99 protein-coding genes and 3 tRNA genes (1 of these 102 running past the window's edge) are annotated in these 115,343 nt (G+C 47.3%); 43 read left to right on the top strand and 59 right to left on the bottom strand.

Translation table 11 applies throughout. The features are described from left to right. The 4 genes in view from DES40_RS00510 to DES40_RS00495 are tightly spaced (each overlapping or abutting the next) and all read left to right on the top strand, a layout consistent with a single transcriptional unit that may run on beyond the window. On the top strand, nucleotides 1-1,416 hold the 3' portion of the coding sequence (locus tag DES40_RS00510; protein ID WP_121098628.1) for a heme lyase CcmF/NrfE family subunit. It extends 510 nt beyond the left edge of the window; only the last 1,416 of its 1,926 coding nucleotides appear in the window; its start codon lies off the left edge, out of view; its stop codon occupies nucleotides 1,414-1,416. Next, nucleotides 1,416-1,940 (top strand): DsbE family thiol:disulfide interchange protein, encoded by a 525-nt coding sequence (locus tag DES40_RS00505; RefSeq protein ID WP_170144817.1) that lies wholly within the window; start codon nucleotides 1,416-1,418, stop codon nucleotides 1,938-1,940. The genes DES40_RS00510 and DES40_RS00505 overlap by 1 nt, the downstream gene beginning before the upstream one ends. Then, nucleotides 1,940-2,353: a cytochrome c-type biogenesis protein gene (locus DES40_RS00500; protein ID WP_121098626.1), complete on the top strand. Its 414-nt coding sequence runs from the start codon at nucleotides 1,940-1,942 to the stop codon at nucleotides 2,351-2,353. Before DES40_RS00505 ends, DES40_RS00500 begins: the two co-directional genes overlap by 1 nt. Next, nucleotides 2,350-2,826 carry a hypothetical protein gene (locus tag DES40_RS00495; protein WP_121098625.1) on the top strand — a complete coding sequence of 159 codons (477 nt, stop codon included), beginning with the start codon at nucleotides 2,350-2,352 and terminating at the stop codon, nucleotides 2,824-2,826. Before DES40_RS00500 ends, DES40_RS00495 begins: the two co-directional genes overlap by 4 nt. Before the next feature lie 12 nt (nucleotides 2,827-2,838). Here DES40_RS00495 and DES40_RS00490 read toward each other — a convergent pair whose 3' ends face one another. The 4 genes from DES40_RS00490 to hemC all read right to left on the bottom strand — a co-directional run bounded on the left by DES40_RS00490 (nucleotide 2,839) and on the right by hemC (nucleotide 6,997). Then, the gene (locus tag DES40_RS00490) at nucleotides 2,839-4,380 is read right to left on the bottom strand and encodes a heme biosynthesis protein HemY (RefSeq protein WP_121098624.1); all 1,542 of its coding nucleotides are present in this window, start codon (nucleotides 4,378-4,380) and stop codon (nucleotides 2,839-2,841) included. Between the two features lie 66 nt (nucleotides 4,381-4,446). Continuing rightward, complete coding sequence (locus DES40_RS00485) at nucleotides 4,447-5,349, bottom strand: hypothetical protein (protein WP_121098623.1); 903 nt, start codon at nucleotides 5,347-5,349, stop codon at nucleotides 4,447-4,449. Nucleotides 5,350-5,352: 3 nt separating this feature from the next. Beyond that, nucleotides 5,353-6,075: a uroporphyrinogen-III synthase gene (locus DES40_RS00480; RefSeq protein WP_121098622.1), complete on the bottom strand. Its 723-nt coding sequence runs from the start codon at nucleotides 6,073-6,075 to the stop codon at nucleotides 5,353-5,355. Beyond that, nucleotides 6,068-6,997 (bottom strand): hydroxymethylbilane synthase, encoded by a 930-nt coding sequence (hemC, locus tag DES40_RS00475; protein WP_121098621.1) that lies wholly within the window; start codon nucleotides 6,995-6,997, stop codon nucleotides 6,068-6,070. The genes DES40_RS00480 and hemC overlap by 8 nt, the downstream gene beginning before the upstream one ends. 38 nt (nucleotides 6,998-7,035) lie before the next feature. Here hemC and tsaD point away from each other — a divergent pair, with 38 nt between their 5' ends. The 3 genes from tsaD to DES40_RS00460 are packed head-to-tail and all read left to right on the top strand — an operon-like array spanning nucleotide 7,036 to nucleotide 9,454. Then, nucleotides 7,036-8,154 carry a tRNA (adenosine(37)-N6)-threonylcarbamoyltransferase complex transferase subunit TsaD gene (tsaD, locus tag DES40_RS00470; protein WP_121100292.1) on the top strand — a complete coding sequence of 373 codons (1,119 nt, stop codon included), beginning with the start codon at nucleotides 7,036-7,038 and terminating at the stop codon, nucleotides 8,152-8,154. Next, nucleotides 8,151-9,158: an NAD(P)H-dependent glycerol-3-phosphate dehydrogenase gene (locus tag DES40_RS00465; RefSeq protein ID WP_121098620.1), complete on the top strand. Its 1,008-nt coding sequence runs from the start codon at nucleotides 8,151-8,153 to the stop codon at nucleotides 9,156-9,158. The genes tsaD and DES40_RS00465 overlap by 4 nt, the downstream gene beginning before the upstream one ends. Further along, nucleotides 9,155-9,454 (top strand): YciI family protein, encoded by a 300-nt coding sequence (locus tag DES40_RS00460; RefSeq protein WP_121098619.1) that lies wholly within the window; start codon nucleotides 9,155-9,157, stop codon nucleotides 9,452-9,454. Before DES40_RS00465 ends, DES40_RS00460 begins: the two co-directional genes overlap by 4 nt. Here DES40_RS00460 and DES40_RS00455 read toward each other — a convergent pair. From DES40_RS00455 to DES40_RS00445, 3 genes are all read right to left on the bottom strand, one after another. Next, nucleotides 9,451-10,461, bottom strand: a complete 1,011-nt coding sequence (locus DES40_RS00455; RefSeq protein ID WP_121098618.1) for a sensor histidine kinase — start codon at nucleotides 10,459-10,461, stop codon at nucleotides 9,451-9,453. The two genes, DES40_RS00460 and DES40_RS00455, sit on opposite strands and share 4 nt — an antisense overlap. Before the next feature lie 149 nt (nucleotides 10,462-10,610). Then, nucleotides 10,611-11,084, bottom strand: coding sequence for a DNA polymerase III subunit chi (locus DES40_RS00450; RefSeq protein ID WP_121098617.1), 474 nt, complete (start codon nucleotides 11,082-11,084; stop codon nucleotides 10,611-10,613). Between the two features lie 11 nt (nucleotides 11,085-11,095). Next, nucleotides 11,096-12,571 (bottom strand): leucyl aminopeptidase, encoded by a 1,476-nt coding sequence (locus DES40_RS00445; RefSeq protein ID WP_121098616.1) that lies wholly within the window; start codon nucleotides 12,569-12,571, stop codon nucleotides 11,096-11,098. 170 nt (nucleotides 12,572-12,741) lie between these two features. Between DES40_RS00445 and DES40_RS00440 the strand changes: the two genes are divergently transcribed. From DES40_RS00440 to DES40_RS00415, 6 genes are all read left to right on the top strand, one after another. After that, nucleotides 12,742-13,968 carry an LptF/LptG family permease gene (locus DES40_RS00440; protein ID WP_121098615.1) on the top strand — a complete coding sequence of 409 codons (1,227 nt, stop codon included), beginning with the start codon at nucleotides 12,742-12,744 and terminating at the stop codon, nucleotides 13,966-13,968. Then, complete coding sequence (locus tag DES40_RS00435; protein ID WP_121098614.1) at nucleotides 13,968-15,092, top strand: LptF/LptG family permease; 1,125 nt, start codon at nucleotides 13,968-13,970, stop codon at nucleotides 15,090-15,092. The genes DES40_RS00440 and DES40_RS00435 overlap by 1 nt, the downstream gene beginning before the upstream one ends. A 163-nt stretch (nucleotides 15,093-15,255) precedes the next feature. After that, nucleotides 15,256-16,506 carry a peptidylprolyl isomerase gene (locus tag DES40_RS00430; protein ID WP_121098613.1) on the top strand — a complete coding sequence of 417 codons (1,251 nt, stop codon included), beginning with the start codon at nucleotides 15,256-15,258 and terminating at the stop codon, nucleotides 16,504-16,506. A 6-nt stretch (nucleotides 16,507-16,512) separates the two neighbouring features. Then, a complete protein-coding gene (gene pdxA, locus DES40_RS00425; protein ID WP_121098612.1) occupies nucleotides 16,513-17,538 on the top strand; it encodes a 4-hydroxythreonine-4-phosphate dehydrogenase PdxA in 1,026 nt (341 codons plus the stop codon). Continuing rightward, on the top strand, nucleotides 17,539-18,387 hold the full coding sequence (gene rsmA / locus DES40_RS00420; RefSeq protein WP_121098611.1) for a 16S rRNA (adenine(1518)-N(6)/adenine(1519)-N(6))-dimethyltransferase RsmA: 849 nt from the start codon (nucleotides 17,539-17,541) through the stop codon (nucleotides 18,385-18,387). A 90-nt stretch (nucleotides 18,388-18,477) separates the two neighbouring features. After that, nucleotides 18,478-19,971 (top strand): response regulator, encoded by a 1,494-nt coding sequence (locus DES40_RS00415; RefSeq protein WP_121098610.1) that lies wholly within the window; start codon nucleotides 18,478-18,480, stop codon nucleotides 19,969-19,971. A gap of 26 nt (nucleotides 19,972-19,997) precedes the next feature. On the opposite strand, the gene gmk is transcribed toward DES40_RS00415, so the two are convergent. From gmk to fabD, 6 genes are all read right to left on the bottom strand, one after another. Further along, on the bottom strand, nucleotides 19,998-20,648 hold the full coding sequence (gene gmk / locus DES40_RS00410; RefSeq protein WP_121098609.1) for a guanylate kinase: 651 nt from the start codon (nucleotides 20,646-20,648) through the stop codon (nucleotides 19,998-20,000). Nucleotides 20,649-20,662: 14 nt separating this feature from the next. Beyond that, nucleotides 20,663-21,703: an endolytic transglycosylase MltG gene (gene mltG, locus DES40_RS00405; RefSeq protein WP_121098608.1), complete on the bottom strand. Its 1,041-nt coding sequence runs from the start codon at nucleotides 21,701-21,703 to the stop codon at nucleotides 20,663-20,665. A 9-nt stretch (nucleotides 21,704-21,712) separates the two neighbouring features. Then, nucleotides 21,713-23,023 carry a beta-ketoacyl-ACP synthase II gene (fabF, locus tag DES40_RS00400; protein ID WP_121098607.1) on the bottom strand — a complete coding sequence of 437 codons (1,311 nt, stop codon included), beginning with the start codon at nucleotides 23,021-23,023 and terminating at the stop codon, nucleotides 21,713-21,715. Between the two features lie 12 nt (nucleotides 23,024-23,035). Then, on the bottom strand, nucleotides 23,036-23,272 hold the full coding sequence (locus tag DES40_RS00395; protein ID WP_121098606.1) for an acyl carrier protein: 237 nt from the start codon (nucleotides 23,270-23,272) through the stop codon (nucleotides 23,036-23,038). Nucleotides 23,273-23,460: 188 nt separating this feature from the next. Further along, nucleotides 23,461-24,201 (bottom strand): 3-oxoacyl-[acyl-carrier-protein] reductase, encoded by a 741-nt coding sequence (gene fabG, locus DES40_RS00390; RefSeq protein ID WP_121098605.1) that lies wholly within the window; start codon nucleotides 24,199-24,201, stop codon nucleotides 23,461-23,463. Nucleotides 24,202-24,204: 3 nt separating this feature from the next. Further along, the gene (gene fabD, locus DES40_RS00385; RefSeq protein WP_121098604.1) at nucleotides 24,205-25,149 is read right to left on the bottom strand and encodes an ACP S-malonyltransferase; all 945 of its coding nucleotides are present in this window, start codon (nucleotides 25,147-25,149) and stop codon (nucleotides 24,205-24,207) included. A gap of 176 nt (nucleotides 25,150-25,325) precedes the next feature. On the opposite strand from fabD, the gene DES40_RS00380 reads away from it, so the two are divergent. Together DES40_RS00380 and DES40_RS00375 are read left to right on the top strand one after the other, a co-directional pair. Then, nucleotides 25,326-26,651 carry a cation:proton antiporter gene (locus tag DES40_RS00380; protein WP_121100290.1) on the top strand — a complete coding sequence of 442 codons (1,326 nt, stop codon included), beginning with the start codon at nucleotides 25,326-25,328 and terminating at the stop codon, nucleotides 26,649-26,651. A gap of 63 nt (nucleotides 26,652-26,714) precedes the next feature. Next, nucleotides 26,715-27,122, top strand: coding sequence for a RidA family protein (locus DES40_RS00375; RefSeq protein WP_121098603.1), 408 nt, complete (start codon nucleotides 26,715-26,717; stop codon nucleotides 27,120-27,122). 17 nt (nucleotides 27,123-27,139) lie between these two features. Here the strand turns inward: DES40_RS00375 and DES40_RS00370 are convergent, their stop codons facing one another. Further along, the gene (locus DES40_RS00370; protein WP_121098602.1) at nucleotides 27,140-28,333 is read right to left on the bottom strand and encodes an acyltransferase family protein; all 1,194 of its coding nucleotides are present in this window, start codon (nucleotides 28,331-28,333) and stop codon (nucleotides 27,140-27,142) included. 151 nt (nucleotides 28,334-28,484) lie between these two features. Here DES40_RS00370 and DES40_RS00365 point away from each other — a divergent pair, with 151 nt between their 5' ends. Further along, nucleotides 28,485-29,789, top strand: a complete 1,305-nt coding sequence (locus tag DES40_RS00365; RefSeq protein WP_121098601.1) for an O-antigen ligase family protein — start codon at nucleotides 28,485-28,487, stop codon at nucleotides 29,787-29,789. Here DES40_RS00365 and pyk read toward each other — a convergent pair. Continuing rightward, on the bottom strand, nucleotides 29,786-31,198 hold the full coding sequence (pyk, locus tag DES40_RS00360) for a pyruvate kinase (protein WP_121098600.1): 1,413 nt from the start codon (nucleotides 31,196-31,198) through the stop codon (nucleotides 29,786-29,788). The genes DES40_RS00365 and pyk overlap by 4 nt on opposite strands. A gap of 153 nt (nucleotides 31,199-31,351) precedes the next feature. After that, nucleotides 31,352-32,164 carry a LysM peptidoglycan-binding domain-containing protein gene (locus DES40_RS00355; RefSeq protein ID WP_147405805.1) on the bottom strand — a complete coding sequence of 271 codons (813 nt, stop codon included), beginning with the start codon at nucleotides 32,162-32,164 and terminating at the stop codon, nucleotides 31,352-31,354. Between the two features lie 196 nt (nucleotides 32,165-32,360). Here DES40_RS00355 and DES40_RS00350 point away from each other — a divergent pair, with 196 nt between their 5' ends. The 3 genes from DES40_RS00350 to DES40_RS00340 are packed head-to-tail and all read left to right on the top strand — an operon-like array spanning nucleotide 32,361 to nucleotide 34,949. Continuing rightward, a complete protein-coding gene (locus DES40_RS00350) occupies nucleotides 32,361-33,098 on the top strand; it encodes a dienelactone hydrolase family protein (protein WP_121098598.1) in 738 nt (245 codons plus the stop codon). 20 nt (nucleotides 33,099-33,118) lie between these two features. After that, complete coding sequence (rnd, locus tag DES40_RS00345) at nucleotides 33,119-34,273, top strand: ribonuclease D (RefSeq protein ID WP_121100288.1); 1,155 nt, start codon at nucleotides 33,119-33,121, stop codon at nucleotides 34,271-34,273. Further along, nucleotides 34,239-34,949 carry a pseudouridine synthase gene (locus DES40_RS00340; RefSeq protein WP_407656759.1) on the top strand — a complete coding sequence of 237 codons (711 nt, stop codon included), beginning with the start codon at nucleotides 34,239-34,241 and terminating at the stop codon, nucleotides 34,947-34,949. Before rnd ends, DES40_RS00340 begins: the two co-directional genes overlap by 35 nt. A gap of 10 nt (nucleotides 34,950-34,959) precedes the next feature. Here DES40_RS00340 and DES40_RS00335 read toward each other — a convergent pair whose 3' ends face one another. Beyond that, nucleotides 34,960-35,439 carry an Lrp/AsnC family transcriptional regulator gene (locus tag DES40_RS00335; protein ID WP_121100286.1) on the bottom strand — a complete coding sequence of 160 codons (480 nt, stop codon included), beginning with the start codon at nucleotides 35,437-35,439 and terminating at the stop codon, nucleotides 34,960-34,962. Between the two features lie 119 nt (nucleotides 35,440-35,558). Between DES40_RS00335 and DES40_RS00330 the strand changes: the two genes are divergently transcribed. Next, nucleotides 35,559-36,617, top strand: coding sequence for a PLP-dependent cysteine synthase family protein (locus tag DES40_RS00330; protein ID WP_233345309.1), 1,059 nt, complete (start codon nucleotides 35,559-35,561; stop codon nucleotides 36,615-36,617). 2 nt (nucleotides 36,618-36,619) lie between these two features. Here DES40_RS00330 and pstB read toward each other — a convergent pair whose 3' ends face one another. From pstB to DES40_RS00305, 5 genes are all read right to left on the bottom strand, one after another. Continuing rightward, nucleotides 36,620-37,387: a phosphate ABC transporter ATP-binding protein PstB gene (pstB, locus tag DES40_RS00325; protein ID WP_121098596.1), complete on the bottom strand. Its 768-nt coding sequence runs from the start codon at nucleotides 37,385-37,387 to the stop codon at nucleotides 36,620-36,622. Nucleotides 37,388-37,398: 11 nt separating this feature from the next. Continuing rightward, on the bottom strand, nucleotides 37,399-38,742 hold the full coding sequence (locus DES40_RS00320; protein WP_233345308.1) for a PstA family ABC transporter permease: 1,344 nt from the start codon (nucleotides 38,740-38,742) through the stop codon (nucleotides 37,399-37,401). Continuing rightward, nucleotides 38,742-40,007, bottom strand: coding sequence for a phosphate ABC transporter permease subunit PstC (gene pstC, locus DES40_RS00315; RefSeq protein ID WP_233345306.1), 1,266 nt, complete (start codon nucleotides 40,005-40,007; stop codon nucleotides 38,742-38,744). Before pstC ends, DES40_RS00320 begins: the two co-directional genes overlap by 1 nt. A gap of 60 nt (nucleotides 40,008-40,067) precedes the next feature. Next, nucleotides 40,068-41,126 carry a substrate-binding domain-containing protein gene (locus DES40_RS00310; RefSeq protein ID WP_121098594.1) on the bottom strand — a complete coding sequence of 353 codons (1,059 nt, stop codon included), beginning with the start codon at nucleotides 41,124-41,126 and terminating at the stop codon, nucleotides 40,068-40,070. 75 nt (nucleotides 41,127-41,201) lie between these two features. After that, nucleotides 41,202-41,981, bottom strand: coding sequence for a DUF6065 family protein (locus tag DES40_RS00305; RefSeq protein WP_121098593.1), 780 nt, complete (start codon nucleotides 41,979-41,981; stop codon nucleotides 41,202-41,204). A gap of 243 nt (nucleotides 41,982-42,224) precedes the next feature. Here DES40_RS00305 and DES40_RS00300 point away from each other — a divergent pair, with 243 nt between their 5' ends. Continuing rightward, nucleotides 42,225-43,256, top strand: a complete 1,032-nt coding sequence (locus tag DES40_RS00300; RefSeq protein ID WP_121098592.1) for a hypothetical protein — start codon at nucleotides 42,225-42,227, stop codon at nucleotides 43,254-43,256. Nucleotides 43,257-43,290: 34 nt separating this feature from the next. Here the strand turns inward: DES40_RS00300 and DES40_RS00295 are convergent, their stop codons facing one another. The 5 genes from DES40_RS00295 to DES40_RS00275 all read right to left on the bottom strand — a co-directional run bounded on the left by DES40_RS00295 (nucleotide 43,291) and on the right by DES40_RS00275 (nucleotide 49,793). Continuing rightward, the gene (locus DES40_RS00295; RefSeq protein ID WP_121098591.1) at nucleotides 43,291-44,232 is read right to left on the bottom strand and encodes a D-Ala-D-Ala carboxypeptidase family metallohydrolase; all 942 of its coding nucleotides are present in this window, start codon (nucleotides 44,230-44,232) and stop codon (nucleotides 43,291-43,293) included. 39 nt (nucleotides 44,233-44,271) lie between these two features. Then, complete coding sequence (locus DES40_RS00290) at nucleotides 44,272-45,816, bottom strand: L,D-transpeptidase family protein (protein ID WP_147405803.1); 1,545 nt, start codon at nucleotides 45,814-45,816, stop codon at nucleotides 44,272-44,274. Nucleotides 45,817-45,979: 163 nt separating this feature from the next. Then, a tRNA-Leu gene (locus DES40_RS00285) sits at nucleotides 45,980-46,064 on the bottom strand. Between the two features lie 51 nt (nucleotides 46,065-46,115). Beyond that, nucleotides 46,116-47,495, bottom strand: a complete 1,380-nt coding sequence (locus DES40_RS00280) for an MATE family efflux transporter (protein ID WP_147405801.1) — start codon at nucleotides 47,493-47,495, stop codon at nucleotides 46,116-46,118. A 3-nt stretch (nucleotides 47,496-47,498) separates the two neighbouring features. Next, entirely contained in the window at nucleotides 47,499-49,793 is a 2,295-nt protein-coding gene (locus tag DES40_RS00275) for an NADP-dependent malic enzyme (RefSeq protein WP_121100280.1), read from the bottom strand. A gap of 399 nt (nucleotides 49,794-50,192) precedes the next feature. Here DES40_RS00275 and DES40_RS00270 point away from each other — a divergent pair, with 399 nt between their 5' ends. Both DES40_RS00270 and glnA read left to right on the top strand, forming a co-directional pair. After that, on the top strand, nucleotides 50,193-50,531 hold the full coding sequence (locus DES40_RS00270; protein WP_121098588.1) for a P-II family nitrogen regulator: 339 nt from the start codon (nucleotides 50,193-50,195) through the stop codon (nucleotides 50,529-50,531). Between the two features lie 48 nt (nucleotides 50,532-50,579). Next, nucleotides 50,580-51,989, top strand: a complete 1,410-nt coding sequence (gene glnA, locus DES40_RS00265) for a type I glutamate--ammonia ligase (RefSeq protein WP_121100278.1) — start codon at nucleotides 50,580-50,582, stop codon at nucleotides 51,987-51,989. 106 nt (nucleotides 51,990-52,095) lie between these two features. Here glnA and DES40_RS00260 read toward each other — a convergent pair whose 3' ends face one another. Next, the gene (locus DES40_RS00260) at nucleotides 52,096-52,413 is read right to left on the bottom strand and encodes a DMT family transporter (RefSeq protein ID WP_121098587.1); all 318 of its coding nucleotides are present in this window, start codon (nucleotides 52,411-52,413) and stop codon (nucleotides 52,096-52,098) included. A 294-nt stretch (nucleotides 52,414-52,707) separates the two neighbouring features. Here DES40_RS00260 and ygfZ point away from each other — a divergent pair, with 294 nt between their 5' ends. From ygfZ to DES40_RS00240, 4 genes are read left to right on the top strand one after another with little or no spacing between them, the layout of a single operon-like run. After that, complete coding sequence (gene ygfZ / locus DES40_RS00255) at nucleotides 52,708-53,487, top strand: CAF17-like 4Fe-4S cluster assembly/insertion protein YgfZ (RefSeq protein ID WP_170144816.1); 780 nt, start codon at nucleotides 52,708-52,710, stop codon at nucleotides 53,485-53,487. After that, nucleotides 53,471-53,944, top strand: coding sequence for a GNAT family N-acetyltransferase (locus DES40_RS00250; RefSeq protein ID WP_121098585.1), 474 nt, complete (start codon nucleotides 53,471-53,473; stop codon nucleotides 53,942-53,944). Before ygfZ ends, DES40_RS00250 begins: the two co-directional genes overlap by 17 nt. An 11-nt stretch (nucleotides 53,945-53,955) precedes the next feature. After that, nucleotides 53,956-54,330: a hypothetical protein gene (locus DES40_RS00245; protein WP_121098584.1), complete on the top strand. Its 375-nt coding sequence runs from the start codon at nucleotides 53,956-53,958 to the stop codon at nucleotides 54,328-54,330. Continuing rightward, a complete protein-coding gene (locus tag DES40_RS00240) occupies nucleotides 54,315-54,959 on the top strand; it encodes a DNA-3-methyladenine glycosylase I (RefSeq protein WP_121098583.1) in 645 nt (214 codons plus the stop codon). The genes DES40_RS00245 and DES40_RS00240 overlap by 16 nt, the downstream gene beginning before the upstream one ends. Here the strand turns inward: DES40_RS00240 and DES40_RS00235 are convergent. After that, nucleotides 54,956-56,170 (bottom strand): endo-1,4-beta-xylanase, encoded by a 1,215-nt coding sequence (locus DES40_RS00235; protein WP_233345302.1) that lies wholly within the window; start codon nucleotides 56,168-56,170, stop codon nucleotides 54,956-54,958. The two genes, DES40_RS00240 and DES40_RS00235, sit on opposite strands and share 4 nt — an antisense overlap. A gap of 214 nt (nucleotides 56,171-56,384) precedes the next feature. Here DES40_RS00235 and DES40_RS00230 point away from each other — a divergent pair, with 214 nt between their 5' ends. The 3 genes from DES40_RS00230 to DES40_RS00220 all read left to right on the top strand — a co-directional run bounded on the left by DES40_RS00230 (nucleotide 56,385) and on the right by DES40_RS00220 (nucleotide 60,429). Further along, nucleotides 56,385-57,530, top strand: a complete 1,146-nt coding sequence (locus tag DES40_RS00230; protein WP_121098581.1) for a beta-ketoacyl-ACP synthase III — start codon at nucleotides 56,385-56,387, stop codon at nucleotides 57,528-57,530. 211 nt (nucleotides 57,531-57,741) lie between these two features. Next, nucleotides 57,742-58,902 carry a quinolinate synthase NadA gene (nadA, locus tag DES40_RS00225; protein ID WP_121098580.1) on the top strand — a complete coding sequence of 387 codons (1,161 nt, stop codon included), beginning with the start codon at nucleotides 57,742-57,744 and terminating at the stop codon, nucleotides 58,900-58,902. A 3-nt stretch (nucleotides 58,903-58,905) separates the two neighbouring features. After that, nucleotides 58,906-60,429, top strand: a complete 1,524-nt coding sequence (locus tag DES40_RS00220) for an L-aspartate oxidase (protein ID WP_121098579.1) — start codon at nucleotides 58,906-58,908, stop codon at nucleotides 60,427-60,429. A gap of 4 nt (nucleotides 60,430-60,433) precedes the next feature. Here the strand turns inward: DES40_RS00220 and DES40_RS00215 are convergent, their stop codons facing one another. From DES40_RS00215 to DES40_RS00165, 11 genes are all read right to left on the bottom strand, one after another. Beyond that, entirely contained in the window at nucleotides 60,434-61,132 is a 699-nt protein-coding gene (locus tag DES40_RS00215; RefSeq protein WP_121098578.1) for a head GIN domain-containing protein, read from the bottom strand. Nucleotides 61,133-61,383: 251 nt separating this feature from the next. Next, the gene (ileS, locus tag DES40_RS00210; RefSeq protein ID WP_121098577.1) at nucleotides 61,384-64,284 is read right to left on the bottom strand and encodes an isoleucine--tRNA ligase; all 2,901 of its coding nucleotides are present in this window, start codon (nucleotides 64,282-64,284) and stop codon (nucleotides 61,384-61,386) included. Nucleotides 64,285-64,446: 162 nt separating this feature from the next. Next, complete coding sequence (locus tag DES40_RS00205) at nucleotides 64,447-65,010, bottom strand: hypothetical protein (RefSeq protein ID WP_121098576.1); 564 nt, start codon at nucleotides 65,008-65,010, stop codon at nucleotides 64,447-64,449. 53 nt (nucleotides 65,011-65,063) lie between these two features. Continuing rightward, a complete protein-coding gene (locus DES40_RS13310; RefSeq protein ID WP_121098575.1) occupies nucleotides 65,064-65,432 on the bottom strand; it encodes a hypothetical protein in 369 nt (122 codons plus the stop codon). A gap of 60 nt (nucleotides 65,433-65,492) precedes the next feature. Next, nucleotides 65,493-66,065 carry a GTP cyclohydrolase I gene (gene folE / locus DES40_RS00195; protein WP_121098574.1) on the bottom strand — a complete coding sequence of 191 codons (573 nt, stop codon included), beginning with the start codon at nucleotides 66,063-66,065 and terminating at the stop codon, nucleotides 65,493-65,495. 33 nt (nucleotides 66,066-66,098) lie between these two features. Next, complete coding sequence (locus tag DES40_RS00190) at nucleotides 66,099-66,596, bottom strand: DUF1499 domain-containing protein (protein WP_121098573.1); 498 nt, start codon at nucleotides 66,594-66,596, stop codon at nucleotides 66,099-66,101. Beyond that, a complete protein-coding gene (locus DES40_RS00185; protein WP_121098572.1) occupies nucleotides 66,562-67,614 on the bottom strand; it encodes a YheT family hydrolase in 1,053 nt (350 codons plus the stop codon). Before DES40_RS00185 ends, DES40_RS00190 begins: the two co-directional genes overlap by 35 nt. 136 nt (nucleotides 67,615-67,750) lie before the next feature. Beyond that, nucleotides 67,751-68,383: a hypothetical protein gene (locus tag DES40_RS00180; RefSeq protein ID WP_121098571.1), complete on the bottom strand. Its 633-nt coding sequence runs from the start codon at nucleotides 68,381-68,383 to the stop codon at nucleotides 67,751-67,753. Between the two features lie 396 nt (nucleotides 68,384-68,779). Further along, nucleotides 68,780-70,801 (bottom strand): acetyl-CoA carboxylase biotin carboxylase subunit, encoded by a 2,022-nt coding sequence (locus tag DES40_RS00175; protein WP_121098570.1) that lies wholly within the window; start codon nucleotides 70,799-70,801, stop codon nucleotides 68,780-68,782. Further along, nucleotides 70,798-71,790 (bottom strand): hypothetical protein, encoded by a 993-nt coding sequence (locus DES40_RS00170; protein WP_147405799.1) that lies wholly within the window; start codon nucleotides 71,788-71,790, stop codon nucleotides 70,798-70,800. Before DES40_RS00170 ends, DES40_RS00175 begins: the two co-directional genes overlap by 4 nt. Beyond that, a complete protein-coding gene (locus tag DES40_RS00165) occupies nucleotides 71,760-73,292 on the bottom strand; it encodes an acyl-CoA carboxylase subunit beta (protein WP_121098568.1) in 1,533 nt (510 codons plus the stop codon). Before DES40_RS00165 ends, DES40_RS00170 begins: the two co-directional genes overlap by 31 nt. A gap of 374 nt (nucleotides 73,293-73,666) precedes the next feature. Here DES40_RS00165 and DES40_RS00160 point away from each other — a divergent pair, with 374 nt between their 5' ends. Together DES40_RS00160 and DES40_RS00155 are read left to right on the top strand one after the other, a co-directional pair. Continuing rightward, nucleotides 73,667-74,761 (top strand): efflux RND transporter periplasmic adaptor subunit, encoded by a 1,095-nt coding sequence (locus DES40_RS00160; RefSeq protein WP_121098567.1) that lies wholly within the window; start codon nucleotides 73,667-73,669, stop codon nucleotides 74,759-74,761. Between the two features lie 10 nt (nucleotides 74,762-74,771). After that, nucleotides 74,772-78,086 carry an efflux RND transporter permease subunit gene (locus tag DES40_RS00155; protein ID WP_121098566.1) on the top strand — a complete coding sequence of 1,105 codons (3,315 nt, stop codon included), beginning with the start codon at nucleotides 74,772-74,774 and terminating at the stop codon, nucleotides 78,084-78,086. A 3-nt stretch (nucleotides 78,087-78,089) separates the two neighbouring features. Here the strand turns inward: DES40_RS00155 and DES40_RS00150 are convergent, their stop codons facing one another. Next, nucleotides 78,090-79,076 (bottom strand): hypothetical protein, encoded by a 987-nt coding sequence (locus DES40_RS00150; RefSeq protein WP_121098565.1) that lies wholly within the window; start codon nucleotides 79,074-79,076, stop codon nucleotides 78,090-78,092. A 66-nt stretch (nucleotides 79,077-79,142) separates the two neighbouring features. On the opposite strand from DES40_RS00150, the gene DES40_RS00145 reads away from it, so the two are divergent. After that, nucleotides 79,143-79,820, top strand: coding sequence for an LOG family protein (locus DES40_RS00145; RefSeq protein ID WP_121098564.1), 678 nt, complete (start codon nucleotides 79,143-79,145; stop codon nucleotides 79,818-79,820). Here DES40_RS00145 and DES40_RS00140 read toward each other — a convergent pair. Continuing rightward, the gene (locus tag DES40_RS00140; RefSeq protein ID WP_121098563.1) at nucleotides 79,817-80,278 is read right to left on the bottom strand and encodes a GAF domain-containing protein; all 462 of its coding nucleotides are present in this window, start codon (nucleotides 80,276-80,278) and stop codon (nucleotides 79,817-79,819) included. The two genes, DES40_RS00145 and DES40_RS00140, sit on opposite strands and share 4 nt — an antisense overlap. A 247-nt stretch (nucleotides 80,279-80,525) precedes the next feature. Here DES40_RS00140 and gap point away from each other — a divergent pair, with 247 nt between their 5' ends. From gap to DES40_RS00120, 4 genes are read left to right on the top strand one after another with little or no spacing between them, the layout of a single operon-like run. After that, nucleotides 80,526-81,536, top strand: a complete 1,011-nt coding sequence (gap, locus tag DES40_RS00135; protein ID WP_121098562.1) for a type I glyceraldehyde-3-phosphate dehydrogenase — start codon at nucleotides 80,526-80,528, stop codon at nucleotides 81,534-81,536. Nucleotides 81,537-81,551: 15 nt separating this feature from the next. Next, on the top strand, nucleotides 81,552-84,386 hold the full coding sequence (locus DES40_RS00130; protein ID WP_121098561.1) for a phosphoenolpyruvate carboxylase: 2,835 nt from the start codon (nucleotides 81,552-81,554) through the stop codon (nucleotides 84,384-84,386). A 55-nt stretch (nucleotides 84,387-84,441) separates the two neighbouring features. Beyond that, a complete protein-coding gene (uvrB, locus tag DES40_RS00125; protein WP_121098560.1) occupies nucleotides 84,442-86,565 on the top strand; it encodes an excinuclease ABC subunit UvrB in 2,124 nt (707 codons plus the stop codon). A gap of 3 nt (nucleotides 86,566-86,568) precedes the next feature. Continuing rightward, entirely contained in the window at nucleotides 86,569-87,246 is a 678-nt protein-coding gene (locus tag DES40_RS00120) for an AbiU2 domain-containing protein (protein WP_147405798.1), read from the top strand. On the opposite strand, the gene DES40_RS00115 is transcribed toward DES40_RS00120, so the two are convergent. Then, a complete protein-coding gene (locus tag DES40_RS00115) occupies nucleotides 87,243-87,989 on the bottom strand; it encodes a sterol desaturase family protein (protein ID WP_121098558.1) in 747 nt (248 codons plus the stop codon). The genes DES40_RS00120 and DES40_RS00115 overlap by 4 nt on opposite strands. A gap of 85 nt (nucleotides 87,990-88,074) precedes the next feature. Here DES40_RS00115 and glpK point away from each other — a divergent pair, with 85 nt between their 5' ends. Continuing rightward, nucleotides 88,075-89,550 (top strand): glycerol kinase GlpK, encoded by a 1,476-nt coding sequence (glpK, locus tag DES40_RS00110; RefSeq protein WP_121098557.1) that lies wholly within the window; start codon nucleotides 88,075-88,077, stop codon nucleotides 89,548-89,550. 68 nt (nucleotides 89,551-89,618) lie between these two features. Further along, a tRNA-Ile gene (locus DES40_RS00105) sits at nucleotides 89,619-89,695 on the top strand. Between the two features lie 16 nt (nucleotides 89,696-89,711). Here the strand turns inward: DES40_RS00105 and DES40_RS00100 are convergent. Further along, nucleotides 89,712-90,932, bottom strand: a complete 1,221-nt coding sequence (locus DES40_RS00100) for an NAD(P)/FAD-dependent oxidoreductase (RefSeq protein ID WP_121100276.1) — start codon at nucleotides 90,930-90,932, stop codon at nucleotides 89,712-89,714. A gap of 152 nt (nucleotides 90,933-91,084) precedes the next feature. Between DES40_RS00100 and DES40_RS00095 the strand changes: the two genes are divergently transcribed. Beyond that, a complete protein-coding gene (locus DES40_RS00095) occupies nucleotides 91,085-91,798 on the top strand; it encodes an SIMPL domain-containing protein (RefSeq protein WP_121098556.1) in 714 nt (237 codons plus the stop codon). Between the two features lie 88 nt (nucleotides 91,799-91,886). On the opposite strand, the gene panD is transcribed toward DES40_RS00095, so the two are convergent. After that, nucleotides 91,887-92,249, bottom strand: a complete 363-nt coding sequence (gene panD / locus DES40_RS00090) for an aspartate 1-decarboxylase (RefSeq protein WP_121098555.1) — start codon at nucleotides 92,247-92,249, stop codon at nucleotides 91,887-91,889. 144 nt (nucleotides 92,250-92,393) lie between these two features. Here panD and DES40_RS00085 point away from each other — a divergent pair, with 144 nt between their 5' ends. The 3 genes from DES40_RS00085 (at nucleotide 92,394) to DES40_RS00075 (ending at nucleotide 96,891) form a co-directional block, all read left to right on the top strand. Next, entirely contained in the window at nucleotides 92,394-92,888 is a 495-nt protein-coding gene (locus tag DES40_RS00085) for an asparaginase domain-containing protein (protein WP_121098554.1), read from the top strand. Between the two features lie 112 nt (nucleotides 92,889-93,000). After that, on the top strand, nucleotides 93,001-95,841 hold the full coding sequence (locus tag DES40_RS00080; RefSeq protein WP_121098553.1) for a M16 family metallopeptidase: 2,841 nt from the start codon (nucleotides 93,001-93,003) through the stop codon (nucleotides 95,839-95,841). Nucleotides 95,842-95,955: 114 nt separating this feature from the next. Continuing rightward, on the top strand, nucleotides 95,956-96,891 hold the full coding sequence (locus DES40_RS00075) for a calcium/sodium antiporter (RefSeq protein WP_121098552.1): 936 nt from the start codon (nucleotides 95,956-95,958) through the stop codon (nucleotides 96,889-96,891). A gap of 10 nt (nucleotides 96,892-96,901) precedes the next feature. Here the strand turns inward: DES40_RS00075 and DES40_RS00070 are convergent, their stop codons facing one another. The 14 genes from DES40_RS00070 to DES40_RS00005 all read right to left on the bottom strand — a co-directional run. Beyond that, nucleotides 96,902-98,095 carry a dipeptidase gene (locus DES40_RS00070; RefSeq protein ID WP_121098551.1) on the bottom strand — a complete coding sequence of 398 codons (1,194 nt, stop codon included), beginning with the start codon at nucleotides 98,093-98,095 and terminating at the stop codon, nucleotides 96,902-96,904. A 39-nt stretch (nucleotides 98,096-98,134) separates the two neighbouring features. Further along, nucleotides 98,135-98,932, bottom strand: a complete 798-nt coding sequence (locus DES40_RS00065) for a hypothetical protein (RefSeq protein ID WP_147405796.1) — start codon at nucleotides 98,930-98,932, stop codon at nucleotides 98,135-98,137. Nucleotides 98,933-98,958: 26 nt separating this feature from the next. Then, the gene (gene rpoD / locus DES40_RS00060; protein ID WP_199288129.1) at nucleotides 98,959-101,007 is read right to left on the bottom strand and encodes an RNA polymerase sigma factor RpoD; all 2,049 of its coding nucleotides are present in this window, start codon (nucleotides 101,005-101,007) and stop codon (nucleotides 98,959-98,961) included. A gap of 114 nt (nucleotides 101,008-101,121) precedes the next feature. Then, nucleotides 101,122-102,933: a DNA primase gene (gene dnaG, locus DES40_RS00055; RefSeq protein ID WP_121098549.1), complete on the bottom strand. Its 1,812-nt coding sequence runs from the start codon at nucleotides 102,931-102,933 to the stop codon at nucleotides 101,122-101,124. Nucleotides 102,934-103,142: 209 nt separating this feature from the next. Beyond that, entirely contained in the window at nucleotides 103,143-107,318 is a 4,176-nt protein-coding gene (rpoC, locus tag DES40_RS00050) for a DNA-directed RNA polymerase subunit beta' (protein ID WP_121098548.1), read from the bottom strand. 132 nt (nucleotides 107,319-107,450) lie between these two features. Continuing rightward, nucleotides 107,451-111,536, bottom strand: coding sequence for a DNA-directed RNA polymerase subunit beta (gene rpoB, locus DES40_RS00045; RefSeq protein WP_121098547.1), 4,086 nt, complete (start codon nucleotides 111,534-111,536; stop codon nucleotides 107,451-107,453). A gap of 196 nt (nucleotides 111,537-111,732) precedes the next feature. Next, complete coding sequence (gene rplL / locus DES40_RS00040; protein ID WP_121098546.1) at nucleotides 111,733-112,101, bottom strand: 50S ribosomal protein L7/L12; 369 nt, start codon at nucleotides 112,099-112,101, stop codon at nucleotides 111,733-111,735. 55 nt (nucleotides 112,102-112,156) lie between these two features. Then, nucleotides 112,157-112,672: a 50S ribosomal protein L10 gene (gene rplJ / locus DES40_RS00035; RefSeq protein ID WP_121098545.1), complete on the bottom strand. Its 516-nt coding sequence runs from the start codon at nucleotides 112,670-112,672 to the stop codon at nucleotides 112,157-112,159. Between the two features lie 280 nt (nucleotides 112,673-112,952). Continuing rightward, nucleotides 112,953-113,648, bottom strand: coding sequence for a 50S ribosomal protein L1 (rplA, locus tag DES40_RS00030; RefSeq protein ID WP_121098544.1), 696 nt, complete (start codon nucleotides 113,646-113,648; stop codon nucleotides 112,953-112,955). 4 nt (nucleotides 113,649-113,652) lie between these two features. Then, nucleotides 113,653-114,081: a 50S ribosomal protein L11 gene (gene rplK / locus DES40_RS00025; RefSeq protein WP_121098543.1), complete on the bottom strand. Its 429-nt coding sequence runs from the start codon at nucleotides 114,079-114,081 to the stop codon at nucleotides 113,653-113,655. A 161-nt stretch (nucleotides 114,082-114,242) separates the two neighbouring features. Then, entirely contained in the window at nucleotides 114,243-114,776 is a 534-nt protein-coding gene (gene nusG / locus DES40_RS00020) for a transcription termination/antitermination protein NusG (protein WP_121098542.1), read from the bottom strand. A 3-nt stretch (nucleotides 114,777-114,779) separates the two neighbouring features. Beyond that, the gene (gene secE / locus DES40_RS00015; protein WP_121098541.1) at nucleotides 114,780-115,034 is read right to left on the bottom strand and encodes a preprotein translocase subunit SecE; all 255 of its coding nucleotides are present in this window, start codon (nucleotides 115,032-115,034) and stop codon (nucleotides 114,780-114,782) included. Between the two features lie 80 nt (nucleotides 115,035-115,114). Then, nucleotides 115,115-115,190, bottom strand: a tRNA-Trp gene (locus DES40_RS00010). 61 nt (nucleotides 115,191-115,251) lie between these two features. Next, nucleotides 115,252-115,343, bottom strand: a 92-nt coding sequence (locus DES40_RS00005; RefSeq protein WP_147405795.1) for an EF-Tu C-terminal domain-related protein, incomplete at its 5' end; no start/stop codon positions are given.

The raw sequence follows: 115,343 nt of genomic DNA, 5'->3' as shown, positions 1-115,343 counted from the left end.
ATACATCCACCACTACTTTACATGGGGTATGTAGGGTATTCATTGGCCTTCTCAATGGCTGTTGCAGCGCTCATCTCTGGAAAGATTGATAGAGATTGGGCACGCGCCCTTAAACCTTGGTCTCTTCTGTCATGGAGCTTCTTAACGCTTGGAATCGCCATGGGTTCGCTTTGGGCCTATTATGAATTGGGCTGGGGCGGCTGGTGGATGTGGGACCCCGTTGAAAATGTCTCTTTCATGCCTTGGCTCATCGGGACGGCGCTTTTGCATTCAATCCTTGTGATGGAACGAAAACAAAACCTAGCCCATTGGACGGTCTTGCTCGCCATCACGGCTTTTTCCCTAAGCCTTGTTGGAACCTTCGTTGTCCGGTCTGGCGTATTAGTCAGTGTCCACGCCTTTGCAGTAGATCCTGAACGCGGTGTCTACATTCTAGCGCTACTTTTATTGTCTACAGGCGGGGCTTTAGGCCTTTATGCCCTGCGGTCAAAGACACTTGTAAGACGGGCAGAGTTTGACCGCCTCTCACGCGAAGGTGGCCTTGTGCTGAACAATCTTCTATTGGCCACCGCAACGGCAACAGTATTTCTTGGCACATTTTATCCTCTGATTATGGATGCTTTCACTGGCGATAAAATCAGTGTTGGGGCCCCATATTTTGACCTGACATTTGCCCCCATTATGTCTGTTCTTATCGTGTTTATGGGCGCCGCGCCTTTGTTAAAATGGCAAGGGGATAGTCTAAAGACCCTCAAACGTTTTGCCATTATCAGCCTGATAGGCGCCGTCATTATTATCACATTCGCCGCTATGTTTGGGAATTCTGTTCTCGGCGGCTTAGGCTTAACCCTCGCGGCTTATTTGGCCTATGGCGCCATAAAAGCGTTTTTAAAACGTCGCCCTATTGGGCAACTCGCTCGTCCCGCAAAATATAATTTATATGCGTTTTTCACAGCTCACCTTGGCATGGCGGTTTTAACAGCAGGTGCCGTCATCATGAGCGTTTGGGCTGATGACACCATAGGGCGCATTAAACCCAATGAAACATTAAACGTCGCTGGCTATAGCTTCACACTTAACTCAATCAAAACAGGACAAAATCAAAATTACGGGTTCCGACGCGGTGAAGTTTCCGTAAAGAAGCGTGGAAAACTCGTTGATACCCTCCAAACAGAGCAAAGATTTTACCCCGTGCGTGACATGATAACGACAGAAGCTGGATTTCATTTTGCGCCTTTCTCGACCGTTTTTGCTGCCCTTGGCGAGGGCAACCCTGAAGACGGTTATATTGTGAGAGCCAATTACCACCCAGCGGTGACATGGATTTGGTTGGGCGCGCTCTTGATGGCTCTCGCAGGCTTCTTATCCTTACTGGGATTGCGCACCCCTTCTCACAAAGAAGTGGCTTCATCATAATGCGCGGCCTTATCCCTCTGATTGTTTTTGGCGTCATTGCTATAGCGCTCGCGATTGGCTTAACTAATGACCCACGGCGAATGGAAGATATGCTGATTGATCAGCCATTCCCTGAATTTTCCCTACCTACCCTATATGAACCTGAAACTCAGCACTCTAAAAGCGATATTCAAAATCAAGTCAGCTTGATTAACGTGTTTGGCTCTTGGTGTGTGACGTGCATAGTAGAGCATCCCGTTTTAATGAATATTGCAGAGACTGAAACGGTTCGGCTAATCGGGCATAATTGGCGCGACGAACGAGACAAAGCCATTACTTGGCTAGCGCGCCAAGGGAATCCCTATGATTCTATAATTTTCGACCCTGACAGCACTCTAGCCATTTCTCTAGGTGTTACTGCGGCCCCTGAGACTTTCATAACGGACAAACAAGGCCGCATTCGCTATAAACATTCGGGAGATATAACAGAGAAGGATTGGGAAACTGTTTTGAAACCGCTCATCGAATCCTTACAGGCAGAATAATGCGGTCATTCTTTTCATGCCTCTTCGTCGCCTTTTTCCTCTTAGGCCCCTCTGCTTTTTCCCAAGTAAACGGGGCAGAACTTGATGCCCGTGCCAGAGAGATTGGCCAGTCGCTTCGGTGTGTGGTTTGCCAAAATCAATCCATAGATGAATCGGATGCACCTTTGGCCCAAGACATGCGAAAACTCGTCAAAAAGCGTTTGATAGCTGGCGACAGTAACGCGGATGTCATCGCCTTTATGCGCGAGACTTATGGGGATTATGTTCTCTTAAAACCGCCCGTACAAAGAAACACCTACCCCCTGTGGGGGCTTCCCTTTTTAATTCTGATTGTTGGACTCACCTGGTTTTTTATATCCGGTTCAAAAAAACGGAGTCAGACTACTGATAAAGAAGAAACCTCGATTAAATGATTTGGATTCTCCCCATAATTATCGCCCTTGCCGTTGCCCTGTTCTTGGTAACGCCATTTCTTAAAGGCGGTAAAAACTCCCTCACGGTATCATTATTTATGCTAGGTTTTATAGGAGCATCACTCAGCCTGTATGCTCTCCTCGGAACGCCTGTTCAACCACAGACCCGTCCCTCAACGCCCGTCACTCAATCTCCGGCAGAAGTCACGCAATCCGATATTCTTGCCATGGTTGATGGGTTAGCCGCTAGGCTCTCAGAGGCTCCTGACAATGAAGAAGGCTGGATACGCCTTATCCGCTCCCGTATCGTGCTAGGCGACGTACAAGCTCTCATAAGAGACCATAAAGCCATGACCGCCCAGTACAAAAATGCCCCTGATACAATAGATAAGATCAATGAGGCCAGTGGCTTTAATGAATTTACCCGATCAATTGATTTAACGCCTAATGCGCCAATCAATGACGCCCCTTAATGTCACTTAATTTCATTTGGGTTTATCCAACAGGCTATCCAAACGTGCGGATAGATCATCTTTACTGACTATTTCATCTGATAAAACGACCTCTTCCTCAACGTCTATTTCTGTCCTGTCCGTGTTTTGAATATCTTCAAAATCGCGAATGACATCCTCTTCGGTTTCATCCTGAGAACTATGCTCTTCTAATAAACCCGCACGGCGGCGTGAGGCCCCTGTTTCATAACGCGGATGAATGAGTTCACCTGTATCGCCAAAGCTAAAAGCAAGACGGCGCCAATCCGCATCGCTATAATCAAAAGCCTCTCCTTCAGGGTCAAGGTCTGACCAATCAGGTTCCAAAGGCGCCGTGGCGGAGCGTTCATACCAAAGGCGCGCATCCGACATATTGCCAAGCTTTTCCTCAATTTGCCCTGCTAATTGACATAACCGAGCAGAGGGCGCGGCCTCTTCTGAATCTAATGTTAAATAAGGCGCTAATACCGAAAGTGCAGCCACATAGTCTTCGTCCCTCAGTTTCTCTTCTGCCTGCAACATATGAGACTCTTTATGATTAGGGTTTGTCCGAACAAGAGCATCGATACGTTTACCGCGTGTGCGTTTCGATTCCCCTTCTATCAGATCATAAAGCGCTAGTGATAAGGCAGGATGAGGTTTTTTTGCCCAAGCCTTCTCTATTAAGTTAATCGCCTTTTTGGACTCACCAGCTATTTTCAACAATTTTGCGGATAAAGCCACAGCAGGTGAAAACTCAGGCGTCGTAGTCGAGGCTTTAACAGCCAATTCAGTTGCGAGCTTGCTTTGACCTGATTCAACAATACGGTCAGCCTCCGCGGCTAATAATACTGCTCGGCGACGGCGGGCGACATCTTTGCTAATATGCTTTCGTTTCTCACCTTGGTCCAAAACCTCCAAGGCTTGTCCCCAATTATAATCAGCCAATTGCGCTTGGAACAATATATCAAAAGCCCAGCGTGCATTTTTATTGGAGTCATAAGCTTCTTGCGCGTGCTCTATCGCGCCGTGAATATCGCCGCAGGCCATTAATGTTCGCGCCAAACCATGCTGTCCTGTAGAGCGAGTTTTCTCTGACGTTAACATGGCTGTGTAATGCGACGCCGCTTCTGTATTATCGCCGCAGGCTTCAGCCGATTGCGCGCTCACAATTCGACCTAGGTCTTCTGACCCGATAAGTGTCCGCGCCCGTTCCGCCTTCTTTCTGGCTTTACTGGCATCACCATCTGCGCCCGCCAAAAGCGCCTCTTCCATTGCATCCAAGGCTTGATTCCGACGGCGCAAACCAACACCAGATCGAATACGAGACGGGAGGCGCCAAAGCCAAGAAATTAAAGACCAAATCAAAATCAAAGAAACAACGCCCACAGTGCCCAAGACAATCACCGCTTGCCAAGTCAAAACAATCGGATTCATCATTAAAACCCCACTCTGTGCAGAAGAGGTCAAAGTCAGTGTGGCATCATCTCCCACATAAAGCATCAACCCTGCGAGAGCGGCGAGGCAAATCAAAAAAGCCATTACATATTTTGTCATTGTATCTGTCTCATTTCAAAAAGCGGCACATCAAGGTTATTAGTGCATATCGCTTCAAAGTTTAGATTACTCATTTCTGGCACGGGCCACTGCCTCGCGCCAGTTTTGCCCAACAGAGCGGATATTTTCTGGTAGTGCGTCAAAAGCCCGTAAAGCAGCCCTAAGATCATCACGCGCCAAAGCCGTCTCTATGGTCTCAATTAATGCCACGGGGTCATTTGGCCCTCTAACCTGTATATGCTTGCTCAACGCTTTAGATAAAAAACCTTTTTCTTCATTTTGTTTAAAAACGGCATCAAGCAAAGCCTGTTTCGGGAAGGATGTATCCGTCACGATATATACGGGTTCCGCTGTCACTGGAGCCGGGTTTTCGGATAAAGTGATTAAGCTATTTGCCAAAGTTTCAACTTGGCCCTGTAGCGTCTCTTTTTCGCTTTCCAAAGCACCTAGACGAGCTTTGAGCTCCGAAACATCTGGCCAAGAAAAACCATCCTTCTGAGCTTGCTGAAGGGCCACTAAAGTCGCCTCGTCAATTTCAGGCAAGCGAGGTTGCGGACTGTTTTCTAACGCTTCAACTCGTATCAAGAGAGAGGTGATTTGGCTTTCATCTGGCAGAGATACAGCGTTTTGGTTAGCTTGCAATTGTAAGGTTTCAGCCCTTAACGTACCCAGTTCAGACTGTATTCCCTCTATCTGGTTATTTAACCTATCTTCGGCGTCGGCAATGGTGCGGTTTATTTTCGTATCAGTCGCCGATATATCTGGTTTAGGGGTAAAATATTGCGCGCCATACGCCCCGCCAAGCGCCCCTAAAATAGTCGCGAGAGCAAAAAGCAATGTAACAGGAATAATTCCCAAACCTTTTTTGGAAGGCGGCTCTTCTATACTATCCGAGTCGTGCTCCGTATGGGGTTCAACTTCTACCTCGACTTCAATCCCGTCATCGTCATTTAAATCACGTTCATCCATAATCTAGCTTAGGCCTTTTCTAATCTGCAAATCAAGCCGAAGCGCCTCTTCCATCGCATCTTGATTTGGGGCTTTGGCTACTAACCGCCGCTCAGTGCCTATACGCCCAAGTGCAGTGTCTGTTGTCTCACTAATGGACAGTATCGTCGTTCCTGCTATTGGGCTTGACCCAAGATGCGCGGAAATCACTCTGGCCGCCATAGGGGAATAGACCGTAATATAATCAAACCCACCTGCCTTTAACGGCAAATTTGAGTGCGGTTTAGAAATATAATAATCCTTCCAATCAGCCTTGTACCCAAGCTGACGCAGTGACTCGATAATAGAACGCCCCGCATGAGGGCCTGTGCAATGCATAATATATGTCGAGTCAGGGACTGTTTTCTTTATCCATGCAATGACATCTTTGGCATCGCCCTGCGCTGAGCTGACTTTGTAGAAACCTTTTTCTCTTGCAAGCGAGGCCGTTGCATCACCAACACAAACAACTTCAAATTCACGCGCATCATGTTTGCCCGAAAAAGCTGACACGCCGTGACGTGAAGTGAAAATAAGAACAGTGCCCGATGGCGGCAGCTCTCTTTCATCTGGCAATGTTTCTATTTTCAATGCTGGGGCGATCACAGGCTCCACCCCTATAAGCCTAAATTGGCTGGCCGTAGTTTCAGCGCGCGGCAAACTCTGACTAACCCATATAGTGGGCGGCATATTTTGAAACTTATTCATCCCAGTCTATATGAGGGCCTGCCGCTTGTTTCACAGCTTCGCCCAAACGATAGCCGAAATCATAAGCCTCTATTGTTGAGGATAAAGGCATTTGATCGGCGTTTGAAAATCTCGCGGAACCATCTTTTGCAATGACCTCGCCTTTAAAGACCATTGTCTCTCCGTCCCAAACAGCCAATGCGGCGATAGGCGTGCGGCAAGAGCCATCCAAAGCCCGAAGGAACGCCCGCTCGGCAGTAATCGCCAATTCAGTGGCCTTACAGTTTAGAGGCTTAATCAGCGCTGTTGCCGAGGTATCCGCTTTACGGGTCTCAATACCAATCGCGCCTTGCGCTGGTGCGGGCAACATACGATCCGTGTCTATAATTTCTGTGATCTCATGCTCTTGTTCGAGGCGCTTGAGCCCAGCGCAAGCAAGGAAAGTTGCATCACAAACGCCATCACTCAATTTTTGTAGACGCGTTCCAACATTCCCGCGCAGAAGGTCAAATTTGATATCAGGCCGCATAGCAGAGAGCTGCGCTCGCCGGCGGATAGAGGCAGTTCCGACTAAAGCCCCTTTGGGGAGATCTGCAAGACGTTCGTATTTTTTAGAAATGAAAGCATCTCTGGGATCTTCACGTTCCAAAATCGCTGTAATTTCTAAACTGTCCTGTCCAACGGTGGGAACATCCTTCATAGAATGGACCGCTAGGTCAATTTCACCCGTAACCAATGCTTCTTCGAGTTCTTTCGTGAAAAGCCCTTTACCACCAAATGCGCTCAAATGGCCTTTCAGGCGATCTCCTGAGGTCTTGAGAATTTTCACTGGGAATTGGTCGGGTGTCATACCCGTTTTCTCAACCAATAGGCGTTGCACCAAATAGGCCTGATATAACGCCAGTGGAGAACCACGCGTTCCGATTGTTAAGCTCTGTTGCATCCCTGTCCAACTAACCTTATCTCCTAAGCGTGACCACTATTTTTTCTAAAACTGCGACAACGCTTACACCTCCTTTTCTCGTTTTGGGGATTGAATCAAGCTGCGATGAGACCGCGGCCTCTGTTCTTCGATATACCAAGGAGGATGATATAGAGATTTTATCGTCGATTATCGCTAGCCAAGACGAAGAACATGCGCCATTTGGCGGCGTAGTCCCTGAAATCGCCGCTCGCGCGCATATGCAAAAGATTGACTATATTATCGAAGCCGCAATCAATGACGCCAATATTGAATATACAGATTTGGCAGGCATTGCCGCCACATCTGGACCCGGTTTAATTGGCGGCGTCATTTCTGGCTTACTTGCCGCCAAAGGGTTAGCACTATCGCTCGGCCGCCCTTTATTAGCGGTGAATCATCTTGAGGGACATGCTTTGTCGCCTCGTCTCGCGGCGCCTTGCGCCTTTCCATATCTACTGCTGTTAGTCTCTGGCGGGCACACTCAACTGTTATCCGTTAACGGATTAGGCGATTACACCCGATTAGGCAGCACAGTAGACGATGCAGCAGGTGAAGCCTTTGATAAATCGGCCAAGGTCATGGGACTTGGTTTTCCGGGGGGGCCGAATGTAGAAAAATGGGCCGCAAAAGGGGATCCAAATTCCATCCCCCTCCCGCGACCTTTCAAAGGTAAAGACCACGCGGACTTCTCATTTGCGGGGTTAAAAACTGCTGTCGCCCGAGCTTGGGAAGCCTCAGACAAATCTGATATCGCCAAAGCCAATATATGCGCTAGTTTTCAAAACGCTGTTGGTGATGTGATGCGTGAACGTACCTTGCGCGCCATAGCGATGTTCAAGTCCCTCCACGGAGAATTAGCCAAACGTTTTGTCGTTGCAGGCGGCGTCGCAGCAAATAAAGCTCTCAGGGCCCGCTTGACTGAACTTTGCGACACAGAAGGTTTATCGCTTCTCGCGCCGCCGCTCAAATTCTGTACTGATAATGCTGCTATGATAGCTTTAGCAGGCGCTGCTAAATTAGCCGCTGGCGACATAGATGATTTAGATGTAGCCGCCCGCCCGCGTTGGCCTTTGGACCAAAGAGCCGCTAGTGCCAACCCCGCCAGTGGATATGGCAAGAAAGGCCCAAAGTCATGACACAATCTTATCAATCATTTGGGGTTATAGGCGCAGGGGCATGGGGTACAGCTTTAGCGCAAAACCTTGCCGTGGCCGGCCGAGATGTGACGCTTTGGGCCTTTGAAAAGGACACAGTCGACTCCATCAACAAAGCGCATGAGAATACAGCCTTTTTGCCTGGTATTGCTTTGTCGCCGTCAATTACAGCCACACAGGACTTAACGGCGCTTGTGCAATGTGATGCGCTCTTATCTGTAGCACCAGCACAGCATACACGCTCTATTTTATCTACGCTTTCGAATGAGAAAGCTCTTACGGGCAAACCTGTTATTTTATGCTCAAAAGGCATTGAAATAAGTACGCGGGAATTCATGTCTGACGTGCTAAGTGAAACCTTGCCCCAAGTCGTACCCGTCGTATTATCTGGGCCGAGCTTTGCCATAGATGTAGCCAAAGGCTTGCCGACCGCTGTTACTCTGGCTTGCAAAGATGAAGTCATGGGCGCGGCTCTTGTGCAGGCTGTCGCAGCGCCGACATTTCGGCCTTATCTTGCAACAGATGTGCTAGGCGCGGAAATTGGCGGCGCCGTGAAAAATGTTCTCGCTATCGCCTGCGGTATGGTTTTGGGAATGGGTTTAGGCCGCTCAGCTCATGCTGCTATCATTGCTCGAGGCTTTGCAGAAATGCGCCGTCTAGGCAAAAAATTGGGCTGCGATCCTGAAACCCTAACCGGGCTATGCGGCTTGGGTGATTTAGTGCTTACGTGCTCAAGTGAACAATCTCGCAATATGTCTTGCGGCTTTGCGCTGGGTAAAGGCGAAAGCCTAGAGAAAATCCTAGCCGCCAGAACAAGCGTAACAGAGGGCGTCGCCAGCGCCCCTGCTTTGAAAAAAATGGCTGAATCTTTAGATGTCGATATGCCCATAAGTATAGCCGTTGCCGATATTTTGGCCGGAGATTTGAACATTCAATCTGCGCTTGTTGAGCTGTTAGCACGTGAACACAAAACGGAAGTTTTATGACCTATTTTCTTATACATACCGCAGATAAAGCGGACAGCCTGGCTATCCGTCAAAGCAATCGAGAGGCGCATTTAACTTGGTTAAAGTCTCATCCCGAGGTGACATTGCACATAGCTGGGCCATGGTTAGATGATGAAGGTATCATGCGCGGCAGTCTTTTAATTGTTGAAGCAGAATCAAAAGATATCGTCACGCATTGGTTGGAGACCGACCCCTATCGCCAAGCCGGCCTTACGGATAAAACTACGCTCCAACCTTATAACTGGGCCGTTGGCGCGCCCAAAAAATCTTCTTAGGGCAAAATCTCTTTCGTAGGGACTTTCAGAACCCACACCACACCCGTTGGTTCATAGGTCAATTTCACTGTACCTTGTAGGGACTGCGCCGCCATTTGATTAATGACCTTTTCTCCAAACCCGGTTTCTTTTGGCGGTTTCACTTTTGGGCCACCCGACTCGGCCCATTTCATTTCAAGGGTTTCCCCCCTTCTTCGCCAACTCACTTCGACCTTGCCCTTCACATTTGAAAGCGCCCCATATTTAACAGCATTTGTCGCAAGTTCATGCAACGCCATACCTATGGCCTGTGCCGCATTTGCATGGATTTTTATGGAAGGACCTTTTATCAAGATACGTCCACCTGAATTTTCGATAAATGGTTGTAAATGAGCCTGTACGAGTTTCTCTAAAACCACGTCAGTCCAGAGATTTTCGACTATCAGGTCTTGATTGGCTGAAAGAGAGGTTAAGCGATCAGAGAAGCGCGTTACGAAAGTCGACAAATCACCTTTCCGAGCCGTCATTCTGGCAATACTCTGCACCACGGTTAAAAGGTTTTTTGCCCGATGATTAATCTCGCCAAGAAGAAGTTTTACTTTCTCCTCGCTAGATTTCAGTTTGGTGATATTTTGCACGGCGACGACACCTGATATCGGCACCTCTTTTTTATCAATAATGCCAAATGTCACGAGTTTCCGAGCATGAACCCATAAAACTGTTCCATCTTCATGTTGCACTCGGTGTGTAACATCAAAGAAATTTTCGCTCTCACGGCTTAATAGTGCCTCTGTAATCGCTTTGATTCTCGCTTGATCTTCGACGTGGATTTTTTCGTGTAACTTCGCGCGTCGAATTGGCGTGTCAGGCTGTAGGTCAAACAACTCAGCAGCCCGGGCATCCAAAGTGATGGTGTCAGCGAGGTAATCTACAGATCCGAAGCCAAGTCCGGCGATAAGGATGCCTAGTTCTAACTGCTCACGACTAGCCTTTGATAGCGAGCGTTTTTCTGCGGGATCTAATTCCATATAAAATCTCGCATCCAACCTAGAGTAAAAATAAATTTATAAGTGCAAAACAAGTTAAAAATATAAACCAAAACATTATATAGGTTTCATTAAGCCTGTAGAATATGGCCGAATAAAGACCATAAAACAATGGCGTTTAAACCATAATGCTAGGCCCGTTTTTCCCATCGGCCACGCTCATTTTGCTGATAATAAGCAAGGCTGGCATTGATGGCTTTTAAGGCTTTCCATCGGCCTCGCTCTCGCGAGACATCTTGTTCTGAACGGCCATTTATCATGACCATAACGCGCGACACGCCTTCAGAGATTTCAACCTCTGCTCCATCTAAAAGGAACACAATATCAAATCCAGTTGCCACCTTGATATCTGAACTTAATAAAACAGGTTGCCAATCCGCCATAGGCTCGTCATCTCGCCCATGAGGAATAAAACTATCATCCCGAAATGTCCAAAGATGATCGTCAAATTGTTTTTGTTTATCCGGAGGTAATTTAACCAAAACTCGCCACCCTCTAGAGAGTGACTTTTCTAAGAGATCAGGCAGCACCCCCTCAAGGGTACTGCCTTCTAGGTGGTAAAACCAATAATCTGGGCCAGAAGTTTCTGAAGCGACATCTGACATAGGTTCAGACCTTAGCCTTCATAATTATCAGCTATCCAGCGGTTCAATAAACGCGCGCCAAACCCAGTACCAAAGGTCGTTTCTCTGGGGTCTTTGCGTGAATTTTTCATGCCTGTGCCTGCAATATCCAAATGAGCCCAAGGCGTATCTTTACCAACAAATCGTTGTAAAAATTGTGCAGCTGTAATGGAGCCAGCTTCGCGGCCTCCAATATTTTTCATATCAGCAAAGGGACTATCCAAAAGTTTATCATAGGCTTTTGACAAAGGTAGACGCCATGTTTTTTCAGTTGTGGTTTCAGAGGCAGCCAAAATCTGATTAGCTAACGTATCATCATTAGAAAACAGGCCAGCATGTTCATGTCCGAGCGACACGATAATAGCGCCTGTTAAGGTCGCCAAATCAATCATCGCAGCGGGCTTTATTTTGCTGACAGTATAATGAAGTACATCGCATAAAACCAAACGGCCTTCAGCATCTGTGTTTTGAACTTCAATAGTTTGGCCTGACATCGAAGTTACGATGTCGCCTGGGTTTTGAGCTTTCCCATCAGGCATATTTTCGACGAGTCCCACAAGACCCACGACATTGGCTTTTGCATTGCGTTTAGCTAGGCCTAGCATAGCGCCAACGACAGCGGCTGATCCGCCCATATCGCCTTTCATATCCCACATGCCTGCGCCAGGTTTCAATGAAATCCCGCCTGCATCAAACGTGACACCTTTGCCAATTAACGCCGTTGGCTTCTCGCCTTTTTTACCACCATTCCATTTCATAATGACGAACTGGGATTCGCGCTCAGAGCCAACACCGACACCCAAAAAGGCATTCATGCCAAGCGTTTTCATCCGTTTTTCGCCAATAATTTCAACTTTCAGACCAAATTCTTCGAGCGTCTTAATTTTGGCAGCATAATTTTTAGGGAACAAATCATTGGGCGGCATATTCACCAAGTCGCGAGCGTAAAGTGTGCCGTCACAAACGGGGCCATGATAGTTTTCATAAGATTTTTTCGCGGCAGCCGCATTCGCACATGCGACTTTTAGTGTCTTAATTTGAGGAGTTTTGGTCCGCGTGACATCTGTTTTGTAATTGTCAAAGCGATATGCCGCGAGCCGTGCCCCAACAACGGCACGCGCCGCATCCTCAGCCGAAGCGTCATCATTTAAGTGTAATGTTACCGTCGTTTCCCCCAAAGTAGAGAGACGCTTAATCGCTTTTGCAACGGCCATTTCATAATCAATCACTTCTTTTGCGCCCGTTCCAACAACCATCAAACGCACGGCTTTTGTTCCGCTCATGACAAATGTTTCGAAAATCGAGCCCGAATCTCCTTTGAAGTTCGCCGCTTTTACCGCGGCATCAAAGCTTTCTACCCCTGTCTCTCTATAGGCGTTCGCGGCGCTGTTCAGCGCCAACTTTTGGCCCGAGAACACAATAGCTGTTCCAGACTTAATGGGATTATTGGCTGTAAATGTAACTTTCACTAAGAACTCCTATAGACAGCAATCCGTATGGATAGCCGGTTTGCATAATTTAATTTTTATTCGCCCACACCTGCTAGTAAACGGGACCACTTCAGATTAGAAGACCCAATGCCGTTTATATCGCATATTCCGAACCTAGAGTCGATTGACGCAATGATGGCCGTTGCATAATGGGCTTAATCCAACGTTACTTTCAAGGTCAAACCCTTTGGCCCTTGGCGACAAGCTTAGCCGCCCTCACAGGGTTGGCTATTTTAACGCAAAGCCTTCAAACACTGGACTTAATCGTAGAGAATCGTCAGTCAGGTTTGGCGTTTATAAAAATCATTGGCTTAGCCTTGCCGCAATTAATTGCTATTATTTTGCCTCTCTCGGCCTTTATCGCCACACTCTATGCTTTTAATCGCCTGAATGTCGACTCAGAGCTTATCATTGCGAAAGCCGCGGGGTTTTCGCCTTGGCAAATTGCAAAACCTATTGTTTTTTTAGGTTTCCTTGTTTCTCTACTCCACCTCACAATAAACTTATTCATTCAGCCTTATGCCTTTCGGCAGATGCGTGCAGAAATCCTAGAGATAAGAACGGATATCGTTTCACAAATGGTTCAACAAGGAGAGTTCGTTTCACCCTTTAGTGGGTTAACAGCCTACACCCGAGAGATCGGTGCCGATAACAGTCTCCAAGACGTCATGATATATGACGCAAGGGACCCCCTTAACACGATCACATTGACCGCAAAAGAAGGCGACATTCAAAGACAAAATGACGTTGTTCTCTTAACACTTCGCCATGGTTCGGTTCAGAAACATCTCGAAGATGGAAGCCTCGATGTCGTTCAATTTAGTGATTACCTTCTAGACCTTAGCGATCTCATTAAACTGGATGACTCCTACCGCCTGAAACCCTCTGATCGTTATCTCCACGAACTCTTCTTTCCTTCAGAAAGTCAAAATTTAAACCTAGCATTTCGCAAGGAACTCCGGGCGGAAGGGCATTCTCGCCTCGCATCACCGCTCTATAATCTTGCCTTAATATTGTTGGCGCTGATGTTTTTAGCCCGAGGGGAACATCAACGCCTCGGTTACACAAGAAAAATAGCTATCTGTGCAGTGATAGGGTTTATAATACGGCTCTCAGGTTTTGGCATTACATCAGCGGCGGCAGAGAATGCCTCCTTGAATGCCTTCCAATATTTTATCCCGTTAGCGGTCATAATCTTTTCTTTTGTTTATTTGCTGAAATCCACACGACTGAAAAAATGGGGCACGAAAAAGCGCGCGCGCCAATATATGTCTAGTGTTGAAGCCCTTGAGGCGAACGCCATAGCCCCTAAAAGGTTTGAATCAACTACGATTGAAAAACCTTCTTTGACAAAACAAAAGACGAGGTCATCATAATGACCCGCCACACCAGAAGACCAAGCCTTTTGAACATCAACCACGCGACACTTCTACGATACATTTCAGGACGAGTATTTCGCGCTATATTTATCGCGTTTTTAGTGGTCACCTCTATTATCATACTCGTTGATTTCGTAGAAAATAGCCGAAGCCTGGACGCCGAATTTGGTTCAAGGCAACTTGCGATTTTAACGCTGTTAAAAGCGCCCTCATTAATTGAAGAAACTATACCATTTATTGTTTTATTCGGCGTGATTGGCGCGCTTTATGGGTTAAATAAATCAAACGAAATCATGGTCATGCGCGCCGCAGGTCTATCGGCTTGGCGGTTTTTGAGTCCTGTAATATTAATTTCTGCCTTAATAGGTTTAGGGTGGGCCTTAGTTTTCAACCCTCTCGCCTCAGACCTGATGACGCGGCACGATGTGATGCAAGATGAGCTAGGGGGGGGCATGAAAATGCAATCCAATGATATTTGGCTACGTGAAGGCGATATGAATCAACAAACGGTTATTCGGGCCAATGCTGTTGATTTCTCGAACCGCACGTTACTCGAGGCCACATTTTACCAAATGGATGTCGAAGCGGATGGCCGGACAGTCTTCGCAAGACGCTTTGACGCGAAAACCGCCACTCTCTCCCCTCAAGGCTATTGGCTACTGACAAATGCCACGGAAAACATACCAGGTGAAATTAAAAAAGACACCTCTACTCTCTCTCTGCCGACACAAATCACAACACGTCAATTCCAAGATATCGGCCAAAAAACCAAAGCCCCACCATTTTGGGACTTACCCGCCACTATTCAGACCAATGAAATGGCGGGCTTCTCTGCCTTAGGGCTTAAAATGCAGTATAATAAGTTACTTGCATTACCCGTTTTATTAATGGCGATGAGCATTATTGCCGCCGGTGTCTCTCTACGCCTGTCACGGCAAGGCGGAACATTTCAATTGCTCGTGGCAGGAACCGCCATCGGCTTTCTCTTATATTTCATTGATTCCATTGTTGCGACTTTTGGGGAGGCAGGCCTTATTCCTGTTATTTTGGCCGCTTGGGCGATGCCAATCTTCGCCCTTTTGGTTGGAATTAGCTATTTATCCAAAATTGAAGACGGATAGAGCTGAGATGTGACTGAAATTTAACATGCGGCCCCGTAATTACAGAGTATTTATTTTACAGAGAGTACAGCACGCGAATTGCCTTTAAATCGTAAAGGCTTATAAACGCGGGAAATTATAACTGCTCATTTGATAGGCAGTGAAGACAGGCTATACAGTTTATATGACCAAGACTTTCACACAGATTATAAAAATTGCAGGGCTTAGCGCCGCCATGATGATGGGAGCGAGCACAGCTACTCTTGCCCAATCGGCGCCTCACGGCATCGCAGCGGTTGTAAATGACGACATCATCACAACACATGACCTGCGCCAGCGTATCTTATTTATGCTCGCCACGACGGGCGCAGCGCGGGATGAGCAAACCCTAAACCGTCTTCAACAACAAGCGCTTCGGAACCTTGTGGACGAGCATTTACAAATGCAGGAATCTCAAAAATACGAACAACAAATTTCAGATGCAGAAGTCAATCAATCCGTTGGTTTATTATTAGGACGGAATGGTCTTGACCCTAACGAAGTTGTGGGACGCTTGGCCCAAGCTGGTGTCTCTATTGAAACATTGCGGGATCAAATCCGCTCTGAAATTGCCTGGCAACGTATCGTCAATGGTCTTTACGGTTCACGTATTCGTATTTCAGATGCGCAAATTGATGAAACATTGACGCGACTGACAGCAAATGCTGACAAGCCCAGTTTCCGCGTTGCAGAAATTTATATTGAAGCAACGCCAGAAATTGGCGGTATGGAAGGAGCGGAACAAGGCGCTCAAGCTATGATTACCCAAATCGAGGAGGGCGCGCCGTTCCCGCTCTTGGCCCAACAATTTTCATCTGCGCCGAGCGCGGCAAAAGGTGGTGATGTGGGATGGGTCCGTGACGGCGAATTGCGTCCTGAGCTCGATAAAGTCATCAAAGAAATGGTTGAAGGCAACGTCTCTAAACCCATTCAAGTCCCAGGCGGTTATTATGTTATCGCTTTGATTGAGAAAAAAGTCTCAGAAGCCGATACACTTTATAAGCTCAAGCAAGTGAGCATTACCGATAGAAGTTTCGAAGATGCCAAAAATGAACTCGTCAAACTTCGGGATACTTTGACATCATGCGATACATTGCCCGAAGATATTAAAGCCCTTGATGGCGTCGACCAGGCTGACATGGGCGAGCTTAAAGCCAGTGAATTAAACGAGCAATTGATTGATATATTGGCCAATACGGATGTCGGCACAATTTCAGCGCCGATTGAACGCCCTGACGGTGCCGCCTCTATCATGGTCTGTTCTCGCGAAGCCACGGGTTCAGATATCCCAACACGTGATGATATAGAGAACCGTTTAATGGACCAGCAATTGGCTCAAGCCTCTCGACGTGCGCTTCGGGATATACGCCGCAAAGCCACTGTCGTCGTTCGCTAAACCAAGATGACCGCGCCTTTGTTATTAAGCATGGGCGACCCTGCCGGCATTGGGCCTGAAATTACTTTAAAAGCATGGGCGGCATTAAAAGATAAATCAGAGTTTGCCTTCGCAATTGTGGCACCGCCTCGCGTTATAGCTCAGGCTAATCAAGACTTTGACTATCCTTTAAAAGAAATCAAAACTTGTGCGGACATCGCCTCTGTTTTTGAAAATGCACTCCCTATTCTCCCCATAGATGGACGAGTCCCTACTCCAGGAACACCAGACCCGTATCATGCGCTTTCCGTAACAGAAAGTATTGAACGCTGTGTATCTCGCTGCCTGTCGGGCGAAGCGGCTGCACTTGTCACCAACCCAATTGCCAAAGATGTTTTATATAAAGCTGGGTTTAAGTTTCCGGGGCACACTGAATATTTAGGGCAACTTACCCTATTGGAACCCCCGCCTTATGAGCGCGGCCCAGTCATGATGTTATCTGGTGGTGGATTACGTGTAGGTTTGGCGACAGTTCACCTCTCTTTAAAAGACGCAGCCGAACAATTATCTGCCGAAGCCATTATTCGTAATGCCCGAGTGATGAACGGCGCATTACAATGTGACTTCGGCATAAGGGCGCCGCGTATCTCCCTTACAGGGTTAAACCCTCATGCAGGAGAAAACGGGGCTCTAGGCCACGAAGAAAATGACATTATTAATCCGTCTGCTCGGCTCTTACGGTCATCTGGAATTCAAGTTACGGATGCCCAACCCGCAGACACATTATTCCATGCCGAAGCACGAGAAAACTATGACGCTGTGTTGGCTATGTATCATGATCAAGGCTTGATTCCCGTAAAGACATTAGATTTCCATGGTGGCGTCAATATCACACTTGGCCTTCCTATCGTCCGAACTTCTCCCGATCATGGAACGGCTTTCGGAATTGCAGGACAAAACAAAGCACGTCCTAACAGCCTTATCGCCGCTATCAAGTCGGCGCGACACATTGCTAATAATCGAGCGAACTACTTACAGAATGGGCTAAATTAAATGGAAAACAACGCCATCCATTCCCTGCCCTCACTTACCGAAGTCGTCCGAGAGTATAACCTTGGTGCCAATAAAAAATTAGGCCAGCATTTTTTATTGGATATGAATTTAACGGATAAAATTGCGCGCCTCGCAACGCCTCTAGAGGGTGCGCATATTGCAGAAGTTGGTCCAGGCCCTGGCGGTTTGACACGGGCTCTCCTGAGCAACTTAGCTGAGAGCGTCACAGTCATTGAAATGGATGAACGTTTCTTACCTGCACTGGCTGATATTGGCCGTGTCAGCAATGATAGGCTCTCTATTGTAAAAGGAGATGCGCTAAGATTTAATATTGCAGAAAACCTGCCTGCTCCACGTAAAATAATTGCCAATCTTCCCTATAATGTCGGCACAAGAATGCTCTTAAATTGGGTGACAGCAACCCCTTTGTTTTGGGATCAAATGGTATTGATGTTTCAAAAAGAAGTGGCTGAACGGGTGTGTGCCGCTCCGGGCGAAAGCGCCTATGGCCGCCTAGCCGTTTTATGCCAAAGCGTAGCCGCCTGCCATATTGCTTTTGATATTCCGGCGCGGGCTTTCACGCCGCCGCCCAAAGTGGATAGTGCGGTCATCGTCATGCGCCCACTTGCCAAGGAACAACAATATCCAGACCTAAAGCTTTTGGGTCAGGTAACGCAAGCCGCTTTCGGGCAGAGACGAAAGATGCTTCGGGCTTCGCTAAAAGGGTTTGCAAAGCAACATAACATTGATGTCCTTGATTGGATTGAGGCCTCCAATATCGACCCCCGAGCAAGACCAGAAACCCTGCCCGTTTCAGCCTTTCAAAGCCTCGCCTCTACCTTGAAGTGAACTTAAATTTCACGACTTTGAACGTATGTTCATTTAATCTTTATTATCTTAATACTGTTACAAAATCTTTCGAATTTGGAAGATTGGAATATGTTAAACCTGCTTATCCCCCTATTAGCAGCCCTTGTCGGTTTCGCAATCGGTGGTGCTGTGGTGGGATATTGGCAACATAGCCAATCAAAACAACGTATCTCTGAAGCCTTACAAGAACAAGCAAAACTTGTGGCTACGGCAGGCTTCATACTTCGCACTCCGCTCAATCATCTCTTGGGGTTTGTATCCTCATTAACGGCGCGTAGTCACAACTATTCTGATGATGACAAAGCCCTGATTGGTAAATTACTAGGCGCTGGTGGTGAGCTTAAAAAAGCGCTCATTGATGTATTAGATGTCTTTGAACTTGAAACGAAAAAACTAGAGCTCGTCCGCAGAGAGACGCCATTATATCAAACTTTAAACACCGCGATAAAATTAGGACAAAAAACAGCTGAGAGAAAACGGCTAGCTCTTAAATTACAGATGGATCCCCAAGCACAAGCGATTTTCAAATTCGACGATACGCGTCTTCGGCAATGTATAGACAATCTGATTGCACAGGCTTTAGATCAAACTGTGCGAGGCGGCGTAACGGTTACGGCGACTATTCTTGAGCCTTCGAAAAAGACAGGGAACCAGACCCTTCTGAACCTTGCTATCAAAGATACAAGTCCAGGTATGGACCAGTATTTGACAGAATATTATTTCAACCCCGGTTATGAGGCCAGCCCTAAATATCTTGCAAAAGATAATGCAGCGCGGGTCAACCTCGCTCTAACGCGTGGGTTAGCGAGACTCATGGGGGGCGATGTTGTCGTAAAAAGCGCGATTGGAAGCGGCGTAACTTTCACCCTCACCAGCCCCATTGAATGGGTAAGAGATTTGGAAATAGATGAAATCCACCCCGTGAAAGAAGACACACTTCCCAATGACACGAAAGCCCTTGTCGAGAAAAAAGTCGCGGAAGTTATCGGTGGTCAATCTTCTGCATATAAACAGACAGACGCACAAAATAAGGCAACTCCTGTGGCTTCTAAACCAAGAACCGGACGGAGCCTTTTGGATGAAGCCTTGCGTCTCGATATGCTTGACTTATCCGTTGCTGAACGAGGTATTACGCGCGATGTCGACATCAATTCAAATGTCCCCTCTATGCCTGAGAAAATCGATCTCGCACGAGCAGAAATCCTCGCCATTGACGACAATCATATCAACCTTGAGGTTCTCCGAGTCTATCTCCAGCATTTAGGCGCCACTAAGATTACAGAAGCTGAGAGCGGGCCTGATGCCTTGGATATTATTTCAAATAAGAGCTTTGATGTCATTTTTATGGATGTTCACATGCCCGCCATGTCTGGCGCTGAAGCCACAAAGAAAATTCGCCAGCTTCATCCTAACTATAAATCTGTACCTATTATTGCCTGTACAGCAGCAGCAGACAGCGCCACGCGCCGTGATTGCCGGGAAAGCGGGATGGATAATTTCCTTCCTAAACCCGTCAATATTGATGAATTAAAAACAACCCTTCAAACGCATTTCGTCGTTTAAATATGGGGGTCTGATACAGTAAGCGACTACGCTCCACTGATAAGAGATTTCACAAATCCAGACAACCATAATTGACGACGGCGGCGCATACGTTCAGCGGCGACAATCATGCGCAGTTCTGCTAGGGCGGTCTCTACATCTTCGTTCACGATGACATAATCATATTCCGCCCAGTGGCTGATTTCTGCTTCGGATTTACTCATACGTTTGGCGATTACGCTATCCGAATCTTGGGCACGCGTTTTAAGACGACTTTCTAATTCCCGCATATTAGGCGGTAAGATAAATATTTTCACAAGGTCATCAGCCGCAGCTTCGGCGAGTTGTTGCGCGCCTTGCCAATCAATATCAAATACGACGTCTTTCCCCTCGCCCAAGGCCGTCTCTACTGGGCCGCGCGGCGTCCCATAAAAATTATCAAACACTTTGGCATGTTCTAAAAATTCGTCTTCATTAATCATGTCTGAAAACTGGTTTTTGGTAAGAAAATAATAGTCCACGCCATCGCGCTCACCCGGACGAGGGGCACGAGTTGTCCCTGATACAGACATGGTCATATCTGGATGTTCTGCCAATAATTTGCGCGTTAGGGTCGTTTTTCCGGCACCAGAAGGGGAAGAAAGAACAATCATAAGCCCTCTACGGCTCTGTTTAATCGTTCTAAGTGTCTCTGACATGGTTATACCCCGATTTATCTTTCACCTCGTGCCCGTTGGACACGACGCCATTTAGCGACATTTCGTTCATGACCCGCCAATGTCTGCGCAAAGGCATGCCCCCCTGTGCCATCCGCAACAAAATACAAATTCTTTGTTTGGGCTGGGTTTAGAACGGCTGCTAGAGCCTCTTTGCCAGGGTTGCAAATAGGTGTTTTGGGAAGGCCCGGAATTTGATAAGTATTCCAATCCGTCGCGCGGTTTATTTCGCTTCGATAAATTCGGCGTCCCAATGGCAGGCCTTTCGTAATACCATAAATTATTGTCGGGTCAGATTGTAACCGCATACCGCGATGAAGGCGGTTAACAAAAACGCCCGCGACCTCATCACGTTCACTGCCAACGCCGGTTTCCTTCTCTACAACAGATGCCAAAATAATGGCTTGCTCTTTAGTCGTAATCGGGAGGCCTTCAGCCCGATTTTTCCATAAACGGTCAATCTCTACCCGCTGTGCTCGTTTCATTTTCGCGATTAATTCGGACTGTTTCATGCCCCGTGGGAAAAGATAAGTCTCTGGTAGCAGAGAGCCTTCAACAGGCACGGGGGGATTGTCATCAATCAATTCTGGAAGATCGTCCAATATAGCCATGACCTGCAAACTGGCCAAACCTTCGGCAATGGTGACGGGATATAATATCGCCTGCCCCTCAGCGAGGTCTGTGTAGACTTCAGCCATAGACGCCCCAGGGGTAAGCAAGAACTCACCTGCTTTAAACTTCGCTTCATTGCCCCGCATTTTCGTGACTAATTTAAATAGAAAGGCGTTCGAAATCAGTTCTTGTTTTTCCAATCGCGACGCAATTAAGGATAAGCCACTCCCCTTTGGTACTTCAAAGACAACAGCTTCACGCGGAGATTCTAGTTTTAATTTCGCTTCATATTTATAATTGATGAAAGCATAAGCAGCGATTGCGCAGCCGATGAAAACCGTAAGAGTGCCCATAAGTCCAATGAACCAGAGGAGACGCTTGTCACGCTTAGCGAGTTTTTTCTTAGGTTTAGAATCGCGGGCCATTTGCCCAGCCTAATCAGATTCTGGCGCTTGCGCGAATATTATGGCGGCATTTGTACCACCAAATCCAAATGAATTTGACATCACAGCCCTTGTTTTGATCGGCTTGGCTTTGTGCGGCACCAGATCAAGCGCTGTTTCGACGGATTGATTATCCAAGTTCAAAGTTGGCGGGGCCATTTGATCGCGAAGAGCCAAAATAGAGAAAATAGCTTCTATCGCTCCCGCGGCCCCTAACAAATGTCCCGTCGCCGATTTAGTAGACGACATACAGACATTTTTAGCATGCTCGCCAAGGAGTTTCTCAACCGCTTTAACTTCGAGTTCATCCCCCATTGGCGTAGATGTACCATGCGCATTAACATAGCCGATATCTTCGACGCTTAGGCCAGAATTGGCCAAAGCCGCCTTCATTGCCCGATGACCACCTTCACCTTCAGGGGCGGGGCTTGTAATGTGATACGCATCACCCGACAGGCCATAGCCGACTAATTCAGCATAAATTTTTGCGCCGCGCGCTTTTGCGTGCTCATATTCTTCAAGAACAACAGCGCCAGCCCCTTCTCCCATTAAAAACCCGTCGCGATCTTTATCATAAGGGCGAGACGCTTTTTCAGGTGTCTCATTAAAGCCTGTTGTCATGGCGCGGCACGCAACAAATGAGGCAATACCCAAACGGTTAATAGAGCTTTCCCCGCCCCCTGCCACCATCACATCGGCATCACCAAAGGCAATGAGGCGACCCGCATCACCAATAGCATGCGCGCCTGTCGCGCAAGCCGTTACAATTGAGTGATTGGGGCCTTTTAGGCCATGTCTGATTGAGATTTGCCCTGATGCCAGATTGATAAGCATGGCAGGGATAACAAATGGGGATAAACGCCGAGGTCCCTTTTCATAAAGGGTAATCGAGGCATCATAAGTGGTTTGCAATCCACCAATGCCTGAACCAAACATCACGCCTGTGCGGTCCTGTGCATCAACGCCCTCTTCGAGCGGATTCCAGCCCGAATCCTTTAGGGCTTCATCTGAGGCAGCAATTGAATATAGAATAAAATCATCGATGCGTTTGGCGTCTCGCGCACTCATCACATCATCTGGGTTGAAAACCCCTTCTTGGTCAGGGGCCCCACCAGCACGCCCATCGGCGCGGGGAATAACGGCAGCGATTTTGCAGGCAATATCGCTGACGTCAAAATGTTCAATTTTAGAGGCTCCAGATTTGCCATTCAAAATGGCTTTCCATGCAGTTTCAACACCGCAACCGACGGGGGTAACGAGACCTAAGCCTGTAACAACAACGCGTCGGGGTTTCTGGAGCATTAAGAAAGGTCCTTAGCCGACTTTCTCAGAGATGAATTTAACCGCGTCACCAACAGTTTGGATATGTTCGGCTGCATCATCAGGGATTTCAATATCGAATTCTTCTTCAAAGGCCATAACAAGCTCAACATTGTCGAGGCTGTCTGCACCGAGATCATCAATAAAGTGTGCGTTATCCGTGACTTTTGATTCTTCAACATCAAGATGCTCAACAACCATCTTTGTTACACGGGCTAATACGTCTGACATAGACTTTCCTTTTAGTATAGCCCAGCTTTCGCTCGGCGGTTATGGCCTGCAAATAAGAGGCAATCCTTAAATTACAAGCAGCGTTAAAATAATTGGGTCAGCCCCATTATAAGTGCTGCGGGGGGTTAGCACACCCCAAATCGTGTGACTAGAGGCTTATTACCGTGAATATTTGGGTAAAAATACCTCTATATCATCGCCATTCCGCCATTAACGTGTAAGGTTTGCCCTGTTACGTAATTCGCTTCTTGGGATGCTAAATACACAGCGGCAGCCGCAATATCATCACCTGCCCCAAGCTCTCCAGCCGGAATTCGTGCCAAAGTCGCGCTGCGTTGCTCTTCATTAAGCTCGTCTGTCATAGGTGAACGAATGAAACCTGGTGCGATAGTGTTGACCGTAATTCCACGGCTCGCCACTTCTTGTGCCAATGATTTTGAAAACCCAATCATGCCAGCTTTCGAGGCCGCATAATTCGTCTGTCCCGGATTTCCCGTCACGCCAACCACTGATGTTATACCAATAATACGCCCCCAACGTGCCTTCATCATCGGGCGTAAACAGGCCTTTGATAGACGAAAATAGGCCTCAAGATTGACTTTTTGCACCAAATCCCAATCATCTTGCTTCATTCGTATCAATAATCCATCGCGCGTAATCCCCGCATTGGCGACGAGAATTTCAACAGACCCGCCCAAAGCCTCAGCGGCTTGAGAGGGCAAATTATCTACAGCCTCTCCATCAGAGAGGTTACATGGCGTAACATAGGCGCGTTCACCTAGCTCTGCCGCTAAACCCTCAAGCTTTTCAGCCCGTGTCCCAGATAGGGCCACATGCGCGCCCTGCGCATGAAGCATTTTTGCAATCGCCCCGCCAAGACCGCCCGTTGCGCCCGTAACAAGAGCGCGCTTTCCGCTAAGATCAAACATGATTTATCCTTTGATAGATTTCGCGAAGGTTTCCAATGCCTCTGGCGTATTTAATGCCGCACCTTCTACGCCTTTTACGATACGGCGCAACATGACCGTTAAAACTTTTCCGCATCCCGGTTCAGCAAAGGTTTCGACGCCATTGGCGGCCATCCACTCGATTGATTCTCTCCAGCGGACACGGCCTGTAACCTGCGCGACTAAATCTTCGCGGAGTTGATCAGGGTCTGTCACTGGGCGCGCCGTAACATTATTCACAATCGGCACAGATGGCGGCAATATTGTCTGGTGCGCTAACGCTTCGCGCATTGCCGCAGCGGCTGGCATCATCATATCACAATGAAAGGGGGCAGAGACATTTAGCATCATCGCTTTTTTAATGCTTAAATCAGCACATGCCTCAACGGCGGCTTCTACCGCGTCTTTTTCGCCAGACAGCACAATTTGGCCTGTCGCATTATCATTGGCGATTTGGCAAATACCATGTTTGGAGCCTGCTTCTGCTGCGGCTTCGGCCTGTTCTACGCTCGCGCCTAAAAGAGCAGCCATAGCGCCAGCCCCAACAGGAACTGCGGCTTGCATAGCATCACCGCGAATTCGCAGCAGCCGCGCTGTATCCGCTAAAGTCAATGAACCAGCCGCACAAAGCGCTGAGTATTCACCAAGAGAATGGCCTGCAAGGAAAGCTTGGTCTTTGGGTTGAAACCCAAATTCTTGCGCTAAAACAGCCATGGCCGCCATAGAACAAGCCATAAGGGCGGGCTGAGTATTAGTTGTCAGGGTTAAGTCTTCGATTGGCCCTTCGAACATAATCTGTGAAAGCTTTTGATCGAGCGCATCATCAACTTCTTCGAAAACTTGCCGCGCGACAGGAAACGCTTCCGCCAATGCCTTACCCATGCCGACAGACTGGCTGCCTTGCCCCGGAAAAATAAATGCAAAACTCATAAAACTACCGCTTTTAAAATTAATGCCGCACCCTAGAAAAGCCTATGAGAAGGTCAAGCCTGATTTCGAGAATAAAGCCCTCTCTAGCCAATGACAGAATTCGACCCTAAAATTTGAAACCGCTTGCTTGGCGGTCAACAGGCGTTAACCTGCCCGTAATTCAAGGAATTTTATATATGCTCAGTCTATTTGAAATCGCGGCGCTATTATTGGTTTTATCCGCCATATTATCATGGGTGAACCGGGCCTATATCAAGCTACCGCATACAATAGGCCTCTTGGTCATGGCGCTCTTATCCTCTTTTGCACTCTTAGCATCTGAAGCGCTGTTCCCTGCCCTGTCTATGACAGACACGTTACAATCGGCGCTTGGGCAAATTGATTTCAATGAGACCTTAATGAAAGGTATGTTGGGATTTTTGCTTTTTGCAGGCGCCTTGCACGTTGATTTTGCCAAATTGCGTAGCGCTAAATGGGCCATTGGCTCCATGGCGACATTCGGGGTGATATTGTCAACATTTATCGTCGGCACCGGGTTTTACGCCCTTGCACAAGCCTTTGGCGTTCAGCTCCCCTATGTGTGGGCATTAGTTTTTGGCTCCTTGATTAGCCCGACTGATCCCGTCGCTGTGCTCTCCATTTTAAAAACCGTCAAAATGCCCAAAAGCTTGGAAACAAAAATTGCAGGTGAAAGCTTGTTCAATGACGGCGTTGGGGTTGTCGTTTTTACAATATTATTAGCTATAGCCGTGGGTTCAACAGGGAGCGCAGACGCCGCCCATGCCGTGGCTGATGCAGCCCATGGTTCTGGACATGGCGGAACAACGGTCTTTGGCATCATTGAGCTTTTCGTTGTTGATGCCATTGGCGGGGCGCTTTTGGGTCTTTTAGCTGGCTGGATAGGCTATAAGATGATGGCGCGGATTGACGAACATGCCATCGAAGTCCTTATCAGCCTGGCTCTTGTGGCAGGTACATACGCCCTTGCACAACGCATAAATATTCTAGGTCATCACTTGTCTGGCCCCATCGCTGTGGTCGTAGCGGGATTGATGATAGGAAATAAAGGCGCCGCTTTTGCTATGTCCGACCATACACGCACAGCTTTATTCGGCTTTTGGGAAATGGTTGATGAAATATTGAATTCAGTTTTATTCTTGTTAATTGGTCTCGAAATTCTGGTTCTTGGGCTTGCACCTGATTTTGCTTTCATCACATTGCTTGCCATCCCGCTGGTATTACTTGCGCGGCTCTGCGCTGTTTATGTCCCCATGAAAGTAATTGGTGCCTTTAAAGAATTCACCAAAGGCGCCGTTCCTGTTTTAACATGGGGCGGTGTTCGCGGCGGTATATCAGTGGCCCTTGCCCTCGCCTTGCCAGATAATGAATATAAACCGCTTATTCTCACAGCGACCTATGGCGTGGTAATATTCTCTATCATCGTTCAGGGCCTCACCGTTAAAAACGTCGTCCAACGCAGTGTTGACCCCACGCTCTTGTAATCCTTAGCAGCGGCACAATATCGAAGGAAAGAAACACGGCAAAATTGGAGTGCAAAGCATATCATGTCGGAATCAATATCGCGATTAAATCCTTCCACTTTGCCCAATTCCAGTGAAATGGGATATTCCCAAATCAGCATCGTAGAGCCAGGGCGCATGGCGTATATTTCTGGGCAAGTCGCATGGCAAGCTGATGGCGCTCCCGTCCCAGAAGACATAGGCGAGCAAGCAAAAATCGTTGTTAAGAATGCAAGATCCGCCCTGAAAGCCTTAGGTGCCAAAGCACAAGATATTGTCTTGGCGCGTATCTATATAGTAGATTTAAATGACGCTGCGATGGAAAGCGCCTTCCCTGTCTTGTTAGAGCTCTTTGAAGGACATCAACCGTCTATCACCGGCATTGGCGTTGCCGCATTGGCAGGGCCAGAGCTGAAAGTAGAAGTCGAATTAACCGTAAGAGTACCCGATTAACGCGCGCCACAGTCAATCTATGACGTAACAATCATATTTGGATTGTCTGGTTTCTTTGTTTCTGACATCATAACGTCTGACGGTTCGTCAGCTGATGACAAATTTGCAGGCCGCTTAACAATATGCGCGCCAAACTTCTTGCGCAGGGCCAAAAAGGGCTTCTCGACGACAAAGAATGAGAAGATAGAAATAGCAAAGCTTCCGCCTATTGCGACAAGCAGCTGAGCGGGCCCCGGCTCCATTAACCGGTGGCTTAGATCTAAAACCGGGAAATGCCACAAATATAGTGGATAAGATAACCGCCCAATCCAGACTAAAGGCCAAATCTCCAACAGGTTAAGGCTCCATTTTACAGGTCGGAAAAAGAATAAATTAAGGACAAGCACGAATAAGCCAATACCTTGCAGGCTATAACGCCAAATAAATCGGAAGCTTTCATCGCGAATAGCAAAGCAGAGCAAGAGCATTGACGTCGCCACAATGATGGGTAACCAGCCTGTAAGCTTTTTGACCAAGCCCAATCGGGCATCTTTATCCAAAAGAACTGAGAGCAAGCATCCCCATACAATTGAATCAAGACGTGTATCCGTCATCATGTAATTATAATCGACCACGGGAAGGGTTTCAAAATGCGTAAATGTATATAAACGCCAAAGAGGAATTAACGCCAAAACACCCAGTAAAGCCCAGACAAGGCGTTTTTTGAATGCGCCAAATGCCACTAAAAAAAGTGGAAAAATTAAATAAAAATGCTCTTCCACCGCTAATGACCATAAATGTGTCCACGGCATGAATGGTAACTCTCCGCCAGCACGTATCATGACTTGATAGATATTTGTGAAATATCCAAGCGCCGCCGTGAATTCCAGAGGCTTAGGCCCGCCCTGCCCTAAAACGAGGTAAAGCCCCGTGCTGCCCACAACCATAAAAATCAGTGCAGGGAATAGTCTTACCACTCGGCGTATATAAAAATCTTTGAGGTGAATTCGGCCCTTTTTCTTGGCTTCCGCCAATAATAGCCGCGTAATCAAAAACCCAGAAATAAAGAAAAACACCGTCACCCCGAAACCACCAGGAATAAGACGCGAAATTTCAAAATGTGCAATAATGACAATTAAAACTGCAATGGCGCGGATGCCATCCAATCCTGCAATATAACCATATTCAGCAGCAGGCGATAATTGCGGCACAGATTTGAATCGATTTAACATAATCGCCCCATAGCTGAAATTGTTTAAGATTGTTTTCTCCTCGGGCCTTGGCTGGACCTCTCCGTGTATTTATGGTGAATTATCCGTTAAGACCTGCATAGACGCGGTGAATGTAAACATTCATTAACTATGATTGGCTACGCCCAAGCTCATGGTCAACGTCCCTTATACAGAGCATCAGATTGCCTCGCGTAATCACGCCCTTTTTCAAGTGGCAAATGCTATTGTTATTCTGACCTTTATTGGCCTTGTCGTTTTTGCATCTGGTGCCGTCGTTGGTTTGCTATTTACCAATATTGACAACCCTGAAATTGAAAACCCTCTTACTCGATTTATTTGGTACCCTGTCTATTTACTGGCCCTATTATTAAGCCTTCCTAAGCTCGTCCATGTTTTGCGTATGGCCGCGTTTTCCCCCATCATTATTTTATGCGTGCTTTATGCAGGTATCTCTATGCTATGGTCAGAGATGCCGCCTTTGACCTTACGCCGCGCTATCGCTTTAATGCTGACCACCTATATCGGTTTAACACTCGCGGCGTGGTTCTCTTGGGCCAGAATGGTGCAAATCATTGCCGCAGCCTTTTTGGTCATAGCTATCATATCTTTTGTCTTGGTCGTTGTTGATCCAGGACGCGCCATAATGCAGGAAATTCACCCTGGCGCTTGGCGAGGGCCGTTCGTTGAAAAAAATCAGCTCGGCGGTATGATGACCAAAGGCCTTATCGCGGCAATGTGTGCCTATGCCCTTCGTCCGCATCGGTGGTGGATATGGATTCCTCTTGGCCTATTGTGCTTTGCGCTCGTTTTACTTTCGACCTCTAAAACTTCATTGATGATCTCCCTCTTATCTATCGGGCTCTTTATCTTTTTAAAGTTTTATCGAACAAATCCTGTTTTGCGCATTCCGCTTTTATTTGGACTTGTTTCAGGCACAGCGATTTTCGTGGCCTTACTGACTCTATTCCCAGAAGCGATGTTTGCTGTAATTGGCAAAGACCCTTCACTCACAGGGCGTACTGATATTTGGACTTTGCTGAGCGAAGCCATCGAACGTAAATTCTGGCTTGGCTATGGATATGGTGTCTATTGGCAAGAACCACTCGGCCCTTCTTACTTGGTACGGCAAGTCCTCCAATGGGGCGTCCCAACGGCGCATAATGGATGGATAGAAATTTGGCTTTCTTGCGGCGTCGGTATCGTCGTCCTTTTTGCATTACATTGTTTCGCCACGCTGATTATGTCGCTTTTCTCTTTGAAGAATGGCGGCAGAGAAACCTATTGGGTTATCCTTCTCTTCGTATCCTATATGGGCTTTTCTGTCTCCGAGAGCGCTATACTCCAGCAAAATAGTCTTTCATGGATTATGTTCGTTGCAACCTGTGCTAAATTATTCTCTATGGAGCGCGATTACCGCCCTCTTAGAGATTGGGAACGCAGCCAAACAGCACCCTAATCTACGGTTTCGATTTTCAGCAAATTTGTCGTCCCCGGACGGCCAAAGGGCACACCAGCACTGATCATAATACGATCTCCCTTGGCTAAGCCTGCATGGTTTTTGGCCACGGTTTGAACGCTGCCTAACATATCATCAAAGTTCACAGGGTCTTCCATAACAATCGGTAAAACCCCCCAACTCAACGCCAAGCGATTGGCTGTATTCACACGTGGGGTCAGCCCGACAACGCGGCAAGGTGGTCGTTCTCGGCTGATACGCTGAACTGTTGACCCAGTCAGCGTATAGCCAAGGACAGCTTTACATCCCAAAGTTTTGGCTGTTGACCGCACAGATTGGCCAATAGCGTCTTCGGCCGTAGGTTCATGGGGCAATTCAATTTGATCAAAATACCGCCAGAACTCTGGATCGTTTTCGGCCGCTGTAATAATTCTGTCCATAATAGCGACAGCCGTAGCTGGATGACGACCTACCGCCGTTTCAGCCGAAAGCATCACGGCGTCTGCGCCTAAATATATAGCCGTAGCCACATCAGAGGCCTCAGCCCGTGTTGGTGTGGGCGAGTCAATCATGCTTTCCAACATATGGGTTGCGACGATAACGGGTTTACCCAAAGCGCGGCCCTTACGAATAATCTGACGCTGCACGACAGGGACAAGCTCCAAGGGTAACTCAACACCCAAATCACCGCGGGCAACCATAGCGGCATCCGCATGGGCGAGAATATCATCAAGTTCTTCAACCGCAGAAGGTTTTTCAATCTTAACAATAATACCTGCTTTATCGCCAATTATCTTGCGTGCATCGATGACGTCTTGCGCGGTCTGGACAAATGAAAGCGCAATATAGTCCACATCCTGAGTCAATGCGAAAGCCATATCGACGCGGTCTTTATCGGTCATGGCGCTCATTGGCAAAACAGCATTAATTACATTAATACCTTTCCGGTCAGACAACGTACCGGGTACGTCAACGCGCGCCTTTAAAACACCGTCAGTTTTTTCTAAAATTGTGACCTGCATTTTGCCATCATCAAATTTCAGAATATGCCCTTCGTTTAACGCTTCTATCAGCTCTGGATGCGGCATTCTTATGAGGCCCGGTTTTCCTAACGCTTCCGAAAGTTCAATCGAGACAGTCTCTCCATATTTGAGCTCAATAGACCCACTTTCAAATGGCCCACACCGTAATTTAGGGCCTTGCATATCCGCAACAATTGTAATGGGATTCCCGCATTGCTCTTGTACGCGGCGTATATTTTTCACGGATTCCGCATGGTCTTCATGGCTTCCATGAGAGAAATTTAAACGAAACGCATCCACGCCAACCTCGTGTAATAAACGCAAGGTTTGAGGAGCACGGCTGGCGGGACCAAGCGTGGCCAGAATTTTCGCAAATCGATTTCGCATATATATCCTAAATTTCGTGTTCGTTTTCGAACATACGACATTCAGGAAAGAATGCACCCCTATTTATATCAAAATTTTGTAAAACTCTAAAAGCCAAAAAAAACCGACCACAATGGGTCGGTAAATTTTTATCAGCTATGTCTGATTAAGCCCTTAGCATTGCGAGGCAGGCAGCGTTAGTGTTTGCCCGATTTGAATACCATAATTCGACCCCAAACCATTAGAGAGTTTAAGGTCTTCGACACCAACACATAATTGGCGAGAGAGACTGTAAACTGTGTCGCCCTGTTTCACGATATAAGACCCCGTTGAAAATACTTGAGTGGACGGCATAGGCATTGGCGCCGCAATGGCCGGCACAGACTGAAAACGGTCGATATCGTGATATTCACTGGCGCCGGATATAGACGTGTTCGCGGCGACGACACTTTGCGTCGGCGCAGTATATGGCGTCATATCTTGGGTTGTTGTCTCAGGGATATAAACACCATAACCTGGCGTACCTTCAACGCTTTGACCTGCATAAGCTGTATCTGTTGGCGCTGCGGCTCCAGATGTGACTGTCTGAGACGGGGCTGTTTGATACGGTGATGTCTGTGACGAGGCCTGCACTTGATAGCTTGGCAATGTCGCAGAAGGAGTTGTCTGATACGTCTGAGCCCCCTGAGAATAGGTATGGGATTGCGAAGTATATATCGTTTGCGATGACGTCGCCGCGGATGAAGGTGCGGAGTTTGTGAAATCTCTTTGGCGATCATACTCTGCACCCGCGGTCACGGGCGTGGCATCGTGATAATAAGACGCATTTTGCACAGCGTTTTGCCCCGAATTGGCGACCATGCGCACATCTTCTTGGCCTTCATATTTGGATGAATATTTATAGTTTGGGTTTTCCTGCGCTGTCGAACAGGCGGCCAAGCCCGCTATAAGTCCCATTCCGATTAAGCTATGTTTCATTTGCATCACTTCATACTCCCAATTTAGGCGGCCTAATTCAGGCCCACAGGGTAAGGTTTGGTAAGGAGTGTTGCAAAATATGGATAATGTTAGGTTAATAGCCAAACATAGGCTGTGATAAGCCAAACTTCTGATTGAATTACATCAAGATTTATCACAAAACGCATGAGAATTTATCAATCCAGCTTAGAATCGTGGAGCACAAATGACGATCACTACCCGTCCTATTGAGTATAAAGATGGAAAAACAGACTGTGTAGGCTATTTGGCGTGGGACGAAACGTATGCCGACCCCAAGCCCTGTGTGTTGATTAATCATGCTTGGGGAGGCCTTGACGGTTTTGCGCAAGATAAAGCCATACAAATGGCCGCTCTTGGTTATGTTGGCTTTTGCCTCGACAATTATGGCAATGGCGCGCTTCCTGAAACTGTTGAAGAAAAAAGCGCTCTGATGGGGCCTTTAAAAGACGACAGAGCCGCTTTGCTCAAACGCTTAAAGGCTGGATACAAAGCTGCCGCCGCCTTGGACGAAGTAGATGAAAAAGCGATGGCGGCTATGGGGTTCTGCTTTGGCGGTCTTTGCACACTTGATATGGCGCGCGCAGGATTGGACTTAAAGGCGGCCATTTCTTTTCATGGCTTACTTGATGCCCCTGACCTTCCAAAAAAGAAAATCAAAGCAAAAGTTCTCGTTGCACACGGTTGGGACGACCCAATGGCAACACCTGACGCCGTCGTTACGCTCGGCGAAGAGCTTACCGCAGCCAAATGCGACTGGCAGCTTCATGGCTATGGCCAAACAACTCATGCCTTCATGGTGCCTGAAGCCAATAATAAAGACATGGGCCTGATGTACAATGCTGATAGCGCCAGACGGGCCACCCTCGCCGCGCAAGACCTTCTTGGTGAAGTCTTCGGCGATCACGGAATTGACGCGGCCTAGCCGCAATCCACGTTTTGGATATTATCAGCACCACAGAGGCCCTCGCGGAATTTTGCGAACATGCAGCCACACAGAATTTTGTCTGTGTGGATACAGAGTTCATGCGCGAGACAACATTTTACTCAGAGCTTTGCCTGATTCAACTCGCCACCCCCGAACGGGAAGCCGTCGTGGATCCGTTAGCTGATAATATCGACCTAGCCCCCTTTTGCGCCTTGCTCGTCAATGACACAGTTATCAAGGTTCTTCATGCCGCGCGTCAGGATATGGAAATATTCTATCAGCTTTGCGACTGTGTACCGGGCCCAATTTTTGACACGCAAATTGCCGCTATGGCCCTCGGGTTTGGTGATTCAGCAGGATATGGCGCGCTCGTAAAAGGGCGTTTAGGTATCACGCTTGATAAAGGCGCGCGCTTTACCGATTGGTCACGCCGCCCGCTCTCTGAAAAACAGCTGTCTTACGCCCTCGCAGATGTCACCCATTTACGTGATTTATACCCAGGCTTAGTCCAAGAGTTAACAGATAAAGGCCGGTTAAAATGGGTAGAAGAAGAAATGCTCCCACAAATGGAAGAGAGCCTTTACACTTTTGACCCCGAAGAAGCCTGGCAAAGGCTGAAAGTTCGTAATCCCAAACGCCAATATTTAGCCGCGTTAAAAGCCGCCGCTGCGTGGCGTGAACGGGAAGCCATTGCAAAAAATGTCCCTCGCAGACGCATCCTAAAAGATGACGCCATGTATGATCTAGCCCAGCAAAGGCCGCGCGACTTGAAGGCTCTAGAGCGTCTTCGCGGCATCCCAAGAGGGTTTGAAAAATCGCGATCTGCCACGGGTCTTGTCGACGCCATTGCAGCCGCCGTTGATAATGCCGCGGATTACGCGCCGCCAGCCCCCAAAGTGCAGCATATGCCGCCTAATCTTGGCCCTCGCGTTGAAATGCTACGCACTTTATTGCGTCTTCGTACCGAAGTCGTAGGCGTTGCAACGCGTATGGTTGCCAATGCCTCTGATATTAACCGCTTGGCCGCTTTTGGAGAAGATGCAGGCGTTCCAGCCCTTAAAGGGTGGCGCAGAGACATGTTTGGTGAAGATGCACTCGCGTTACTGCGCGGAGAATTAGCCCTACGCCTAGATGGCGATGACGTCGTGGCCGAAACTGTCACGCCTCAATAAAATGTATTCTCTGCCGGTCTATGACAGGCCCTTTTCTTATACGCCGCCTCAGACTCCCCTCATTATTATAGCCGAAAATGAGAGTTATATTCTAGTCGACAAACCCGCGGGTTTGTTAAGCGTGCCTGGGAAAACAGAACCTGACTGCATGGAGTCTCGGGTCAAGGATTATTGTTCTGATGCGCTGACAATTCACCGATTGGATATGGCCACTTCAGGCTTGATGATTTTCGCAAAAACCAAAGCCGCACAACGGCATTTAGGGTTACAATTTGAAAAGCGGCAATTAAAGAAAACCTATCTTGCAGACATAACAGGCCTGCCGTCAGAACCGTCAGGGCGTGTTAACCTCCCTATATGGACAGACTGGCCAAATCGTCCACGTCAAATGATAGACTTTGACAAGGGCCGCCGCGCGGTCACGGATTGGACCGTGATACAAGCCGACATAACGCGTCACAAAGCCCGCATCTCACTTCACCCCATTACGGGGCGTTCCCATCAGCTTAGGTTACATATGGCCTGTCTAGGGCACGCAATTTTGGGCGACAGGCTTTATGCCTCGGATACGGTTTACAACCAAAGTCATCGATTAAATTTACACGCCCACGCTTTATCCTTTCGGGAACCTGACGGCGGTGCTTGGGTGACATATCAAGCAGATTGCCCATTTTAACTGGCCTCCCTTAGCGCGGACGAACCCTCTCTAAAGGGAGCTGCGTCGTATATTTTAGTTTCTCCATAGCAAAGCTAGCGGAAACATCCGTTATTTTTACACGCGAGATCAAACGCTGATAAACCTCATCATAATGCGCCACGCTGGCCACCATCATTTTCAAAATATAGTCAACATCCCCTGCCAAACGATAAAACTCAACGATTTCAGATATTCCTTGCACGGCGGATTTAAAGGTCTCGGACCAGTCTTTAGAATGATTATCCGTTCGAATAGAGACAAATACCGTAAGCGGTAGCCCTACCTTTTCATTATCAACAAGCGCAACACGGCGCTCTAAAATTCCTGCTCTCTCTAAGGCTCGCACTCTGCGCCAGCATGTATTCAAAGAAACCCCAATTTCTTCGGCGACCGACTCCAAAGAACGCGCGGCATCAACTTGTAGAATTTCTAATATTTTAACGTCAGTTGGTGTAATATTTTCGCTCATATCGTATAATATCATAAATATTTTTAAAATAATAGGTAATACCCGTGAATTTTCGTAAAGGCTTTTGATAGGTAAAGCCGTAGAATACAGGCAGTAAATCCAGCCCAAAAAGGTGCATTATGCCACATGATACAACACTGACTTTAGAGACATCTCCGGCAAAGGATATCGCCGCTCTACCGCCCATGTTTAAAACGCTGGAACGTCTTGTCGGTAACACCCCGCTCATCGCTATTGATTTGGATTATAAAGGCCAAGCAGTAACCCTTCATGCCAAACTGGAATATTTCAACTTATCAGGCTCTATCAAGGACCGTATGGCCTTAGAAGTCTTGCGCTGCGCCTATAAAAAAGGGGAACTCCGTCCAGGCGATATGATTGTCGAAGCGACAAGCGGTAATGCCGGCATTGCCTTTTGCGCATTGGGCCGCGCGCTCGGTCACCCCGTCAGAATTTATATGCCCGATTGGATGAGCCAAGAACGCATTTCTTTGATGAAAAGCTATGGCGCAGATGTCAGGCTTGTTAGCCATGAAGAGGGCGGCTTCATTGGCTCCATTCAAATGGCAGAAGACCTCGCTAGATCTCGCAATGATGTATTCTTGCCGCGTCAGTTTTCTAATGATGATAATTGCCAAGCGCATAATGACACGACGGGCCCAGAAATTTCGGCCCAGCTCGGCGCATGCCCAGACGCTTTTGTCGCAGGTGTGGGTACGGGCGGCACGGTTATGGGCGTTAAGCGCGCCCTTCGCGCCCTTTGTCCAACTGTGAAGATCCACCCAATGGAACCAGCAGAAAGCCCAACCTTAACCACAGGTCACAAAGTTGGGAAACACCGTATCCAAGGCGTATCTGATGAATTCATTCCTGACATCGTAAAACTCTGTGAATTAGATAAAGTGATTTGCGTCAATGATGGTGACGGCATCATCATGGCGCAAAAGCTCAGTGCAGACCTTGGCCTTGCCGTTGGCATTTCTTCTGGCGCCAATCTGATTGCCGCATTGAAGGTTCAACAAGAACTCTTAGAATCTGGACAAGACCAAGCCACCGTCGTCACCGTATTTGCAGATGATAATAAAAAATATCTCTCCACGGATTTAACGCGCATTGAACCTGTGAAGGATGGCTATCTTAGCTCAGATATTACACTCAAGGGCTATAGCGTTATTTAACGCTAGCCCGTTCTTCCCGTGATATAGTCTTGTGTACGGATATCCCCGGGATTGGTAAAAATTTTCTCTGTGGCGTCATATTCAATAAGTTCACCAAGATAAAAATAAGCCGTGCGGTCAGAAACCCGTGCGGCTTGGGCCATGGAATGCGTCACGATAATAATACAATAGCGCTCTTTCAATTCTTGTATAAGCGATTCTAGCCGAGCGGTCGCAATTGGATCTAGCGCCGAAGCAGGCTCATCCATTAAGATAACTTCGGGGTCGACGGCAATGGCGCGCGCAATGACAAGGCGTTGTTGTTGACCACCTGAGAGGCTTGTTCCGGGTTGTTTCAACCTGTCCTTAACCTCATCCCACAACCCTGCCCGACGCAATGATTTCTCAACCAAAGCATCAAGCTCAGTCTTATGCGTCGTTAGCCCATGAATTCTTGGGCCAAATGCAACATTATCATAGATGGATTTCGGAAACGGATTGGGTTTTTGGAAAACCATCCCCACCCGTGCCCGCAATAAAACAGGGTCGACATTTTTAGCGTATATATCTTGTCCATCCATTGTCAGAGAACCTGAAACACGGGCCCCTTCAATCGTATCGTTCATACGGTTAAATGTGCGCAAAAATGTTGATTTCCCGCAACCCGATGGCCCGATAAAGGCGGTTACACTTCGGTCTGCGATATCCAAATCGATACCCTTTAACGCCTCATAGTCACCGTAATGAACTTTCACGCCTCGGCATTTGAATTTTGGGTTTTCAATATTCATGCTTAAATCCCTTAGTTCAAATTCCGTTTTTCAAGCCGGTTTCGGAGCCAAATGGCAAAGCCATTCATCATCACCAAGATAAAGAGCAGAATCAAAATTGCAGCGGCCGTTCTCTCGACCCAAGCGCGTTCTGCATTCTCAGACCATAAGAAAATCTGCACTGGCAGAGCCGTTGCGGGGTCAGCAATACTGCTTGGAACATCTGTTACAAAGGCCACCATACCAATCATCAATAACGGCGCTGTCTCGCCTAAGACTTGCGCCATCGCAATGATAGAGCCCGTTAATATCCCTGGTGTGGCTAAGGGTATTTTCTGTTGGAAAACGGCTTGTGTATGTGACGCCCCTAATGACAGAGCGCCATCGACCAGAGAAGGACTAACGGATTGCAATGCTGAGCGCGTCGCGATGACGATAGTCGGAAAGGCACGTAAAGCCAGCACCATGCCGCCAACGACAGGTATAGAGCGTTGAAAACCCAGAATATTGATAAAAATAGCCAAACCCAAAAGACCAAAAACAATCGAAGGTACTGCGGCAAGGTTATTAATGCTAATTTCGATATAATCCGTCCATCGATTGCGTGGCGCGAATTCATCCAAATATAGAGCCGCGCCTACACCGATTGGCAGAGCAAGCAAGAAAGCAATAAGGATAATCAAAACAGACCCTATCACCGCGCCCGCTACGCCTGCTAATTCAGGGTCTCGGCTATCAGCTTGGCTCAATAAGATGGAATTAAACTTCGACGTTATGACGCCTCGATCTTTTAAGACATCAACCCAAAGCACTTGTTGGTCAGAGAGCTTTCGCCTCGTCTCAGGCACAGATCGTTTAATATGCCCTTTTAGCAATTGATCAACATGATCTGATGTCGGCGCAGATATCTGCAAAGTCTCTCCTAGCAAGGCAGGGGCATTATAGAGCCTTTGGCGAACCTCATTTTCTGCGCCTGATTTTGACACTAAATCATAGAGCGCCATGCGTTCAGTTTCATCTGTTACCTCAGGCATTAGGCCCGTCATAGCCTTGCGTATTACCTCTCTATAATCGGCGCGCCGTAAAGCCTCTGAGTCGACATTACCGTCAGGGGCTATCACTGCCGCGTCTAATGCCACATTTAATTGGATATAGTTTTGCCGAAAGGTTGTTATGCCCATCCAAACCAAGCTGACTAATAGCCATGTCAAAGCTGACAGCGCAAAGAAAACTGCCCCGCGTCCATAGATAAGAAAACGCGTTTCCTTGCGGTGGCGGCGGCGCAAATGCCGTTTTGCTGACGGCGTTAAATGCTGGGAAACGAGCTCTGTTTCTTTGCCGTGTATTTCCGATGAGGTCGTAGACATCTTAGTCATCAATCATACCTCTCTCGATATCGACGTACCGATGAAAGCGCGATCATATTCAGAATAAGAGTAATCACGAATAAAACTAGGCCAAGCGCAAAGGCTGCTAGAGTTTTCGGACTATCAAACTCTTGGTCTCCTGTCACCAAGGCCACAATCTGAACCGTCACGGTCGTGGCAGTATCAAATGGATTGGCGGTGAGGTTTGAGGCGCGGCCTGCCGCCATGACGACAATCATGGTTTCTCCAATCGCCCTTGAAATAGCCAAAAGAAAAGCACTGATTATCCCGGGTAAAGCTCCCGCAAAAACAACGCGCTTCATTGTTTCTGATTTTGTGGCCCCAAGGGCATAGGCCCCGTCTCTAATGGATTGCGGGACAGCATTAATCACATCATCAGATAATGACGAAATCAATGGTATAATCATAACGCCAATCACAACGCCTGCGGCAAGCGCGCTTTGCGTTGGAACAGAAAATCCCATAATTTCTGCAACATGACGAATAGACGGACCTACAGTCAGCAGGGCAAAAAAACCATAAACAACGGTCGGTATACCCGCGAGAATTTCAATCGTCGGCTTAACAATCTTTCGGGTTTGTTTGGACGCATATTCTGACAAATAAATAGCAATCATCAACCCAACGGGACCCGCTATCGCAATGGCCACGGCCATAATCAGAAAGGTCCCGGCGAAAATAGGTACCGCACCAAAAGCCCCAGATTGCCCCGCTTGATCAACCCGCAAGGCGGTTTGGGGGGACCATTGCAAGCCGAATAAGAAGTCAAATATGGACACTTCGGAGAAGAATAAGAGGCTTTCTAAAAGTAGCGAAAATATTATTCCCAAAGTCGTTAAGACCGCAATGACAGATAAAACAATCAGAACAAAATGTACGAAGCGCTCAACCCATATTCGCGCCGCAAAGGCCGGGCCAATTAATCGCCCTGATAAGGCAATAACCGCTAGCCCTGTCCCCAGTGCTGCAATTAACCACCCGATATCAAATTGAGGGGAGCGGCCCCGCCCCGATACGCCCAAAAGGAAAACAATGATTAATGCAATCCCGACCATGCAGGCGGTAAAATAGCCATGATAGCTCGCCTGAGAATGCCATCCAGATCGAAAACTTAAATCCCGACTGGTTTGCTCCTGAAACTGACGAAAACGATAATCTTGGTAAAGATCTAGTGCCAAATTACGATTGAACAAAAACCCGCCAAAAGTCAGAGCGACCATCAATATCAACATATAAATTACGGTTGAGTTCAACGAGGTCTCTCCTTTCCTTGTGCTCTCTGCCTGCCAAAGTTATTAATGAGACAAGACATTTTAAGGGTGATTAACATGCAACATCCGAACATCTCTGCGATATTTTTCTCGCTCCGCTTCGGATAATGGAACAAGGCCAATTTCGTTTAAATACCCCCCCTTACCCGACGCTCTGTCCGATAGAAGCTCTATTGCTAACTCTTTCAGGCCGGGCGTTGTCTTAACATTGGCCTTTTTAAAATAGACAAATAAAGAGCGAGATACGGGGTATTCACCAGAACTTATTTTTGCAAATTCTGGTGCAACCCCGCCTATTTTGGCGGCTTTAATTTTATCTTCATTCTGATCAAGAAAAGAATAACCTAAGACACCCAAAGCAGTAGGCGTGTTTAATAAGGTTTGCACGAGCGCATTATCGCTTTCCCCTGCATCAATCCAAGCACCATCTTCTCGTAAAATATGTGCTGCCTTCAGAAAAGCCTCCCTATCGGTCTCATATAGTTTGGCCAAACAAGGCACCATTCTTGCTCCATTTTCCATAGCGATTTCGACAAAAGCATCGCGCGTGCCAGATGTCGGCGGCGGGCCGTATACTTCTATCTGAAAGTCAGGCAAGTCAGCGTTCAAGTCTGACCATTTACGATAAGGGTTTTCATGGAGGGTACAGTCTTCGTCAGAAGTCGGAATATATTTTGCAAACGCCATATAAATATCTTTTGTTCGCAAATTAAACTGCGGCGCGTCCAACGCATTGGCGATAACTATCCCATCATATCCAATTTTTACTTCAATGATGTCTGTCACGCCATTTTCGGCGCAATGGTCAAATTCAGTCGTTTTCTGACGCCGCGAAGAGTTCGTCATATCTGGCGTACCAGGACCAACACCTTCGCAAAATAATTTATGCCCGCCTCCAGACCCTGTGGCCTCGACGATAACATTATATCCTGTTTGGTTTTTAAACTCCTGCGCGACCTTTGTTGAAAAGGGATAAACCGTGGATGAACCAATGACGCGAATTGCCCGCGATTTACGCTCTGGGTCTGATAATGAAGACGGATGACAGCCCAAAAGTGGGAGAAAGGTCAAAGCGCCGATTATCAGTGTTCTGAAAAGCATAAGGCATCTTCATAAGATGAGTCGAAAGAAATCAAAGCCAGAAGATAAATCAACATCAGGCAATGGCAGGACAGATTATTTTTTAAACAAAGCCGAACCCCTAAAATCTTTTGGCTTTTGCATACGGCGTTTTGTCAAATGCGATTCAGACCCAACCTTACCATCTGATTTTTCGCCCTTCATATAGTGTCTTTGCCAGCCTGACTTGACAGCATCCTTATCACCCGAATGCAATTTAGCGTTAAACTCCGCGCGGCTTTTCGACCAATTATTATAGTCTCGTTCTAATTTTTTGTCGCTGCTCAGCCTTCTAACCTTGGGCGCAACGCTCTCTAATCGAATATGTTCAGATAAGGTAATAAAACAAAAAGGTTCCCCTTTTTTAAAACTGACCTTTCCCGGGCGGGTCATTTGCCAATTCATTGTAAACGGAAAAGGCAACCAATCTGTTTCGACTAATCCTGAGAGGGCGTAAACTCCATCCTTTGGCCAATTTGGGGGACCCATACACCATACGGCCCAACCTGGCGGTGTCTTAAATACATACCCCGTATGAAAGGTAACAATACCAGCGCGGAAATGCGCCGCAGCAAAACTTGGGATAAAGGCCTGTTTATCGGGTGATGACAAAGTAATGTCTTCATTACTAGGCCCGCCATTCCATTCAATATCCAAATAAAATGGGCATAATAATTCCCAACCTGTAGCATTGGCCATCGTCAGGGGTAAGCACCGATAGGGCTGACGATCTATAAAGCTATCCATCCATTCACGGCGTGAACGCGCTGGAACAAATTCAGGCGCGACATCATGAATGGCATAGGCATCGAGAAATGGGGCGGTGTCGTCTTTCATGAAACGAGTGTGCCTTAAACAATGAGCCTTGAGAAGTCCCTTTATCGAGCAGAGTCCATCACCTAACTGTCGCAAAAATTACACAAATGTTGTCTAGATATCCCCTTAGCACTGCTATAATGGCAGTGAAGAAATTTGAAGACTGACTAACTCGATAACCACTTAACAGGTTGAAATTAGAACGTTTTCTGTATGAATAGCACATAGCTACGATGCTAGAATCGGACTTATTAGGATTACTTCATGGCAATTTTCGGTATCGAAATCTTGGCTATATTAGGCTTTATGGTCGCTGCCTATTCTGTTGTAGCCAATGACGCTCTTCAAACGCTCGGGACATTTTTGTCATCGAACTCCAAACGGCCTTGGTGGATATTGTGGCTTTTCGCGGCGTCAATTCTCGTGGTTGTCATGTTATATGGCTATTATACCCAATCTGGTGACATTGCCTTTGGACGATTAAACCGCCTGCCTTACCCAGAAGGCGGTGTACAATGGTACCATGTTTTACCGCCAATCGTGCTCTTGGTTTTGACCCGCTACGGCATCCCTGTTTCAACGACATTCTTGGTTTTGACGGTTTTCGCCCTCACAGGCGGCGCAGAGACCGAAGGCGTTTTGGGTAAAATGCTTGTAAAATCAGGCATGGGTTATGTCGTAGCGATGCTGACGGGCTTCTTGATTTACGCTTTAATCTCTCGAGTTTGGTCACGTTGGATTCACAAAACAAAAGATGACCCACTACCCTTTTATTGGACAGTCATTCAGTGGTCAGCAACCGCCTTTTTATGGTGGCAATGGCTGGCTCAGGATTTCGCCAATATTTTCATTTTCTTGCCCCGGACAACAACCGTCATCGACGGCGCCACACAAGTCACTTTTAACTCAACAGCGCTGGTAATCGCTACGGTGACGATGACTCTGTTGCTCGGATGGGTATTCCGCGGACGCGGCGGTAACATTCAAAAGATTATTGATGCCAAGACCAATACAACAGACGTAAGGGCTGCCACAGTTATCGACCTTTTATTCGCGCTCATCCTCTTCTTTTTCAAGGAAATGAATGATGTACCTATGTCGACGACTTGGGTCTTCTTGGGTCTTATCGCTGGCCGAGAGCTTGCCATTAGTTATTTTGCGAGCCTACGCCCTAAACGCGAAGCCCTACGTGACGTTTTACTCGATATGGGACGTTTATTTTTCGGCCTCATCGTTAGTATCGCCCTCGCCGTCTTCGTGCCTTGGGTCGCCACAGGAAATTTCGCGGGATTCTAGAAATCCCGCACTAATCAGCCATGACCTAATTAATTCATTTATGGCCCCATCGGGCCTTATAGCCGCGTGAATCGATGTGTATGAAAGGCCCATGCGCCGCATTCGCGCCATAGACCCCAATACCGCCAACGGGCCAATCCCTGCCCCCTTTGGCGGCTAATTGCTCGGCCAATTTGGCTAGCTCTCGTGCATCAGCTTTATCAACACGGCCATCCTTATTCAGATCATCCATTTGACCATCTCCGTCACCGTCAAGCCATATATCCGCCGCACCGCCATATAAATGCCGAGAGGATGTAGTTCGATTACCAATAGAGCGATTATAATAAGGCGTGCGAAAGCCGCTCATGACATGAAGCGTCTCTGCCTTCCATCCCTTTTCATTGGCCGCCTCTAATAAAGTCTCAAGCTTTATGAGGGTTTCAGGACGGATGAGAAGATAGGTATGGCCGGATTTGGAAACCTGCTTACAAACGAACTGTCCTAATGTGAAATGCGGCGAAATTTGCAAATCTGCGGGTCCATGAGACATATCAATAAAACCGAGCGGTTCTGCATAAGTCGACACCCCTTTGAATAATGTCTTGCGATAGGTTCCGATTTCATACCCATTTAGGTCTGTCTCCTTGCCATTGTTAAACGGAGTCAGAACAAAAACATTCAGGATGATAACTTGCCAGTCCTGCATAAATGACAGTGTGTATCGGCCCGGTTTTTCGGGGGCTGTCCAATGCCATTCACCGTTTTCATGCCTTAACTGACCGGCTGACGCTATTGCCTGCGCATCGGTTCGGATGGATAACTTCTCCTCAGGCATAATAGAGGTCGAGAGCAAACGTAAGTCGCTCGTTATGCCTTGGAATGAAATGGTATAATCCACCCTATCCGCTCGGGGCTGATTATTTATTGCTGCGGATGTAAAATTAAAGAATAGGGCGCAAGTAGTCGCCGTTAGCTTTAGTAAAAATCTACCCATTCGGGCAAAATCCTTTTCGGATAAATCTCGTATAGAGAATTAAGAGGGTTTAGAATCAAGCGCGGCTAAAACTTTAGCGTCTCTGTCGTAAATATCGTCCAGATAACGAATTCCGGCATCGCCTTCGCTCACAGCCGTAAAATATAATATATGTACGGGCACTGTTTGCGGCAAGGTGATGCGCGTTTCTTTTCCATTTGCGACGACATTGTCAATTTTCTCTCGCGTCCACTCTGTCCCCGACATTAACCAAGCCGCGAGATCCAATGGATTCTCGGTTCGCAAACATCCTGACGAAAAGGCTCTCTGTCTTTGAGAAAATAAACCGCGCGTCGGCGTGTCATGCAAATAAACATTGTGAATATTAGGGAACATGATTTTCACCTGCCCCAAAGCATTCTGATCCCCTGGCGCCTGACGAATTCTATAGGGGAATTGACTAGGGGAAACCGCGTTCCAGTCAATTGTATCAGAGGACACAATATTGCCGCTACGATCAAGGATTTGGAACCCTAGCCGTTTTACCGCAGCGGGATCTTTGCGAAATAAAGGTAATTTATCCCGAGTCGCCAAAGAATGGGGCGTTTCCCACCACGGGTTAATCACCAAATACTCAACACTATCAGAAAATACAGGCGTTTTTCGATAGGGTTTTCCTACTATGGTCAAATGCGTCCGTTCAATAGATCCATTATTCCATGCCTCGACTGTAAAGGCCGCTATATTGGCGCGTAGATGGCGTTTACCCAAATCCTCTGGCAACCAACGCCAGCGTTCCATATTCAAACGCAGTTGATTGATCTTATCCGTATATCCGCGATTCAAGGCTTTCACTGTCGCGGGGCCTGCTACGCCGTCATCATCCAATTCTGACGCTCGCTGAAAGGCTTTAACAGCGTCTACCGTCTGTTCATCCATAATCCCATTTTGCGCAGCATCAGGCAAATAACCAAGCTCTATCAGCCGTGCTTGTAACGACGACACGCGATCATTTTGCATAGAGGCTTTCAAAGCTTCTCCCAAAGCAATACGCGTTTGGGGTTTCTGAGCCTCTAGCTTCAATGCCGCCAATTCAGCCTTTAGGGCTGTATAGCTTGCCTGTTTCGGCGCGAAAGCCTCCAAGCTTTCAAGAATAGAATTCTCAGATAATGCCTTTGTCAAAGCGAGTGGTAAATCGGCTTCGCGCCGCGCCGCTGTCCAGTCAGGCTCAAGGCTAATAGGGTTTAGCTTACCATATAACATATGAGCCGCCGCGGAAAACCAAGCGTCGGTCGCGAGCCTGTCTCTGTCATCTCCTTCGGGTAAAGATTTCAACGCCGTTAAATGATAATGGGCTGATGACAGACCATGGGCGTCTAGCCCCTCTAAGGCCTGTATTAGGGCCTGAAAATTTGCTGGCTCTGTCCAAATCCGTTTTTCTGTCTGCTGAGAGTAAAACTTAGCCGTCGCCTGTGGAGCAAGCGGTTTAGGAGCCTGTATCACAACGCTAGGCTTTGCACCCGCCTCAGAAGGCGACACCTGCCCCCACGCCAATTGCGGAACGCCTATTAAGGTCAGCATCAAAGTTAGGAGAAGGTTTTTCATATGCACCACGCAAGGAACCTGTTGGAAATGAAACTATAGGCAAATGCACTATAAACAAAAACAGAAATAACAGAGGAGAGATTTACCTAATGCAAAAAGATAACCAGACAGCAGAGCGAACGCTCTTGGCCGCAAATTTACTCAGCTTCAATATTGTTAAAAATGGTACGGGTGAAAGGACTTGAACCTTCACATCTCTCGATACCAGAACCTAAATCTGGCGCGTCTACCAATTCCGCCACACCCGCACGATGTACTATAAAGTAGGAGGCGCGCATTAGCCGCTGATTCCGCCTACGTCAACTCTCTTTTGCGCTCATTGGCACATGTTTCATGGTCCAGAATATCGCAATCGCGCCTGAGACTATATTTGCGGCCGCCACACCGAAATATGCTCCCGTTAATCCGCCGATTTGCACCCCAATAAAAATGAAACCAACATATAAGAGCAAAGAGCGAATAATCGTATAAACAAGGCCGTAAATCGGACGCCCTAGCGCATTTAGGCCAGCGGCACTGATAAACACAAAGCCATATCCAGATAGAGTGATAGGCACAATAAACAGATAGGGCGTGATTTTTTCAATTAAGATAATATCTCGCGTGAACATACCGGCTATTTGCGGCGCAAATAACGCCATAATTATGGCCATGATTGTACTCCAGATGATGCAAACCAAGTAGCACACTCGAAAGGCCTCTCGCACACGCTCTGTTCGTCCCGCCCCGCCATTACGGCCTGTAATAGCCCCAATACAGGCGGAAAGCGCATAAAGCATGCCGATAGACATCAACTCTGCCCGACTCGCCACACCAAAGGCGGCCACATCGGCTTCGGCTAAGGACAAACCTAAGACCGCTACGGCCAAGGCAGTCGCAATCGGTACAACCATATTCGTCATCGCGGCAGGTATCCCCACGGCGCCAATAATTCGCCAAGCCCGTTTTAACGACCCCCAGGTCATTTCAGCAAATGAAATAGCTTTGCGATGAAATAAGACAACGCAAAAACCAAAAATAGCGCCAAAGCAATTCCCTGTTAGAGTCGCAATGGCGGCGCCTTGAATTTCCATGCGCGGGAACGGTCCCCAGCCGAAAATCAAAAATGGATCGAGTATTATGTTTATGACGGCGCCAGAAATCATAATTGCGCTTGGCAGAACTGCTTCGCCGCTCGCTCGCAATATATTATTGCTCATACTCGCAATTGAAACGATTCCAAGGCCCGGCAATGAGATCATGAGATAGCTAAGCGCCATGTCCTTCACCTCGCCGCTTGCCCCCATTAGGGGTAAAATATGCGGGGCAGCCAGTAACATCAAACTTATCAAGACGGTCATCAGGCATAGGGCCAATAAAATAGCCGCCGCACCATGACGGCTTGCGCGCTCTTCGTCTCCTGCGCCTTTGGCCCGTGAAACGGCTGACATCGTACCCGCCCCTAAGCCGATATTAGCGCTATTACCAATAAAGGTAAGCGGGAAAGCGAACGTTAATGCCGCCAAAGCCATAATCGCCAATCTGGGCCGCGAGGGATCTGATAGACGGCCAAGATAAATCGTATCAACGATACCCGTTGAGATAAGAGCGATTACCGCAATCGAAAAAGGCCCCCACATACGGAAAATATGTCGGGGTATCGAACCTTCTAGGACATTCGTACGGGCAGTATTAGCCAAATGTTAGATCTCTTCGCGGTGAGACGGCGCATAGGCCGCAAGGGTCGCCATCTGAGCAATCTCAGAGGCCGTAGCGCCAAGCGAACATATCTGAACAGGTTTTTCAAGTCCTGTTAGGAACGGCCCGAGCACAGTTGCACCGCCGACAGAATCAAGAAGTTTCGTCGAGATAGACGCTGAATGAATGGCTGGCATCACCAAGACATTCGCTGCACTTGTCAGGCGCGAGAATGGATAAGTTAGCACATGCATAGGATCAAGTGCCACATCCGCAGCAATATCGCCTTCATATTCAAAGTTAACGTCTCTGCCGTCCAGAATACGTACAGCCTCACGCACTTTTTGCATGCGCTCGCCAACCGGGTTTCCAAAAGTAGAATAAGATAGAAACGCCACGCGCGGATCGAATCCAAATTGACGGGCGAAATGGGCCGTTGATTCGGCAATATCAGCCAAGTCTTCGGCTGTCGGCAATTCGGTGACATTGGTGTCTGAGATAAAGAGCGTCCGGCTCTTATTGACGACAACGCTCACACCCATTGTCCGTTCATGACCGACATGACCCAGAACCATTTTTACATCATTCAAGGCAATATCATAGCTCCGTGTGACCCCTGTGACCATGCCATCGCCAAGGCCGTGATGAAGCAAGAGCGCCGAGAATACATTTCGATCATTATTGACCAATCGCTGCGCATCACGCCGCAAAAAACCTTTGCGCTGTAGCTTGCTATAAAGATGCTCGGTAAATTCCGCATTTCTATCGAATAGACGCGCATTCAACACGGTTAAGCTCTCAGGCTTTTCAATACCCAAAAGCTTCATATTATCATAAATAGGTTTCTCTCGGCCAATCAGAATTGCTTTACCAAGACCCCGTTGCTGGAAAGCTTGGGCTGCACGGATAACAGCAGGTTCCTCGCCTTCGGCAAAGACAATTGTCTTTGGCTCGGATTGAACAGACGCGGTAATACCTTGTAAAATAGCCGCTGTAGGATCTTGGCGTCTGGCCAAAGATTTACGGTAAGCGTCCATATCTTCAATCGGCTTACGCGCCACGCCTGTGTCCATCGCCGCTTGCGCCACATAAGGCGGAATTTCAGAAATAAGACGCGGGTCAAATGGCGCAGGAATAATATAGTCAGGTCCATATGAAGGACGCGCGCCATGATAAGCGGCCGCCACTTCTTCGGGAACGTCTTGGCGTGCCAAATCGGCAAGCGCCTGCGCGCAAGCGAGCTTCATTTCCTCGTTCACATTTCGCGCTCGCACATCAAGCGCACCGCGGAAGATATAAGGGAAGCCAAGCACATTATTGACTTGGTTTGGGTAATCAGAACGTCCCGTGGCGATAATCGCGTCATCACGAACTTCTTTGATTAATTCAGGCAAAATCTCTGGGTCTGGATTCGCCATCGCAAAGATAATCGGATTGGGCGCCATCGAGGCCACCATTTCTTTGCTGACAATACCCGCAACGGATAATCCGAAAAAGACGTCGGCACCTTCTATGGCTTCGGCCAATGTCCGCTTATCTGTTTTCACCGCATGCGGTGCTTTCCATTGATCCATATATTCTGTGCGGCCTTGATAAATAACCCCGCGGCTATCGACTACAATGGCGTTTTCATCTTTCACGCCGAGACGTTTAACCAGGTTTAGAACAGAAAGCCCCGCTGCGCCCGCCCCAGAAAGCACGAGTTTTAAATCTTCAAACTTACGGCCTGTCAGATGACAAGCATTAATAAGGCCCGCCGTCGCAATAATCGCCGTACCGTGTTGGTCATCATGAAAAACAGGAATATCAAGCTTATCACGTAGCTCTTGCTCGATGATAAAACATTCAGGCGAGCCGATATCTTCGAGGTTAATGCCGCCAAATGTGTTGCCGAAACGCTGCACACACTCAATGAATTTCGTGGCGTCTTCTTCCTCGACCTCGATATCGAAACTATCAATATCGGCGAAACGTTTGAAAAGGACGGATTTCCCTTCCATCACAGGTTTTGACGCCATAGCCCCCAAATTTCCGAGACCAAGAATCGCGGTGCCGTTTGATATTACGGCCACCATATTACCTTTGGACGTATAATCATAAACCGTATCAGGGTTGGCCGCGATGGCTTCAACAGGGACGGCAACGCCGGGCGAATAGGCCAAAGAGAGATCTCTTTGTGTGGCCATGGGTTTGGTCGGCTGAAGGGCAAGTTTCCCGGGCGTAGGCTTGGAATGGAAATCCAGCGCTTGTTGGTCCGTAATAAAAGGCTTTTTAGGGGGGCGAGGTGTAAGTTTTTTCACGTTTATCTCCGCTGATTGAACTGCAGTCGCGAACAATCAGTTTGTGATTTAATATTAGCGCCAAATTTGACGCGGTGGCTGACCCTAATTTTAAAAGTAGGTCGACTTTCATCATCACCATTTCTCCCCCTATGAACTGCAGTCGCGAACATAGGCGTGACCGAGAAAGGCCATGATGCGTGCTGTTTAAACTGTTGTTCGCCCTACGCAATGCTTTATCCTAGGCAATATTACAGAGATTAGCGCATAAATTTTGGGCGCACCATTGCACAAGCGCTACATTTATGTGCAATCTAGCGAACAGATTATGTTGTTCGCAGGGATAGATTTGCGGAATATCGACTCTAGGCCATTAGCCTTGCATGAACCTTTTAACACTGGTCAAATTCGGAGACTCACATGAAAAAAATCGAAGCCATCATTAAACCCTTTAAACTGGACGAAGTTAAAGAAGCCTTACAAGGCGTTGGACTGCAGGGCATGACTGTACTCGAAGCCAAAGGCTTTGGTCGTCAAAAGGGCCACACAGAACTTTATCGCGGTGCAGAATATGTAGTCGACTTTTTGCCAAAACTTAAACTCGAACTCGTCGTCGCTGACGACCAAGTTGAATCCGCTCTTGAAGCCATTCAAACAGCCGCCAAAACTGGAAAAATCGGCGACGGTAAAATCTTCGTCTCTGATGTCAGCCAAGCTATCCGTATTCGTACGGGCGAATCTGGCGACGCAGCACTTTAACAATCCTCAACCTAACATCAGACACACTATATAAGGAAAATGGGAAAAATGTCAGATACTGAAAAACTACTGAAACAAATTAAGGACGATGATATTAAATTCGTCGACCTTCGTTTCACCGACCCACGCGGCAAGATGCAACATGTAACGTTCCACACGGATCTCGTAGACGAAGATCTGTTTACAGACGGTACTATGTTTGACGGCTCGTCAATTTCGGGTTGGAAAGACATTAATGAATCTGACATGGTTCTTCTTCCAGACGCTTCAACAGCTAAAATGGACCCATTCTATCAGCAAGATACACTGGCTATTTTCTGTGACGTTTTAGAACCTGATGATGGCTCAGCCTATAACCGTGACCCACGCGGTACAGCGAAAGCCGCCGAAGAATATATGCGTTCTGCCAAAGTCGGCGACGACGTTTTCTTTGGACCAGAAGCTGAATTTTTTGTGTTTGATGATGTGCGTTGGGATACAGACCAAAATGTAACAGGTTACTCAATCGACTCGTCTGAACTTCCGCAAAATACAGGTACACAGTATCAAGGCGGCAATATGGGCCATCGCCCAGGACCAAAAGGCGGTTACTTCCCAGTTCCTCCTGTTGATTCTTGCCAAGACATGCGTTCTGAAATGATTTCTGTCATGGAAGAGCTTGGTCTTCGCCCTGAGAAACATCACCACGAAGTGGCACCTGCACAACACGAGCTTGGCATGCAGTTCGACACTTTGTTGACTATGGCTGACAATATGCAGCTTTATAAATATCTCGTGCATAATGTTGCGCATGCTTACGGCAAAACAGCGACATTTATGCCAAAGCCAATGTGGAATGATAACGGCACAGGCATGCACGTTCACATGTCTATCTGGAAAGATAAAAAGCCACTCTTTGCGGGTGATGAATATGCTGGCCTTTCAGAGAGCTGCTTACATTATATCGGTGGTATCATTAAACATGCTAAAGCGATTAACGCCTTCGCTAACGCATCAACAAACTCTTACAAGCGTTTGGTTCCGGGTTTTGAAGCCCCAGTTATGTTGGCTTACTCAAGCCGTAACCGCTCTGCTTCTGTGCGTATTCCTTGGACAGCGTCACCAAAAGGTAAGCGCCTAGAAGTGCGCTTCCCAGATCCAGCGGGTAACCCATATTTGACATACACAGCCCTTCTTATGGCTGGTCTTGATGGTATCAAAAACAAAATCCACCCTGGCGATCCAATGGATCAAGATTTGTACGAGCTTTCTCCTGCTGAAGCTTCAAAGATTCCACAAGTTTGTGGCTCTCTTCGTGAAGCGCTCGAATCTCTTGATGCTGATCGTGACTTCCTTAAGGCCGGTAATGTCTTTGATGACGACCAAATCGATGCCTATATCGACCTTAAAATGGAAGAAGTTCACCGTTTGCAACTACACCCGCATCCGGTTGAATTCGACATGTATTATAAGTGCTAAGTTTATAGCCTTTCGAATGAAAAGCCGTCCCTCGGGGCGGCTTTTTTATTGGGCATTTAAATCTGCGTCCATATTCTGAGTCCGTATGACGGCGCCCTCTCAAGATTTAATGGGCCTTAAGGCTGATCAACCCCATACCGACTATTAAAAACAAAACACCAATAACCGTTGATATATTGATAGTTTCCTTAAAAAGAAAAACTCCAACCACAATCGCACTGACTGAGCCAATACCTGTCCATATAGGATAAGCTACACCAAGCGGTAGATTGCGCATCGCAGCATAAAGCGCCAGTAAGCTCGCAATCATAGCAATGCCTGTTACAAACAGCCAGAATACGCTGCCTTTATCCGCACTATGCTTAAGGCTTGTCGACCAAACCGTTTCCAATAACCCTGCTAGAAGTAAATAGACCCACGCCATAAATGGCTCCTGTTTTTGGGTCGTCCCAGGAATGCCGTTTTCATGTCAGGTCGTCCTGACTGGCGTTAGCGATTATATATGTGGTCAGACGAAATTACGCAAGTCGTTCTATAGTGGGGGCGTGAAATGCCCTCTTATAAGGCAAAAGCAATTCGCTCGGCCCAGACGGCGAGCCGTAAGGCGCGCGAAGGCCCATGAAAGTTTAAACCGCCGCCACATAACCTCTGTTTTATGATCCGCAATCAAAGGGTTTGCCCCCTTCCCCAAAATACCAAATCATGCTTTATCCATGTCATGTCTATCTCCCTATTGAACCGCTCTCTATTCAAACTCTCTGGCGAGGGAGTTCAGGCTTGGCTAGAGGGTATTGTTACCAATACTCTATCTGACGACTTAACCTTTACCGCGCTGCTAACGCCTCAAGGGAAAATTATTGCCGATTTTTTTGTGACCAAAGACGGAGCGGATTTTTTAATCGATACACCAACTAAATTTTCAGACGCCCTCTTTAAACGTCTGAAAATGTATCGCCTCCGCGCGCCCATCACGATTGAGGATGTAACAGAACTTTTTCAAGTTTATGCCCTGTGGGACGAAACGGAGAGGCTCGGGCATCCAGATCCGCGTCACCCGTCATTGGGACACCGCTTTATAACGCCAACGCCTCTAACTGAAACAGATAGCGACTATAACGCCCATAGATTATCCTTAGGCATAGTGGACAGCGAATGGGATTTTGAAACTCAAACGACATTCCCCGCCGATGCTAATATGGATTTGATGAACGGCGTGAACTTTCAAAAAGGGTGTTTTGTCGGTCAAGAAGTTGTCTCGCGTATGAAACGTATGACCACAGTTAAAAAACGTATGCGCGGCGTTATCTTTACTGGACAGGCGCAAGCTGGCGACCGCATTATGGCCGATAGCCGTGTCATTGGGGAAATCCTCTATGTCCAAGACAAAATGGGTATAGCGCTTGTCAGGCTTGACCGCTGGCGTGCGGCAGAGGCCTCTCCCACTGTAAATGATGTAGAAATCGCTATTATGGATTCTATCGATGGACAAAAACACTAGGGTCATCATCAAGCATAATGCCCCAGACGCCCTGCCGCGCTTTGCCGCCTTAAATGCGCAATGGATCAAAGACCTGCATGTCCTCGAAGAGTCAGACAAGTTGATGATAGCCCAACCTGAAATTTATACGCAAAATGGCAATCATGTCCTCTCAGCCCATCTGGGCACAGAGATAGCGGGCGCTGTAGCGCTAAAACGTCATGAGAATGGAGAGTATGAACTCACGAAAATGGCCGTTGATAGTCAGTTCCGCGGACAGGGAATTGGACAAATTTTGATGGAAAATGCTGAGAGTTTTGCCAAAAATACACTTGGTCTCTCACGTTTATTTTTATTGTCGAACACCAAAAACGCAGCGGCGCTCCGCCTCTATGCTCGCAATGGTTGGACGGTGAATCACGAAGGCCCTCACCCCATTTATAAACGTGCGAATATCGGCATGGAGAAGCAACTTTGAAGCAAGGCCCAATGAAATTATCTTTGGATAACCGTGTGTTCATTCCTGTTGAAAATTCAGATAACGGCGTCGTCTCAAGCAAAACTCGCTTTCACTTCTGGCAACAAGGCATCGTGTTTTACGCAGATTATTTCGGCGGCGATGTTCGTGAAGGTCATATTATCGGACAATTTAATGATAATGGACATGGCGAAATGCTATATCATTGTTTGACAACTGACCGCGATTTGAAAGCTGGGAAAGCCACGGCGAAATTTTCCGAAAATCAGGATGGGCGCCTTGTGATGGATTTAGACTGGCAGTGGATATCAGGTGATGAAAGCCAAGGTGTCTCTCGATATGAAGAAATCACAGATCAGGAATTGATGAAATGCCCCGTACCATAAACGACCCAGAGAAACGCGACCCTCGTTTCCCCGATCATGACCCAAACCTGCCCCGCTGTGGCTGGGTGCCTCCGACCGATGCGCTTTATTGCGCCTATCATGACGAAGAATGGGGGCGCCCCATTTATGATGATAAAGCCTTGTTTTCGAAACTCATCCAGGATGGACAACAAGCTGGGCTGGCATGGATAACGATCCTACGAAAACGCGATAATTTACTCAAAGCCTATGATGGCTTCGACCCTGATATTGTCGCCTTTTATACAGAGGCAGACCGCGCACGGTTATTATCAGATGCAGGCATTATCCGATCAAAACTCAAGATAAATGCCGCTATTGTTAACGCGCAAATATTTTTAAAAATGCGCGATGAAGAAGGCCTCAATTTCTCGGATTATCTATGGGACTTTGTAGGCGGGGCACCGATTCAAAATGCGTGGAAGCAATTTAAAGACGCCCCTGTTGAAAGCCCAGAATCAATCGCGCTTTCAAAAGACTTAAAAAAGCGCGGATTTAAATTTGTCGGCCCCGTCATTGTCTATGCCTTCATGCAGGCCGTGGGCATGATAAATGACCATGCAACGGATTGTCATGTTTACGAAGCTTGCCGCGATACTCGGCGCCTCTAAATCACATAGCTATCGTCTGTAATTGCATGAAAGGCAGGTTTCGGCTCACCCTCTCTATCAAACAATAAAGGATAATTATATCGTTCAATAGGGACATCATTCAACCAGCTATCGCTATCGATAACGCCCCACATTGTGACAGATTCCACACTGGACCGCGCAACAAACCCTTGAAACATATCTCTCATAAGCTGCGCATGCGCGGCGAGTTTATCTTCGGGCGGAACAGGGCCTAGATCAGCTTCGCAACCAGTTTGTGTTTCCCAGCATGACCCTGGGTTTTGATAATAGTTCACATCCATTTCTGTGACGTGATTTATCAATCCCATAAACTGGTTGTCGATGTCATCAATTGCCTGCAATGCGAGATCTGCCGAGGTATTTAATTGCAAATGAAATTGATGCCCAACCCCATCAATTGGTACGCCGCGATCTTGAAATCTTTGTAGAATTTCTATCAACCAACTTCGCTTGCGCTCGCTCTCAGTCTCGTAGTCATTAAGGAACAGCAAAGCATCTGGATCCGCCGCGCGGGCCGCCCTGAATGCCCAATCCAAATAATCCGCATTCCCGACTGCATCAAACCAATTCGTTCGGCGGTCAGGACCAATGCCAGCATCACCATTATATAAATCAACGGAGACAACTTCATTCACGACATCCCAAACACGAATACGGCCCTTAAAATGATTGACCACTGTGGTAATATAATTTTCCAATCGCGCCTTAATCTCTGCACGGCGCCCTTGAAGGAAATAGTCAGGTGTCGCTTCATGCCAAAGCAATGCATGCCCTCTGACTTCCATGCCTTGGTCTATCGCCCAATTCACCAATGTATCGGCCGCATCAAAATTATAGACGCCTTCTGAGGGCGAAAGCACATCAGGTTTAAGTTCAAATTCAGGAGTGAGACTATTAAACTGTGACGCGGTCAAATTTCCAGACAAATCCGATCCACCCAGCTGAAAACTTTTTAGCGCAGCCCCAACGACAAATTGATTCCTGTATTTGTCTCTCAGCAAGCCCTCAGTGGGGGCTGATGAAGTTGGCGGCGGAGGCGGAGGCGGAGGCGGAGGAGGAGGAGGAGGAGGAGGTGGTGGCGGGGGCGACACAGCAGATGACGAGGACGCTCCGCCCCCTCCACAAGCCGTTAGTAACAAAGCACTCGCCCCTGAGAGCAGCTTTAATCTATCTCTAGCCGTAAATTCCATCACTCACTCACCTTGAACACACACCCCTTCTTCGGGATTTACCCTAAGCGAAGAGCCTCAATATCCGTTTAAAAGGCAGGGTTAATGAAATGAAAACATACTGATGCTTACAGAACGACATTCTGCCATATTCAGCCATATGTCCTTTAGCGCTTGAACTAAATGGGCGGGATGTTGCATAGCTATAAAAACAACAAAACCCAAAAGGGAACGCATGAAAGCCGTTATCAGCTCCACAGGTCTTTGGACTCCCAAAGATTCTATTTCCAATGAAGAACTTGTCGAGAGCTTTAATGCTTATGTCGATAAGTGGAATTCAGAAAATGTCGCAGAAATCGAGAGCGGTGAAAAGCTTCCCCTGACCTATTCTAATGCAGAATTCATTGAAAAAGCATCGGGTGTTAAATCACGTTATGTAATTTCCAAAGAGCCAATTCTTGACCCGAACATAATGGCGCCCCGCATCCCAGCCAGAGCAGATGCTGAGCCATCAATTCTCGCGGAAATCGCGGCATATGCAGCTCGTCAAGCCCTTGAGCGCGCAAACCGGAAGCCAGAAGATGTCGGCGCCGTCATAGTGGCCTGCTCAAATTTACAGCGTGGATACCCTGCCGTCGCTGTCGAGGTGCAATCTTTATTAGGCACGTCAGGCTTTGCCTTTGATATGAATGTAGCTTGTTCTTCAGCGACATTCGGCATTGAAACAGCGCGTGGACTCATTATTGGCGGTCAAGCCAAATCAGTTTTGGTTGTTAACCCCGAAATCTGTACTGCGCATTTAAATTTCAAAGACCGTGACGCGCATTTTATTTTCGGTGACGTCGCCACAGCTATTTTGGTTGAATCAGATGATATCGCCCCATCTGAACATTGGGAAATCGTAGCATCGAAATTAGTAACAGAATTTTCAAATAACATCAGAAACAATTTTGGTTTTCTCAACCATTGCGCCCCTGAGGATAATGGAATGACAGGAGACCGAGGAAAAAAAGGTTTAACAGATAAGCTATTTGTCCAAAACGGCCGAAGCGTATTCAAGGAAGTCGTCCCTATGGTCGCAAAAATGATTACGGCTGAATGCGAGGCAAATAATCTTGACCCTCATGAATTAAAACGCATGTGGCTCCACCAAGCCAATTTGAACATGAACGTCCTGATTGCCAAAAAAGTCCTTGGTAAAGACGTAGACATTGAACAAGCACCCGTCGTCTTGGATGAATATGCCAATACATCATCTGCGGGCTCTATCATCGCCTTTCATAAACACAGCGAAGATTTTAAATCTGGGGATATGGGATTAATCTGTAGTTTTGGTGCAGGTTATTCAGCCGGCGCAGTCTTTATAAAGAAAGTGGCTTAAGCCCAATCCGTCTAAATAGTCTCTAAAACCCTTAGTTTTAGATGAATTATTAGACGAACAGCTAGAGAGAACTTCCATAAAACTCTATGGAATGAAAAGCTGACTATTCATTTTCGACTATCCCTACACCTTTTTTATCAACAAAAATCAATAGCATCGATGCCTTACTCTTCCTATATGAAGGCTAGTTATTAGCGGAGATCTGTATTTCATGGGCAAAGAACTGATAAATTGGGAAAACGGGCGTTGGATTGGTCAAACACTTGAAGTCGAGAATGGTGTCTGCGCAGTTCCAGACAGACCAACGGGTGAACTGGCTTATACTGATGAAGTAAGAGCCGCGACAGATCACCTTTATGACCAAGTCAGTGACTTTATCCCTAAAATGGAATGGCCAGCCTATGCTCCACTTGTTCATGCCATTAACAAGCTGAAAAAAGAGAAAAACGCCGTTATTTTGGCGCATAATTACATGACGCCTGATATTTTTGGTCTGGTCGGAGATTATACTGGAGATTCTCTCGGGCTCGCTATTGAAGCGACCAAAACAGATGCGGACATCATTATCCAAGGCGGCGTGCATTTTATGGCTGAAACGTCAAAAATTTTATGCCCTGAAAAACGTGTCTTTATCCCGTCTATGCGGGCGGGCTGTTCCCTTGCCTCTTCAATTACAGGTGATGATATTAAGCTCATTAAAGAGCGTTACCCCGGCATCCCCGTCGTTACTTATGTAAATACATCAGCCGATGTGAAAGCCGAGTCAGATATTTGCTGCACGAGCTCCAATGCAGTAGCAATTGTGCAGCACATCGCGGCGGAATGGGGCGTTAACAAAGTCATCATGCTACCAGATGAATTCTTAGCTAAAAATGTGGCAAAACAGACTGATATTGAAGTGATTGCGTGGCATGGTCGCTGCGAGGTGCATGCCCGTTTCTCTGCCGCAGATGTTCGCGAAATGCGTGAAGCCCATCCCGGCGTCGTAGTCTTAGCTCACCCAGAATGCCCGCCCGAAGTCGTTGCGGAAAGTGATTTTACGGGCTCAACCAAAGCCATGTCTGATTATGTTTCAGATAATAAGCCGAAAAATGTTATCTTACTAACCGAATGCTCCATGTCCGATAATGTCGCGATGGAAAACCCTACAACAGATTTTGTACGTCCATGTAACCTTTGCCCCCATATGAAACGGATCACATTAGAGAATCTTTACGAATGCCTGCGCGATGAAAGCAATGAAGTCCTTGTTCCAGAAGCCATGCGAAAGCGGGCTTATGACGCTGTCATGCGGATGATTAATGTGAAATTCGATCCTGTATTGGGGCATTTCAACCCTAAACTTCCCGAAGAATCCGTGAAGGTTATATAGGTTTTGAATACGCCTTTAGATACAAAGCGCCTGCCTGCTGGTGCGGTTCTCGTTGTCGGTGCAGGCTTGGCGGGTTTATATTTGGCGCTAAAGCTCGCACCGCGCCCAGTGTTTGTTTTAACGTCTCGTCGTTCCACGGTGGGCGCAGCATCGGCATGGGCGCAAGGCGGAATTGCAGCGGCGCTTTCTCCTGATGACAGCGCCGCTAGCCATGCCGCGGATACCATAGCGGCGGGCGATGGTCTTGTTGACCCTGTCATCGCTAAAATCCTTTCAGAAGAAGGCCCTGCCCGTGTGCATGACCTCGCAGCGATGGGCGTACCCTTTGACCGAGATAGCCAAGGACGCTTATTCCTTTCACTTGAGGCCGCTCACTCTATGCCGCGCGTAGCGCGCGTCAAAGGCGATACAGCAGGGCGTGAGATTATCAATATTATGGTCGAAAAAGCACAAGCTGCCGACCATATTACTGGGCTTATTGGTTGGCGGGCCGAAAGCCTATTGACGGATAACCATGGCGGCATTGCGGGTGCGTTGGCGCGACGTGATGATGGCGCCTTACTGGGTATAGAAGCCGATATTACCGTGATGGCGACAGGCGGCGTAGGCGGATTATTTGCTGTTACGACGAACCCCAAAACGGCGCGCGGTGACGCGCTTGGCATGGCGGCTGTTGTCGGTGCCAAAATGCGTGATATGGAATTTGTTCAGTTCCACCCCACTGCAATAGACATAGGCCGTGACCCTGCCCCCTTGGCAACCGAAGCGCTTCGCGGCGAAGGGGCCGTTTTGACTAATTCTGATGGCGTAAGGTTTATGCAGCGCTATCATGAGCAAGGCGAACTTGCTCCCCGCGATGATGTGGCCCGCGCTATATTTGCAGAAATTCAAGCGGGACGTCAGCCCTATTTAGATTGCCGCACAGCGATAGGGGCCCATTTCGACGAGGAATTCCCGACTGTTTTCAAAAGCTGTATGAGCGCGAATATTGACCCTCGTACTCAGCTCATCCCTGTCTCTCCTGCCGTACATTATCATATGGGCGGTCTTGCAACAGATAGTGTGGGCCAAACTAATTTAGACGGATTATTCGCTGTCGGAGAGTGTAGTGCAACGGGCGTACACGGCGCCAATCGATTGGCCAGTAACTCGCTTTTGGAAGCCGTGGTGTTTGGTGGCCGCGCCGCAGCCCATATCAATAATATGACGATATCACCGAAAAAAGCCTCAACCATTCGGTCACAACCTTGGCTCTCTATGAAAAAAGAGATTAGCCTGGGTCTTCGTCAGGCCATGACATTGAAGTGCGGCGTGCGCCGAAACGCAGACGATTTAAACGCATTGATTGATTATATTGATAGCCTTATCGCTATCGTTGGCCGGGCTAACCCTCTTATCACCTCTCGTATTATTGCCTCCGCGGCCTTAACCAGAGAAGAAAGCCGAGGCGGGCATTTCAGAGATGACTTTCCTAATACCAAAGATGAGGCAAGATCATCTTACCTCACCTATGATCAGTTAAATTAAAGAATTAGTGGATATTAATGGAGGACATAAAACCTTTGTCCTTCTTCACTTTTTTTGGATTGCCATAAACATCGATGCTACCCATGCCAGACATGTCGGCATCGACGCTTTCTGATGCATAAACGCTTGCCGCGCCCATGCCAGAGACATCAATATCAACAGTCTCACATTTCAAATTTTTTGCATCCACATCGCCCATACCATCAAAATCGACATCTAATGTTCTACAGCTTCCATCGAGTTGGATGCCGCCTATACCAGAAACATCAAGGGAGAACGCATCGCTATCAATGCCATAAATATTTCCGCTACCGATTCCTGCAATTTCAAGTCCATTCAAAGAGGGCATAGTAATGGTTACATCAATTCCGTGGTTATTCTTGCCCCAGCGTTTCCGTTTATTACCTTCACTCATATCCAATATCAGAACATCATTTTTCAGAGTGACCTTTAAGCGTTCCATCTCTTTTTTATCGCCTGCCGTATGAATACTAAAGGCTTTACCAATCTGAACATCCATATTGAAAACCCCGGCAATCTCAATTTCGTCAAAGCCGGAATAATTAAAAGTCTTCTCAACCTCTGCTGTTTTGTTTTTACCTTCGTCATGCTCTGGGTGAGCCTGAGCTTGACTAGCTATCAGACCTGATATCGTTAAAATCGAAATGGCACTTATCGATTTTAACTGTGTGAGTTTAAACATTTTCTTCTCCTTTATTATTGCTAAACGATAATAATCTTAGATGAAATGTCAAGAATTTATTGAAAAACGATATGTCAGACTTTTAAAGCTAGCTCGACAGGTTCATTTCAGTGAACCTTGAAGGAGCAGACGCATATAAAATTGAATTGTTAATCCAGAGTGACGACAGGTTTTTAATCTGCCCCCCATTGAACATTATATGAATTCAGTAAAGAAACGGCGCGCCGCAATCACGACACGCCGTTATATATTTAATTATCGAACGCCATGACTGCCGCCTTGTCGCGCGGGGTAATATCACCATCACCTTGGAAATATTTCCAACTGCGTTCGCATTTTCTGTAAAGAGATTTGCCTTTCAAATCCTCGACAGTGAAGCTTTCCGCTTTTTCGGACAGAGTTACATCACTGATGATAAGATAATCGGCCAACGTATCCTGCGGATCAGCGGGATTAGCATAAACCTCTTGCCGAGAAATATTAAGCGCTGAAAGCGCCTTTAATAATTCTGGATTTGACGGCCCCGTAACAGAGGCTTCTAGGCTAGAGCGGATAATGCCCTCTTTACGAGAAGGTTCAATCGCTTCTTGGGTAGCCGTACGGAAATCACGAATGGATTCTACTTGGGCGGCCAAAGCCCTATTTTCCCATTCATCGGGGCAAGAACGGAATAATTCCAAATGCACAGAGCTATCATCGCTTGGGAAACGCGCTTGCCAGACTTCTTCCATCGTGAAGGACATTATAGGCGCAAGCCATGTTGTTAATCGCAAGAATATTTCATTCATAACAGTACGACACGCCCGACGACGGGTACTATCAAGAGGATCACAATACAGTGCATCTTTGCGAATATCGAAATAAAACGCCGAAAGATCGACGGTACAAAAATTAAAAAGCGTACTGAAAATCCGTTTGTGGTCATGATCTCGCACCAGACCTTCATGTGCGTCTGTGATTTCAGAAAGGCGGTGAAGCACCCATTTTTCAAGGGCTGGCATATCCGCATAGTCCACAGTTTCACTTGCGTCGAAACCGTCTAAGGCTCCAATCATATAGCGAAGGGTGTTGCGCAGTTTACGATAAGCGTCAGCACTCGTCTGGATAATTTCCTTGCCGATTTTAAGATCATTTGCCCAATCAGAACTGGCCGTCCAAATCCGCATGATTTCTGCGCCAAACTGTTTTGAGATATCTTCAGGGCTCATCGTATTGCCGAGCGACTTCGACATTTTCAGACCTTTTTCATCGACGACAAAACCATGCGTGAGAACACCCTTATATGGGGCTTCACCATAAATAGCACAGCTTTCCATGAGTGAGCTTTGGAACCAACCACGATGTTGATCAGATCCTTCAAGATATAGATCGGCACGGTCTGGGAGGTCTTCGCGGCGCTTAAGACAGAATGCATGTGTTGAGCCTGAGTCGAACCAAACATCAAGAATATCCGTAACTTTCTCCCAGCCCGCATTGTCTTCGGGCATGAAATGTTCAAGCGGTGTATCGAACCATCCATCCACGCCAATCTCTTCGACTTTGGCGAGGATGCGCGCGTTAATCGCGTCGGCGTCGTCGCGCTCGGTGTGGAGTTCTCCGTTAGGGCCGACGATCAAAGTAATTGGCACGCCCCAATTGCGCTGGCGAGAGATGAGCCAGTCAGGACGGTCCGCGACCATCGTGCCGATACGGTTACGGCCACGGTCTGGCCAGAACTTTGTCTCATCAATGGCTTTCAGCGCTTTTTCACGCAGTCCATCCTTGGACATTGAAATAAACCATTGCGGCGTCGCACGGCGGATTACAGGCGCCTTAGAACGCCAACTATGGGCATCGCGTAGCATCATGATGCCGCGCGCCAAAAGGTTTCCACATTCAACAAGTGCTTTTAATACCTCACCATTCGCTTTGCCGTCTTGGCCACGTTTTTTTCCGCTGGTTCGAATAACATCCAGACCTTGGAAACGTGTCGGCATCACATCCGTATAACACCCGGCATTATCAAGGGTCATTGGAACAATCGGGTCTATGCCGAGACCTTCAAGTTTAGTTTGGTTGGAAATCCAAACAACATAGTCATCCTCACCATGGCTCGGCGCAGTATGGACAAAGCCTGTACCCGCATCGGCGGTCACATGAGACCCTTCGAGGAGCGGCACTGGGAAATCATATTTACCATCTGCCCCTTCCATATCTTTAAGCGGGTGGTCGAGAACTAAAGTCGAAGCATCAACATCTTGAAGACGATTGGCTGATTTAATTAATCCTGCTTTGGCAACAGCAGGCCAAAGGTCATCAGCCGCAATTAATTTGTCGCCTGGTTTAGACCAAGGTTCAAACTCGCTCTCTTCCATTTCAGTCACTTCGTAGAGACCATATTTGATGACTGATGAGAAACTGACGGCCCGGTTCGCTGGAATAGTCCATGGTGTAGTTGTCCAAATGACTACAGAGGCGTCCTCTAGCCCTGCCCGTACTGGAAATTTCACATATATTTGTGTGGCCCGCTTATCTTGATATTCCACCTCGGCTTCGGCCAAAGCGGTTTGCTCGACGGGTGACCACATAATAGGTTTAGAACCGCGATAAAGTTGTCCTGTAGCCGCGATTTTCAAAAGCTCGCCGCAAATGTCAGCTTCGCTCTGAAAATTCATTGTCTTGTAAGGATTATCCCAATCGCCAATGACGCCTAGGCGCTTAAATTCTTCGCGCTGAGTATCAAGCCATTGCGCGGCATATTCGCGGCAGCGCGCACGAAACTCTGCGCCAGGAACATCGTCTTTTTGGCGGCCCTTACCGCGAAATTCTTCTTCGACTTTCCATTCAATCGGCAAGCCATGACAATCCCAGCCCGGCACATAATTCGCATCATGGCCAAGCATTTGATGAGATCGGTTAATGATGTCTTTGAGGATTTTATTCAGCGCCGTCCCCATATGAATATGGCCATTGGCGTAAGGGGGGCCATCATGAAGCGTCCACGGGCCTTTCGCATTTTCGGCAGCGCGTTGTTTTTGATAGAGGTTAATAGCGTTCCAATGTGCAATCCAATCGGGTTCCCGTTTAGGCAGATTAGCCCGCATCGGAAAATCAGTTTTCGGCAGGAATAACGTCTCGCGGTAATCGCGGCTCGTTTCAGTGGAATCAGTCATGTATATCTCGGAGTAAATTTGGCCAGCTAGGCCATGAAAATAAAGCGGCGGAAAATCCCGATACGCGGATTAGCGTATCGGGCCGATAATTCGTATAATCGCGGCCATACTCAACATGGCTGACGCCTAACACAGTGAGTTTTAATCGTCTAGTTGAGACTGTTAATCTAGCGAGATCGTATCCATGTCCTCTAGACCGAAATAAATCCCTCTTTCTGCCGCATATAGGTCAATCAAGTGGCGGATATCGCGGGCTTGATTCAAATTCGCTAGAGAATAAGTGACAATAAACAACAAGAATAAAAGCCCAATAGCCAGCCCCACCATACCGCCCCAAAAGGCGGAAAGGTTTTCAGTTCTCAAATGTTTGAGATAATCTGCAATCGCCCCATCTGAGAGCTGATGAAAGACCGTTAAGAGCACAATAGGTACGGAAACATTGCCAATCATCGTCAGCTTAAAAGCCGAACCTACCTGCTCTTGATTAATCGCGGCATAGGTTCTGAGCGTTTTAATGCGTTTATCAGGGAGCGAATCTAAATGGGAGACCAAGGATCTGGCCGAACCGCTCTGCGTCAATCGCGTTAGACGTTTATTCCCTATTCGAGAGCTAAGACCACTAAACCATGTTTTTGTAGGGCGCATTGCTTGCCAAATTTTGAACTGGGATTGAATGTAATTCCAATTCTCTTGAGGCGTGTGTTGAGGTGTTGAGGTATCAGCCATAAGGAAAATCTACGGTAATCGCCTCACCTGTCAACTGGGTTACAAAGGCCTCATTAAATACGTTTTTGGCGCTCTTCTATCATCAATTGGTTTTTAATACGGGCAAGGGTGAAACCGATATTGCGGCGTTTAATTTGACCTTGCGGTATATAGCCGAGTTTATGTCTATAGCCGTCCTCATATTTTCGGAGAAGTTCTTTATGTAAACTTCGTGTCATCAATATGTGGCCACCGCGTATCAGCACATAATAAATCGTAAAAAAACCTATGATAACCGCGCGATGATTCAGAGCGATTTCGCTTTTTGAAAACAGATTCAGTAAAATAAGGAGAATGCATAAAATGACAGCGCTGGGCAGAATGCAGTGTCGTGCCCAATAGCGCAGGGATAACCAATCGCGTTCTAAAAGCTCAGGTGTCATTCTTTACTATATCGCGATTATAAGGCCCTCGCGATGAGGCATTTCGTCAGTTAACGCGCCCTATTCCCGCCCAGTTTCAATTAAACGCAAGAACTCCATACGTTGCTCGGCTTGGTGGAATTTTCCAGACAGAGCTGAACTTATCATACGGTGCGGCGTTTGAATGCCGCGCATAGTCATACATAAATGCTCACCCTTGGCCATAACCGCGACATCTTCAGTCCCTAAAATCTCTTTTAATTCTGTCGCTATGTCAGAAACAAGTTGTTCTTGGAGAGTTAGCTTATGGGCATGTTTATGGGCGATCCGAGCGAATTTTGAGAGGCCAAGCACACGGTCATCTGCGATATAGGCAATTGAGACATCGCACCAAAAGGGGAGCATGTGATGTTCACACATGGACCAAACCCGCATACCTGTTACGGCGACCATTTGATTGTGTTTGACGGCGGAAAATGTTGTGTCCAGTTTCCCAGCATCATATTCGATAAAGTCACGCCAAAAATTTGCAATGCGGCGTGGGGTTTCTACCAATCCTTCGCGGTCAGGGTCTTCTCCCAGCGCAGTTAATAGCTCGCGAACGAGACCTTTAACTTTATCATGGTCAACTTTCTTGGGCGTATCGTTTTTCATGAGACGTTATGTAGGGCCTAGCGTAACAAATTTCTAGAGCGCCGAGCGAATAACCGCGACGCGGCGGCGATTTACACCTCTGTCTGAATACCCTACCCGAGACGCCGAACGAATATGGCATAAATTTTCGTTCTCTTCGCGCACTTCTACATCATCAATAAATTTGAAAATGCGGCTCATATAGGTTGCAGAAATATAATCATCCGTACGGGATGTAATTACGCCGCCTGTCGCCTCTATGGCGGCGGCGACTTGTAGAAGTGAAGCCTCAAGAGGCGCGACTCGGCGTTCAGGCTGTGTGTCTCCTTCGGAGCTCACAGCATTCGGGGTCGAGGGCACATCCGCCAAGCGACCGTTAATCAGGCCTTTGGCTTTACCTTTTTGCGAAAAAATTCCCATGAGAATAAAAGCTCCTGCAATGAACAGGCCGATAAAAAGAATGAATTTCAATAGAACCATGCGCCCTATTACGAGGTTTAAGAGGTTTGGGGAAGCGTTAACGGAAAACAATTTGGCTGATATAGTCATCATACCAAGTCGGTCCTTTTAGTGACTGAAAGAACCCATTATGCCCGCCATAGGCGTGAATTATCCGTTTGGCATTTTTGTTTAAAACAAGCTTTTGAATGTCCTCTTCGGGTATCATCCCGTCATCAGCAGCCGTGACGATTGAGAGTGGAATCGGACAATATTCAAGATCATGCGGATCGACACGATAGGCATTAAAGTAATTTTCAGTCGTCGGGAAATCCGTATAGGCTGGTAACAGTTTCCCTGCGAGGCCAAGGACATTTTTTTCGCCCAGAATGGATTCAAAGTCATAGAGATCGGGGTAAAGCGCTTGTTTTTTACGCAAAGAGCGCGTCCATTTTTTCAGGAAATATCGACGATAAAGCCAGTTCATATCGACGAGAGGCGCCGCGCCCCATGGATCAACCACGGGGCTAATGGCGAAAATATGCTTTAAATTTTTGATGGTTAAGTCACGTAAAGATCGGGCAATCCGTAGGGAGAAATTACCGCCCAAAGAGAAGCCAACAATATATACTGGGGCATCATCAGCCAGCAGCGCGGCTTGTTTCACGGCGTCGAACACTTCATTGAAGAGTGTTGAGAGGAACACGCCTTCATTAAGATGATGACTATCGCCATGATCGCGGTAGTTCAAACGAAAGATAGAAGCCCCTTGGTTATAAAGGTGACGACCGCCAGACACGATATAGGTCGAATTTTGGCTCCCTTCCCAGCCATGCAGCATTATGACGAGAGCCTTATTTTCAGGGTGGCGCGAATAACTCCCGAGCAGGCGCACGCCGTCTTCGCATTCTATAATACGGTCTTCTGCCGCATCGAGCATAGGGTTTGGGCCGCGCTTACGAAACTTCATACTCGCCAGAGCTGTTTGCACCAAAGAGGAGCGCATCCACCAAGGCGGATTAAAAGCCGGCCAATTATCTGCCTGAGCGATATCTTCCGCAGGCGGGTTTTCTGCGCGAGGCTCTGGTGTGGATAATAATTCTGATCGCGGTGAATCGCTAATTGCCGTCATGTCGTCTCTCTATTTCCCGTATAAAGACGGTGCAAGTCATGGCCCCATATAGGATTTAAAAAAGCACGGCAAAGGGTTGCCGTGCTTTAAATTTCATCGATAACACGCTGGGGCGTGCAATCTATATCTCAATATTTTAGAGGCTGTGCGAACGGAACGGACTTAGGAACGCGCCGTAATGTTGATTCGCTGTTGGTTTCAGACCCAAGCGCTTTAATGTTGAAAGAACAGTTTCAGCCTTTTCAGATGTAATCGCGATTGAAGTATATTCGCGTTTTTCGAACGTGATTTTCGCCACTTCGATACGCAGATCTTCGGTTTCAAAAATACGGCGTGTCATCTCTGTCTGGTAATATTTGCTCTTCTTTGACAAAGAATCCGTCAAGGTTTCTGCATCGGCCACAGACGAACAAGAACCGCGGAAACGCGGAATATAAGTACCAATCATTGACGATGTCGTGCGCTTAAGCGGGAAAGTGGTTTTGATAGAACGCTCCCACTGCTCTAGCGGGCCATTCGTGCTGATCATTGAACGAATTTCCAACACCTCATCATTAATCATACGCGTAATCATATTACTACGCCCAGGAACGATGAAGTATTTATCGTTGCGGCTATCTTCGTTTGTTAATTCATATTCGGTTTCGATGATGTCCAAAGCTTCGGGGTAATCTTCGAAAAAGTTCCGCCATTGATAAAAACGGTCTGGCCTATTAGCGTGACGATGAGCCGCTGCAGGTGAAATGGGTTTTGAATTATGATAAAGCATGGGAACCTTTGAGACGTTTCACTTTTAATTTTAAAATTAGGATAAAGTGTCTTTTGTTTTTTTGAGGTTTTAACGGATTTCTATCGTTTAAAACGACATCGGGTTTCGAATTTAGAGAATCGAAATAACTAGAAATCGGTCACACACATATAAGGGCTGTTCTGGCTTCTTTTTATATTTTGCATTTCCCGTAGATAGCATATCGTTAATAAAAACGCAAGTTTTCTTAACATTTTCAGAATCATAGGGTTACTACGTCTTTAAAACGCGGTCTGTTGCTGATTGTAAATCTTATCCCAGATAGATTCTTCAGCGGGAAACAGTGCTATCTGAATAAAGAAAAGAGCCGCTTATAAGCGGCTCTGATTTTACACGTTAGAATTAAATGGCCGCTTCCTATTCTGTCGCAAATTCCATAATGATTTCATCAACTGCGAGGTTATCACCGGCTTTGGCATTTACCTTGGAAATAACGCCTTTCTTTTCGGCGCGTAGGGTGTTTTCCATTTTCATGGCTTCAACCACCGCAAGGGCTTGACCGTCTTGCACTTCTTGGCCCTCTTCGACCAAGACAGAGACGATGACACCCGGCATAGGGCAAAGCAAAAGATTGGAGGTGTCGGGCGCTTCTTTCACGGGCATGAATTTGGCCAGCTCTGCCGCGCGCGGCGTACGGACTGCAACTTTGAATTCACAGCCGCGGTGCCAAACATGATAACCCTCTGCAATCGGTTTCACGCTAAAGCTAAATTGCTTATTATCGACCAAAGCGATGACAAGCGGATGCCCCGGCAACCATTGGGTCAAGACTTCCATTTCTATGGCGGCTTTTTCACCGTCTGCCATGACGATTGTGCGTAAACCGCTCTCGCCGTTAATATCAGCCATATATTCAAATTCGCCGACCTGCACGGCCCACTCATCGGGGATATGGCGCGCGTGATTTGGCAGAGTTCCTGAAATTTCAGCGGCGCGATTTTCCGTTATATCATGCATGAGCGCACAAATAGCGCCAATCTTTCGGGCATGGCCTGAATTGATATCCGCCCCCTCAAAGCCATCGGGATATTCATCCGCGATAAAGGCTGTGGTGATATCGCCGCGTTCAAATCGGTCATGATCATAAACAGCCTGAAGGAATGGAATATTATGTCCGATACCTTCGAGTTCAAACAAATCTAGTGCATGGCGCATAGCTTCGAGAGCGATACCGCGATCTTCGCCCCATGTGCAAAGCTTGGCAATCATCGGGTCATAATACATCGAAATCTCGCCGCCTTCATAAACGCCTGTATCGTTTCTGATGATAGCGCCGCTATTCTTTTTACCCTCAAAGGGCGGGCGATAACGGGTCAGACGGCCAATAGAAGGCAAGAAATTACGATAGGGATCTTCTGCATAAATACGTGATTCCAGCGCCCAACCGGTGAGTTTCACATCATCCTGTGTCATGTTGAGCACTTCGCCCTGCGCAGACCGTATCATCTGTTCGACTAAATCCACGCCAGTAATAAGTTCGGTGACAGGATGCTCGACCTGCAACCGCGTATTCATTTCGAGGAAGTAAAAGTTTTTATCCTTATCGACGATGAATTCTACAGTACCCGCAGAATCATAATCCACCGCTTTGGCAAGGGCGACAGATTCTGCGCCCATAGCGGCGCGGGTCTTCTCGTCCAAAAATGGCGACGGCGCTTCTTCGATGACTTTTTGGTTTCGGCGTTGAATAGAACATTCGCGCTCGCCCAGATAGATGACATTGCCGTGCTTATCGCCCAAAACTTGGATTTCGATATGGCGCGGTTGTTCAACGAATTTTTCAATAAAGATACGGTCATCGCCGAAACTGCTCGCGGCTTCGTTCTTTGATGACTGAAAGCCTTCGCGGGCTTCTTCGTCATTATAGGCAATGCGCATGCCCTTCCCGCCGCCGCCGGCAGAGGCTTTAATCATAACGGGATAGCCGACTTTCTGTGAAATTTTTACGGCTTCTTCAGCGTCTTCGATGAGGCCCATATGACCCGGCACGCAAGAGACCCCTGCCTCTTTCGCTAATTTCTTGGACGTAATTTTATCACCCATCGACACAATGGCGTGTGGATTGGGGCCGATAAAGGTTATGCCTTTTTCCTTCAGCAGTTTCGCAAATTCTGGGTTTTCAGACAGGAAACCATAACCGGGATGAACGGCGTCCGCACCTGTTTGCTCAATCGCGCCAAGAATTTTATCCATAACGAGGTATGATTGATTAGCCTGCGGCGGGCCAATGTGAACGGCTTCATCCGCCATAGACACATGCAGGCCATTTTTATCCGCATCCGAATAAACCGCCACGGTTTTAATGCCCATTTTCTGAGCCGTTTTAATAACCCGACAAGCAATTTCGCCGCGATTGGCGATGAGTATTTTTTTTATCATTTTATAGTTTCCGCTATACTATATCGGGCGCACAAAAGAGGAATTGACGCTAAGCTAGTTTTACACGTTGAAGCTAACTTAGTTATCTCTCTCATATGAGACTCGGGATTTTCGAAAATTGATTCTACGAGAGGTAAATAGAAATCAAATATCAATATTATCATGTGTCCACCGCACAACATTACGGTTCTTTGCATTACACCAACTGCGCCACGTCTTAATTTGTGGTCGTCATCATCAGCAAGTTTATCCATATCATTGAATATGGCTTCTAAGGTTGGTAAAAACGAAGGATGCACCATCCCTCCAAACTCATTTATGAAGGATTTTGACAGTTCTTCTAACTTAATAATACTATCCATCCCTCCCTCTTTGCTTGCGAGATAGGATTTAATTTTTTTATTAGCTTTCGATTTCGATAAATACTTGAAGAAAAGATTTTTGGTTGTTTGTGCGTCGATTGATAATACAAAATCCTTAGCAAACTTTGCGTCAATTGCCGCCAACATAAAAGCTTCGTGACATTCCATGTAAGAACGAACTCGTCCAACAGCTTGGACTGATAAATCATTAAATAGCAATAGTCGTATAGCTGCTAGTTCATGATTAATTCTAGCCGAAAGGACAAATAACGCTCTACTTTGAAATTCCTTGGCTTCATCAACATGTGATACAGAGTCATTTTTGTTTATTCCAATCACTTCTAGTAAGTTAAATTGGATAGACACATAAATAAGTTGATACAAATCGAACGCCAACACAGAATTCTCAAATAATGGCTGGTTCTGTTCAACCACGATAGATGGAATTCCCTCATAGCCAAACGCGTTGTGTATATATTCTTCGAGCAATTGACTTACTTCAAACCCTTCAGCTTCAAAGATATGACAAACTTGTTCAACAAAACCCGGGGTAGATTTTGAATACCAAAGATCGATACTTTGCCTGTTTCCCATAACTAAAGCGGCAAGTTCCCGTGTTTTTTCCACGGATTGTCGAGCTTTTTATCCTTTAGCAGAGCGAGGCCGCGCGCGATGCGTTTGCGCGTGCTGCGCGGTTGAATGACTTCGTCGATATAGCCGCGTTCAGCCGCGCGGAAGGGGCTGAGAAATTTCTCTTCGTAATCGGCAATATGGGCGGCAGTTTTTTCTTCGTCACCGAGGTCTTTGCGATGCAAAATCTCTACAGCGCCCTTCGCGCCCATCACGGCGATTTGTGCCGTTGGCCACGCATAGTTAAGGTCGCCGCGTAGATGTTTCGGGGCCATGACGCAATATGCACCACCATAAGCTTTGCGCGTAATGACGGTGACTTTCGGCACTGTCGCTTCGCCGTAAGCATAAAGCAGTTTCGCGCCATGTTTAATCACGCCGCCAAATTCTTGGCTCGTCCCCGGCAAGAAGCCCGGCACATCAACCAAGGATAAAATTGGAATTTCGAAACAATCACAAAAGCGAATAAAGCGTGCCGCTTTGCGAGATGCATCACTGTCCAAACACCCCGCAAGGACAAGCGGTTGATTTGCCACTACGCCGACGGTTTGGCCTTCAATGCGAATAAAACCGCACAAAATATTTTTGGCAAAGTCTGGCTGAATTTCAAAGAAGTCAGCTTCATCCGCAATTTTGGTGACCAATTCCTTCATATCATAAGGCAGGTTAGGATTATCAGGCACCATAGTATCGAGGCTTTCATCAATACGATCATGCTTATCAAAGAACGGACGAACCGGTGCTCTGTCGCGATTATTCAAAGGCAGAAAATCAAAAAGACGCCGAATTTCCGCCAGCGCCTCCATATCATTATCATAAGCACCATCCGCAACGGATGACTTCGTCGTGTGGGTTTTGGCCCCGCCTAGTTCTTCGGCCGTTACGACTTCATTAGTTACGGTTTTCAGAACATCTGGCCCTGTCAAAAACATATAAGAGCTGTCACGAACCATAAAGATAAAATCGGTCAATGCAGGTGAGTAAACGGCTCCGCCAGCACTTGGCCCCATAATGACTGAGATTTGCGGGATAACGCCCGAAGCAAGGATGTTGTTTTGGAAAACGGACGTATAACCCGTCAGCGCCGCCACACCTTCTTGGATGCGCGCACCGCCTGAATCTTGCAGGCCAATAATCGGCGCGCCATGCTTCATCGCCATTTCTTGGACTTTGTTTATTTTTTGTGCGTGGGTTTCCGAGAGCGAACCGCCGAAAACTGTAAAATCTTGGGCGAAGACAAAAGTCTTGCGTCCGTTAATCGTTCCCCATCCCGTGACAACGCCGTCACCTGCAATGTGGTTTTTCTCCATCCCGAAATCGGTAGAGCGATGTTTGACGAACATGTCGAATTCTTCGAAAGAGCCTGGATCCAGCAAAAGCTCAAGACGTTCACGCGCCGTAAGTTTGCCCTTTCCATGTTGCGCTGCGATTCGTTTTTCGCCGCCACCCAAACGGGCCTCCGCCCGTCTTGCGTCCAGCTGTTTTAAAATATCGCCCAAACCTAACCCCTGCGCGTCTGATGGAAAGCGCGTAGGTTACTAAGCTAAATGACAAAGGCAAGCCTGATTTTGACGAAATTGCCCTCTTAGGGCTATTTTAACGCAAACTATTTGCCTAGCGGAGCTAAGGGGGGCTATCTCGTTGATTTACCTCAACAAGACGACGCAATATTATTCCAATTTATTGACTTATCTCAATGAAATTTAGCACAAATTCTTTGTCGAAATCGAACAGTTATTATTCAGAATTAACTCTGGTTTCTTATTGATAAATGACATAATAAGCGGCTCATATAGCATGGCATCTATGATGCGCCTCTGCGACGTAACAGGCTAAGACAACGTCATGAAAATATATCGCCGTGAAAATCGCCATGAAAATAAATAAATCATTCCTTATCGCGGGCATCGCTCTTGCTCTCATCGTTCTTTGGTTCTTTATCAATAATTTCAATCAAGAGCCCCCAACAGCAGGCAAAACTCAGGCCGAAATTCAGAACGAAGCCCAAACCCGTATACCAACGGTACAAGTACGCGCGATTACCGCCGTTCCCCATGAAAACATTCTCGAACTATACGGCCAGACTGAGAGCAATCGCGAAGTGAGCGTTAAAGCCCAGACTGCGGGTTTGGTTGTCAGCGCCCCCGCCAAGGAAGGCGCTATCTTATCCAAAGGTGCACTTGTTTGCCGACAAGATGTGGATGCGCGCTCTGCCAGAGTGGATCAAGCTAAAGCCAATTTAAAATCAATAGAAAACGATTTACGCGGGGCGCGAATTTTGGCGGAAAAAGGCTTTCAATCCGAGACGCGCGTTATTGGCTTTGAAGCACAGCTTGACGGCGCGAAGGCGACTTTAAAACAGGCTGAGATAGAGCTTGATAACGTCAATATACGCGCGCCATTCTCTGGCATTTGGGAAGAACAATTAGCCGAAGTCGGTGATTACCTCTCCCCGGGGCAAGCTTGCGGGTTATTAGTAGATTTATCACCGCTGAAGGTCATTGCACAATTGACAGAAAAACAAGTTAGCTTGGTTAAAGCGGGCGAGAGCGCTACGATTGAACTGGCTACAGGCGAAATCGTTACTGGCGAAATTAGCTTTGTTGAAGCCAAGTCAGATTTGGCCACTCGAACTTTTCGGACTGAAATCTTGGTTCCGAATAATGATTACGCCTTAAAGGCTGGAGTGACAGCGACAGTCAGGCTTGTTTCGGGGAAGACTATGGCACAACGTATCCCTGCCAATATACTGACTCTGGACGACACAGGCGTTGTGGGTGTTCGTTATATTGACAGCCAAAACATTGTTCGTTTTGCCAAAACAAATGTTATCGATGAATCGCCAGAGGGCGCATGGGTGACTGGCCTCCCTGAGAGCACACGCATCATAGTCGAAGGACAAGACTACGTTGCAGTTGGGCAAAAAGTGTCACCTGACGAAAATTATAACGGCGCGACAAATCCATGAGATTCACATAATGAGCGATCCAGACGATCTCGGCCCTATCCAACGTGATGATGGGATATCGCCCAGCGCCAAAGGCATACCTGGCATAGTTGGGTTTTCAATCCGCAATTGGCGGATGACTTTGGGTATTATGTTCTTTGCCGTTATCGGCGGATTACTCGCCATGAGCCGGCTACCCTTGGATGCCGAACCTGATATTCCTGTACCGTTCATTAACGTCCAAGTCCTTTTGCCCGGAATTTCACCAGAAGACGCTGAACGCTTACTCATACGGCCATTAGAAACCGAGCTAAAATCCATTGATGGACTAAAAGAGATGAACGGCATTGCCGCCACAAATGTGGCCTATGTAGTTTTGGAGTTTGAAGCCAGTTTCGATCAAGACAAAGCCCTTGCCGAAGTCCAAGAGAAAGTCGACCGCGCGCGTTCAGAATTCCCGCAAGAAGCCAAAGAACCCATTGTAGAAGAAATTAGCACGTCTTCTATCCCCATCCTCGTTGTGAATTTGTGGGGAGATGCGCCTGAGCGTGAATTACAACGCCGCGCTAAAGATTTGCAGAGGCGACTCGAAAGCCTCCCCTCTGTCTTAGAGGCCAATATATCTGGCGAACGCACAGACGTACTCGAGGCAATCTTAGACCCTTCCCGCGTTGAAAGCCTTGGCATTACATTTGATGAAATCTCCTCTGCTATTGGACGAAATAACAGCCTCATCCCTGCAGGGGCGTTGGAGACGGAGAGCGGCAAGTTTAATGTGAAAATTCCTGGCCTCATAGAAGACCCAGAAGACATGAGCGAACTTGTAATTCGGCGTAGCTCGGACGGTGCTATTATTAAACTCGGCGATATTGCCGAAGTGAGACGAGGTTACAAAGACGTGGCAACCTATGCTCGCTTTAATGGTCGAACCTCTGTCGCCCTTGAAATCTCTAAACGGCAAGGCGAAAACATTCTGGACACAACGGACAGTGTGCAAGCTCTCGTCGACGAAATAACAACAAGCGACGAATGGCCCAAGACGATTAACGTCTCTTATTCTCAATCCCGCTCTATTTATATTAATGATATGATGAGCGAGCTTTCGGCCTCTATCGTAAACGCCGTTATTTTGGTTTTCATTGTCTGTATTGCGGCACTGGGTTGGCGGTCGGCTTTGTTCGTCGGCTGGGCCATTCCTGCCAGTTTCCTTATCGCTTTTTTCCTTTTTCTAATCCAAGGCGAAACCATCAACATGATGATTTTGTTTGGTCTCATTCTCTCTGTGGGGGTCTTGGTTGATAGTGCGATTGTTATTGTCGAATTTGCTGATCGAAAAATGGATGAAGGTATAGAGCGCTTAGAGGCTTTCAAAATGGCGGGCGAACGTATGTTCTGGCCAATCATGTCATCAACCGCGACAACTTTGGCAGCCTTTATTCCGCTTTTATTTTGGGATTCATTGACGGGGAAATTCATGTCTTATTTCCCCCGCACAATGATTTATGTTTTGTCCGCTTCGACTTTGATGGCTCTAATATTCTTACCAACATTAGGCGCAAAAATTGGTTTTCGTCCAAAGAAAACTAAAAACCAAAATGCGACGCTTCTGGCCGCGGGGCAAGGTAATCCAGGCCAATTAAAAGGGGCTACGGGCGTGTATGTACGCCTTATCCAACGGCTTGTTCGCTATCCTTTTTTGGTCTTGGGCGGAATGGCTGTTGTCGCCTTTACAATTGTGATGATCTTTCAGGCTCGTATGGAAGGCCCGCCCCCTAAACCTGTGGAATTCTTTACGCAAACCCCCTCGGATCAACTTTTCATATTGGCGCGCGCTCGGGGCAATACGACCCCACAGCAAATGGTTGTTATCGGCAAAGATATCGAACACCGGATCAAAGACATTCCGGGAATTGAATCTGTTTATACGGTTGCTGGTGACGGCGCGATTGGGCAAGGCGGCGGCGGTTCATTTACGGGACCGACCAATGTGCCAACGGATACAGTCGTTAAAGTTTACACTCAATTGCTCCCCTTTGATGAGCGCCAAAGCGTTGTTGATATCGTGGAACAACTTCGCCAAGCGACAACGGGTATTCCCGGCGTGCTAACTGAGATCACGGCCGTCGACCAAGGCCCGCCTATTGGTAAAGATATCGGAATCCAAATCTCGTCAGAAAATAAGTCAGCCCTTGTCGAGGTCACAAAATTAGTTCGCGAGAAATTCGATGATACTGATGGCATCATAGACGTCGAAGATACTTTGCCGCTCCCTGGGGTTGATTGGGAAATCATTGTAGATCGCGCCGAAGCTGGTCGTTTAGGCCTTGATGTAGGACGTATAGGTTCTGCCATTCAATTTATTACAGAAGGCGCTCTCGTCGGACAATATCGTCCTTTAGATGCAGAAGAAGAAGTCGATATTCGTGTTCGCTATCCTGCCTCTGCCCGAGACTTATCCTCTCTTGATAGCCTTCGCATTCAAACACCATCTGGTGCCTTGCCCCTCTCGACCGTAGTGACGCGCGTAGCAAAACCACGACAGGACCAAATTGAAAGACGAGATTTGCTGCCATTCTATGTCGTTCAGGGCAATACTCATAAAGATTACGCCACCAATGTTCAGGTCGAAGAGCTGACCCAATGGTTAAGTGAAGAGGTCGAATTGCCGTCATCTGTGAAATGGAAATTTCTTGGACAACAAGAAGAAAATGCCGAGGCGGGTCAATTTGCCATCGGCGCCATGGTTGCGATTCTCTTTATGATGGGCGTTATTTTGCTCTTACAATTTAATAGCTTTTATCATGTCTTCTTGACCCTAAGCGCCGTTATCATGTCTGTTTTTGGCGTCTTACTGGGGCTGAGTTTTTACCCTTATGTGTCTATGATATTAACCTTGACGGGCGTCATCGCTTTGGCAGGTATTGTTGTGAATAATAATATCGTCTTAATTGATGCGTTCCAAAGGTTTCGAGAACATGGATATGAACCTGTAGACGCGGCGGTTCGAACAGCTGCACAGCGTTTGCGACCTGTCTTTTTGACGACACTGACGACAGTCGTCGGATTAATGCCGTTAATACTGGGCTGGGGCGCGAACATCTTTACAGGCGAGTTGGATTTGCGCGGAACAAGCACATCCGAAATCTGGGCGCCTATTTCCTTTGTTGTGGCAAGTGGTCTTGGGTTTGCAACAATTCTGACGCTTGTGGTAACGCCCGTTCTTCTTTGCGCCCCCGCCATTATGTGGCGCCAAATCAAATGGGTCTGCACCTTTATGTGGCGCACAATCAAATGGGTCTACACCTTTGGTAAAAAGGGACGGCTCAAGGAAAAAGAAACGCCTTAACGGTTATTCTTTATCGCCATTATCAGGGATAATAGGATCAGCCTCTATTGGTGCAAAGATAACAGTACTTTGGGTTCCACCGCCCAAAAGCTCTCTGCGAAGCTGCCATCGGAAAGGCTCGAATCTGACCATTGGAATACCCGCCGGCACTTGAGAATTTGTCGGCGGTAAAAGTTCAAATGGGACCGTCACGTGAATACGTTCGGCATTCGTCCGAATAAGCTCAGCCCGTACGTCATACTCCCCACGCGGCAACATACGTCCTGCGATAAAATTCCAACGCCCGCCTGCGCCAACTCGTGTTTCGCCGATGGCCGCATCATTCGCGTAGAGCCTGACACGTCCCTCTTCGCTCGTCGTACCCGAAAAAATAACCCCGCCTGCATCATCATAGTCGATTGGCCCCATTGTTAAGGGCCCATTTGTTGGGCTTCCTCCAAATGGAGACCGTACAATTCGTGTCGGCCCGCCCGGTGCGCTGACCATAATCAAAGTAGGACGTGGAACTAACTCAGCCTCGATAACGACTGTATCATCGACAATAACAGGTTTGGCCTCCCCCGGTAAAACCACACGATAAATCGTTTCATCTCCGCGGACTGTGACGCCCCCTTCGTTAAACAGGACAGCTTCGATAACCATAGGCTGATCGTCATCTGTCTCTAATGCGACTCGCCAATTTCCGTCTTCGTCCGAGCGTATTTGACGCAATCTCTCCCCGCGGTCCAAAATAACAATGACAGAATTCGGTTCAGCAGAGCCTGAAATGCGCAGGAGCTTATTTAAGCCATTTGTGACCTCTGAAATATCCGTAAAAACGGTTGGTCGTACACCAAGAGGTGCGACAGCCTCAATAGTTTCGCTCTTTTGCGCTTTCTCTTGCTCTCCACTAATGCGAGAGAACACATCCAATAGTTGCAAAACAATGATTAAGCCCAGGGCCAATAATAGACCCCCAATCATAATGCCGATAATACGTGGCTTAAACATAGGTTTTTTCAAATCCTTACTCTACGCAACATTGCATATCACAGTCACAAGCCATAAGGGGACAATATGACAAAGCAAACTGAAAATGCGCTCAATGCTGTGAATAGCCAAGACGAGAAGACATCCCTTACGCTCTGTGTTTTTTGTGGCGCCCGCGAAGGATATGCCCAAAATCATATGGCACTTGCCCAACATTTAGGCCGCGAAATTGCTCATCAAGGGCATAAGCTAGTTTATGGCGGCGGTGGTTTAGGCTTGATGGGTGCTGTCGCACGATCCGCCCATGAACATGGCGCCCCCGTCACGGGCATCATTCCTCATTTTCTAAAAGAAGCGGAAAAAACGCTCGAATGCGTCTCCCATAAATATGTCGAGACCATGCACGAACGTAAACTCGCAATGTTTGAACAAGCCGACGCCTTCATCGTTTTACCGGGGGGCATAGGTACGATGGAAGAAGCCGTGGAGGTATTTTCATGGCTGCGCCTAAACTTACATGAAAAGCCCCTCGTTTATCTCAGCGACACAGGATATTGGGATAGTTTATTAGCCGCATTTAACCATGTGATTGATGAAGGTTTCGCGAGCGAAGAAACACGGACGGATCTTCACAGTGCAGCCACAGTCGAAGAAGCTCTGAATCTTGTCGTGTATGAGATAGAAAACCCACGGACACGCCAGCCGATACACTTTGACAATGAAAATTACGACCCTGAAACAGGCGGCGTATTAGAGCGCGGTTAAACGGCTAGAATAGCCGCAATTGCCTCTAATCCGGCTTGGTCATCAGCATCAAAGGATCCGAATTCCGTACTGTCTACGTCTAGCACAGCGATTAATTCATTCTGTGCGTTTAAAACGGGAACGACAATTTCCGAATTTGTCTGAGAATCACAAGCGATATGTCCCTCAAAGGCATGCACATCGCGAACGATGATCGTTTCCTTTTTCGTTGCACAAGCACCGCATACTCCCCGAGAAAAAGGTATACGCAGACACCCTAATGTGCCTTGATAAGGCCCGACAACAAGCTCTGCTTCTTTCAAGGGATCGACTTCGTAAAACCCTGTCCAAAAGAAGTAATCGAACCGCCCCGCCAAGAGACACGATGCCGTAGCATATCGCGCGGTTTGCGAGGTTTCTCTCTCAATCACCGCCGCGATTTCTTCTAGAACATCTTTATATATTTGTGCTTTCGTCATGAGCCGCAAATAGGTTGCCCCTTTACAGACCGCAAGAGCCAAGGCCCTCTTTCCTCATCACACTCTCTTGATTATCATCCATTTAAAAAAACTTCATGGGATTCCCCCTAGCCAACGCTTTCTATTCCGACTATAGGAGCAATATTCGAAAACGAACATTCTGTTTGTTTTAGAAAGCTCTGTTTTACACGATAGCCGCCAAATGTCTTAGACAGCCTCTTCGCGGCTCAGATTGAAAGATTGCCTCATGACAACTCGTCTTGCGATTAATGGATTTGGCCGCATTGGCCGGAACGTACTCCGCGCTTTATATGAGAGTGGACGTGACGACCTCGAAGTCGTTGCAATTAATGACCTATCCTCCCCGGAAAATCTGGCGCATTTATTGAAGTATGATTCGGTTCATGGTCGTTTTTCTGGCACGGTAACAGCCAAAGGGAATACGCTCGACATCGGCAAAGGCCCGATTGAGGTCACTTCAATTCGAAACTTAGAGGATCAAAACTGGGCAGATAACAACGTAGATATAGTTTTAGAGTGCACAGGCATTTTCACCAGTCGCGACGCAGCCGCGAAACATATCGCCGCCGGCGCGAAACGCGTTTTAATCTCCGCTCCAGGTACGAATGCAGACAAAACTATCGTTTACGGTGTAAATGAGGATGTCCTGACAAAAGATGATATTGTGGTTTCCAATGGATCTTGCACAACGAACGGCCTCGCCCCTTTAGCAAAGGTTTTGCATGAAACCTTTGGTATTAAAAACGGCTTTATGACGACCGTACATGCTTATACTGGCGATCAACCTACGCTCGATACAATTCACCGTAAGGATTACAATCGTGGCCGCGCCGCTGCCTTGTCTATGATTCCAACCTCTACGGGCGCCGCCAAGGCGATTGGCCTCGTTATGCCAGAGCTCGATGGGAAATTAGACGGCAAAGCCATTCGCGTCCCTACCCCGAATGTCTCTGTTGTGGATTTGGTCGTCAATACAGAAAAAGCCGCCACACTCGAAGCTGTCAACGCCGCTTTTGAAGCCGCAGCCAAAGGGCCTTTGAAAGGCATCTTACAAATTGTCGAAGATAAGACGGTTTCCATTGACTTTAATCATGATCCGCATTCTTCTAGCTATATGACGGGCGAAACCGTCATCATGGATGAGAAGATGATCCGCGTTCTGAGTTGGTATGACAATGAATGGGGTTTCTCAAATCGCATGCTCGACACCGCCTCTGCCATGGCGAAATTTCTTTAATAAAAAGGTTAAATAGTGCGCCCTCCAAAAGCCGACGAACTTCTTGCAAAACTTCGCAGTCAGTTAGAACACCATCAAGATGCGGTCATCCAAGACCCGCAAGCCAATGTGGTGAAACTGCTGGCCTATGACATTTCCAAAAATGTCGAGGAACGTGAAATCGCTTTCAAGGATATTGAAGCCCTCATTAAACAATTATCAGACCAAGGCGCTATTGCTCGGGCAAGGCGCCTAAGACGACGCGCAGGTTTGGAACAGCTAGAAGCGTTCAATACCAAAGTCGATGATATCGCCAAAGCCAAAGCCAAAGAAGGCTGGGAAGCCTTTAAAAACTGGGCTGAAAAGCCAGGTTTGGGCATAGTATTGACGGCGCACCCAACCTTTTCCCTTTCCCGCGATATTCGCAATTGCCTCGGTGCTTTGGCTTCAAAACCAGAGGGAGAGTATGAGGCAGAAAAAGCACAGCTAAAAACACATCCATACCTACCTAAACGTGCCCCGACTTTAATAGAAGAACATGAAGACACGCAGGCCACTTTGGAACGTATTCAAGGGGCTTTGAACCTGATTAATTCCAAAACTTTATCGGTTGCTCAGAAAGCTTTCCCGAAACAATGGAAGACATTGACCCCGCATTTGGCGGATGCCTATAGCTGGGTTGGTTATGACATTGATGGCCGGACCGATATTTCCTGGGGGGACGCATTACGGCTTCGTCTTTCCGAGAAATATACCCAGTTACAGCGCTATCTTAAAAGCGCCCGGAATTTACAATCTCTCGGCGGGCTCTCATCCAAGAGTGAAGCGGCTCTCGACACATTGGTTGATAAACTCTCAGACGCTGCAGCCAGTTCAAAGCGTGACCTCACTTTGTTTGAAAAAGATATTACGCTACCAGAGAACCTTGTAGCCGCCGCCAATAATCTTACGCGGGGGTCAACACGTCGTTTCACCAATTTGGATGAAGCCATAAAATTATTAGGTGAAACAATTGAGGGGGCTGGTGATGACAGTGCGAAAGCCCTTATTGTCTTACGGGCGCAAATGGTCGCTTTCGGCTTGGGCACAGCTCGCATCCATTTCCGTTTGAATGCGCGCCATGTGCTTTCGGCAATTAAACCTATCTTCGGTATGGACCGCAAAAGTTCCGACAACCGAACACTTTTAAACCGCGCTACAAAACTCACAAAAGAGGTCGAAGCCCTGCCCGTTAACTTTGCCTCACTCGCGCTAGAAAAAAGCACAGCGCATGAGAAGATGATTTTGTCGGCGCAAATTCATAAATATATCGATGATAAAACGCCTATCCGTCTTTTGATTGCAGAAACAGAAGACAGCCTTGTCCCGCTCGGCGTGCTTTATTTGGCGCGATTATATGGGCTTGAAAACCATTTAGACATCTCGCCTTTATTTGAAACAGCAGACGCGCTCAATAATGGCGGACGGATTATTGGCAAAATGCTCGCCAACCCTGTCTATCGCGATTACGTAAAAGCCCGTGGTATTTTTGCTATTCAAACGGGGTTTTCTGATGCGGGCCGCTTTATGGGTCAAATCCCAGCAACCCTCGCGATTGAACGTCTACATTCTCATTTTGCTCATCAGATGGAAAAATATGAGATGCAAGATGTAACACCGCTTGTCTTTAACACGCACGGCGAAGGCTTAGGGCGCGGCGGACATCCTGGTGCAATTGAAGAACGTGTTGATTATGCCATGAGCCCATGGGCAATCCGCCAATTTGAAAAACGCGGGCTTCACCTTTGTCATGAACTTAGCTTTCAAGGCGGTGATGGTTTCCTCTGGTTCCAAACACCCGCTATGGCCGAAGGCACAACCCTATCCCTTATTGCCGCGCGATATGCGGATAGAAGCCAAGCTGAAGATGACAGTTTTTATACAGAAAATGATTTTTCTTGGGATATATTCCGGACTATCGGCTCGGAACAAGACAGTCTCTATCGCGATCCAAATTACTTAACGATATTAGGTGGCTTCGGGCAAAATGTACTTATCCCAACGGGGTCCCGCGCCGTAAAACGGGCGCAAGGTGGGAACGGAACGGATATGTTCAACCCCCGTCAATTACGAGCCATTCCGCATAATGCGATATTGCAGCAATTCAGTACGCCAGCGAACATCATCTTCGGTGTTGGTCGTGCGGCAGCGATTGATCCTGAAAAATTTGCTAATCTCTTAGAAAATTCAGCGCGAGCGCGCTCTATCTTCCGATTGGTTGCTATTTCTCAGAGCCGAACACAGCTCTCAGCTTTGACAGCCTATGGTCGCTTATTTGACCCCGGCTTCTGGATTAGCCGCGCGCTTTCGGGGATTGAACCCATGCTTGCCGAGCGGTGCCTGACTGTGGCCGATACCCTCAGCCAAAGCCAATGGCGTTCGCAAATTACAGATTTGGCCAATCGCCTACGTATGGACCAGTTCAATAGCGATAATACTTTAGGGCAGTCAGACTTAGTCTGTACAGATTGTGACCCAGAGACGTTGAAAATACTTCACGCCCTCCGCTTGGCTGTCGTCATGAAAATGATGATAATTGCAACAGACCTTCCCGCCATTGGCGACGAAAATACATCTCAGATGAATGTGTTACAGCGCCTTCAGACCTTCCAAATTGACCAAATTTTGGAGGAATTGAAACAGCGCTATCCGGAAAACAAGGCCGCGCTGACTTGGACAGAAGATTTAGTCGAGGAAGCCGGATTAAAAGTTGGCGGCTCTGGCGGCTATCCGCACATTGCCGAGACAATTATTAAACCTATGGAACGGGCCTCTCAGCTTGTCCGCCAAATTACGATAGCGATTACGCATCAATATGATGCCTTTGGCTAGCTGATTTAAACTGCCTCTCCCTTGCAATTCAGGGGGAGGCGCTTAAATAGAACGCATGGCGAACATCACCCCGTTAAGGCCCGAAGCGAATTTGTCCATGTGGCAACCCCATCGCCCTGAAAGACCCGAAAAGTCTGAGGGCGGAAAACGGTTTCGCCTTGTGTCAGAGTTCGAGCCCAAAGGCGATCAACCCAAAGCCATTAAAGAACTTTGTGATGGCTTAAATTCGATTGAACGCGATCAAGTTCTGCTTGGTGTTACGGGCTCTGGTAAAACCTTTACCATGGCGAAAATCATTGAACAGACACAACGCCCGGCTCTGATTATGGCGCCTAATAAGACTCTGGCCGCGCAGCTATATGCAGAATTTAAAAGCTTCTTCCCTGACAATGCCGTCGAGTATTTCGTCTCTTATTATGATTATTACCAGCCCGAAGCCTATGTGCCGCGGACAGATACCTTTATTGAAAAAGATAGTTCCGTAAATGAGCAGATTGACCGTATGCGCCATGCGGCAACACGGGCCATCTTAGAGCGCGACGACGTTATCATCGTCGCTTCTGTGTCTTGTATTTACGGTATCGGATCCGTTGAAACCTATACAGCCATGACGGTTGATTTGCAGCGCGGGCAAGACATGGATCCTCGCCAATTAATGGCGCAATTGGTCGAGCTCCAATATCAACGCAATGACCTCGCTTTCCAACGCGGCTCTTTCCGCGTTAGAGGTGATACAATTGAGCTCTTCCCCGCGCATTATGATGACATGGCATGGCGATTTGATTTCTTTGGAGATGAAATCGATTCGATTACGGAATTTGACCCGCTGACGGGGAAAACTAAACGTGAGATAAGCAATGTGCGAGTCTATGCGAACTCGCATTACGTCACCCCTCGCCCCACGGTTCAATCGGCGATGAAAGGGATTAAACACGAATTAAATAACACGCTTGAGCGGTTCGAAGCAGATGGCAAACTGCTCGAAGCACAGCGCATTAGCCAAAGGACTGAATTCGACCTTGAGATGATGGCCGCTAGTGGGTTTTGTAATGGTATTGAAAATTATTCGCGCTATCTAACCGGCCGCGCGCCGGGTGAACCACCGCCCACCTTATTTGAATATCTCCCAGAAGATGCGCTCCTCTTTATGGATGAAAGCCATGTTTCTGTGCCGCAAATTGGCGCTATGAGTAAGGGCGACTTCAGTCGTAAATCCACGCTCGCCGAACATGGTTTTCGTTTGCCTAGCTGTATTGATAACCGCCCACTTAAATTCGAAGAATGGGACGCGATGCGGCCACAAACTGTGCATGTTTCAGCCACACCGAGCGATTGGGAAATGGAGCGCACAGGCGGCGTTTTTGTCGAGCAAGTTATTCGCCCTACAGGCCTTATTGATCCCCCCGTCGAAATCCGTCCAGTTTCCACAGACGGAGCCAACCAAGTTGATGACGTGATTGACGAGGTTAAAAAAGTGGCCGCGCGCGGCTATCGTTCGCTCGTCACCACTTTGACCAAGAAAATGGCCGAAGACCTAACGGAATATATGACCGACCAAGGCATTCGCGTGCGTTATATGCACAGCGATGTCGACACGCTTGAACGTATCGAAATTATCCGCGATCTGCGGCTTGGTAAATTTGATGTACTCATCGGGATTAACCTCCTTCGCGAAGGTCTCGACATTCCTGAATGCGCCTTTGTCGGTATTTTGGATGCGGATAAGGAAGGCTTTCTTCGCTCTGAAACCTCGCTTATCCAAACGATTGGACGCGCCGCGCGGAATGCCGAAGCGAAAGTCGTGCTTTACGCCGATAAAGTAACAGGTTCGATGGACCGCGCTATGGGCGAAACTAATCGCCGCCGAGAAATTCAAGAAGCCTATAATGAAAAACATGGCATCACACCGCAAACCGTTTTGCGCGGCGTGGCCGATATTGTCGGCGATAGCGAAGCGGCGGGAAAAATCAAAGACGATGCGAATAAATACACACCCAGCGGTCAAATCAAACGCAAATATCTTGAAGCCGCTGAGGGTGAGCAAGAGCCTTATATGGGCGGCAACCTCACAGCCATTATGGCCGATCTCGAGAAGCGCATGTTCGAAGCCGCTGAAAATTTAGAGTTTGAGGAAGCGGCAAGGTTGCGTGATGAAATGCAAAAATTGAAGGGACAGTAGGATTTGTCGACCAATTACTCGGAGTCAGAAACTATTATCCGACATTTCGACGCTGATTTAGTGAGAGCGCAATATAGTTTAGTAATACACAAGACTACACGTGCAAAAAGCAATTTAATTAGAGCAGATATTGCGGCCAAATTAAAGTCTGACAAGAAGATTTTTGGCAATGCATACATTACTTTCAATCATATAGATTTGGTACATCAACAAGACGCTGTCATGGCCATTTGCCGAATGATGGATGCCACAAGGTCAACGAGTTCAGTACCCGCACTAATTAAAAAATTAAATAAGACCGATTGGCTCTATGAAAGATGTAGAGATATATACTCTCAATCAGATAGTTGTCCTGTCCAGCGTCAACTGTTAAACGACCTTGTTAAAGAAAAGTCTCTGTCTATTGATATTTTCATACGATTATATAAGTCACTTGAAAAATCTTCATCATATCAAGAGCTGAAGAAACTTCGTGATTCGGGCTTAGCTCACCGAGGAACTCAAAACTTACCAAGCATCGCAACTATAAAGATGGCTGAAACATGCCTGTGTCATTTGGAAAAGCTTTTGAAGTTAGCTTACCTTATATTTTTGAACACAGATTATGACCCTAAACTAGGACGTGAACACGCACTAAATGATGCTCGCGTATTCTGGTCTCTTTTTGTTCTGCCAAACTAATCCACACCAATATCTGTTTCGCATAATTTATCCCAGAACCTGAAATATAGGCCATAATTTCCTTTGAACTTTGTGTGGTGAAGATTGTGGTGACTGGCAGTAATGATGTGCCGCCCCCACCATCCGCGAATCCAGCGCTCAGGATAGACTTCCCAACCTGCATGATTAAAAACGGCGTTTATCGTCATGAGCATTAAGAGGAATAGCGCCATAGCTATATGAAGCGGAACAAACAGCGCCATGACAGGGAGGAGCCAAGCGGAGCTTACGGCTTCTATTGGATCAAAGGAAAAGCTCGCCCAAGGCGTAGGCTGGACGGATCGATGATGCCCCGCATGTGTCCATTTAAATAAACGCCTGTGGTGCATCAGGCGGTGCGTAAAATAAAACCAACTATCCTGCACAATTAAATAAACCATTATAGAGAATGGTAGATATAGCCACCCCCATACACTTTGGGGCCATCCACTATAAAGCGCCGTCCCGCCCGCCTTCCACATCTCAACGACTATCGCGGCAGGTAGCGCATAGATAAAGGCGCTAAGGACAGAGAGGGTAATTTCATTCCGTATGGTGGCGGCAGTTGGCTCTCTCTTTGACAACCTTCGCGCCCGCTTGGGCGTCTTTTTCCACAGCGCCCAATGAATGGGCCATACAATGGCGAAATAACGAGCAATAATTATCGCTGTAAACGCCAGATATGTGATGACACTTTGTTCTATGGGGATTGGCCAACCATTCATAGCATAGGTATAGGCCGCAAAAGACCCAGACGCTATGCTGCATAATTAAAATTGACCACGCCGAAACCTTAATTAAAGTCCCCTTATGAGCGATGTTATTTTATCTATTGACCAAGGCACGACAAGTTCGCGCACTTTAGTTTTTTCGCCCAAAGGCAAAATTCTCTTTACGGCCCAACGTGAATTTCCGCAAATTTATCCCCAAGATGGATGGGTTGAACACGACCCAGAAACCATATGGCAATCTGTTCTGAAAACGCTCCAAGATGCCCATGAGTTTTGCGAAGATAATAACCATCAAGTCAAAGGCATAGGCATCACAAACCAGCGCGAGACAACTTTAGTCTGGAACCGCGAAACGGGTGAATGCCTCTATAATGCAATTGTATGGCAAGACCGCAGAACGGCCGCTGTCTGCCGTAAGATGGCGAAAACCTTCCCCATAGAAAAGTTGAATGCAAAAACAGGTCTGCTTCACGACCCCTATTTCAGCGCGAGTAAAATTGCTTGGATTTTAGACGAAGTCGAGGGCGCACGAGACCTTGCCAAGACAGGCAAGCTCGCTTTCGGGACTGTCGATTGCTTTCTGATTTGGCGCTTAACAGAAGGCAAAAGCCACGCCACAGATGCCACCAATGCGAGCCGAACAAACCTGTTTAATATTCACACGCAATGTTGGGATGAGGATTTACTTCAGCTATTCAACGTCCCCCGCTCGGGCCTTGCGGATGTGAAAGACTGCGTCGCTGATTTCGGCACCTGCACCGTATTGAATGAAGACATCCCTATTCTGGGCGTCGCAGGCGACCAGCAAGCCGCCGCGATTGGTCAAGCCTGTTTTGAGGTCGGTGACATTAAATCGACATATGGCACAGGCTGTTTTGTCATCCTAAACACAGGCGAGGAATGTGTGACTTCCAAGAATCGCTTGCTCTCCACGATTTGCTACCGCCTAGAGGGACAGGTTACATATGCGCTTGAAGGGTCAATATTTATAGCAGGCGCCGCCGTCCAATGGCTGCGTGATGGCATACAGATTATCAAAAGCGCGCGCGACACAGAGAAATATTGCAGGAGCCTTGAGAGTAATAAAGGGGTTTATCTTGTCCCCGCTTTCACGGGGCTCGGCGCGCCGCATTGGGACCCTGATGCGCGCGGCGGCTTATTTGGGTTAAGCCGCGATACGGGCCGAGCAGAAATTATCCGCGCCACAATAGAGAGCGTTTGCTATCAAACTTATGACCTTTTTACGGCGATGGCCCAAGACGGCGTAGACCCCAAAGTTCTGAGAGTCGATGGCGGCATGGTGGCGAATGATTGGATGGTGGACTACCTCTCTGGCGTGTTGGATATCCCTGTAGAGCGCCCAAAAGTGCTTGAAACCACAGCCTTCGGTGCAGCCGCCCTCGCTGCAATTGGCGCAGGCGTTTATGATTCGCTTGATACTGTAAAAGCGGCATGGCAGCTTGATGAACGGTTCGAACCCGATATGGATGCCGAAACACGGGAAACCGTATTAAAAGCTTGGAAATCAAGCGTGGAAAAAGTGCTGACAAACTAGACAAAGAGGCTTTGCAGTCCGCTCTCCTACCGCTATAGAACGGTCATTCTGTAGAGCAGGTCCTGAATGGGGGGATAGCTCAGTTGGTTAGAGCCGTCCGCTCATAACGGATTGGTCGGGGGTTCGAGTCCCTCTCCCCCTACCACTCTTATTTTGACCCTTTAGAGGGCCACGCAATTCTTCAAATCAATTGAAAGATTGGCGAGCTTTGACCTGTCTAAATTCACCCCTTTAGTCAGGGACATTTTTCCAAACATAAAGTCACGCGGGGCATTCACGGCATCGACCGCAATGAATCGGCCCTTCTTAAAATAATAAGCCGCAAAATTACGGCTTGTCTCGGCATCACCGCGAATAATCACCTCATCATAGCCTGTTGAGAGGCCAGCGATTTGTAGCTTCAAATCAAACTGATCAGACCAGAACCAAGGCAGGCTATTATAAGGCTTGGGCGTCCCATTAATATGTTGCGCCACCACCTTGGCTTGTTCCGTCGCATTCGGAACCGATTCCAGTCTCAGATGGGTGTCATAAATCGCGTTGTAATGCCAGCTTACATCTCCGGCCGCATAGATATCGGGGTCAGAGGTTTGACAAAATGCATTGACCTCTATGCCATTTCCAATGTTCAGTCCTGCCGTTTCTGCCAAATCAATATTAGGGATTACCCCAATTCCAATGATCACCATATCTGCCTGGAACGTTTTTTCACAGGACGTCGAAACGGATAAGCCCTTATCCGTTTTTTGAATTTCAGAGGCAATAACAGTCTCAAAGATTTCTACGCCTTCTTCTTTATGAATACGCTTGTAAAACTGAGACATCTCTGGGGCGGTCACTCGTTGTAAAATCCGTGGCATGGCTTCCAAAACAACCACTTCAAGGCCTTGTTTTCGCAAAGACGCGGCTGTTTCTAATCCAATATATCCGCCGCCAATGATGACGGCCTTTGTGGCGGTTTCAGCCTTTGCTTTTATGGCCAATACGTCTTTTGTATCGCGCAGATAGAACACACCCTCTAAATCTTCGCCTGCAATAGGTAATCGCCTTATTCTTGCGCCAGTTGTGAGGACAAGTTTATCATAAGAAAACACCTGACCGTCATCTGTCAAAACTGATTTTTCGTGACGATTAATAGAACCGACCCGATGACCAAGCTTCAAATCTATCTTCGCTTTTTCATACACTTCCGCTGGACGAATAAGAATATCATCAATTGATTTTTGGCCGGATAGAAAATCCTTTGATAGAGGCGGCCTGTGATAGGGTAAAACCGCTTCATCGCCGATAACGGTTATATCGCCTTCCCAGCCCCCTTGTCGGAGACTAACGCATGTCTGGGCCGCCGCATGAGAGGCCCCAATAATAACAACCGATTTCACCATAATTTACCTGTATTCTCTGTCTTTCAGTCTCAAAACGGCCATATTATTCAGCAATGCGACGGGTTCATTATGCTATGCTTGTGTCAGAGGCTGTGACATTTGCCAACTATAGACAAGAGACATAGCCTAATAAAAAATTGGAGAATTTTATGAAAAATTGGATTTTAGGAGGCGCTGCCTCACTTGGAATGGCCGCGTGCAACTCAGGTGGCCCAACCTATATCACGACAGGCAATGCAAACCCACCAAGTATTCAAGTCAGTGCGACAGGCGCGGTTTCCGCGGCCCCAGACCGTGCAACTGTTACGGCAGGCGTGGTCAGTGAGGGGAAATCAGCGCGTGAAGCCATGCAGAATAATGCTAGTTTTATGACGACTGTCTTTGATGCCTTAGAAACGGCAGGCATTGAAAAAAAGAATATTCAGACGAGCCAATTATCGCTTCAACCCCGTTACGATTACAGCAATCGCCAAGCCCCAAAAATTAACGGCTACGAAGCGCGCAATACATTAACGGTGAAGAGCGAAAATCTAGAATCTGTCGGAACTATGCTAGATGCTTTGGTGAGTGCAGGTATAAACAACATAAATGGTGTAGAATTTTCTCTGTCTGACCCAACAAATGCAATGTCTCAAGCCAGAGAAAAAGCGATTAAAGAGGCAAAGGCCAAAGCGCAAAGGATGGCCCTTGCCGCTGGTGTGAAATTGGGGCCGTTGCTCAGTCTGAATGAGAGCAATTATAACCCTTCACCGCGCCCCATGATGATGTCTGTACGTGCAGAGAGCGATGCGTCGACACAAATCTCGCCCGGAGAGCAATCTATGAGCGTAACAGTTAACCTATCATACGCTATCGAAGAATAGAGGGCAGCGAACTAATAAAAGAAAAGGCGGTCATAAAATGATCGCCTTTTTTACTTCAATTATGTCAATCGCCTCAGGGCCGTAAAGTTTAATGCGCCGGCGGAAGTATCACTTCGTTATCTTCATCCAATAAAACGACGTTCGGTGCGTAATTACGCGCCTTTTCAGCTTCCATTTGGCAATATGTTATAATGATAATTTTATCACCAAGCTGGACGCGGCGTGCGGCAGCACCGTTTAAACCAAAAGTTTTTGATCCACGGGGCGCGGTTATCGCATAAGTCGTAAAACGCTCCCCATTTGTGATATTTAAAATATCAACCTGCTCATTCGCCAGAATACCAGCGCGATCGAGTAAGTCTTGGTCGATAGAAATCGAACCTTCGTAATGTAGATCAGCTTGTGTCACCGTTGCTCGGTGAATTTTGCCTTTCATCATCGTTAAAAGCATACTGCCCTCCAATTGTCTTCCTGCCCTATATAGGCACGAAGCCCACATTACAAAAGAAGAAGCCAGATAAATTTGTGACAGCTCAACTTACTGTTTACCTGACATTCATCTTGGACTCAGAGTCGTTTTTGCTTAGAGGGAGCTATGAATTCTAATCTTGCCATATTGATTACGGGCGGCACGCTCGACAAAATTCACGACACGCTGACAGAAAGTCTTATTTTTGGCGGTGGCGGCAAAACGCGGGTGCAAAACATACTCAAAACTGGACGCTGTGACAGTCCACGGCTGCATGTTCTGATGAAAATGGACAGCCTAGACATGACAGATGAGCATAGAGACATCATCTTGAAATCTGTAAATGCAACGCCTGAGGACCGCATTGTCATCACACACGGTACAGGCTCCATGGAGTTAACAGCCAAATATTTAGATGGCAAAGTAGAGGGTAAAACCGTTGTATTGACGGGGGCCATGCGTCCGCAATCCTTGGGAAAATCTGATGCTGGCTTCAATGTGGGCGGCGCCATTATTGCCGCTCAGACTCTACCTAATGGAGTTTATGGCGTGATGAACGGACAGGTGTTCAACGCCCAAGACATCCATAAAAATACGCAATCAGGGCGTTTTGACCGATAAGTGCTCAAACTTTGCGCTTCTTAATTAAGTCCTCTGGACTCTCCGTATTTTTATCGACAAACAGTAAATCATAGCCTATATTTTCCTAAATAATATAATTTGGGATATCTTCATGACGCTTTCTTTTAAACATGTTGGGCTGTTACTTGCCCCCCTAGCCCTCATCGCCTGCGATCAGAGCCCCTCAACAACGGACACCCCATCGAGCGAATCCTCTGCCCTACCGACTTTGGAGTTTGAAAAAATCACCTTGGATAACGGGCTCGATGTGATTTTTCATGTCGATCGCTCCGATCCTGTCGTCGCTATTGACCTTGCTGTGCATGTCGGCTCAGGACGTGAAAAGCCTGGCATGACTGGTTTTGCCCATCTCTTTGAACATCTCCTTTTTCTGGATTCCGAAAACCTTGGTTATGGCGGTCTTGATGAAATGAATACGCGTATTGGCGGAGAAGGTACAAATGGCTTCACCACCAATGATATGACACAATATTTCCAAGCTGTTCCCAAGGATGGATTAGAAAAAATTATATGGGCCGAAGCCGATAAGCTGGGATGGTTCATCAATACCGTCAATCAAAACGTCATCGACCGCGAGAAACAGGTCGTTAAAAATGAAAAACGCCAACGCGTCGATAACCAAGCCTATGGCCACAATCTCTATGTGATTGGCAAAGCGATTTATCCTGTTGGGCACCCTTATAATCACCAAGTTATCGGGTCCTTAGAAGACCTTGAAAATGCTTCTCTTGAAGACACTAAAAACTTCTTCGCTGATTGGTATCGTCCTGACAATGTCACCGTCACGATTGCAGGTGACTTTGAGATGGACGAAGCCAAGGCAATGGTTGAAAAATATTTCGGCGAAATTCCGGCTTCGGAACCAACGCCCAAAACACAAGCCGAACCCGCTAGCCTGTCCGCGACCAAAAAAGTCAATCATGAAGATAATTTCGCAACCGTTCCGCAATTGACTATCGCTTGGCCTGCCGTCCCTGAATATCACCCAGACGCTTATGCCCTTAACATTCTTCTAAACTACCTTACTGATGGCAAACGCGCGCCCTTGAATGAAGTCTTGGTTGATGAACAGCAACTCACCACACGTGTTGATGGCTTTAATTATACGAAAGAATTAGCCGGTGAGCTTTACCTGTTTGTGTCCCCAAAAGCAGGAGAAGACACTGATGCGCTAATGCCAGCGATTTGGGAAGGTTTTGCTCGGTTTGAAAGCAATGGTATTCCAACAGAAGCCCTCGAACGTATCAAAACCCAAGCTGAGGTCGGCGTGTATGACGAAGTACAAAGCGCACTCGGCAAGGCTATTGCCCTTGGTGAATATAATGTCTTCAAAGGTGACCCAGCCTTTTTCACCACAGATATTGAACGCTTACGCGCTGTAAGCGCCGATGACGTCATGGATGTGTATCAACGCTATATCAAAGACAAACATTACGTTGCGACGAGTTTCGTTCCCAAAGGCGCAATAGAACTAGGCCTAGAAGGGGCTGAAAAAGCCGTTGTTGTCGAAGAAGTCGTAGTACAAGGCGCGGAAAAAGATGTGCCTTACGATCCATCGGCACGGGTTTTTGAGCCTACGCCATCTTCCTTTGACCGTACCGTTGAACCTGAATTTGGCGCAAGCTACACGCTACCCTCCCCCACAATTTGGCATGGAACGGGCGAAAATGGCCTTACAATGGTAGGGATTCAATCAGACGAAGTGCCTCTTATTGAGTTTTCTCTCGATTTCGACGCGGGGAAAATCAGAGCCCCCTTATCAACGCCCGGCGTAGCGGCTCTAACCGGGGATATGTTGACCAAAGGGGCAGGCGAATTAGACACAGCCGCTTTTGAAGAGGCCCTTGGCGCTATTGGTTCTGAGCTCTCGGTTTCGACAGGCGATCAAATCACAACCATTCGCGGGAAAACATTAGCGCGTAATTTACCGAAAACGGTGGCGCTTTTGAAGGCTATGATTAATGCCCCCAAATTCGACACTCAAGAATTTGAAACGCTAAAAGAAAGCTATGCTCAAAATGCGGTCGCCCAATTAGCGAACCCGAATTTTATCGCGAGCCGTGAAGCACTCAAATTACGATATACTGAGGCAACCCCTCTATCTATTGCAGGCTCAGGAACAGAAGCACAAGTCCGGGCTATTACTCTGGATGATGTGAAAGCGTTTTACGCGAAGCATTATGATTTATCGACGGCTACGTTAAATATCGTCGGAAGCTTCAAAACAGATGAAGTACAGAATGTGTTCGGCTCTTTATCAGATCCTGTCGAGACCCCAGTCGCCGCGCTGTCGCTCCCTAAACTGGCCCCTGTCGAAAAAACAGAAATCTATTTCTATGACATTCCAGAAGCCAAACAATCTGTCATTCGTATGGAGCGACCTGCACTGGCAATGACTGACCCTGCTTATGCAGAGCTAGAGGCGCTTAACTTCCCGCTTGGCGGCATTTACACCTCAAAGCTCAACACCACATTACGGGTGGATAAGGGCTATACATATGGCATTCGCTCTTTTGCTTCTGGTAATGAAACCCAAGGGCAATTTGGCGTCAGCACGTCAGTGCGCACCAATGCGACTAAAGAAAGTATTGAACTTATCGACAGCATTTTAGAGTCGCATAGCCAAGACATGGGCGCCGAAGAGTTAGACGAAACCAAGGAAGCCTTGTTACGGGGCCAAGCGCTTAAAAATGAAACGCTGGGTGATAAGCTCCGCCTTGTTCAATCCATTAGCCGAAATGGCCTGCCAGATGATAATCAATCTAAAGGTATGGAGCGTGTGAAAGCCATGGATCTTGAAGCCGCTAAAGCCCTTATGGCCACCCATATCCGCCCTGATGCCATGCGGATTATTGTCGTTGGCGATGCCTCTTCACAAGCTGAGCGATTAAACGCGCTAGGATTTGGCGCGCCTATATTGCTGCGTAAATAAGGCACGTTCCTCAAATATAATTGTATAGGGTCGATGGCCCTATTGATTTGGCTCTTACAAAATGTGAGAGCCATTTTTTATGACACTTTCACTCTGTTACACTGAGTTCCCCTAATGATAATTAACATTCTATGGATTCTATTAGGCTTCCTTCTCCTCGTAGGCGGGGGCGAGTTAATTGTACGAGGTTCTGTTGCAATCGCGAATAAAATGGGTCTGTCCAAAGCGCTAATTGGCGCGACATTTGTGGGTTTCGGAACCTCTTTACCTGAATTCGTCGCCAGTTTCGGCGCTGCAGCAAAGGGCGAAGATGCGATTGCTCTTGGAAACGTTGTGGGGTCTGATATCGCCAATCTATTACTTATACTGGGTGTGAGCGCGTTTATTTTCCCGCTCGTGGTACCGCGCAATCGATTAGGGCTCGACTTCTTTTTCGTTATGCTGGCCTCGGTGACCTGTTTTTTCATTATCTATTTCGGGGTCTTACCTATTTGGCTTGGCCTCGTTCTTTTTGCAGTTTTCATTGTTTACATGACGCAATTATTTATCTCCGATAAAAACGAATTAGAAGGCGATGTGGTCATTCAAAATCTGGCCATGCCCATAGCCTTGTTTCTAAGCCTTATTGGCATTGCCCTCTTAGTATTTGGAGCAGATTTTCTTATCAAAGGGTCAACGGCTATTGCCTCTGATTTTGGTGTCTCTGAAGCAATTATCGGAATTACCATAGTGGGTGTTGGCACATCCGCACCGGAGCTTTTTGCGTCAATCATGGCGAGCTTTAAGAAAGAAAATGCCATTGCCTTTGGCAATATTATTGGCTCCAACATCTTTAATGTTTTTGCCGTTCTCGGCATAACAGGCATAGTTTACCCGCTGAAAGATTTAGGCGGATTTACGCTTTGGGACGGCGCTATCTTAATCGCCGCAACCCTGTTTATGTTCCTCTTTGCCTTTACCCGGAAACGTATTTCCCGTTTAGAAGGCTTTGTTTTAATTTGCGCTTATATTGGCTATTTAGCCTATCTCATTCTAAGAAATAGCGCTTAAGCTGGCCGATTTAATTCGCGTCAGCTTCTACGGCCTCCATAACGCGAAGTAAGTTTTCACCCCAAATCTTCGCAATATCGCCTTCAGAATAACCGCGCCTAACAAGCTCTGCAGTGACGTTCTCAGTTTCTGAGGCATCTCTCCAGCCTTCCACACCGCCGCCGCCATCAAAATCCGATGCAATGCCCACATGGTCAATACCTGCGACTTTAACGGCGTGGTCAATATGATCCACAAAATCCGAAACATTAGCTTCTGGAGCCATCGCTGTAATCTCAGCGCGGCGAAGGACATACAGATTACGTTTAGCTTGATCCCAAGAACTGCGATCCCCAAACTCTTTATCCAGCGCGTCTCTGGCCGCCTTTTGTTCGGCTGTTGGAAGCTTCACATAGGCGCCTAAAGCGACCATTTGGGCCACTCCATTTACGGCCTTAATCTTTAGTAACTGCTCATCATCTAGATTGCGTTCCGTATCGGCTACTGCCTTCACACCACTATGCGAAGCGATAATCGGCGTCCGAGATAAATCCGCGGCCTGCATCATTGTCGCTTTCCCTGTGTGGGAAACATCAACCATAATACCATTATCATTAAGCGCGCGAACGAGGTCTTGTCCAAGAGGTGACAGACCATTCCACTTTGGCCCTTGGTCTCTTTGGCTATTTGGGTTCGAGCTATCACCAAATTGGTTGTGCCCGAAATGGGTAAGCCCGACATAACGCACCCCTCTCTCTGCCCAGAAAGGTATAGATTCAATGCTTTCCCCTAATGGATAGGCATTTTCCATACCCACCAATACGGCATGTTTACCTGCGGCCACAATCCGGCGAACATCGGCTGCCGTTTTGGCCAATTCGAAATTGTTTGAGTGCGTTTGCGTTAAAGCGGTGATAGCGGCAATGCGCGTTTCGGCAATTTCTGAGGCTTGCGCATAACCTTCATCCGTTAGGTCACCCTGTGGGGTATATACAATCCAAAAGCCGCTATCTAATTTTCCTTCGGCGAGCTTTGGCAAATCCACTTGTAAGTCCGTCAACTCAGCAGGATTAATTTCCGTCATATAGGTGAGCGGAATATCGATATGTGTATCAAGCGTGAGGGTTTGATCGTGAATTTCAGAAGCCGTGCGTGTTGACTCTGCAACGCATGCCGATGCACTTACAGCTAATAGCAACAATGCAGAATGTTTTAGGTTTATCATTTTCGTGTTCGCTTTGTAGTACCGAGGTTATGTCAGAGCTTATTCTCTGGCCTTAAAATCAATGTCTTTTTTTGACGCAATCATTTTCATACTTAAGGCAAAACTCTTTGCCTTGTCTAAACCGCTTAAGACCTCAATAGAGATTTTTTCATCTTGAAGGCTTGTGAGTTTCAACCGTGAACCGAAAACCACTAAGTCTTGCGAGTCGCCCGCAATAACTTTCTCAACCCTACCAAGACGAAGCCACTCGCCTTTAACGGATTGAATTTGGAATTCAAAAACCAGCTTATCTTTCTTTTTGTGTTTATATATAAGTCTCGACAAAGCGTTTATTGAGCCATCTAAATCAGAGCGTTCATATCTTATGGGGTCGAAAGGCTTTTTCTGCTCAATCAGGATATTTTGTAATATATTGGGCAAGTCTAATTGCCCCTTCTCACTTGTAAATACTCTATCAAACTGACCGTCTTTATCAGAATCCATGAGACAGGATTGAAGTTTAATCGGTTTTCCAATTTTAGGGGTGGCTAAAAAAGTGGGTTCTAAAGAGCAAAAAGCCTTTTGGCCTTTTTTATCTTCAACCAAGTATAAGCGCATACCAGATGTGAAAGTAATTTTTGTGTTGCCCGTCTTTCGAACAAATATGTCTGAATTCTCTGAGAGTATAATATTCTCAGTCGGAACAATCTTCTGTTCAAAGATAACATCGCCGGGCTGTATAGACACTGGTTCTATATTGACATCACCATAACCGCTAACGGGAACCGTCAGTTTCGTTAGCCTCTCAGCATGAGCCTGTTGCGACAACCCCATGCTGAATAAAACTGGTAGAAACAAACATCTCCTCAGCCAGACCATAATTCTTACTGGTCTAGGAAGCTTCGCAGTTTACGGCTTCGGCTTGGGTGTTTCAGCTTTCGCAGTGCTTTGGCTTCAATTTGACGGATACGTTCACGGGTAACAGAGAACTGCTGACCAACTTCTTCGAGCGTATGGTCAGTGTTCATACCGATACCAAATCGCATCCGTAAAACCCGTTCTTCGCGCGGCGTCAGCGACGCCAAGACGCGTGTCGTAGTCTCACGAAGGTTAGACTGAATTGCGGCCTCAATTGGCAAAATCGCGTTGCTGTCTTCGATGAAATCGCCCAATTGGCTATCTTCTTCGTCACCAATGGGTGTTTCCAGAGAAATAGGTTCTTTGGCGATTTTCATCACTTTGCGCACTTTTTCGAGCGGCATAGAGAGCTTTGCAGCCAGTTCTTCGGGCGTTGGTTCTCTTCCAATTTCGTGCAAAATTTGACGCGAAGTTCGAACAATTTTGTTAATCGTCTCAATCATATGCACCGGAATACGAATAGTCCGTGCTTGGTCTGCGATAGAGCGTGTAATGGCCTGACGAATCCACCACGTCGCATAGGTCGAGAACTTATAACCGCGGCGATACTCAAATTTATCAACCGCTTTCATCAGGCCGATATTACCCTCTTGAATAAGATCGAGGAATTGTAGGCCACGATTTGTATATTTTTTGGCAATTGAGATCACGAGACGAAGATTGGCTTCAACCATTTCTTTTTTCGCCTGACGGGCTTCACGTTCACCTTTTTGTACGGTCTGAACAATACGGCGGAACTCATCAACAGGCACACCTGTCTCTTGGGCCAAGCCGCCAATTTCAGCGCGAAGCCTCTCAATAGCGACGCTTTCACGCTTCAAGAAACGATCCCACGCCTCGGATTTACCAGACATGTCTTCTGTCCAATTTGGGTTCAATTCTGATCCCAAATACGCCTGTAGGAATTCTTGGCGAGGTACACCATTCCCGTCGGCCAAACGCATGAGACGACCTTCAAGGCTAATAAAGCGCTTATTGATTGTGTAAAGCTGATCAATCAAAGCATCGATACGCGCATTATTCAGCTGTAGAGATTTAATCTCTTCAATGATTTCTTCTTGCAGAGCATCATATTCTTCGGCCTGTGGCTTGCGCATTTTCTTGCCCGTAAGGCGCGCATTGATGAGCATGGCCTGAAGTTTTTGGAAGCGCCCGAAATTAGCAGAGATGCGATCGAGCTTATCCATGATGCCATCGCGAAGCGCCGCTTCCATCGATGCCATAGAGAGGTTTGTTTTATCATCCTCATCTTCATCATCATCATCGATTTGTTTCTCACCAGGGGCGTAATTCCGCTCTGGCATTTTATTTCGGGGCGGATGAACGGGTTGTGACAGGTCATCTTCTTCTGTCGCTTCGATTTCACCTTTTTCGATTTTCTCGCGACGTACTGCCGCTTGAGAACGGTCTTCCTGAATATTACCAATGGACTGATTATAAGTCCCATCAAGGTCAATAATATCACGGAGAAGAATTTCGCCTTCGGCCAATTCTTCACGCCAGATCATAATCGCTTCAAAGGTCAGTGCGCTTTCGCACAAACCTTTAATCATCGTGTCGCGGCCAGCCTCAATCCGTTTTGCAATGGCAATTTCGCCTTCGCGCGAAAGCAATTCAACAACGCCCATTTCGCGAAGATACATACGAACAGGATCATCCGTACGGTCAAGCTCGTCTTTGGAGTTCCCACCTTTAACCGTCGTCGTCTGCGCACGGGCCAGTGTTTTTGATCCGATTGTCGGCTCTTCTTTATCGTCATAGACAGAGATACCAAGATCAGAGAGTGCCGCCAAGACGACCTCTATTTCATCGGCGGAAATTCCGTCCATATCGATATGTTTACGCAGTTCATCAATAGGCAAAAGACCTGAATTCGTCTTCGCCTTTGCAATCATCCGTTTCACATCGATATGATCCATATCGAGGCGTTTGCCAGGAACGATTGGGGCGGGTTTATCAGGAATTGCGACGTCTGTAGATTCGTCTTTTTTAGTCGGGGTGGCTGTGCCGGCCATAAAGGCACCTTTCCGTTGTCAAAGGATATAACTAGCGTCTATCCCTTAATATAGTTTTAGCCGCACGTTAACCATAACGTCCGGCGAATCTTTTCACCTACGGCACGCCTATCGTCAATCACGATCTGCCTTTGCCGCACGCATTAAGCGCCGAAGCGCCTCCGAATTGTCCTCGCGAATAGTATCAGCCATTCGCAAGCGTGTTCCATGTGTTTCGTCGCTGGTTTGGTTTTGCTCGATTAGAGCGTTAGCCTCTTCTTGCCAGAGTGCTGTGCGTGTATCCAAATCCGAAGTCGACCCGCCCATGGCTGCTGTTATTAACAAACGGTCCCGGAGAAGCTCTTTACTTAACCCCTCTAGTCCCTCATTTGATATATGGGTGTTAAGTGCACTAATTTCAACTGCTTTTGTGACCCGCCAATAGGACAAAAAACTGCGCCGTAAGCGCATACAGTCCGGATTTGACAGCGGCAGCTCAAATAACGTCTCATCAACCCGCAATAAAAGCTCTGGAAACAGTAAAATCGCCCCGATTAAAGCCCTTTCACGACGTTGATTGCGGGCCAAGGCGGCGGCGTCGCGTTTCATAGAAAGCTTATCCGCTTTCGCCTCTTGCTTTCGGTTCGTTCTACGACTGGCTTGCCATCCATAAGCCGCGTCAAACCGTGATAGCAGCTCAGTCTTATACAGCGCCTTCACATCCTCATGCTCAATTTCGCCAAGAGCAGCATAGAGCCGTGATTTCAGCCCAGCCTTCTGCTCAGGTGTTTGCAGCGGTTCTTTTTCCTGCTCTCGCCGCCACAACATATCAATGAGCGGAATAGCGGATTCTAGCACGGCCTTCATGGCAGGTGGCCCTTCAGCCCGTATCAAGTCATCAGGATCCTTACCTTCTGGCAAAAGCGCGAACCGCAATGACTGCCCTGGCTTTAAGAGCGGCAAGGCGCGTTCAATTGATCGATAAGCCGCACGGAGACCTGCCTTATCGCCGTCAAAACATAATATGGGTTCGGGCCCTGCGCGCCACAACAGGTCAATTTGCTCCTCGGTCAAGGCTGTCCCCATAGGCGCAACAGCATGTTCAAACCCAGCGCGAGACAGGGCGATAACATCCATATAGCCTTCGGCGACAATCATCCCGCGCGAGCCATTTTTGGGGTTGGACAAGGCTTTACGCGCGCGGTGATAATTATAGAGAAGTTTGCTTTTCGAAAAGACAGGCGTTTCAGGTGAGTTCAGGTATTTCGCTTTGGCGTCTTTATCCATGGCGCGGCCACCAAAGGCGACAAGACGTCCGCGGCTATCATGAATAGGAAACATGATACGGTCGCGAAACCTATCCCAGCTATCACGGGAACGGTCATCAGATTCAATAATCAACCCCGCTTCAACAAGCTGCTTTTCACTCGCCCCTTGCTGTATCAATTCTGATTTCAAAGCTGAAAAATCATTAGGCGCAAATCCCATACCAAAATATTGCGCCGCTGTTTTTGATAGACCACGATTAGTCAGGTAATCACGGGCCGTTTCACCGACTTGGCGATAAAGGGACCGTTCAAAGAATTCTTGCGCCCGTTCCATCCACGAAATGGTTTCTTTGTTACGGGCTGCGCGCGCTTCTGCTTGGGGATCTGCCTTTGGCATTTCAATGCCAGCCATGTCCGCCAATTTTTCGACAGCCTCTGGGAAGCTCAGCCCCTCAACCTCCATCAAAAATGAAATAGCATCACCATGTTTGCCCGATGAAAAACAATGATAGAACCCTTTTTCGTCATTAACGAAAAAGCTGGGGGTCTTTTCGCTGGTAAAAGGAGACAAGCCTGCAAATTCTCGTCCTTGGCGTTTCAGTTTCACATGTCGTCCGACGACATCAGATGGACGAACACGCGCCTTGATCTCGTCCAAAAATGCTTCACCGAATTTCATAGAATAGAGATAAGCCCGAATGATTAAATTTGCGAGTCGTGAATGACAGAAGCTGTTTCTATTTTACCTTGCACACTCACCCTTTGGTTAAATTGGCCTAGTGTCTAGGGTCATATATTTGACGAACAGGCTTTGCTCGCCGCTCTGAATTGACAACAAAAAAGCCGCCCTCATTTCTGAGAGCGGCTTTATTAAATATTTTTTCGCGCTTATTCAGCGACACCTTCTTCGATTTCCGTTGGGAATTCTTCGAGTTGCGGCGCAGCAGCAGCTTTATCAGCCAAGAATTTCTCATCACGATCATTCGCCAGCTTTTGGTACTTACGGAGATTTCCGCCTGTACCCGCTGGGATCAAACGACCCACAATGACGTTTTCTTTCAGACCTTCGAGCATGTCTTCCTTACCTTGGACTGACGCTTCGGTCAGAACGCGTGTTGTCTCTTGGAAAGACGCAGCAGAGATAAAGGAACGTGTCTGCAAGGACGCTTTGGTGATACCCAGAAGGACAGGTGTCGCTTCTGCTGGTGTCGCCTTTTTATCGCGTTCTAACAGAGCTGCATTGACTTTGTTAAACTCAACTTTGTCCATTTGCTCATTACGAAGAAGCGTTGTGTCACCAGGATTAGTCACTTCAACCTTTTGCAGCATTTGACGTACGATAACTTCGATATGTTTGTCGTTAATCGGAACGCCCTGCAAACGGTAAACGCCTTGGACTTCATCGACAAGATATTCGGCCAGAGCTTCAACACCCATAATGCCCAAAATATCATGCGGCGCAGGGTTACCATCAATAAGGTAGTCACCCTTCTTCACACGGTCACCATCAGCCACAAGCATATGCTTACCTTTGGCAATCAAGAAGCTTGACGGCTCTAGATCTTCATTATCTGGCGTGATTTGAATCTTACGCTTGTTTTTATAATCACGCGTAAATTCAATTTTACCATCAATGTCAGCAATAACCGCATCGTCTTTCGGACGGCGCGCTTCGAAGAGTTCCGCAACACGTGGCAGACCACCCGTAATGTCACGCTGCGTTGCACCGCCTTTGGCGATACGAGCAAGAATTGCGCCCGGTTTGACCTTTGCCCCATCTTGTACAGAAAGGATCGCGCCAACCGCAAGCATGTAACGAGCGATATTACCATTTGGCAGTTTGATAGGCTCGCCATTTTCGTCTTCGATAACCGCAACAGGTTGAATATCACCTGATTTAGAAGAAGCACGCCAGTCGATGATAACTTTTGAAGAAATACCTGTTTCTTCATCCGTCTCTTCTTTGGCAGACACACCATCAACGATGTCCAAGAGACGTACAGTCCCTTCAACTTCTGTCAGAATTGGAGTCGCATATGGATCCCATTCCGCAAGACGATCACCGCGAGAAACCTTCGCGCCATCTTTCAATGTTAAGCGTGTACCATAATCAACTTTGTGCATTTCGAGCTCTTTTCCGTCTTTATTGACGATAGAGAATTCGAGCTTACGCGCTTTGGCAATATAGGTTTTGCCCGCAGCAATGACATCTTCTGAATTATACTGAATTGTACCTTCATTCGATGATTCAATAACAGATTTATCCGATACAGACGCCGTACCACCAATATGGAATGTCCGCATGGTGAGCTGTGTACCCGGTTCGCCAATGGACTGCGCCGCGATAACACCGACAGCTTCGCCCATATTGACTTTGGTACCACGGGCCAAATCACGGCCATAACATGTGGCGCAGATACCCGTGACAGTTTCACATGTCAGCGGGCTACGAACACGGAGTTCTTGTAGACCAGAAGCATCAATTTCGGCTGCAATATCTTCGTCAACATAAGTATTGGCTGGATATAGCAAATCACCTGTCCGTGGGTCTTGAATATCTTCTGCTAATGTCCGGCCTAATGTCCGTTCACCAAGAGAGACAACAACTTCACCACTATCAACAACAGGCTTAAGTTCGATACCTTGTTCTGTTCCGCAATCCTGTTCTGTAACGATACAATCTTGAGCAACGTCAACGAGGCGACGTGTAAGGTAACCTGAGTTCGCGGTTTTAAGCGCAGTATCAGCTAGACCCTTACGAGCACCATGGGTCGAGTTAAAGTAATCAAGAACCGACAGGCCTTCTTTAAAGTTTGCTGTAATCGGTGTTTCGATAATCTCACCTGACGGTTTCGCCATCAACCCGCGCATACCCGCAAGCTGTTTCATTTGGTTTTTCGAACCCCGAGCACCAGAGTCCGCCATCATGAAGATCGAGTTGATAACCTTACGCTCACGCGCGGCCTCGCCCATCATAGCGTCCGCTACTTTGTCAGTACATTTTGACCAAGCGTCGACAACTTTGTTATATTTTTCGCCCTTAGTAATAAGACCGTCAGCATATTGCTGTTCAAAGTCAGAAACGAGGTCCTGAGTTTCATTCACCAGTGTATATTTCGTATCAGGGATAACCATGTCATCTTTACCGAAAGAAATACCCGCTTTCGCCGCTTCGCGGAAACCTAGCCCCATCATTTTATCAGCAAAAATGACTGTCGCCTTCTGACCACCGTGACGGTAAACCGTATCGATTAATTTTCCGATTTCTTTCTTCGTCAAAGTTTTATTGATGACGGAATATGGAATAAGCGGATGTTTCGGCAAAAATTCTGCGAGCTTCAAACGCCCTGGGCATGTTTCTGCAACTTCATAAGAGATTGTGCCGTCTTCTGCGGTAACAGGGAAACGCCCTTTAATCTTAGAGTGAATAGACACATGACCATTATCAAGAGCCGCTTCGACTTCTTCAATATTGGCAAACATCATGCCTTCGCCTTTTTCACCATCACGCATAAGGGACATGTAATACAGTCCCAAAACGATATCCTGTGAAGGAACGATAATTGGCTTACCATTCGCAGGAGAAAGGATGTTGTTCGTCGACATCATCAATACGCGCGCTTCTAATTGCGCTTCGATAGAGAGCGGGACGTGAACCGCCATTTGGTCGCCATCAAAGTCAGCGTTAAACGCCGCACAAACGAGCGGGTGAAGACGGATAGCCTTACCTTCGGTTAGTTTCGGTTCAAACGCTTGAATGCCCAATCTATGGAGTGTTGGCGCGCGGTTAAGTAAAACCGGATGTTCACGAATAACTTCGTCTAGAATATCCCATACTTCGGGACGTTCTTTTTCAACGAGTTTCTTGGACTGTTTAACAGTGCCAGACAGACCTTTGGCGTCTAGGCGCGCATAGATAAATGGTTTGAATAATTCCAAAGCCATTTTCTTGGGCAGGCCACATTCATGAAGCTTTAGTTCAGGACCAACCACAATTACGGAACGTCCAGAATAATCCACACGTTTACCCAGCAAGTTTTGACGGAAACGCCCCTGCTTACCTTTCAGCATGTCTGACATAGATTTTAGCGGACGCTTATTTGCGCCGGTAATCACACGGCCACGACGGCCATTATCAAACAAGGCATCAACAGATTCTTGCAACATCCGCTTTTCATTACGAATGATGATGTCAGGTGCGCGAAGCTCAATCAAACGCTTCAAACGGTTGTTACGGTTGATAACGCGGCGATATAGATCGTTCAAATCAGACGTAGCAAAACGGCCACCATCTAGCGGCACAAGAGGACGAAGCTCTGGCGGAATGACCGGAACAACCGTCATAATCATCCATTCCGGACGGTTGCCAGATTGAATAAAGGCCTCAAGCAGTTTCAAACGCTTTGAGTACTTTTTCAGTTTTAGTTCAGAGCCCGTTTCGGTCATGTCGAAACGCGTACGCTCAACTTCGGCTTCGAGGTCGAGATTGATAAGCATGTCGCGAACTGCTTCGGCGCCGATACCGGCCGTGAAGCTGTCTTCACCGAACTCAGCTTGTGCGTCGATAAACTCTTCTTCTGAGAGGATTTGGCGCTCTGTTAGAGACGTCAACCCTGGCTCTGTAACAACATAGCTTTCGAAATAAAGGACGCGCTCGACTTCTTTCAGTGTCATATTGAGCATTGTTGAAATACGCGAGGGGAGTGATTTCAAGAACCAAATATGCGCAACAGGTGCAGCCAATTCAATATGGCCCATACGTTCACGACGAACGCGCGTAACCGTCACTTCAACGCCGCATTTTTCGCAAACGACGCCTTTATACTTCATGCGCTTATATTTACCGCATAGACATTCGTAATCTTTGACCGGGCCAAAGATACGGGCACAGAATAGACCATCTTTTTCAGGTTTAAACGTACGGTAGTTAATGGTTTCAGGCTTACGGATTTCACCGAATGACCAAGAGAGAATTTTCTCTGGCGAAGCGAGTGAAATACGGATGCGGTCAAAGGTTGGACCTTCTTGCGCAGGGTTGAAAATGTTCATGACCTCTTGGTTCATGGGATTTTCCTTTCAGTTTGGGAGGGCCGCGTCCGGTCTCCCGAGAAATTCTTATGGTGACTATAACACATAATGTGTTGAGTCGCCTCGCAGGATAGCAGGGATGTCAACACCCCTGCCCTGTTTTAAGTTTTAGCCGTTTGTCAGCTCGATATTTAGACCGAGAGATCGGATCTCTTTGACCAAGACGTTAAAGCTTTCTGGGATACCAGCTTCGAAACCATCATCACCACGGACGATAGATTCATAAACTTTAGTCCGGCCCGCAACGTCATCTGATTTCACAGTCAGCATTTCTTGAAGCGTATAAGCCGCGCCATAAGCTTCAAGAGCCCAGACTTCCATCTCACCAAAGCGCTGTCCACCGAACTGCGCCTTACCACCCAGCGGTTGCTGCGTAACAAGCGAGTATGGGCCGATTGAACGGGCATGGATCTTATCGTCAACCAAATGGTGGAGTTTCAGAAGATATTTATAACCAACCGTTACCTGACGGGTGAATTTCTCACCTGTACGGCCATCATAAAGTGAAACCTGACCTGAACTGTGAAGACCGGCTTTTTCAAGCATTTTTACAATATCAGGTTCACGGGCACCATCAAAGACAGGCGTCGCAATCGGCACACCTTTGGTGAGGTTGCCAGCAAGCTCAAGAATGTCTTCATTCTTTTCAGGAATTTCTTCACCTTCGCCATAAGCGTGTTGAAGGGTTCCGCGAAGGTCTTCGATTTTGCCATCGGCTTTATATTGCTCTAGCGCATTATCGATCATTTTCCCGACACCGGAACAAGCCCAACCCAAATGGGTTTCAAGAATTTGTCCGACGTTCATGCGTGATGGAACGCCCAATGGGTTCAACACGATGTCGACAGCTGTACCGTCATCAAGGAATGGCATGTCTTCGATTGGGTTAATCTTAGAAATAACACCTTTGTTACCGTGACGACCGGCCATTTTATCACCAGGCTGAAGCTTACGCTTCACCGCGACAAACACTTTGACCATCTTCATAACACCAGGCGGTAATTCATCACCACGCTGAAGCTTGTCGACTTTGTCCTCAAAACGGGCATCAAGACGGGCCTTAGAAGAATCATACTGTTCTTTTAGGGCTTCGAGTTCGCCAATGGCTTTCTCATCATCAACACCGATACGCCACCAATCAGAGCGCGGAATATCATTAAGTGTTTCTTCTGTGACAGGCCCTTTCTTAAATCCGCGAGGACCAGAAACAGCGTTTTTACCCATCAACGTCTTCATGACTGAGTCATAAATTGAGCGCTCTAGGATAGAGAGTTCGTCATCACGGTCTTTACCGAGGCTTTCAATCTCTTCGCGTTCGATTTGCATCGCGCGCTCATCTTTATCAACACCGTGACGGTTAAAGACACGAACCTCAACAACAGTACCAGAGGCACCTGGTGACAGCTTCATAGATGTATCGCGAACGTCTGAGGCTTTCTCGCCAAAGATAGCCCGAAGAAGTTTCTCTTCTGGAGTCATTGGGCTTTCGCCTTTTGGCGTAACCTTACCGACCAGAATATCACCCGCATGCACTTCGGCGCCAACCGCTACAATCCCGGCTTCATCCAAATTGCGAAGCGCTTCTTCACCGACATTTGGAATGTCACGTGTAATTTCTTCAGGGCCAAGCTTGGTATCGCGGGCCATGATTGAGAACTCTTCAATGTGGAGAGATGTGTAAACATCATCACGCACAATACGTTCTGAAATCAAAATCGAGTCTTCGAAGTTATAACCATTCCAAGGCATAAACGCGACAAGGACGTTTTTACCCAAAGCCAATTCGCCAAGATCTGTCGAAGGACCATCTGCGATAATATCACCAGCCTTGACAATATCGCCAACTTTCACAAGCGGACGCTGGTTAATACAGGTCGACTGGTTTGAGCGTTGGAATTTCAACAAGTTGTAAATATCCACGCCAGATTTCTTCAAATCTGTTTCCTTTGTCGCCCTAACAACAATACGTTCGGCGTCAACTTGCTCGACAATACCCTCACGTTTCGCCGCAACAGTCGCACCAGAATCAAGCGCCACAACAGATTCCATACCTGTACCGACCAAAGGCGCTTCAGCCTTAAGCAATGGCACAGCCTGACGCATCATGTTTGATCCCATCAAAGCACGGTTCGCATCATCATTTTCCAAGAAAGGAATAAGCGCCGCCGCGACAGAGACGAGCTGCTTTGGTGAAACGTCAATGAAATCAACATCTTCTTTAGCAATCAATGTCACGTCGCCGTTTACACGACAGGTCACGAAATCAGAGGCCAGCTCATCTTTGTCATTAATTTCCGCGTTGGCCTGAGCCACGGTATAACGCGCCTCTTCCATTGCAGAAAGATAAACGACTTCGTTTGTCAATTTACCGTTATTAATTTTACGATATGGGCTTTCAATGAAACCATATTTATTCACGCGCGCATGTGTAGCGAGAGAGTTAATCAAACCAATGTTTGGCCCTTCGGGCGTTTCAATTGGACAAATACGACCATAATGCGTTGGGTGAACATCGCGGACCTCAAAACCTGCACGTTCGCGTGTAAGACCGCCCGGCCCAAGCGCAGAAAGACGACGTTTATGCGTAATCTCTGAAAGAGGGTTTGTTTGGTCCATGAACTGTGACAACTGCGAACTACCAAAGAATTCACGTACAACAGCCGCAGCAGGTTTAGCATTGATAAGGTCATGCGGCATGACAGTTTCAATATCAACTGACTGCATACGCTCTTTAATGGCGCGTTCCATGCGGAGCAAACCAATACGGTATTGGTTCTGCATCAATTCACCAACAGAACGGACACGGCGGTTACCTAGGTTATCAATATCATCGATAGAGCCAATACCGTCTTTCAATTTGGTCAATGTATCGACAACAGCCAAAATGTCTTCTTTCCGAAGGACACGGATTTCGTCGCCAACATCTTCCATGTTCATGCGAAGATTCATTTTCACGCGGCCAACGGCAGACAAGTCGTAACGCTCATTATCAAAGAAGAGTGAATTGAACAGATCTTCCGCAGCTTCTGCTGTGGGCGGCTCGCCCGGACGCATCACGCGGTAAATATCAACAAGCGCACCTTCGCGTGTCTCATTTTTATCAGCCGCTAATGTGTTACGGATATAAGGACCGACATTAACATAATCGATGTTCAGAACAGAAATCTCAGTGATACCCGCCTCTGCAATTAATTCCATCGCTTCAAGGGATAGCTCATCACCCGCTTCGGCGTAAATCTGACCCGTAGATGTATTTACAATATCTTCGGCAGCAAAGCGCTCTGACATTTCCTCATTAGAGATAAGGATGTTTTTCAAACCATCATCAGCCAATTTCTTGGCGCCGCGTTTCGTAAGCTTACGGCCAGAAGGCGCAACAACCTCGCCAGTTTTGGCATCCACCAAATCACGAAGCAATTTCGCGCCGCGGTAATCTTCGGGATTAAACGGACGAAGCCAACCACTTGTCTGTTTATCGAATTTAAATTCGATAGCTTCGTAATACTCAGCCAGAATATCTTCCTTGCTCATTCCCAGAGCATAAAGAACAGTCGTCGCCGGCAATTTACGACGGCGGTCAATACGTGCATAGAGAATGTCTTTAGCATCAAATTCGAAATCAAGCCACGAACCGCGATAAGGAATAATGCGAGCAGAGAATAGGAATTTGCCTGAACTATGGCCTTTACCTTTATCATGGCTGAAAAATACGCCCGGTGAACGGTGCATCTGAGACACGATAACGCGCTCCGTTCCGTTTACGATAAACGTACCTTTATCCGTCATTAAAGGGATATCACCCATATAGACGTCTTGCTCTTTGATGTCTTTAACTGAGCGCGCGCCTGTATCATCATCAATATCAAATACGACAAGACGCATTTTGACCTTGAGCGGCGCAGCGAATGTAATGTCACGCTGTTGACATTCTTCTTCATCAAATTTTGGCGTCTCAAATTCGAATGAGACATATTCCAATACAGCGCGATCAGAAAAATCACGGACAGGGAAAACGGAGTTGAACACGCCGTTCATGCCCTCGTCTTTACCGCGATCGGCCTGCTCTATGCTTTTCTGGAGGAATTGATCGTAAGAACTTTTTTGAACCTCGATCAAGTTTGGCATGCGCACCACTTCTGGAATACGACCAAAACTTTTACGAATACGTTTTTTACCCGTGAATGTAAGCGACATCAAAGACACCTTCTGCTTTGGGGCAGGTTATGTGACGCGGGCTGCAGTCCCGCATTACGTCCTACCCTTCAAAAATCTTTGAAAGTTTTTATCTGCTTTCACCAGATGATTTGTTCACTCTACAAATCAAAAAGAGTGTGGCCCGAGATCAGTTATTTCATTGAAATAACCAAACCCGGACCGAATAATCAAAAGATTACTTAAGCTCGACAGTTGCGCCAGCAGCTTCAAGCTTTTCTTTGATGTCGTTAGCTTCAGCTTCTGGAACACCCTCTTTAACGGCCTTAGGCGCGCCTTCGACGAGTTCTTTAGCTTCTTTCAGGCCAAGACCTGTAATACCGCGGACTTCTTTAATGACAGCAATTTTATTGCCACCGAATGAAGTCATGACAACGTCGAAGTCAGTTTTTGCTTCAGCAGCAGCGCCGCCATCAGCAGCAGGGCCAGCAACAGCAACAGCTGCAGCGGCTTTAATGCCATTTTCTTCGAGAATGTCGTTTAGTTCTTTTGCTTCGAGGATAGTTAGACCCATCAGCTCATCAGCTAGCTTTTTTACATCAGCCATTTTAGTTTCCTTTTAAGGTTTTCAGTTCGAAATTTTGCGAGAATGAAAGTTGTTGTTACGCCGAAGCCTTTTCTTCGATCACTTTGATCGCGCCAGCAAGGCCTTCGCCCTGTGACATAAGACGACGAGCCACTTCGGAAGCCTGACCGATAAGACGTTGAGCCGCCATACCGATAAGCTCTTCGCGACTTGGTAGCTTGGACAATGCCACGATACCGTCAGTCCCAAAGATTTCTTCACCCATGAAGCCACCAATGATTTCGAACGAATCGGAATCTTTAGCAAATTCAACTGTGACTTTTGGCGCAGAAATCATATCGTCAGCCCAAGCAATAGCTACGGGGCCTGTGAATTTCTCTCCAGCCGCTTCGAAAGGTTTCCCCTTCATCGCGATTTTCGCCAAACGATTTTTAACAACACGGAATGTTGCGCCTTGCTCACGGAGCTTTGCGCGCAATTCTTCCATTTCCACAACGGTCATGCCTGAATATGCAGCCATAACCACGGAGCCAGCACCGTCGAAGATCTCTTCGAGTTCTTTAACGGCGTGTTCTTTTTGAGAACGGTCCATTTGCGGTCTCCCTGTTAAAATGAACTCCACACCATGCGGAGTTCGACAAGTGCCCATTTCACCCAAGGGTAAAAAGAGCGAGTTTCTGTCCCTTTTCAGGTCAACAGGGTTCGAACTGAAACGCAGGCGTATTAGATAACACGCAATAATTTCAGCCTCACTCTGTCTGCGCCGGAAATTAAGCCCTACCTTTGTAGAGCACCGGTGGTCTCGGACAGACCGGAAAGGTCACCCCTTCCAGCTTTTGTGCCAGACGTTAAAAACGCCTGACAACAAATTCTTATGCAGATACGTCAGACGTATCGATTTTCACGCCTGGGCCCATAGAAGAGCTGATCGTGATACGTTTCATAAATGTGCCTTTAGCACCTGATGGGCGCGACTTTTGAATAGCCGTCAAAAACGCGTTTACATTTTCAACAAGCTTATCTTGGTCAAAGCTGGATTTACCAACACCTGCATGCACAATACCGGCTTTTTCAACACGGAATTCAACAGCACCGCCTTTAGCGTCGCCAACAGCTTTCGTAACATCCATAGTCACTGTGCCAACCTTTGGGTTCGGCATCATGCCTTTGGGACCCAAAACTTTACCCAAGCGACCAACAAGTGGCATCATATCAGGCGTAGCAATCACACGCTCAAAAGGCATATCGCCACTTTGAATTTGCTCTGCCAAGTCTTCAGCACCAACAACATCTGCACCTGCAGCGCGTGCTTCATCCGCTTTTGCATCCTTAGCAAAAACAGCAACACGCACAGATTTCCCAGTGCCGTTTGGTAACTTGCACACACCGCGAACCATTTGGTCAGCGTGACGCGGGTCAACACCCAAATTGATAGCGACCTCAACAGTCTCATCAAATTTGGCAGTTGCATTATCTTTTACAAGTTTAACAGCCTCTGCGACTGTGTAATCCTTATCGCGGTCAACGTTTGAACGCGCCGCAAGAGTTCTTTTACCTAGTTTCGCCATGATCTTACTCCGCAACCTCAAAGCCCATTGAACGCGCAGAACCCGCAATGATTTTCGTGGCTTGATCCAAATCATTTGCAGACAAATCGACAAGTTTAGCTTCTGCGATTTCACGGCATTGCGCCATTGTCACAGTTCCGCCAACTTCGCGGCCAGGGTTATTACCACCAGATTTCACACCCGCAGCCTTTTTCAAATAATAAGACGCTGGCGCAGTTTTTGTGACAAAAGTGAAGCTTTTATCAGCATAAACAGTGATAATTGTTGGTGTTGGAATACCTTTTTCAAGCTCTTCCGTTTTAGCATTAAATGCTTTTGCGAATTCCATGATATTCACGCCGCGCTGACCCAATGCAGGCCCAAGAGGCGGTGATGGATTGGCTGAACCCGCAGGGATTGTCAGCTTGATATAGCCTTGAATCTTCTTCGCCATGTTCCACTCCTTCAAGTGTAACCTCGGTTAAGAGGCCCCCGAATTCCGGGGTGATTGGAGCAAACGACACATGCCGCTTGCAATGTGGTGTTCGTGGTACGGAAAGCTCTGGACTTAGAACCCCCTCCCACAAACGCTAAAAACGCTGGTAAAAAACCGCCCTAAGACTGCTTTTCGACCTGCGTGTAATTCAATTCGACAGGTGTGCCCTGCCCAAATATATTGATAAGCACTTTCAAGCGTGCATTTTCCTCGTCAACACTCTCAACCGTGCCATTAAAGCTCTGGAACGGCCCATCAACAACCTTAACAGTCTCGCCAAGATCGAAATTAATCATTGGACGCGGACTATCGACACCCTCTTGAATCTTGCCAACGATACGCGCGACCTCAGCCTCACTCACAGGCAAAGGTTTCGTCGTAGACCCCAGAAACCCAGTCACTTTGGGCGTGTTCTTAACCAAGTTATGCACCGCATCAGTCAATTCACACTTCACCAAAACATAACCCGGGAAGAATTTACGCTCTGATTCCACCTTGCGACCCTTGCGAACCTCAACAACACTCTCTGTTGGAACCAAAATCTCTTCAAAGAGATGGGACAAACCCTTCTCCTCGGCTTCGCGCTCTATATTTCTCTGAACATGCTTTTCAAAGTTGGAATAGGCCTGAACAATATACCATTTAGCTGCCATGGTTTACTCGCCTCCCAATCCAAGAACGGCACGGATAGCTGAACCTAACGCCCAGTCCACTATAAAAAAGAAGATACCCATCAAAACAACCATGATCATAACCAAAATGGTTGTCGTCAAAGTCTCTCGCCACGTCGGCCAAACCACCTTACGCGCCTCTTGACGCACCTGTCCTAAATACTGGACAGGCCCTACAGAGGCGACCTTATCAGCCTTGGCGCCCTGCGCCTTTGCTGTTGCTGGCGGTTTTTTGGCCATTCTTCTTAAACTCCAAAACGCGAGACCACATTTTCATGTAGTTCGCGTCATTAAATGCCTTGAGCGGCAGCTCTTTCGAGTGGCAGGGGCGGAGGGACTCGAACCCACGACCCTCGGTTTTGGAGACCGATGCTCTACCAACTGAGCTACACCCCTAAAAGCCTTCCCGATCGGGCGGTAGGCCGGGTAATCCCGACCCACTATGGTTTTCCTTAGACTATTCTACAATCTTAGAGACAACGCCGGCGCCGACTGTACGGCCACCTTCACGGATAGCGAAGCGAAGCTTCTCTTCCATGGCGATTGGCA

It is taken from the genome of Litorimonas taeanensis (assembly GCF_003634015.1).
GTDB lineage: Bacteria > Pseudomonadota > Alphaproteobacteria > Caulobacterales > Maricaulaceae > Litorimonas > Litorimonas taeanensis.
Note: the sequence above shows the minus strand (reverse complement) of the source record. Positions and strands in the feature narration are given on the sequence as shown.

Bases quoted from the DNA above. Each gene is read 5' to 3' on its own strand.
- DES40_RS00070 (WP_121098551.1), bottom strand. From the start codon at position 98,095: ATGATAAACCTAAAACATTCTGCATTGTTGCTATTAGCTGTAAGTGCA.
- DES40_RS00310 (WP_121098594.1), bottom strand. From the start codon at position 41,126: ATGCTTTTCAGAACACTGATAATCGGCGCTTTGACCTTTCTCCCACTT.
- DES40_RS00365 (WP_121098601.1), top strand. From the start codon at position 28,485: ATGGTCAACGTCCCTTATACAGAGCATCAGATTGCCTCGCGTAATCAC.
- DES40_RS00350 (WP_121098598.1), top strand. From the start codon at position 32,361: ATGACGATCACTACCCGTCCTATTGAGTATAAAGATGGAAAAACAGAC.
- rpoD (WP_199288129.1), bottom strand. From the start codon at position 101,007: ATGGCCGGCACAGCCACCCCGACTAAAAAAGACGAATCTACAGACGTC.
- DES40_RS00340 (WP_407656759.1), top strand. From the start codon at position 34,239: ATGACGTCGTGGCCGAAACTGTCACGCCTCAATAAAATGTATTCTCTG.
- DES40_RS00430 (WP_121098613.1), top strand. From the start codon at position 15,256: ATGACCAAGACTTTCACACAGATTATAAAAATTGCAGGGCTTAGCGCC.
- DES40_RS00290 (WP_147405803.1), bottom strand. From the start codon at position 45,816: ATGAAAAACCTTCTCCTAACTTTGATGCTGACCTTAATAGGCGTTCCG.
- DES40_RS00160 (WP_121098567.1), top strand. From the start codon at position 73,667: ATGAAAATAAATAAATCATTCCTTATCGCGGGCATCGCTCTTGCTCTC.
- DES40_RS00235 (WP_233345302.1), bottom strand. From the start codon at position 56,170: ATGGAATTTACGGCTAGAGATAGATTAAAGCTGCTCTCAGGGGCGAGT.
- gap (WP_121098562.1), top strand. From the start codon at position 80,526: ATGACAACTCGTCTTGCGATTAATGGATTTGGCCGCATTGGCCGGAAC.
- DES40_RS00085 (WP_121098554.1), top strand. From the start codon at position 92,394: ATGAATTCTAATCTTGCCATATTGATTACGGGCGGCACGCTCGACAAA.
- rpoC (WP_121098548.1), bottom strand. From the start codon at position 107,318: ATGAACCAAGAGGTCATGAACATTTTCAACCCTGCGCAAGAAGGTCCA.
- secE (WP_121098541.1), bottom strand. From the start codon at position 115,034: ATGGCCAAAAAACCGCCAGCAACAGCAAAGGCGCAGGGCGCCAAGGCT.
- rplL (WP_121098546.1), bottom strand. From the start codon at position 112,101: ATGGCTGATGTAAAAAAGCTAGCTGATGAGCTGATGGGTCTAACTATC.
- mltG (WP_121098608.1), bottom strand. From the start codon at position 21,703: ATGGCCCGCGATTCTAAACCTAAGAAAAAACTCGCTAAGCGTGACAAG.
- fabF (WP_121098607.1), bottom strand. From the start codon at position 23,023: ATGCTCCAGAAACCCCGACGCGTTGTTGTTACAGGCTTAGGTCTCGTT.
- DES40_RS00075 (WP_121098552.1), top strand. From the start codon at position 95,956: ATGATAATTAACATTCTATGGATTCTATTAGGCTTCCTTCTCCTCGTA.
- DES40_RS00145 (WP_121098564.1), top strand. From the start codon at position 79,143: ATGACAAAGCAAACTGAAAATGCGCTCAATGCTGTGAATAGCCAAGAC.
- DES40_RS00140 (WP_121098563.1), bottom strand. From the start codon at position 80,278: ATGACGAAAGCACAAATATATAAAGATGTTCTAGAAGAAATCGCGGCG.
- DES40_RS00095 (WP_121098556.1), top strand. From the start codon at position 91,085: ATGAAAAATTGGATTTTAGGAGGCGCTGCCTCACTTGGAATGGCCGCG.
- DES40_RS00460 (WP_121098619.1), top strand. From the start codon at position 9,155: ATGACCTATTTTCTTATACATACCGCAGATAAAGCGGACAGCCTGGCT.
- pyk (WP_121098600.1), bottom strand. From the start codon at position 31,198: ATGCGAAATCGATTTGCGAAAATTCTGGCCACGCTTGGTCCCGCCAGC.
- DES40_RS00175 (WP_121098570.1), bottom strand. From the start codon at position 70,801: ATGATAAAAAAAATACTCATCGCCAATCGCGGCGAAATTGCTTGTCGG.
- DES40_RS00215 (WP_121098578.1), bottom strand. From the start codon at position 61,132: ATGTTTAAACTCACACAGTTAAAATCGATAAGTGCCATTTCGATTTTA.
- DES40_RS00320 (WP_233345308.1), bottom strand. From the start codon at position 38,742: ATGACTAAGATGTCTACGACCTCATCGGAAATACACGGCAAAGAAACA.
- DES40_RS00205 (WP_121098576.1), bottom strand. From the start codon at position 65,010: ATGGCTGATACCTCAACACCTCAACACACGCCTCAAGAGAATTGGAAT.
- rplK (WP_121098543.1), bottom strand. From the start codon at position 114,081: ATGGCGAAGAAGATTCAAGGCTATATCAAGCTGACAATCCCTGCGGGT.
- DES40_RS00415 (WP_121098610.1), top strand. From the start codon at position 18,478: ATGTTAAACCTGCTTATCCCCCTATTAGCAGCCCTTGTCGGTTTCGCA.
- glpK (WP_121098557.1), top strand. From the start codon at position 88,075: ATGAGCGATGTTATTTTATCTATTGACCAAGGCACGACAAGTTCGCGC.
- gmk (WP_121098609.1), bottom strand. From the start codon at position 20,648: ATGTCAGAGACACTTAGAACGATTAAACAGAGCCGTAGAGGGCTTATG.
- DES40_RS00380 (WP_121100290.1), top strand. From the start codon at position 25,326: ATGCTCAGTCTATTTGAAATCGCGGCGCTATTATTGGTTTTATCCGCC.
- DES40_RS00155 (WP_121098566.1), top strand. From the start codon at position 74,772: ATGAGCGATCCAGACGATCTCGGCCCTATCCAACGTGATGATGGGATA.
- fabG (WP_121098605.1), bottom strand. From the start codon at position 24,201: ATGTTTGATCTTAGCGGAAAGCGCGCTCTTGTTACGGGCGCAACGGGC.
- DES40_RS00190 (WP_121098573.1), bottom strand. From the start codon at position 66,596: ATGATGACTATATCAGCCAAATTGTTTTCCGTTAACGCTTCCCCAAAC.
- DES40_RS00440 (WP_121098615.1), top strand. From the start codon at position 12,742: ATGGGCTTAATCCAACGTTACTTTCAAGGTCAAACCCTTTGGCCCTTG.
- nusG (WP_121098542.1), bottom strand. From the start codon at position 114,776: ATGGCAGCTAAATGGTATATTGTTCAGGCCTATTCCAACTTTGAAAAG.
- DES40_RS00435 (WP_121098614.1), top strand. From the start codon at position 13,968: ATGACCCGCCACACCAGAAGACCAAGCCTTTTGAACATCAACCACGCG.
- DES40_RS00455 (WP_121098618.1), bottom strand. From the start codon at position 10,461: ATGGAATTAGATCCCGCAGAAAAACGCTCGCTATCAAAGGCTAGTCGT.
- DES40_RS00370 (WP_121098602.1), bottom strand. From the start codon at position 28,333: ATGTTAAATCGATTCAAATCTGTGCCGCAATTATCGCCTGCTGCTGAA.
- DES40_RS00490 (WP_121098624.1), bottom strand. From the start codon at position 4,380: ATGACAAAATATGTAATGGCTTTTTTGATTTGCCTCGCCGCTCTCGCA.
- rplJ (WP_121098545.1), bottom strand. From the start codon at position 112,672: ATGGACCGTTCTCAAAAAGAACACGCCGTTAAAGAACTCGAAGAGATC.
- DES40_RS00180 (WP_121098571.1), bottom strand. From the start codon at position 68,383: ATGCTTTATCATAATTCAAAACCCATTTCACCTGCAGCGGCTCATCGT.
- folE (WP_121098574.1), bottom strand. From the start codon at position 66,065: ATGAAAAACGATACGCCCAAGAAAGTTGACCATGATAAAGTTAAAGGT.
- DES40_RS00335 (WP_121100286.1), bottom strand. From the start codon at position 35,439: ATGAGCGAAAATATTACACCAACTGACGTTAAAATATTAGAAATTCTA.
- glnA (WP_121100278.1), top strand. From the start codon at position 50,580: ATGTCAGATACTGAAAAACTACTGAAACAAATTAAGGACGATGATATT.
- DES40_RS00485 (WP_121098623.1), bottom strand. From the start codon at position 5,349: ATGGATGAACGTGATTTAAATGACGATGACGGGATTGAAGTCGAGGTA.
- DES40_RS00495 (WP_121098625.1), top strand. From the start codon at position 2,350: ATGATTTGGATTCTCCCCATAATTATCGCCCTTGCCGTTGCCCTGTTC.
- DES40_RS00150 (WP_121098565.1), bottom strand. From the start codon at position 79,076: ATGTTTAAGCCACGTATTATCGGCATTATGATTGGGGGTCTATTATTG.
- DES40_RS00395 (WP_121098606.1), bottom strand. From the start codon at position 23,272: ATGTCAGACGTATTAGCCCGTGTAACAAAGATGGTTGTTGAGCATCTT.
- rpoB (WP_121098547.1), bottom strand. From the start codon at position 111,536: ATGTCGCTTACATTCACGGGTAAAAAACGTATTCGTAAAAGTTTTGGT.
- fabD (WP_121098604.1), bottom strand. From the start codon at position 25,149: ATGAGTTTTGCATTTATTTTTCCGGGGCAAGGCAGCCAGTCTGTCGGC.
- DES40_RS00245 (WP_121098584.1), top strand. From the start codon at position 53,956: ATGAAATTATCTTTGGATAACCGTGTGTTCATTCCTGTTGAAAATTCA.
- DES40_RS00240 (WP_121098583.1), top strand. From the start codon at position 54,315: ATGCCCCGTACCATAAACGACCCAGAGAAACGCGACCCTCGTTTCCCC.
- uvrB (WP_121098560.1), top strand. From the start codon at position 84,442: ATGGCGAACATCACCCCGTTAAGGCCCGAAGCGAATTTGTCCATGTGG.
- DES40_RS00375 (WP_121098603.1), top strand. From the start codon at position 26,715: ATGTCGGAATCAATATCGCGATTAAATCCTTCCACTTTGCCCAATTCC.
- DES40_RS00300 (WP_121098592.1), top strand. From the start codon at position 42,225: ATGGCAATTTTCGGTATCGAAATCTTGGCTATATTAGGCTTTATGGTC.
- DES40_RS00270 (WP_121098588.1), top strand. From the start codon at position 50,193: ATGAAAAAAATCGAAGCCATCATTAAACCCTTTAAACTGGACGAAGTT.
- DES40_RS00115 (WP_121098558.1), bottom strand. From the start codon at position 87,989: ATGAATGGTTGGCCAATCCCCATAGAACAAAGTGTCATCACATATCTG.
- hemC (WP_121098621.1), bottom strand. From the start codon at position 6,997: ATGCAACAGAGCTTAACAATCGGAACGCGTGGTTCTCCACTGGCGTTA.
- DES40_RS00250 (WP_121098585.1), top strand. From the start codon at position 53,471: ATGGACAAAAACACTAGGGTCATCATCAAGCATAATGCCCCAGACGCC.
- pdxA (WP_121098612.1), top strand. From the start codon at position 16,513: ATGACCGCGCCTTTGTTATTAAGCATGGGCGACCCTGCCGGCATTGGG.
- DES40_RS00465 (WP_121098620.1), top strand. From the start codon at position 8,151: ATGACACAATCTTATCAATCATTTGGGGTTATAGGCGCAGGGGCATGG.
- DES40_RS00305 (WP_121098593.1), bottom strand. From the start codon at position 41,981: ATGAAAGACGACACCGCCCCATTTCTCGATGCCTATGCCATTCATGAT.
- rplA (WP_121098544.1), bottom strand. From the start codon at position 113,648: ATGGCGAAACTAGGTAAAAGAACTCTTGCGGCGCGTTCAAACGTTGAC.
- rsmA (WP_121098611.1), top strand. From the start codon at position 17,539: ATGGAAAACAACGCCATCCATTCCCTGCCCTCACTTACCGAAGTCGTC.
- DES40_RS00230 (WP_121098581.1), top strand. From the start codon at position 56,385: ATGAAAGCCGTTATCAGCTCCACAGGTCTTTGGACTCCCAAAGATTCT.
- DES40_RS00185 (WP_121098572.1), bottom strand. From the start codon at position 67,614: ATGACGGCAATTAGCGATTCACCGCGATCAGAATTATTATCCACACCA.
- DES40_RS00295 (WP_121098591.1), bottom strand. From the start codon at position 44,232: ATGGGTAGATTTTTACTAAAGCTAACGGCGACTACTTGCGCCCTATTC.
- DES40_RS00480 (WP_121098622.1), bottom strand. From the start codon at position 6,075: ATGAATAAGTTTCAAAATATGCCGCCCACTATATGGGTTAGTCAGAGT.
- DES40_RS13310 (WP_121098575.1), bottom strand. From the start codon at position 65,432: ATGACACCTGAGCTTTTAGAACGCGATTGGTTATCCCTGCGCTATTGG.
- DES40_RS00500 (WP_121098626.1), top strand. From the start codon at position 1,940: ATGCGGTCATTCTTTTCATGCCTCTTCGTCGCCTTTTTCCTCTTAGGC.
- nadA (WP_121098580.1), top strand. From the start codon at position 57,742: ATGGGCAAAGAACTGATAAATTGGGAAAACGGGCGTTGGATTGGTCAA.
- DES40_RS00505 (WP_170144817.1), top strand. From the start codon at position 1,416: ATGCGCGGCCTTATCCCTCTGATTGTTTTTGGCGTCATTGCTATAGCG.
- DES40_RS00080 (WP_121098553.1), top strand. From the start codon at position 93,001: ATGACGCTTTCTTTTAAACATGTTGGGCTGTTACTTGCCCCCCTAGCC.
- ygfZ (WP_170144816.1), top strand. From the start codon at position 52,708: ATGTCTATCTCCCTATTGAACCGCTCTCTATTCAAACTCTCTGGCGAG.
- dnaG (WP_121098549.1), bottom strand. From the start codon at position 102,933: ATGAAATTCGGTGAAGCATTTTTGGACGAGATCAAGGCGCGTGTTCGT.
- pstB (WP_121098596.1), bottom strand. From the start codon at position 37,387: ATGAATATTGAAAACCCAAAATTCAAATGCCGAGGCGTGAAAGTTCAT.
- DES40_RS00330 (WP_233345309.1), top strand. From the start codon at position 35,559: ATGCCACATGATACAACACTGACTTTAGAGACATCTCCGGCAAAGGAT.
- panD (WP_121098555.1), bottom strand. From the start codon at position 92,249: ATGCTTTTAACGATGATGAAAGGCAAAATTCACCGAGCAACGGTGACA.
- ileS (WP_121098577.1), bottom strand. From the start codon at position 64,284: ATGACTGATTCCACTGAAACGAGCCGCGATTACCGCGAGACGTTATTC.
- DES40_RS00260 (WP_121098587.1), bottom strand. From the start codon at position 52,413: ATGGCGTGGGTCTATTTACTTCTAGCAGGGTTATTGGAAACGGTTTGG.
- DES40_RS00450 (WP_121098617.1), bottom strand. From the start codon at position 11,084: ATGTCAGATGTCGCTTCAGAAACTTCTGGCCCAGATTATTGGTTTTAC.